We start from the raw sequence: 115,343 nt of genomic DNA on the forward strand, positions 1-115,343 counted from the left end.
ACCTATTAAAGATGGTGATGAAGTTGCGTTCTTTCCACCCGTCACCGGAGGTTAATATGCGTTTATTATCCGCTGTGCGAGTGCAAGAGGTCGACTTTAATGTGCCTGATGAATATCAACAATTAATCCAAGACGATAGTGATGGAGCCGTGGTGACTTTTGTCGGTAAAGTGCGTGATTTTAATGATGGCACCGCCGTGGCCGACTTAACCTTAGAGCATTATCCAGGTATGACAGAAGCCATACTCGAACAGATTGTTGTTGAAGCGCGTAGTCGTTGGCCCGTTAATAAAGTGACCGTTATCCATCGCGTTGGCACTATGGCATTAGGTGAACAAATCGTATTTATTGGCGTAACGAGTGCCCATCGTAAAGCCGCTTTTGCTGCCTGCGAGTTCTTAATCGACTTTTTAAAAACCAAAGCGCCATTCTGGAAATTAGAAGCTGGCGCTCAAGGCCAAAGTTGGGTTGAGGCGAAAGATGCCGATGAACAAGCTGCTAAGCTGTGGCAGCACAAAGACTCGTTGTAATCAGTCGCCACGTGCTGGCTCCACGTGAACGTGGCCTAGGTGATCCCATGCAGAGTTTAACCCGTTTGTTCCACGCTCTTGGCTTTACATTATTGCTTGGCTTGGCGATGGTGCCATTAGCGAGTCAGGCAGCGGATAACGCGCCTATTCCTGCAATTGCAGCCGCTGCCAATATTAAGTTTGCGCTAGATGATATCGTTAAAAACTTCACTGCAGAAACAGGCCTTAAAGTACGGGTATCCTATGGTTCATCGGGTAACTTCGTTGCGCAAATTCAGCATGGTGCCCCGTTCGAGATGCTGCTTAGCGCTGATGAGCGTTACATTACTGAGCTGAATAAAGTCGGTTTTACCCAAGACGAGGGAGTGATGTACGCCATTGGCCGCTTAGCGTTAGTTGCGCCAAAAAAGTCCCCCCTTACATTAGATATTGAACTTAATGGGCTAAAAACATTACTGGCATCGGGCAAGATTGAGCGTTTTGCAATTGCTAACCCCGATCACGCACCCTATGGTGAAAGCGCCCGTGAGTTATTGAAAAAGTTCGGTTTATGGGATGATCTGCAAACCAAGTTGATTTTAGGTGAAAATGCCGCTCAAGCGGCACAATTTGCGGTGAGTGGCTCAACTCAGGGTGGAATTATTCCGTTGTCATTGGCAATGGCACCGCAGTTTCAAGCATTAGGTCACTACGTGGCGTTACCTGCAAAGTACCATACTCCGCTTTACCAGCGTATGGCACTTATGCCTAAAGCGAGCTCAACCGCTGAACGTTTTTATCAATATCTGCAATCTGATGCTGCCCGTAGCGTATTCACTCAATATGGTTTTGGCTTACCTAACCGTTAAGGATTTAAATGGATTGGCAGGCGCTGTGGTTATCGGTAAAGCTCAGTAGTATTACAGTATTAGTGCTGATCCCTCTGGCAATACTCGCAGGCCGAGCATTAGCCTATCGCCAGTTTGTCGGTAAATCTTGGGTTGAGGCACTGATTATGGTGCCCTTAGTGTTACCGCCTACCGTGATTGGTTATTATTTATTAGTTGGGCTTGGTAGCCAAAGCTGGTTAGGACAGTGGATTGAGCAACTGTTCGGCCAGCAGTTAGTGTTTCATTTTTCTGGGCTTGTTTTAGCTTCCGTCATCGTCAACATTCCCTTTGCAGTACAACCAATACAGCGCGCTTTTGAAGCAGTGCCTAATGATGTTCGTGATGCAGCTGCCTGTTGCGGTATGAGCCGGCTTAAAATTCTGCTTAAGATTGAATTGCCTATGGTGTGGCCAGGCGTATTGACCGCACTGGTGTTATGTTTTTCCCACGTGTTAGGTGAGTTTGGTGTTGTGCTCATGATGGGCGGTAATATTGCTGGCGAAACTAAGACGATTTCGATTGCTATCTACGACAGTGTGCAGGCCTTTGATTTTAATGCAGCAGGCATTATGTCATTAGTTTTATTGCTGTTTGCCGTGACGGCGTTAGCGCTGACCACCAGTTTATCGCGACGTTTAGGAGGTCAGCATGGCGCAAATCATCGCTGATCTGCATTGCCAGATCCATAATCATAAGCACATCAAACTCAAAGCTGATTTTCGCTGCAAAGCAGGTGAAGTGTTAGCTGTGGTTGGCCCTTCTGGTGGCGGTAAAACAACGCTGTTGAGGATGATTGCTGGATTAAATCATCCCGATGCGGGGCAGATTAATTTTGGTGTAAAGCCTTGGTTTGATAGTGAAGCACGTATTGCCTTGAGCCCGCAGCAACGCCATATTGGTTATATGCCACAGCATTTTGGCTTATTTCCTAATCTTACTGTCTTAGAAAATGTGGTCGCAGGGCTTGATCATATCCCCAAGGCTGCGCGCATTGTGCGCGCTAAAGATTGGCTCGAACGCGTAAATTTGCACGGTTTACCCGATAGATTACCGGCGCAGCTATCCGGTGGGCAGCGGCAACGAGTTGCTTTAGCACGAGCATTAGCCCGCGAGCCTTCTGTTTTACTATTAGATGAACCCTTTTCGGCGGTAGACAGGGAAACTCGGGAACGTTTGTATCTTGAGCTAGCTCGCCTCAAAGAGCAGTTATTATGCCCAGTTATCATGGTTACCCATGACTTAAATGAAGCTTTGTTGTTGGCCGATTCGATGATTTTGATTAGCCAAGGGCAAATGCTACAACAAGGCGCGCCCTTTGAGGTGTTGTCGCGGCCGCGTAACGAGACCGTTGCAAGGCAAATGGGGCTGAGAAATATTTTTGATGGTGAAGTGGTTTTCCAAGACGATACTAAAAATTTAACTTGGCTTAAATTCGGTGGGCAGCTCATTGCCTGTGATTATAGTAAAAATCTTCTTGTTGGTTCGCGTGTTCGTTGGGCTATTCCTAATCAAGGGATCCGCTTTAATTCTATATCAAACAAACGTTTATGCCGAAGCTTTAATAAACTAGATGTGACTATTGACACTATGTTGGTGATGGGCGAATCAGTACGGCTTATCTGCTATGTCACCGGGACTCAGTTACAACTTAACACCGAAGTCTCGCTGCACTTTGCGCAAAAGCTAGCGCTAACGAAGGGAATGCAAACTACAGTGGCGCTGAAATCAGAGCAAATTCATATTTTAGAATAACCTAGATGATCAAAGCTTAATCTTGTTTCCATCGGTGTTTCAGCTGGCATTAGGTAGACTTAACGCATTAGCCACAACATGATTGCTATTAGGCTTGGGAGTTGGCCGCTGAGTCGATATAACAATGCCATTGTTTAGCTATTTTATGGTCAAATTTAAGTTGAAATAGTCGTAAAGTGACTTTATATCCAGTAACACATGATTGCGTGGGCTAGCTAGAGGCTGAATGCAGCAATAATAGGCTCCATCGACTTCTAGTAGCTTGTCCCATAAGATACAACTTAGCTGATTTATATGGAGGAGCCATGAGACTATGGTTGCTAGGATTCATGTTGGTATCTGGCGTCGCAACCGCGGCTCAGAGCATGTATTCGATGTTTGCGGGTGGAGACTATGTACCGCCGCTGAGCGTTATGCAGCAGATCGAAAAAGGGTTCTCTGGCGTGATTGCCGAGTTTGAGATGGAAACGCAAGAGGGCGAGTTAGTCTACCAATTTGAGCTGATTAACCCTTTAGCTAATTCTATTACTCGGTTTGAATATCGTGCCCGCGATGGCAAGTTGCTGAAACAAAAGGCGAGAAAAGTCAGTGCTGATGATCTCGGTGAGGTTGAAGCCGCACGTTTGATTGCGGCAAAAGAGCAAACATTTTCGGGTTTAATCACAAAAGCGATTAAAGAAAAGAATGCCTTTTTGACCGAGGCAAAATTAGATCACGACTTAGGTATCAGTTACTTAGAGCTTAAATTGCTCGATGATACAGGCAAGTTGAAATTGGCTTTTGATGTTGAGAATTTACGACCATTACCCCTACTACAATGGGATTAACCCACCTAAATTAATCGCGTGCTATAGCCAGTCTTTAACATTGAGGAGCGCAACATACAGATGAAAATACTTTTAGTAGAAGATGATGCGACGACGATTGATTATATCGTCAAAGGATTTCTTGAGCAGGGCCATAATATCGAAACTGCCAGTGACGGCCATCAAGGTCTATCACTGGCGACCAGCAGTCAGTACGATTTAATGATCCTCGACCGCATGCTACCCCAGCTCGATGGCCTAAAATTACTCGCCGCTCTAAGGGCTACGGGTAACCAAACTCCAGTGCTAATTTTATCGGCTTTAGCGCATGTCGATGAACGGGTGAAAGGCTTGCGTGCAGGTGGCGATGACTATATGACTAAGCCATTTGCGTTCTCGGAGTTATTAGTGCGCGCTGAAAAACTGATGCACCGTGGTCAATCTGTGCCAGTGATTACTGATCTAATGGTCGGCAGTTTAAAGATGGAGTTACTGACCCGTAATGTGACGTTAGACGGGCAAGAGCTGATGTTGCAACCCAAAGAATTTCAGTTACTTAAGTTTTTGATGGAACATGCAAATCAAGTGATCAGTCGCACTTTGTTATTCGAAGCTGTGTGGGATTATCATTTTGATCCACGCACCAACGTTATCGACGTACATATTGCCAAATTACGCCGTAAATTCGAAGAGTTAGGCCATGGTGAATTGATTGAAACCGTGAGAGGGGCGGGTTATCGCTTACGACAAAGGCATTAAGCCTTACCAGAGTAGCGCTTGGCGCATCACCATTATCTTTTCTACCTTAGTGGTTGTGATCATTGGGGCGTTGTTATTTGCTCTTTATCGACAGTTGATTATTGAGCAACAATACCAAGTAACGCAGTCGTTAGAATCAGAAACTCAGCGTTATCAACAGCTTGCCATAACTGTTGATCGTCGCAGTTTTGCCGCTCAAATTCGTGCAGCCGATCCTCAAACCGCCCTAATCGCTTGGCGTGATAGCTACGATATGGTCGGTGCCTTAAGTTTTATGCCCGAAGATATGCCTATGTTGCCGCAAACGCGGGACTTCCCCATTTTGACCGGTGGACCAGACAAACTGCATATTCTTACTGGTGGTCTAGTGATGACTCGTTACGGTCCAGTATTAATCGCGACTCGTACCGACAACTTAGCGACCTTAATTGATAAATTTATCAGCGCCGCAGCAACGGCGGTCATGCTTACCATAGTGCTGACTTTAGCACTTGGATATTTGTTTTCTAAGGCTATTTTACGTCGATTAGTACAATACAACCGTTTAAGTGAGCAGATTGAGCGCGGCCATTACGATACGCGTTTGCCCTTGAGTTGGCGTCAAGATGAGTTTGATATGCTGGCGCTGCAATTTAATAAGGTGCTCGATATCCTCGAAAATAACCTGATGGCAGTACGCGGCGCGACTGACAACATTGCCCACGATTTACGCACTCCACTTTCTCATATTCGTATTGGTCTTGAAGAATTAGCGAGCAAACCCAGTGATGAGATTAGCGAGGGTTGCGCCATTTTGACCGAGGAACTTGATCATTGTTTGGCGACATTTGATGCCATGTTGTCGCTCACTCGTATCGAAGAAGGCCAACAGACACTCGATTTACAGGAGTTGAGCCTAGCGCAACTTTGTACCGACTTATTGGATATGGCTGATGCCGTGGCTGAGTCTAATGAACAAACCTTAAGCTTGTCGTTATTGTCTGACTATAAAGTATTTGGTGATAAGTATTTATTATTCCAAGCGTTATATAACCTTGTTGATAATGCGATGAAGTATTCAGGCCAAGGTGCACGCATAGAGATAGTTCAGTCTGGCCCGCAAATTCAGATCCGCGATAATGGTCCAGGTATTCCCGACGACAGTAAAGAAAGAGTGTTCGAGCGTTTAGTACGCCTCGATCCTAGCCGGCATTTACAGGGTACAGGATTAGGATTATCTATGGTCAAAGCGATTATCTCACGGCACAATGCCAAAATTACTCTCACGGATAATCATCCTGGCTTAGTCGTTACTATTAACTTTTAAGCGGATATGCCACTTTTTAAGCGCCGAGCAACCCATGTATCGAATCATAGCCGATGAGGCTGATTTTATTATTATTTCTAAATCAGCCAATGTACATTTTCATAGTCAGGACGGCGCTGCTGGCGTGGTGGCGCAGGCAGAACAAGATCTCGGCATTAAGCTTTTTGCAGTGCATAGACTAGATACGCCTACCTCAGGCTTATTAATTTTGACTAAAAGTGCTGTTGCTGCCAGACAATTTACCGAACTGTTTACTGCCCATAAAGTGCAGAAATATTATCTTGCCCTTGCGACAGGTAAACCTAAAAAGAAACAGGGCTGGGTGATTGGTGATATGGCAAAGTCGCGCCGCAGTATGTTTAAATTATTACGGACAAAAGATAATCCCGCAATTACGCAGTTTTTTTCCTTGAGTGTTGGCGAGGGGTTACGCTTATATTTGCTTAAACCGCACTCAGGTAAAACCCATCAATTACGAGTCGCCTTGGCAAGTTTAGGCGTGCCGATTTTGGGTGATGCCTTGTACGGTGACGCGGCTGCTGATCGCTGCTATTTGCATGCCTATTGCTTACATTTTCGCTATGGCGATGCGATTACTGGCTGGCGTGATTATGCTTATAGGGATTTACCGACCCAAGGTGAGCATTTCGCCACTGATAGCATTACAGAAGCGCTAGTCGCGTGGTACAAGCCCGATACATTAGCTTGGCCAGCTAAAGGTGATTAATACGCCACCACTGTTTTAAAAGAAGTTTAACCTGCTTGGCAGATGCGATCTCGACCCGCTAATTTTGCGCGATACATGGCTTGGTCAGCTTGAATTAATAATTTCTCGGGCTCGCACTCTGGATAAATAGTGGCATAACCTAAGCTGGCAGTTAGGCTGATGCTGTGTTTTTGCCAGCTTATGGGGTTTTCCCGTAATATCCGATGTAATTTCTCAGCAACGGCAAGGGCTTCTTGTGCATTTGTCGCGGGTAACAGCACTAAAAATTCCTCTCCACCGTGGCGGGATAAAACATCGTTTGCCCGTAATTTTGATGCAAACAATGTTGCGGCTGTCTGTAATGCTACATCTCCAACAGCGTGACCATATCGATCATTAATCGCTTTGAAATGGTCAAGATCTAATAGAATCACACTATATGGCACATGATCCCGCAGCCAGCGTTGATGGATATGAGTTAACATTTTACGCATCGCCCGCCGGTTCCATAACCCTGTCAGTTGGTCGCGGTCAGCTAATAAACGGATTTTACTTACTAGGCGTGTTATCGCATTGCCAATCATCACAATATTAATCAACAGAATTAAAAACACGTAAAACCACAGTACAGGTATGGCTTCTCGTGTATTTAGAGAAAGAAACGTATTGCTCTGCTCGGGTAAAAATAATGCAATAAACACTCGGATGATAAAAATACCGGCCATCGCGAGTAACGGCGTGACCATTACCATCGCAATGCGGCTCCCAACATCGCGTTTAATGGCAAAAAAGTTATCTTTAGTCAGCATTATAAAAAATAGCGCCGCAGTACTCGAGAATACCGCAGCAAGAAAATGTTCTGAGCTCGCATTTGGCGGTGCAGATAGCATGATGGCCGTAGTAATAATGAGTGCGATGGTGTCAAATTTAGTGCTGTTATGCAGTCTAAAAAGGTATTGGGTGCCTCTACGTAATAGCATAAAGCCAAGTAACAGTGAGATATCGGAAACAAACCAGAAAAGATAACTGGATCCTTCACCACGCTGAGTATTCAAGATGACACCGAGCAGAACGCATAAATTCGCTAACGATAAGCGTATGCTGGCTTTGGAGGCAATATTAAGTGGGTGCGCAATTAATCCCCAAGCAATAGCAGATGTGCCTATAAGTAGACAAATAAACTGAATTAAAAGTAAGGCTTGTGGATCAAATATCATCGGCAATAGGTCATATTTTTCTTTAACTATAGATGGTTTTTAACGCTTATGGCTAAGCTTATACACGTAGCAGGTAAACTGCTGCCTTAAGATACTTGATATCAGATGAGATCGGTGCTGAAAAACGCACATTTATTATTTCTCGGCTTTTGTTTGAAACACCAATATCACAAAAGTGATTGCAAATTCTGAGGCTTACTGCGAAATTAGACATGTATATTAGGATTTCAGTGATTTTAAGGAGACGCCATCATGGATACAAATAAACTACTTTTAGTGATTATTGCCATTCTACTGCCCCCCGTAGGTGTATTTTTAAAGGCGGGAGCGGGAAAGGATTTGTTGATCAACATCGTCCTTTGTTTAATTTTCTGGTTTCCGGGCTTGTTGCACGCGCTTTGGGTGGTGACGAAAGACTAATTCCAATTGCTATGCAGATATAACGTTTGCGAACGATAGCGATATAAAATATAAAAAAGCGCAATAACATTGCGCTTTTTTTGCATTTAAAAACAGTAAATTAATTTAAAAAGGTAGTGTGTAGCCTATGGTCGCTGTGCGCCCCATGCCTTTAAAATAACGATCATTTGTACCCATAGTTTGTGAGTAATAATTGAAATAATCCTTATTAAATAGGTTTTGTAATCCTAGGCTTAGAGTGCCGGTATAAAGCGGCATAGAAAAAGATGCATCTACTGTGGTGTAACCGTCAAATTCTGCATACTTGTTACCCGCGGCGTTTTTAAAGTCGCGATCCATGTAGTAATTGGCTTGCACACGGCTCGACATGTCATTGTCGAAGTTATGCGTCCAGAACAGGTTGATACGATTTGGCGAAATATTGGCACCATCGAGATCAGTGTCTACTTTGTTGTCACCGTTAGAATCATATTCACCCTGCTGAATAGCAATGTTCACACCTAAATCATCATTACTGCTGAGGTAAGCAGTGACATTAGCCTCAATGCCATCGATAACACTTTTTTCCCGTTTTACGTCGTAGAAACCATCATTATTTAACGCTAAACGTGAGCCAAAATCGGTAGCTGAGCGGTAATAAGCTAATTTAGCGCTCAAGTATTCACCTTGGTAATCGGCGCCGATTTCAACGTTGTCTGTGACAATTGGCGTGAGTGCCAGTGAATCATCGATGCTAGGGTTTGCATCAGGGAAACTCTTAGCATCACGTAGAGTTCGGCCAATATCCGGCATACCAAAACCTTGGTTATAACTGGTATAAACGCGAATGTCGGAAGTGATTTTGTAGGAAAGCCCAACGTTAACTAGGGTTTCATCGAAGGTTGCTGAGCCGCCTGCGATTTGTTTATTGCCCGCGCCCCAGAGGGTTTTATAATCATCAACTGTCAATTCGGCATGTTCGTAACGGACACCGGTAGATAAGGTTAAATTTTCAATTAAATCATAATCTAACTGTAAATAAGGTGCGACATTGTCGTAGGTGCTTTCGGGTACCCATGAGAAGCCTGTTTTGACTAAATCTTGCTCTGTCGTGTCGCGGAAAATATCGACACCGTAGGCGGCATCAATCCCTAAACCAGCAATATCCTTAGCAATTAATGAGCTTTTTAAGCCCCATTTAACTGAAGAGTTGCGCGATTGGTCGTAGTACAAGCTTTCGCCTTTACTGCCAATACCACATTGGATCACTTGGTCGCTACCTTCGAAAGCTGGGTCATAAAAACTGTCGAAACAGCCGCCACCATAAACCGCTTTAAAATCTTGATTAAACAGTTGTAGGTTAAGTTGTTGACCGCCAAGGTTTGCGTGGGTATAAGTCAAACTGGTAGTGGTAACTTGGTTATTGGCCGCTTCCCAAGGTTGATTTTCTTTAACTGCGCCCGTGGGAACGCCATTGGGTTTGTCACCAGCAACCGCCATCCAGTCGCCATTGTTGTCTGCCTTGTAATGGTTAACCATTAACTCAAGACGTGACTCATCAAAATTATGCCCTAGCTTAATAAAGAAGTCGGTACTTTGGCTATCCATCGACTCACCCTGAGTCGTGTCTACCCCAATAATATTATGATTTGCGTCGTAATAAACCCCATTGTTGCGATAGCTGACCGAACCTATCATGTCGATAAGTTCAGACTCACCAGAAAACGCATAGCTAGCACCAAAGCTTATACCGTTAGATTTCATCGAATCAGGCACAGTTACATCAAAACTAGCCACGTGTTCGTTATCGCCCGTGGGCTTTTTAGTAATGTAATTAATGATGCCGCCTTGGGCACCTAAACCGTGCATGGCATTGGCGCCGTGAATGATTTCAATACGTTCAATCATGGCAGGGTCGATTGTTTGACCCGAGCGGCCACCACTACGTAATGGATTTGATTGAGGCACGCCGTCAATCATGATCAGCGGCGGACGACCGCGCAGGGTTTCGCCTGTGTTACTCATTTTTTGGCGGCTTGGTGAAAAGCTCGGGGCCAAGTTACCGATAATGGTCGATAAATCTTTAGTGGTGCGGAACTGTTCTTCTAATTGGGCACGGTCGATGATAGTGACAGTGTTGGGGATCGAGCTTGGCGATTTATCCATACGGCTCGCGGTAACTGTAATTTTTTCAATGTCTTTATTCTTGTTGGTATTGCTATCTAGAGCATCTTGAGCGGCTGCAGCTTGGGTTAGCGCTACAAATACGGCTAAGGCAACAAATGAGGTTTTGAATGGCATATAACTTCCAAATAAGGGCGAATGAGTTTGCTACACCGGCTCCTTTGGCATAAATAATATTCCATTAAACAGCATTGCAAATGATAATGATTTTCATTGTTGCGGATTCTAAGGCAGGAATTATTGCTTGTCTAGTCGCTGGTATTATAAATTTAATTAGGTATAGACCGCTCTTGTTGCTTTCGATTGTCTGCCCCGTAAGTGGAAGGCTATAATCGTGCTCCTTAATACTGCAATCCCATTGGCACCATAAATGAATCGCAAAAAGAAGATTAATCAAACCTTGAAAAACAAAGCGAAAAAGGCCAATGCTAAACTGCAATCGAGCAATAAACCTCAATATATTGCCAAGGCGGATAGGGCAGCATTAGCCAATACAGAGCCAACGGAGTTGCATGTTGTTGGCTCTGTATTCGTTGCGTCTTAAGTGCGCTTTGGTATTGATTAAATAGCGGTTAGAGCAAAGCGGTTGCCAGTAGATAGCCGACAGTTGATGCTGTACCCACACCAATAAAGCCTGGAATAATAAAGCTGTGGTTAATGATGAACTTACCTATTTTTGTGGTACCCGAACGGTCAAAGCCGATACAGGCTAAATCACTAGGATAGGTTGGCAGTACAAAATAACCGTAGCTTGCAGGAAGGAAAGCGATTAAGAGTTTTGGATCAACGCCAAGTGCTAGCCCCATAGGCGCAATGGCTGTGAGTGCTGCCGCTTGGCTGTTAACCAGTTTAGAGATTAAAAACAGCACTAACGCATAGGTCCAAGGCTGATTTTGTACTACATGTGACAGGTTCTCCTGCAACACATCCATATGGCTGATGAAAAAGGTATCACTCATCCATGCCACACCAAATACCGAAAATATCGCCACCATACCCGCTTTAAATACAGGGCCGTTAGAAATGCTCGTCGGTTTAACTTTGCAGGTCATCAGAATAAATGCCCCTGCAATTAACATCATCATCTGGATGACTAAGTTCATCGATAATAAAGTAGATTTACCTTTAACTTCAAAGGCGGGCCGCAGCTCGCTAAAGGAGCCTAGCAATACCACTGCGGCAATAGCCACAAAGAAAATCCCCGTCGCCCAGTAAGCTTCTTTCGGAAAGCGCTGATTTAACAGGGTTTCGCTTTTGTCATAGATAAAGGCTCTTTGAACGGGATCTTTAATGCGTTCTTGAAACTCCTCATCCTTATCTAAATCTTTACCGCGACGTAGGCTCCAAAGTGCCGCAGCCATCACGCCACAAAGTGATGCAGGTACTGACACCATTAAAATTTCGAGTAGATTGTAAGCGCGCCCTACACCTTGCTGTGCGGCAAGGATGGATACCATAGACACCACTGCGACCGATACGGGCGAGGCACAAATTGCCATTTGCGAAGCAATGGATGCCACGGCCATTGGGCGCTCTGGACGGATATTTTTCTTCAGCGCGATATCAGAAATAATCGGGAACATAGTATAAACAACATGGCCGGTACCGCAGAGGAAGGTCAGCGTCCAGGTTGTTAATGGCGCCAGTATGGTGATGTATTGTGGATGGCGGCGCAGTAGGCGCTCGGCAAATTGCATCATCACATCCAAGCCGCCAGCCGTTTGCAATACCGATGCGCAACCAATGACCGCCAAAATAGTTAACATCACTTGTACTGGCGGCTGTCCGGGTGCTAAGCCAAAGACAAAAATGAGTAAAAAAAGACCAATGCCGCTGATGAGCCCCAGTCCCATACCGCCATAACGCGTACCTAATAACAAGCAGCTAAGTACGATTATAAATTCCATTAAAATCATTTGATTTACCTCTGCGGAATCTACCGCTTAGCGAGTCATTGAGTGATTAAATATCCTTAGAATCATTCTGCTAAGTAAAAATGTAGAAAAAGTTGCGCTGGCGCATGCTGTCAATAAAAAAGTGTATGAGATTTGTTGGGAGTTTGATCTAGCGCTAGAAAATCACTGGGATAAGTGCATTCTGGTTAATAAATTTGCTGGTTAGCAATAAGGTGTTTACCCGCGGGTGAATCAGACGAATGCACTAACTAAAGTTGTCACCCCGCTCGTATGATTAAAGCGCGAACACGTAGTGATGGATGGTGATGAGCTAAATTGATTTACTGTGGGGATATCTGTGCTAACTCACACAGTATAGGATCCGTTTTTTGTTGTATTTCCATAAAAACATGGACGATATCATGCTGTTGCTAGATGTAATGAAGGTTAATCAATAGCTAATGGATAATCGATAAGTGAGTAAATACCATGGCAAATCTAAATTTTTGGACATGGTATTTATGCTGTTTTAGAGCCGTTTGTGATTGAGCCGCTCGATAATCTGGCAGGCGTTTAAATCGTGTACCACGTTAATCACCGTTGATGGTGCATCGGTAATCGCGCCAATCACCACTAAAATTGGGATGGTTTCCATCGGTAAGCCTAAGGTAGTGACGATAAAAATCTCCCCAAGAAAAGCACCGCCAGGCACACCGCCGATAATAAAAGCCGATAAAACTGAAATCAAAATAGTCACCATAAATACATCTACGGTGAAATCTAATCCGAGTAACGAGTAGATAAACACGATTTTTAAGGCCGTGATGATCGCAGCGCCGCCTTTATTTAAGTTAACCAACAAAGGCAAGCTGATATCGGCAATCTCGGGCTTGATACCCATCTTCAGTGCGGTTCTTAAGGTCACAGGTAAGGTCGCTAATGACGATGTAGTGCCCAGTGCCGTCACTGCGGGTTCTAGGGCGAAGCGCCAGAATTGTTTAACCCCTTGCGTGCCCCCGCCAACCCAAGCGTAAAAGGTGGAACCCACAGTGAGATAAATAAAACAGGTGACCATAAATAAGCCAACTGCGCGGGCAAAAGTAACCACAAGCTGCGGGTCTTGGCTGGCCATTGTCGAGGCAAAATAGGCACCCAGCCCCAAAGGGGCGGCAACCATAATGATCGAGACAATCTTCATGATAACGGTATTTAAACTGTCGAGTAATGCCGAGACTTTTCTGCCGTCTTCCCCCGATTGACCTATGGCAACCCCTACAATCACCGACATAATAATGAGTGCTAAAATATTGGATTTGGATAACAAACCTGAAAAGTCATTGGTAGTCAGCAGGCCGACAAAATCCATCGTCCCCGTCGTATCGCTAATGGTTTGATTAAGATCGAGAGTAACGCCTTGAGCGGGGTCAAAAAATAAGGCCAGTCCGATAATGCCAACCGCCGGAATAATCGCCATCACAATCGACACCGCCATGATAGACACTAACAGCGCGCCGAGTTTCTTTAAATCCGTCATACGGGCAATCGATGAGGTCACGCTAATCGCGACCAGCGGCACGATAATCATAAACAATAAATTTAAAAAAATTTGCCCCAAAGGTTTGAGCTTAAGCGCCGCCTCTGGCCACACAACCCCCAGCGTACCGCCAAGTAGCAAAGCGCTCAGTAGCACTATCGAATCTTTATAAGGTTTTATCTTCTGCCACATAGGTAAACGCCTACTGTTATTTATAAATAAGATGCGTCCAAATGATAAGAATGAATCGTGCTGCATGGACATTCTCAAGCTAGCGAGTCGCGTGCTATAGCGCAAGAACTGATTGGTTATAAACCGCTTAAATCTACGAAAGGGAGTTGATAACCGTATCGCCGTCGGCCATTGATTCAACCCAGATTCATTGAAGCTTCCCACAAAGCTAGAACTTAAATACTGTCGCTTAGCTCGGCGTTAGTCCATGTAAACATTAATCTGAAATATGCCAAATAGAGCATTTACCCTCATATGTATTTTGTCTAAAAATAAGTTGTTTTTAAACTCGAAAAGTACCATTCAAGCTCACGTGAATAAACTCATACGAAGAAGCATTATCTAATGCTCGTGATATCTAGCTAAACCCTCAGAAATGCTTAGTTATAAACACTTGGCTCAATTCAACATATTGCCTAATTGCCTAATTGCCTAATTGCCTAATTGCCTAATTGCCTAAATACATAAATACATAAAAAAGCCCCGACGAGTCGGGGCTTAATCAATTTGCCAGTAAGGATTACAAGCTGTAGTACATTTCAAACTCAAGTGGGTGAGTGGTACGTGCTACACGCTCTGCTTCTGCCGTTTTCAGTACGATATAAGACTTGATAAAATCTTCACTGAACACGCCGCCTTTAGTCAGGTAATCATGGTTAGCTTGCAGGTTTTCAAGGGCGTTTTCTAAAGACGTAGCTACTTGTGGTATTTCTGCCGCTTCTTCTGGAGGCAAGTCATACAAGTCTTTGTCCATTGCTTCGCCTGGGTGGATCTTGTTTTGAATACCATCAAGACCCGCCATCAACAGTGCAGAGAAACCTAAATAAGGGTTTGCATGTGGATCGGGGAAACGTGCTTCGATACGACGGCCTTTCGGGCTTGGTACCACTGGAATACGGATTGATGCACTGCGGTTACGAGCTGAGTATGCCAACATAACAGGTGCTTCAAAATGGGGCACTAAACGCTTGTAAGAGTTAGTGCTTGGGTTAGTGAAGGCGTTTAACGAGCGAGCATGCTTGATGATGCCGCCAATAAAGAATAATGCCATTTCACTTAAACCAGCGTATTTGTCACCAGCGAACAAGTTAACGCCATCTTTAGCTAAAGATAGGTGAACGTGCATACCGCTACCGTTGTCGCCAACGATAGGTTTTGGCATAAATGTCGCTGTCTTGCCGTAAGCGTGCGCCATATTGTGCACTACATACTTTAGAATTTGGATTTCATCGGCTTTTTTAGTGAGGGTGTTAAAGCGAGTGGCGATTTCGTTTTGACCCGCGGTCGCCACTTCGTGGTGATGGGCTTCAACCACTTGGCCTAACTCTTCTAATACTAAGCACATAGCGCTACGTAAATCTTGTGATGAGTCAACGGGTGCAACTGGGAAGTAGCCGCCTTTAGTAAATGGACGGTGGCCTGTGTTGCCGCCTTCGTAGCTAGTGGCTGAGTTCCATGCCGCTTCTTTCGCATCAATTTTCACGAAACAACCTGACATATCAGTGCCAAAACGCACGTCGTCAAATAGGAAGAATTCTGGCTCTGGACCCACTAATACAGTGTCAGCGATGCCAGTAGAGATAAGATAAGCTTCAGCTCTTTTAGCAATAGAACGTGGGTCGCGATCGTAGCCCGTCATGGTACCGGGTTCAAGAATGTCACAACGCAGTAGCGCAGTGGTTTCTTCGGTAAAAGGATCAAGCATGAAAGTGCTTGGATCTGGCATCATCACCATGTCTGATTCGTTAATACCCTTCCAGCCTGCGATAGAAGAACCGTCAAACATTTTGCCATCTTCAAAAAAATCGGCATTGACTTGATGGCTAGGAATAGATACGTGCTGCTCTTTACCTTTAGTATCGGTAAAGCGTAAATCGACAAATTTAACTTCTAACTCTTGAAGTTGCTGTAAAACAGATTCAACTGACGACATTCTCAAACCTCCGGTAGGGTAAAGGGTAAGCCCTTCTATAATCTTTTAACTCAAATGTTGATATTGAGCCAAACTGACAAGCTTTAAAGCGATATCTATGCCAAAAATCTAAATCATTGATTAGCATTGACTATAATCTTTTTTGTTCGTTACTGATTTTGTGCTTGCACCTTAATGGTGCTTTCGTTTGTCGCATTTCAGTGCATAAGCCCATTTTGGTGCGCACTATACTGACTCATATCAACGGCATTCTTAGATAGACACTCTGATATAAACACTCTGAGCTGGCTAGATGCCTTCTGGCGATGATGAGTGCGGCTTCGTTTGTTCAACTATGCCACGTATTGCTAAGTGAATTAGAGTTTATCATCATGTTATCAGGTATTAATTGGTTCTGACGTGCGAAATGTCTTTGTAGTGTGCAAGCCGCGAGAAGTCAATAATGCCTAACCCGCCGTTAGAACGATAATCATATTCGTCTTTGTAAATGCAGCGTGACTGAGCACTTTAGGCGCTTGATGTCACATCTGGGCCAAAGTTTATTACGATCGTGGGGTTGGATGATTGAAAAAAACCAAGATAGATTTAGTAGCTGTTTAAATTGTCGCCACTTATTTAGACTTTGAGCATTAAAGATATCCAATTCATCGCCTTACCACCACTTTTTGTTATAGATATAGTGTTCTCCCTACACTTTTACTGTGGCTCTAAAGGATTTTACTCAATGGGATATTGAGGGAAACAAGCCAACGTTCGATTGATTTTTATATAAGTGTTCAAAAATAATCCTGTGCGCCAAGGCCGCGCTGGAGTAGAATGGCACGCTTTTTATTATGGAGGATCGAATTAGATCTCCATAACGAATTACTGAAATATCCCTATTTTGTTTGATGGTAAGAGGTTTATCCGTGCTAGAGAATTTACGTAACATCGCCATTATTGCACACGTTGACCATGGCAAAACGACCCTGGTAGACAAGTTGCTGTCACAGTCAGGTACCCTTGAATCCCGAGGAGAAGCCACTGAGCGGGTGATGGACTCCAACGATCTTGAAAAGGAACGTGGGATCACGATTCTGGCAAAAAATACTGCCATCAAGTGGAACGACTACCGTATCAATATCGTTGATACCCCTGGCCACGCCGATTTCGGTGGTGAGGTTGAGCGTGTTCTGTCTATGGTTGACTCAGTATTATTGATAGTTGATGCCGTTGATGGTCCAATGCCACAAACTCGCTTTGTAACAAGAAAAGCGTTTGCTCAAGGCTTAAAGCCAATCGTTGTAATCAACAAGATTGACCGTCCAGGCGCTCGCCCAGATTGGGTTATCGACCAAGTATTCGACTTATTCGACAACTTAGGCGCGACTGATGAGCAATTAGATTTCCCAATCGTTTACACTTCTGCGTTAAACGGTTACGCAACGTTAGATCCTGATGTCGTCAGCACTGAAATGACACCATTATTCCAAACTATCGTTGAAAAAGTATCTTTCCCAGATGCTGACTCGGAAGGCGCATTCCAGATGCAAATTTCGCAAATCGATTACAACTCATATGTGGGTGTTATCGGTATTGGTCGCATCAAGCGTGGTAGTGTAAAACCTAACCAACAAATCACTTTGATTGGCGCTGATGGCAAAACTCGTAACGGTAAAATTGGCCAAGTATTAGGTTACATGGGTCTGGACCGTACTGAAATTGGCATTGCTAACGCAGGTGATATTGTTGCGATTACAGGTTTAGGTGAACTGAAAATTTCTGACACTATCTGTGCCGTTGGTGCAGTAGAAGCGTTGCCACCATTGACTGTTGATGAACCGACTCTGACCATGACTTTCCAAGTCAACACTTCACCTTTCGCAGGTAAAGAAGGTAAGTATGTCACTTCACGTAACATTCTTGAGCGTCTGCAAACAGAATTAGTCCACAACGTGGCCTTACGTGTTGAAGAAACAGAAAGTCCAGATCGCTTCCGTGTTTCAGGCCGTGGTGAATTGCATTTATCAATCCTGATTGAAAACATGCGTCGCGAAGGTTTCGAGTTAGCCGTATCACGTCCAGAAGTTATTCTGAAAACTATCGACGGTGAATTGTGTGAGCCATTCGAAACGTTGACTGTTGACGTTGAAGAAGAAGATCAAGGCGGTGTGATCGAGAAGCTAGGTACTCGTAAAGCTGAAATGAAAGACATGCAGCTTGACGGTAAAGGCCGTGTGCGTATCGATTTCGTTATCCCAAGCCGTGGTTTAATCGGTTTCCAAACCGAGTTTATGACAGCGACTTCTGGTACTGGCTTAATCTACCATTCGTTTGATCACTACGGTCCGCACAAAGGTGGCGATATTGGTCAACGCGCTAACGGCGTATTGGTTTCTAACGCTACGGGCAAGGCTTTGACCTTCGCACTGTTCGGTCTACAAGACCGTGGTCGTCTCTTTATTGGCCATGCCGCTGAAGTATACGAAGGCCAAGTAGTTGGTATTCATGCTCGCTCAAACGATCTGACAGTTAACTGTCTGAAAGGCAAGCAACTGACTAACATGCGTGCATCTGGTACTGACGAAGCTCAAGTACTGACTACGCCAATCACCATGACACTTGAGCAAGCGCTTGAGTTCATCGATGATGACGAGTTAGTTGAAGTGACGCCAAAGAATATTCGTATTCGTAAGAGACACTTGACTGAAAACGATCGTAAGCGCTTTAACCGCGGTTAATGATTGCCTGACTTGCTTTAAAGTGAGTCAATCGGTTTAAAAGAAGCCTCGTATAGGAAACTATACGGGGCTTTTTTGTTGGTTTAATTTAGAAATAAGTAAGGCATTACCTCTCGTCCATAAAGCGTATACAGTTGCGCCCAGCCAATTTTGCGCGATAGAGGGCGGCGTCGGCTTGGCGAACTAACTCTAAAGGGTTTTGCTGGTTAGAGGGGGATAAATAGGCGACACCAACGCTAACAGTTACAATTCCAAGGTCGGTTTTCGCATGTGGAATAGCAATTGATTGGATCAGTTGATGAATATGCTGCGCTGCGCCGAACAAAGTTTGTTTGTCGATATTGGGCAACAGAATAACAAACTCCTCACCGCCGTAGCGAGCCACAAGTTCGCCGGCTCTTCGGCCCGACTGGGATAAAGTGCTGGCCAGTTGTTTAAGGCAATCATCTCCCGCGAGGTGGCCATAGTGATCGTTAAATTGTTTGAAGTGATCAATATCTAACATGATGAGAGCCAGTAATGAATGGCTATGTAGTCCTCGATTCCATTCTGTTTGTAACATCAAATCAAACTGGCGGCGATTGCCGATATTGGTTAAGCCGTCGGTATTACTGAGTATTTCGAGTTGTCTATTTGCGGCTGCTAATTCACTGGTGCGCGCTGTGATCATCGATTCAAGCTCAGAGTTGCGCTTTTCTAAGCGCGTTATGGGGTAAATCTCCCCTTTGTGGGCTAAGCCGTAGGGGATAGATATGCCGCTATGGGCAATCATCCAGCAGTTATTTTCTAGATGGAATATCAACACGAGTCTCGCTGTTTCGTGTGAGAGTATTGGCTTTGGGATAGGTAAATGAATATGGAAAAAGGCCGTCACAACAACAATTTGTTCGGTAAGATCTTGTAAAGAAAGGTCTAGCATTTCGATATTTATACGATCTGGTACTTGTGCAAAATCTTGCCGAGTTATCCGTATCCATTCTTCCCTGTCGGTAACAAGTACGTCACTACTGCCCGCGTAACCGCTAAAATTGTGACTAAAGCGACACGTCAACCTATCATCACGGGATGAATACATTTCAATATATTCATCAAATAATGTACGGATCAGTTGCTGTCGGTCGGGCCGCATAGGCTAGCTCCATTGTGGAACATAAAACCACTTATCTGCTATTCACATAGGAATAGTATCAGCGATAAAATCGAGTGGTTGCCTGATTGTAATCAATGTTATGACTTATATATTTAAAATACTGCAGATAGTAGATAAGTCATTATCTGCAGTATTGTTAGTGCAACTTGCTAGTGTCCAACCCTATCGATCACTTGAATAAGCTCCATGCGGATGTTATCTGGAGTTTGGCTATGCCAGAACCCTGATAAATAAGCGCCCAGAGGCAGAATAAATAGCGTGATTAGCACCAATGCGAGTAATCCTTTGTGGCCTAGTCTGTGACCCGATTTAAGCCCAAATCCGAGTGCAGCTGATTTTGGACAAGCCGCTACGCAGCGCATACAGGCTTGGCACTCGTCAGTTCGTACTGTGGTTTTGGTATGTACTATGATGTTTGCTGGGCAAGCTCGAGTGCACTTGTCACATTTCATTCCTTTCGTTTCGATAAGGCAGTGCTGGGTATCTCGGCGGATTTTTAATGGGCTGGCAAAACTTAATATCCCCAGCATGGCACCATAGGGACATAAGTAACGGCAGAATCCCTGACGGCGCCATGCCGCTAACGCGAGGATCAGTGAAAATACTAATAATGTAATGAGGCTCGGTGTCAGGAAAAACAGTGCCATTTTTAAATCGGCAATCTTATGGTAATTACCGTCGAGGTAATTAGGGATTGACTGCGCGGGCATGCCAATCACTATGTAGCATAGTGCTAATAGCAATAGATACTTAAGCATTCGTAGTGGCCAGTCTAACCAAGCCGGTGGTGTTAACTCAGCTTTGATAAAACGTTTTCTAAAGGCATATAGATATTCCCCAGCTAAACCCAAGGGGCAAGCCCAGCCGCAAAATGCTCGCTTGCAAAGTAGCCCAGTGATTAATACCGCCGCCAGCATTACCGCCGCCGCGGGATGTGTTTGATCCCATAAATTGAGGCTGATAATCGCTTTAAGCTCAATCCCGCCCGCTATTGGTAAAAAAGCATCAACCACGTCGGGGCGCATGAGCCAAGGCGTTATCCCTTGCTTAAGTAGCACGGTATTGATGGTGTATTGTACGGCAACCAGTAACAGCGATAGTGCCAACACATGCTGAGTCCCTTCACGCAGGGTATTGATTTTAATCTCCCCCTTGAACTCGTCGGGTGCAAATCTATGGACGAGTAATGCCAGTGGCAGCGCAATAATAAGTCCTATTGCTAACGGCCAATATAGGCTGATGGCAACTGCGCCGACACTCAGTAATAAAGTCACAACAGCGCCCCATTTTTTGCCGCTCCAATAACTAAGGGAGGCGAGATACATGAGTGCTAACATTAACGTTAGTGATTCGATAAAAGTCATAGTGGTTAGTACAGCAATGATCAACAAGTGCTAAGTCTGAGTGATTAAATGAGGATAAGTTTTTGAGTGCTAAGTGAAATTGTGCAGCAAATCTAACATTTTTAGTATCAATCGACTAAAGCGCGTTATAGCTCACAAAGCTAAGGATTCTGGGCTTGCACAAAAGAAATTTAGATTGCAGGGAAGATAAATATTATGGGTGAATAAAGCCCTAACAATCAGTATGGTTAGGGCCGACATGAGTTGGGCGTTTTTATCAACTCTTTGATTTTTCAAGAGACTCGATAAATTTATTGGATTCATCAATCGATGTGTTCATTTCTTTAATGAGCACTGAAATGTCGGTTTGTAGGCTGGCAAATTCACCTTTAATTGCGCCAATCGCTTGGGCGTTCAAGTTATGCTTGAGGTACAGCATGTTATCTTTCAAGGCTGTGAGTATTGGTGGCATTTTTGATTCAGCACGGCGCATCGTTTTAATCAATTGTTGATAAGAACGACGGGTTTCTTTCAGTTTGGTTTCGCTGTCTCGGCGTAAATTAGCTTTACTGATTTCGCTAATTTCATTTTGCCATTCTTCAAATAAGGCATCGGCTACGCCTTCGACTTTATTGATACGATTACTGACGTTATCGGCGGCACTTTGGGCTGACTCATACTCATCTTTAGCCTTGTTATAGGCTTTCTCTAGATTGCCGCCATCGCGATTGAGTAAGGCTTGCATCTCTTTGAGGGCATCACTAAATTCTTCTTGAGCCTCCTCTTGGGACTCTTTGGCTGCTTTAACTCTGTCGACCATGATATCGCGTTTATGGTAACCGACTTTTTCCATCGCGCCGTAGTAGGCACTTTGGCAGCCACAGAGCAAAAGGCTAGCGGCAATTAGGCTTGATATGAGCAGTTTTTTCATTTTGGGTTCCATTGCTGAGTAACATCGCCTTAATCGGCCTGAAATCGTGCAGCATCAATAATGCTCCACAAATGAAAAATAGCCCCGATAACAGCAGGTACAATCAACCACCAGAGGGCATAGCCGACAACCGTGATAACAAAAAACAGCAGCGCAGCCATAATTCTACCTTGCAGCAGTTGGCCTAACCCAGGGAAAAATATGCTCGCAATTGCCGAAATAACGTTACCTGCAGATCCTTGTTGAGACATCAATTCACTCCTTAGACTTGTAAATTAAGTGTTTATTGTACGAAGATAACGAGTCTATACCTACAGAAGCAAGAGAAACCCGTGACTAAAAAGATAGAACTGGAACAAATTCGCGTCCTATTCCTCGGGATCTGGCACTTTCTGCTGCATTTAAGACAGCGTCTGGTGGAAGACCAAATCAATATCCGTGCGGGGCATTTAGCCTATGTCACTCTGTTGTCGCTGGTGCCTCTGGTGGCGGTGACTATGTCGATGCTGTCAGCTTTTCCGGTATTTAAGGGCATTCGAGGGCAGATTGAAGGTTTTGTTTATCAGAACTTTTTACCCGCGGCTGGCGATACTGTACAAACGTATATTAATGAATTTGTGGGAAATGCCTCTAAAGGCACCGCCGTTGGGATCGCCGCGTTAGTTGTGGTCGCCATTATGCTGATTTCTGCCATTGATAAAGCACTCAATAATATTTGGCGTACTAAAGAAAAGCGCTCTATCGTAGTGGCTTTTTCTATGTATTGGATGGTGCTTACCCTCGGCCCTGTACTCGTAGGTGCCAGTTTAGTTGCCACTTCTTATGTGGTGTCGTTGAAGGTGTTTAATGGTCAGTTGTCGGGCGTTATGCCGTTGTTTATTGAACGCTTACCAATGTTATTTTCGGTGGCGGCATTTTTACTATTGTACATAGTGGTGCCCAATAAAAAGGTGAAGTTTTTACACGCGTTATTAGGCGCGATTGTCGCCGCACTGTTGTTCGAGCTGGGTAAAAAAGCCTTTGCCTTGTATGTGACCCAATTTCCGAGTTATGAGGCTATTTATGGCGCTTTGGCGGTGATCCCCATTATCTTCGTCTGGGTGTATTTATCGTGGATGATAGTGTTACTTGGCGCTGAAATCACCGCTACGATGCCAGAGTATTTAGATTATGAATCGAGCTTTGATGATGAAACCGATCTTGATGGCCAGCCGTTAGCTAATTCAGGCTCCGTTGAGCCGTCGGCAATATTAACGCCGGCAGAGATGACGGCCATAAACGCAGTTGTGCAGTCAGATCAAAATGACGCGGCTAAATAATGAGAGTGTGGCGATAATATTAGATGATGGAATCAGTGCTTCAATCCTGCCCGCCTTTTATCCGCCGAGATTGGATTAGTGTTGGTAATGGCCAGCAATTACATCTGGCGCAATACGGTAATCCGCAGGGGATCCCCTTATTGTATTTACACGGTGGGCCGGGAGCGGGTTGTGATATTAGTGAGTTAGCCTTATTTAATGCTGAGCAATATTGGATTTTACTGTTAGATCAGCGCGGTGCAGGGCGGTCTTTACCTTTAGGCGATTTAACTCATAACCATTTAAATGGTTTGATCTGCGATATTGAAGCTATTCGTTTGAGTTTAGGCATTGAACGCTGGTGCCTAGTCGGTGGCTCTTTTGGTGCAACATTAGGCTTAATTTACAGCGGATTATTTCCTGAACGGGTGATAGCGCAAGTATTGTGGGCATTATTTATTCCCTCTAAAGCGGGCATCAATTGGCTTTATGGTTATGACGGTGCGGCTAAATTACAACCTGCGGCTTATGGTCTTTTTAGTGGCAATCCATCGACGATTACATCCTTGGCTGAACTGCTGGAGGATTATCAGCAGGGATTGTCATCGGTAGATACGGTGCAGCGACATTATTATGCTCGGCGCTGGATCCAGTGGGAATTAAAGCTTGCTGGCGCTAGATTAGTATTACCAAGGCTGTTACCCGAAGCCGTATTGGCATTAGCCGATATTGAACTGCACTTTGCTAGGCATAATTACTTCAATGCTATGAGTGTATTACAGCGCGTGATGCCAAGGGTAACGGCGCGTAGTGTGTTATTGCAAGGCATGCAGGATGCAATTTGCCCAGCGGCGCTCTTACAGCATTTTTTGGCTGAACAAGAGCATGCTATAACGCTTATTACTGTTAACGATGGCGCACATATGCTCAATAGTGAGAGTTTATTTTTGGCGGTTACAGCACAGATTCACGCCATGTGGATGTGGATACATCAAAGGGAAATAGCATGAAAATATTACTCATCAGTGCGGGTTTATTCGGGTTAACTGCCTGTGCAACTACTGCGTCATCTCAACCTGTTTCTATTAGTCAGTCATCCGCTCAGGAGGTCGTGAGTGCGCCTATAGCGCCTAAAGTGGTCGAACTGGGTGGCATGACTAACGAAGCCGCAGCAACGCATCTGTATCAAGCCCTGCTTAATGCAAATTATCTGGCCACCTTAGTTGCGCCAACGAAAGTGGCAGTACAGTTTGGCAATAATCAGTTTTTGCTTGAACCGAGTATTAATTCAATGGGTATTGATCGTATCTTAATGAATCGTTTTTATGCCGTACATCCACAATTGCAAGCCAGCCCAGAATTACTGGCGATGATTGGTACCTTAAACCAAAAGTTAAACTTTGCGAAGTTTGTCTTATTAGATCAAGGTGCTGTGATTCAAGTACAAGGTGTTGTGACCTTTGCCGAACGAGTTGAAATAGAAGAGTTACGCCGCTTTATGTTGTGGACTAATAACGGATTGGCCCAAGTTGCACAGTCATTACCTGAGGGTGTCGATCAACTTATTCGTCCTATTCCACTGATACCGCAAATGGTTCCCGTTAAGCCTTAATTTAGATCTAAACACGAAAAGGAAAAGTTGTGATTGCCTTAATTCAAAGAGTAAGTGGTGCCAGCGTAGTTGTCGATCGTCAAACCATAGGTGCAATCGACAAAGGATTGTTGGTTCTCTTAGGTGTTGAGCGGGAAGATACTCGAGATAAAATGGAGAAGCTTGCCACTAAGGTAATGAGTTACCGTGTTTTTTCCGATGACAATGGCAAGATGAATCTTAACTTAGAACAAGTTGCTGGCTCCTTGCTGGTGGTATCGCAATTTACTTTAGCCGCCGATACTGACCGTGGTCTGAGGCCGAGTTTTTCGGGGGCAGGTACGCCCGAACAAGCATTAGTCTTGTATGAAGAGTTTGTAGCCTTTTGCCGTGCTAAGGGCGTCAATACACAAACTGGGCAATTTGGTGCCGATATGCAAGTGTCATTAGTCAATGATGGTCCAGTGACGTTTAATCTGCAGGTGTAGCCTTTAGTACAGAGTTTTATATTGGTAGTTAACTATCGAACCTCTTCAATATTGCAGTGCTCAAAGGCGGTAGCAAACTAATGGAACGAGATAAATTACTTACTCACACAATCACGCAACTACTTAATCAATTAGGTCAAACATGGCATAGCACCATTCCCGCGAGCGCCTTTATGCAGATAACTCCGCTCAGTTATTGTGAGGGTGAGTTTCAAGCTACTGCGCCAATTGAGCCCAATATTAATCTGCACCAAACTATGTTTGCCGGCAGTATTTATACTTTGATGACCTTAACCGGTTGGGGCGCCGTATGGCTGAACCAGCAACTAGCCGGTGTTACGGGCGATATTGTGCTCGCGGATGCCCATATTCGCTATCTTGCTCCAGTGACCTGTAACCCTGTAGCCAAAGTGCAGTGGCCAGAAGTAGATCTCAGTCCGTTGCAAAGGGGGCGCAGAATTAAGCTAAAGCTTGAAGTGCAGTTATATTGCGGTAATGGTTTGTGTGCGGTTTTTGAAGGCTTGTATGTAAGCGCGCCTAAAGTGGCCTTAGCTGTAAGCACTATAAAAGTAATTTAATACCTTTCTAAAAAATCGAAGTGAATCTCAAATTTTATCCACTTTATTTCTTTTTTATGGGCGAATACACTAGCGTTATAGAGTTGAGATATTCCATCTGACTCTGAGTCATTTACCTATTTTCGGAGCAGATTATGTCTAAAGTCTTAATTTTAAAATCAAGCATTCTTGGTGGTTATTCTCAATCTGCCGTGTTAATTGACCACTTAGCTAGCCACTGGGAAAGCCAAGGCGCGGTTATCACTGTACGTGATTTAGGCGGCAAAGACGTACTGCCTATGGTAGACGGTGAAATTGCTTCTGGTTTACGCGGTGGTGCAGAATTATCAGCTCGTCAGCAAGAAATGCTCGCAGTATCAGATGCCTTAGTTGCTGAATTACAAGCGAACGACACTATCGTTATCGCAGCGCCAATGTATAACTTTACGATTCCGACTCAGCTTAAAAACTGGATCGATTTTATTGCCCGTGCTGGTGTGACTTTCACATACACTGAAACAGGTCCAAAAGGATTGGTAGAAGGCAAACGCGCTGTGTTAGTGACTACTCGTGGCGGCGCTCACAAAGATGGTCCTACTGACCATGTGGTGCCTTACCTGAAAACGGTTTTAGCCTTTATTGGTATCACTAATGTTGAAGTGGTTTATGCAGAAGCACTAAACATGGGCCCAGAAGCACACGACAAAGGCATGAGCGAAGCCAAGCACAGCATCGATTTGCTGCAAGCTTAATGGTGTAGCCGATTCGATTTAGCAGAATAAAAAATGCCAGCCTTAAATAGGCTGGCATTTTTTTATGTTGATTTTAGGGCTTCTTAGTATGCTGTAAACTCAATCTTTGAGTGAACAGTCATCCATCAGACACTAAAACCCAATATGCCAAATGACAGGCTGGCATTTTGGGGCTATATGCTGAATATTAGATTTTGTAGGCCGCCGCTTTAGTTTGGTAAGCCGTGGCGATTTGACTCAGCGTGAGCGTCCCTTGGGATAGCTCTTGCACTTTAGCGGCTAATTGGTTAATTGCTGCAGCATTATCAATAATGTCCTCCCCGATATGCACTAACACTTTACTTTGGGATTGAGTGGTGTGGGCAACACTTTCACTCGATACTGCAACATGGGTGATTTGTTCCGATCTTTGTGCAAGACCACTCGCAATTTCACTGGTGTGCTTTAAGTTTTCAATGGTGCTTTGCTTACTTAAATCCATTGATTCAACCGTTTTAATCATGCTGGTATTAAGGTGAGCTAACACTGTGGCAATATCATCAGTTGAGCGGCCAGTGCGTTGCGCTAAGGCTCTCACTTCATCGGCGACTACAGCAAAACCACGGCCGCTTTCTCCCGCTCTAGCGGCTTCAATAGCGGCATTTAGTGCGAGTAGGTTGGTTTGTTCTGATATGCTGCGGATAGCCTCTAATAATTTAGTGATCGCACTGACATCAGTGGTTAACTCTGTTAAAAACTCAGTCACCTCTGTGGTATTTTTCTCTAGCTTTTTCATATCGGCCATAATGTTAAGCGCACTTTTTCTATCTTCATCGCTCGAGTTAGCCGCTTGGCGTGCGCTTTGTGCTGAGTCGTTACTATCAACTGCGGCTTGGCTTATCTGCTGGATCACATTTTGTGCTGTATCGGCAATCTGTTGCGCCTGCTGGTTTTGGGTGTGTACGGCATGTTGGGTTTCATCACTAAGCTGCTTTAAGTTAGTAGTAGTTTTTGCCATATCGACGGCAATATCACGATAATCAGAGAACACCTGCGTCAGCTCTTCGAGCATAGTATTAAAGGCTATTTCAGCTTGCGTTTTTGCGGGTACTAATCGGATAGAAATATCTTTAAACTCTGAAATTTTCTGAATTGCATCAGCAATACGCTGATTCGCAGAGGATTCTACGCGCATCATCGAGGCAAGTAGAATTAGAATACCGGCTTCAGCAATAGCAAACAGAGCATGTACAAAGGTAATATCCCAAGAACACTGACCCGCAAAAAGCATAATAGCGACGTGATTTATTTCAATACTTTGCATTTGGATGTAGGTAAATAACACATGGTGTACAGCCACAGTGAGTAGTGCGGCAACGATCGGTTCCCAGCGTTGATAAATCAAAAATACGGCCATCGTAGCGAAGATATGGAAGTGCATTTCAAGCATACCCATTTGGGTCTGAATGAGTAGGGCTGACACTGTCATCATGATCACTGCTGCCACAATGGCAAACATTGGCGTATTTTTGAGTAGGCTGTAACTGATTTGAGTGATAAGCAAAACAGCGATGGCAGCCAGAATGGCAAAACTCATCATCTGAGCGCCAAAAAAACCACTCACAAACAGTATGGGTGCCTGCGCGAGGAGTATACGATATAGGGTTTGATCGTTTTTAGCCGTTGTTGGTGTGTCGGGTATCTGATTCATGTTCGTTTGCCTAATTTGAAGACATCATAGTATTGAGATCGATGAGCAACTTTTCGGTAATAAGCTGCTGTTGAGTATAGGTTTGTTTTAGCTGTCCCGTAGGGGAAATTAAATAAAGATTGCCAGTATGTAGATTGATATCACTGCTTGCTGTCGATTTTTCTGCCAGTTGCCATTGCAGTTTTTCTAGTTGTTCTGGCGTTAATTCAGCACTAAAAAACTGTGCCGACTGGCTATCTATCATCTGTTGTCTAATCTCTTGTGTGTCATTTTGTGGGTCGATAGTGACAAACAAAAATTGAATATTTTGCTTTTCTGTTTCGGTCAGTTGTTCCATTAGCAGCTTCACCTGATGGGTCCGAATAGGACAAATCTGTGAGCAGCTTAAAAAGCCAAGAAACAGATAACTAGGTCCTTTTTTCCAATCGCTAAATTGGTGCTGTGTGCCATTAACATCCTGCCAAGTAAAATCAATTGCAGTATTTTGGTGAGTTTGGATACCGTAACTGCCAGAGATGATTTGATTGAGGTAAGTCACCGCCGGAAGGAGTAGTAAAACTAAGATTACGATGAGTGTAGTGCTAACGAATACGCTAGGTTTTTTCATATACGTTTTATTTAATACTCTGAAATTGGATAATTGTGTCACCGAGCAATTCCATTGCATTAGATATTAATTATATTTGATTAACCAGTAGTGCTTTGCTTACAAAGTAAAGATACGTTTGAAGTTTTGAACTGGATCACTTAACGCGGATGGAGACAGTGTTAACGGAGCTTTCAGGCGGCTTACTCGGTTGTTTGTTATGAGCCGCCTTCAGGTATTGAATATCATCAAATATCGTTTTTAGTTTTTCCAGCGTTTAAAAATCAGCGAAGTATTAATGCCGCCAAAGGCGAAGTTATTGCTCATGACATAATCAGTATTAATGGGGCGAGGTTCGTGGCGGATATAGTCTAAGTCAGCGCATTGTGGGTCGATATGCTCAAGGTTGAGTGTTGGTGCAAACCAGCCAGCATTCATCATTTCGATACTCACCCAAGCTTCTAGTGCGCCACATGCACCTAAGGTGTGGCCAGTGTAGCTTTTAAGGGATGATATCGGTACATCAGCACCAAATACGGCGTGGGTTGCATGACTTTCAGCAATGTCACCACGCTCGGTTGCGGTGCCGTGGGCGTTAACATAGCCTATGGCTCTGGGCTCAATTTGTGCATCTTTGAGTGCTAATCTAATGGCAATTTCCATCGTTTGTGCATTGGGCTGGGTGACGTGTTGACCGTCGGAATTGGTGCCAAAACCCACTAGTTCGGCGTAAATTTTTGCACCACGGGCCTTGGCGTGTTCGAGTTCTTCGAGCACGAGCGTACAAGCGCCTTCGCCAATGACTAGGCCATCACGCGCGACATCAAAGGGGCGCGGCGTGAGTTCTGGTGTGGTGTTTTGAGTGCTGGTGGCAAACAGGGTATCGAACACGACGGCTTCGGTGGGGCAGAGTTCTTCGCCGCCGCCCGCCAACATTAAAGTTTGCTGACCAAACTTAATGGCCTCATAGGCATAACCTATGCCTTGGCTGCCCGAGGTACACGCGCTGCTGGTGGTGTGAATTCGGCCTTTTAAGCCGAAGAATACGCCAACGTTTACCGCAGTGGTATGTGCCATCATGCGAATATAGCTGGTGGCAGAAATACCTGACATATCACCAGTTTTTAGCATATCGCCAAAGGCACTGATAGGATCGGTACTGCCAGTCGATGAACCATAGGCTATGCCCATTTCACCCGATGACACGATAGGATCGTCCAGCAATCCTGCATCGATTAATGCCAGCTCACTGGCGCGGGTTGCCATGATTGCAACCCTGCCCATAGAGCGAATTTTTTTGCGCGAATAATGGCTGGGTAATTCAAAGTCAGTAATTGGCGCAGCTAAGCGAGTGTTGAGACCGTCGAATCTATCCCAGTCACTCATAGTGACGACGCAGTTTTTTTGCGCCTTAAGGCTCGCTGCAATGGTCGGCCAATCACGGCCTAGGGCAGAAATGCCGCCAATGCCCGTGATAACCACTCGCCGCCCAAAACGGGTTTGATTTGTCGCCTGACTCATTTAGATCATGCCTCCATTAACTGATATGACTTGGCGAGTGATATAGGCGGCATCGTCCGACATTAAAAATGCGGCTAACGCAGCGATTTCATTGGGTTTACCCATGCGGCGCATCGGCACTAATTGCTCAACCATGTCTTTATGGATATCGGCCACCATGTCGGTTTCTATCAAACCGGGGGCGATACAGTTTACGGTGATTTTGCGTTTTGCCAGTTCTAATGAGAGTGCCTTAGTTGCACCGATAATCCCTGCCTTGGAGGCACTGTAATTCACTTGCCCCCGATTACCCGCGATCCCAGAAACTGAGGCTAAGGTAATAATACGCCCGCCTTTTCGACCTTGTACCATTGGCATTACGCAGGGATGGAGCACATTATAAAAGCCATCTAAATTAGTGTGGATCACGCTGTCCCACTCGTTTTCTGTCATGGCGGGAAAGGCGGTATCGCGATTGATGCCTGCATTAAGGATCACGCCGTAATAGGCACCATTGGCCTCAATATCGGCTTCGATGGCGGCTTTGGCGATTGCGCGTTCGGCAACATCAAATTTGAGCAGGTTCACATTCACCCCAAGCGCGCGAACTTCAACGGCAGTGTCATCGGCAGCCGTTTGGTTGCTGTGGTAATGCAGGGCGATATCAAAGCCTGCTGCGGCCAGTTTGAGGGCAATAGCTTTACCGATACCGCGGCTTGAACCTGTGACTAATACTCTGTTATTCATCTGTTTTCTCTACCTCATTTTATCTGTATGAGTTGGCATGAGGTTTCATTAATGGAAATATGTTGGGCTAAAAAATCTGTATTTAAATGCGCTTTATGCAAAAACTTTTATCTTTCGGCGGATTCGCTTTTGTCGTTATCTGCTGAGTATCGCTATCCAAGACTGTTGTTGCCAACATCTTGAGTTCCTTCAAGGTACGCTTGCGTATCTTGGGGTTGAAACACATTCACATTCGCTGTGGCCACTAAGGTTTTATCTTGTTCGCTTCCGGCTTCGGGCAACAGATAAATCTGACAATCGAATACCGCTAATCCCGAATCCTCTTGATAGAGGCGCTTTACGTGGGTGCGATAGGTGCGCCCGAGTTCATATCGCTTGGCGTGTAGCGCTAATTTGCGCGAGCCCAAAAGAAAACCCACGCGGATTTTATCATTACGTAACTTGGCCTCTACTCCGGCCAGTGCGGCAATACTTTGTGCCATATATTCGATACCCACATAGTTGGGTACCGCGTGGTGATTAGCATCAAAATAAGGACTTTGCGGCGTGATAGTGACTTCAGTAACTAAGGCCTCATGCTGATAGCTGATGATTTTATCAATCAATACCATAGGCGCTCGATGTGGGATGAAGTCAGTCACTTTTTGCTCGGCGAAGGGTAAATTGATGTTAAGAAATGACATCATTTTAGACTTCCTTACGGCAAAAAATTAGGCTGGCATTACTGCCGCCAAAGGCAAAAGAATTACTCATCACATAGTTAAGTGCGCCTTTGGCGGCAACATGATGGCGTTCGACCAAGGAAATCGGTGGATTTTGCGGATCAGCTTGCCCATCCCAGCAATGGGGCGGCAGAGCTTGGCGGTGATTATGGGCAGAAAGCAATAAATAGCAGAAGGCTGCTTCAATCGCACCGGCAGCGCCCAAGGTATGTCCGACCAAAGGTTTAGTTGAACTACAAGGCGGGGTGCTGGTGCCAAATATTTCAACAATAGCGCGGCTTTCCATCGCATCATTTTTAGGGGTCGCAGTGCCGTGTAAGTTAATGTAGCTAATTTCTTGCGCGGTAATATTCGCATCCTGTAAGGCTGCTTGCATGGCCGCGATTGCGCCAGTGCCTTCGGGGTGCGGCGCTGAAATATGGTACGCATCACTCGACTCGCCAATCCCTGCCAGCATGACATCAGATTCACCCAATGTTAGGGTAAATAACGCTGCGCCTTCACCGATATTGATACCATCACGATTGATACTAAAAGGATTGCAGTGACCTTTCGATACTGATTCTAAAGCATTAAAGCCATTAACGGTCAGTTGGCATAGGCTGTCGATACCGCCGACAATCACCATGTCGCAGAGATTAGCACTGAGCAAGCGTTTAGCGCTGGCAAAGACTTTTGCGCTGGAAGAGCAGGCGGTTGAAATTGTGTAGCAAGGGCCATCGAGCTGAAAGTATTGGCGTAAAAAATCGCTGGTGCTACCGAGCTCTTGTTGAAAGTAGTGATAGTCAGATGGAAAGTGGCCGTGTTGATTGCGATACGCAAGGGCGGCTTCACCTTTGGAGATCCCTGAGGTGCTTGTGCCTAAGACCACACCGATGCGAGTAGTGCCAAAATCTTGTTTTGCCTGCTCAACGGTGGCGGCAATTTGCAGCGCGGCGCAAAGCAGTAATTGATTATTACGACAATCAAATTGGGCAAACTGGTGTGGAACAGCAGGTAGCTCGACAGCCACGGGTGCGACCAGTGTTAGTTGTCCAAATAGCAGTGCATCACTGATCTGCATGGCGCTAGTATCGCCTGCGACTAAGCGATCTAAAACCAGCTGTGGATCTTGCCCTAGCGGGGTACACAATCCAATCTGTGTAATGGCGACTCTGTTCATCATTGCGTATCGTTTTTCTGCTATGGCACAGTCAAGTGCGGGTGTTAAAAGGTTAAATAGGTTCGATGTCTAACGCAAACTTAGCCAGTGGCATCGTTAAATGGATGCGGGCTTGCCATAGCGTATCACCGACCTGTTGTTGATAACGGATTTGCACCACATTGGTTTGCAGGGCACTTTTACTGTTCAAGCCATCTTGGCTATAGATTTGGCGACAGAGATTGGTATTCACTTGGGTATCTACAAGCGTATCACCGACCGTATCGCCGATCGCATCGCAAAAGCCAGCCATTAAATGGCCACCTTCCAAATGGGCACGAACGCTCTGCTCAGGCCAATAAATAAGTTGCATCATCGCCATTAAATACTCGGCTTTAAAACTATCACCCAGCAGTACGTTTTGCTCACTGCTGAGTGTATTGCCATCATAAACTAAGGTAAACAAAGCCTGTCCAAGTGGCGCTAAGCCAACGAGGGTCATGCGTTCGCCCTCTAATTCTATCTGAGTCAGCAACTCGTGGGACTTATCAGCCACTTTAATATTGACCTTTTGGCTGAAGGATTGGGGTAAAAGTGCGGCAGCTTGGCTATACGATGGTTGGTTCGCGATGACGGTATTTGTTGTGATGTTACTTAATGGTTTAGCCAAGGGTTTATCCCTTGTATGGCTAAGCTCATTGGGCAGCGGGGCTAAACAGTAATGCACATTTTCAGCAAGAGTGACGCAGGTCTGTCGCTGTAAAAGTTGAGTACAGCCCATAAGCCCAATGCTGGTTAGCAATAGGATATACAGTGATAATCTTTGAGCATTAAGGTTCAGTCGCATGGCGTTACCCCTCTTCGAGCTCTGGGATAGGCGTATTATTTTTACACAGTTCCACGACCATATTCAGGCGTCTCTCTGAGTCTTTGACAAAGGGATTATTCGTATCCCAAGCGTAGCCCGCTAGAATCGAGCTGATCATTTGTTTGATTCTATGGTTTGGATTTTCATAGAAAATCACTTCCTGAAAACGGCCATCATACCAAGCTTGCACATAAGTACGGAAGGTATTCACGCCCTGCATTAAAGGGGCTGAGTAATCGGCTTGCCAGTCAACCGTTTCACCATTGAGCTGTTTTGTCAGGCATTTTGCCGCCATCGATGCTGACTGCATGGCGATAGTCACCCCAGAGGAAAACACTGGGTCGAGAAACTCGCCCGCATTGCCGAGCAGGGCAAACTTATCGGTAGCAAGGCGCGACACATTAGCAGAATACCCTTTTAAAGTGGCGCATTCTTGCACCACTTTAGCATTGGCGAGCAACACTTTTAATGTGGGTTCTTCACTGATCATCTGTAGCAATTGTTGCTCAAGTGTACCCTCAAGATGCGCAAGTAATTCGGGTCTAGCAACCACGCCAAGTGAGCAGCGGCCATGGCTAAAGGGAATCAGCCAATACCAAATGTCTTTATGCTCTGGGTGGACACTGATCAAAATTTTATTACGATCAAAACTAGGATCGCTGATGTTATCTTCCACATGGGTGAAGATGGCGCTGCGTGAGGGTAAGCAGGAAGGGCTTTCTAAATCGAGCAAGCGCGGCAATACGCGACCAAAACCACTGGCATCAAGCACAAATTTGGCATCGATTTGATACAGTTCGCCTGTCTCATTACGTACCGTTAAGCGTGGGTTCTCGGTTAAATCGATCGCCTCGACCGTTTCGCCGTAGCGGATTTCGACACCTTGGCTTTGGGCGGTATCGGCTAACAGTTTATCAAAACTAGCACGCTGTACTTGGAATGTGGTGCCTGGCCCTGGGGTAAATTTATCGGTAAAGTCGAAGGTGGTATAAGTGCCATTGCGCCGAAATGCAGCGCCATTTTTATGCTGGAATCCCGCCGCATTAAGCGCCTCTAACATGCCAGCTTCTTCAATAAACTGCATGCAACAGGGCAGTAAACTTTCGCCGATAGAGAAACGCGGAAAATATTGCTTCTCGATGACCAGTACACGTTTGCCCTGCTGATGCAGCAAACTGGCCGCGATAGCGCCTGAAGGCCCAGCGCCGATAATGGCCACATCAACCGTAATTGAATTTGGCATAGTTGATAAAATGTGTGTAGATGTGGACATATAAAGTACGTTCCTTGTCGATATCAGGATTTTTGAGTCGTCAAAATCAGTGGCGAAAGTAAGAAGGTAAAACCGATACCCAGCGACAGCGTTAAGCCAAAATAATGAATTGCTTGTGTCTGGCTAAAAGCGAGTAAGCCAAAGGCCAGCAAGGTCGAGCAGGCCGACATAAATACTGCCATCATTACCGCGTTACCATGGCTTTTGGCCGAGGCAAAAAACAGGCTGTAGTCTACCCCAATTCCAAAAACTAAAATGAGTGCCAGTGCATGGAACAGACTCAGTGGCGAGCCGGTTAAGCCTAAGGTTGCTAGCGTCAGCAGAGCGGCAAGGGCCGGAACAGCGACTACGACAGTCGCTTTTTTAAAACCGAAATTCAGGCTAAACAGTAACAGTGCTATTACCAGTGCGAGGGCTAATAACTTTAGCGTTAATAGTCGGTAGTGGCCCATAACCGCAGAAATATCGGCCACTTTATCGATAAGCTGTACGTTTGTAGTTGAGGTAAAACGCGCCTTGAGGGCATCGATATTGCTGATGCCGCCAAGTAAGACAATGGCGCCATAGTTATTTGCCATACCAGAGTTACTTGTCGCGCTATCGCCATTTGGAGTGCTGGCCTCATGTGGCGCGAGCCACAATGGCGCGAGTTGCCTGCCTGCCTCTAACTTAAAGAATCCTGCAGGCGTGATGTACTGGTTTTTCGCGGCTAAATAGGCGGCTTGTAGCGTTGGTTTTAGACTTTCATCTAGCCCTAGGCTTGCTAGCACAGTGTCTAATTGAGTTTGATAAAGCTGAGCTTGCAACTGGTAATCAATATCTTGTTTTTGATGGCTGGGCAGATACCGACTCAGGCTGACATAGTTGCCTAACTCTTGCTTAGCAATAGCGTCATCAAGCATGGGTGATACTCGCTCAAGCTGTTGTAGCAGTGCTTCTTCACTCGGTGCGCGCACCAATAAAAATTGATTGTCAGTACCGCCACTGAGTAACGTTCGCAGCTGGCTTTCAGGCTCTGTCACGCTCGTAGGGCTTTGCTGTAAATGGCGAATATCGTCATCGACGTTAAGTTGAGTTAACCCTGCCACGCAGCAAACTAATATGGCTAAAACAAAACAACCTACGCCTAAAGGCGTGGTCAATCTTTTAGATAACGCAGTGAGACTAGCAAGATACTTCCCCGCGATAGCTAACGGGCGGGAGCCTGTAGGCAAGCGACTCCCCGCTAATAGCGGATAGGCGAAAATTAAAGTTAAGTAGGCGCCAAGTAAACCCGCAGCGCAGAAGGTCGCAACTTGCTGCATACCGGGAAACGGCGCTAAACCTATGCCGACGTAAGCCAAAGCACTGGTGACAAAGGCGAGTGTCACCGTCGGAAAAATGTACGCCACGGTAGCCTGTGCGCTACGCTCGGTATCGCATAAGCGTTCGCAGTAAAAATGAAAACTGTAATCGATGGCGATGCCAATCAAACTAGTGCCGAACACTAAGGTGAGTAAATGCAGTTCGCCAAAAACGCTTAAGGTAAAAGTCACCGCCAATAATAGCCCGCTGGAAATAGTGACGATTGCTAATAGCAGTGGCATCACAGAGCGAAACGCCAACCAGACCAAGGCTATCACCCCAAGTAAGGATGCAAGACCAAGAATCGATATTTCACTCTTAGCGGTTTGCGTTGCCGCAAGAGCGTGAAACAGGGCACCGGCTTTTAGCATTGTGACATCGGGATAGCGTTGTTTCACTGAATCTAAGGCTTGATTTAATTGTGTTATCTGCGCTAATTGTGCATTGGGATTAAAGGCGCTTTCTCGCCCCTTTGCTATAACAACCGCAGCAACCTTATCGCCTTGGTTAGCCAGCAGTATCCCTTGACTGGCTCTGACTGTTGAACTCGCTGCGAGGGCGAGTAAGTTGGCGGGGAATAACAATAGTGGATCTTGGGCAAGCAAGTTGCTATTGGCATAACCAAAGGCGTTGTAAAGCTGCGCAGTAGCCGCCTCAATCAGACTGCCCATATTTTGCGTTGTTAACGCTTTCGCTTGCGGCGCTGTCAGTAATTTAAATCTGTAGGGGAAATAATATTGTCCTAGCGCTTCACCGAGCTGCATATCGGCGCTGCGGATATCGGTTAGCGCGCCGTTATTGTCAGCTCCAAGGCTGTCAGCTGCAAGTTGTTGCATCATTAGCTTCGCGGCGGCTATGGCTGTGGTTTCGTCCTTGGCAATGAGCGCAATATAGACTTGATCGGCGAGCGTGGCCTCAACTTGGTTAAGGGCGCGTTCAGTAAGTTTGTCCTGCTGTAAATGTGGCAACATCGCCAGAATATCGCTTTGTATACGTGCGCCATTTTGCCAAAGTTGTAGTGACCATAAACTGGCCGACAACATTAACAGCAGCCAAATAGCCAGACGCCATTTAGGGGAAGATTGCATTAGCGCTTGATTCGCGCGCGTAGCGAAATTAGAGGCCATGGCTAAGGTTTACTGGTATCGAAAGCCAACGAATACTGCGCCAATTCAGCCTCACTCAGTGTGCCTTGAGTGAGCTCACTAAAGTCGATACGGGTGATATCCTGCACGCTCACACTGGGCGCAGCGCTTAACAACACTAAAGATTGCAACACATCGCTACCCTCTAACACCATATTGGCGACGGCTTTTTTCATTAAGGGATCTTTGGGCGTTAAGCCTAATTGCCATTGGCCATTTGTGCTTAACCTCTCCGAGCTTAAGCTTTCAGTATTTAACCTTTCAGTGCCTAAAAAGTGCAGCTCGAAGTTTTCGCTTAAACCAGAAATATCACCGCCGAGCATAGCTCGCACTAGGCTGGGTAATAAATCGCCCATCGCGGCAGCGCTCGGCGAAGTATCGGCCTTGCTGATTTGTACTCGACCTTGGCTGTCACGCTGAATAAGTTGTTTATCTTTTAAAATCAGTAGCGACTCAAAAGGCGTTATCTGTTGCCAAATAAGCCCTTGGGTTTGATCAAAGATAAACTGCCCTTGGCTGATTAACGGCTTTTTAAGCACCTTTAACTGCCGAGATTGCACAAAATGACCTCGCACTGTTTCGCCCAAGTTAAGCTTTTTACTCAGGGCGATAAGTTTGGTTTTATCTGCGTTTTGGCTGAAAAGCGTTTGATAATTGCTGGCAGAAGCCACGGTTATCGGCGCATCGGCTTTGACCTGTGCTGATAGCAAAACGCTAGTTAAACACAGGATAAAACCAAGTTTGATAAGTGTTAGCGTGGCGTTCATTAGTCTTCAACCTTCGCAAGCAGAGTGGCTATTTTGTCACGGAACACATCAGGGGTAACAAAGCACAATTCTTGGGTAGCCATATCGACCGCCGCTTGGATCGTATAACCCTTAGTAATGCGCGCCCCTGTTTCAATATCGCGAATTTGATAATTGATTTTTAAGCGGTTTTCCCACTCGACTAACTCGGCGCGCACGGTGATTTTTTGTTCGAAGGTACTGGCTTTGACGTATTTAATCTGCAAATCAATAATCGGCCACGCATAGTTAGATGCTTGCATTTGGCGGTAGTTGTAGCCCAACTCATCGAGCAGTTTGCAGCGAGCAATTTCAAAATAGCGCAGATAATTGCCGTGCCAAGTGATCCCCATGGAATCCACATCGTGGAAGGGGATTTGTATTTCTATGTCGACACTGAGTAGTGATTTCATCGGCATACTTCCCATTCTCCCGCTTGGATTTTAGCTATGGTTTGGCGTAGTACGGCTTCGAGCGGCCTATCTTCAATTAAGGTCTCAAAATCCTCGCGCACTTGGGCGAGGGTTTTCGCCAGTGATGGCGTGAGTGAAGCTTCATCTAACTCATTTTGCGCGATACGCAGGCCAATGCCTTGAGTCATGGCGAGCAAAGCAGCAGCGGCGACTTGCTCAGTTAATTGCAATACGCGCATACAGTCGCGGGCAGCTATTGTGCCCATACTCACCTTGTCTTGGTTGTGGCATTCGGTTGAGCGTGAGAACACGCTAGCGGGCATAGTGTGTTTTAGCGCTTCTGCTGTCCACGCCGATACGCCAATTTGCACGGCTTTAAAACCATGATTAATCGCGCTGCGTGGGCCGGTTGAACCAGATAAATTAGCGGGTAGACCGTTGTTAAACTTAGGATCCATCACCAATGCCATTTGGCGATCGATAAGATCGGCCAAGTTCGCCACCGTATTTTTTAACGAGTCCATCGCAAAGGCGATATGGCCACCGTAAAAATGACCGCCGTGGAGAATATGCTCACCTTCGCCGTCAACAATCGGGTTGTCGTTGGCGCTATTGACTTCGGTTTCAATAAATTGGCGCATAAACGGTAGAGCATCCTGCAATACGCCGATAATATGCGGCGCGCAGCGAATCGAATACCTATCTTGTAGCCTGTCAGAATTACGCGGATGTTGGTGGTGGTTCAAATCTTCCCGTATCCAAGTGGCAATTTGGTTTTGCCCCGGATGCGGTTTGGCCGCAAATAAAATTTCATCAAAATGGTTTGAGTTACCTTTAAGGGTTAACGACGCCATTGCGGTAATGCGGCTCGCTAAACGGGCCAGATATTGGGCGCGATCAAAGGCTAAACAGGCTAATGCCGTCATCACCGCAGTGCCGTTCATCAAGGCTAAACCTTCTTTGGGTCGCAGTACGTGCGGGGTAATATTGAGTTTGGCGTACACATCTTGAGTCGCTTGGCGCTGACCTTGATACATCACCTCACGCTCACCGACTAACACGGCGGCCAGATACGACAACGGCGTTAAATCACCGCTGGCACCAACGGAGCCTTCCTCTGGGATCACTGGCACAATATTAAGATTGAGCAAGGTTTCGATATGCTTTAATAGCTCATAGGTGACGCCCGATTTACCAATGGCTAAGGAGTTTAAGCGGCACGCCATTACGGCGCGAGCCTGCATTATGCTTAAGGTTTCCCCTAATCCGCAGCCATGGAAACGGGTTAAATGTAGCGGTAATTCGTGGACTAAATCTAAGCTCACATTGACAGTGCAAGAGTCGCCGTAGCCTGTTGTAACGCCATAAACCACACCTTCTTCGTGCAGCAGGCTATCGATAAAGCGCGCACCTTTTTGAATATACTCTTGATAATCCGCATCGTCACAGAGCTTGACTGGCGCGCCCTTGGCAACGGCAACCACTTGTTCTAAGGTGATAAATTGACGGCCAAATTCAACAGTCTGTAGGTCTGATTGACTCTTTGAGTCGGCTGTTTTGGTGTGGCTCATGGATACTGCGTCCTGTCGGTCTTGTGAGTTTGCGCTGATGCTTCTACTTGGATTGAATGATTGCTAGTGTGTTGCGGTTCGCTGTCTTTTCGCCAAAAATCGAAAAAGTTAAACCATTGTAGCGGTTCGCGTCGGGCGAAATATTCTAAACGCTCGCTATAGCGATTAACGGCCTGCTGTAACCTGTCCATCCTGCCCGCTCTTGGGCCTTTGAGCGTCTGTGCAAAGTGTTCTAAATGTACCCTATAACGCCCTCGTTCCCGCAGACAAAACATCAAAAACACTGGGCAATCAAGTAAGCCAGCCAAAATAAATGGCCCCTGTGGAAATGCCGCATCTTGACCCATAAACGGTGCGTATATGACGCGATTTAGTGTGTTCGATGAGGTTCTGTCGCCCGCGATCACGACTAACTCGCCGTCTTCTACTTTTTGTTGCAATAACATAGATGTCGCGGGGTTAAGCTCGGTCACTTGGATAAGATTGAGCGTACTATCTGGATTTAACTGTTTGAGTACCTTATTAAAGTTTTCTGCATGGCTGGTTAATACCATCACATTCACTTTGACCTTGCGCTGGTGGATGGAGATCGCGCGGCAAAGCTCTAAATTACCCAGATGAGACACCAATAACACGGCGCCTTTACCACTTTCGAGCTGGTCGACCAGGAGTTGGCGGTCTGGGAAATCGACTTGATTTAATTGGATCCGATCGCACCAAGCATCAATTCTATCGAGCGCTGCATTCCCAAAGGCTAAAAAGTGATTCAAGCTATCGCGCCAATCTACGGGGTTATTAAGTTTTGGCTGCTGCGGCTCAAGTTGTTGTACACGACGGAGAAAGTTTAATGATGCTTCGCGGGTAACTTTTCCCGTGAGAAAGAAATAACAAATCACCGGATACATAATAGCGCGGCATAACCAATGGCCGCCAATTCGATAGCTTTGCACTAACAGTTTTATGCCCCAATAACTGCCGCGCTCTTTTAAATCAGACCAATGTGCCGAAGTCGCTTTTGTGTCTAATATTGCATTGGGAATGGGTGCAGCTTGTTGCAGTAGCTTGCGTTTTAGCAACCAAGGCAGGCGTTTTAACATGCCAAAAAACAGCTTAGTGTGCAGTTTTGTGATGCGGACATTATCGGCCACAGCTTTAAAATGGCTGACTCCGCCTGCGGGATAGATCACTTTAGTCGGTTGGAATAAAATCTCTACGCCTTGCCAATAAAGTTTTACGAGGATTTCGATATCAAAATCCATACGTTCCGTTAATGCGTGTTGGCGTAGTAAATGTTCAGTGGCGGCGAGCGGATAAATACGAAAGCCACACATAGAATCTTGAATATCAAAGCTTAAGGTTTCTATCCATACCCAAAAATTGGTGAGATAACGCCCATAAAAGCGCGCTTTAGGCACAGAGTCATCGTATTTTGGCTTACCTGATATCAATGCATTGGGTGTGGCCTGCGCCTTTGCCATCATCGCTGTAATATCGCTTAAATCATGTTGGCCATCGGCATCGACTTGCAATACATGGCTAAAACCATCGCGGTAGGCACGGCGTAGACCTGTGATGACTGCTGCGCCCTTGCCACGATTGTAGGGATGTTGCAGCAATGTCACCCAAACATATTGTTGGGCTAAGGCTTGTAGTAAATAGCGAGTTTCGTCATTGCTGCCATCATCAATCAAATAACAGGGCAAATTAAACGGGGCAAGCTCTGCCAAGGTTTGAGCTATAGCGGCGTTGTGATTGTAATTTGGGATCACCAAGACAAGCTTGATTGGCGCTGGCACAGTTAGGTCTTTGTTGCTGGATGGCGTTAGCACTGGCTCGCCCCATTGCTTTTATTGATATGAGAGGGCTCGATGTCTAAAGGCTGAGTATCAAAGGCAATACGGCCTGAAGCGTAACGCTTATCGCCATCGCGGTAAGCGAAGGTGAATTTACCTTTAGCGGCATTATTGTGAATACTTAAAGTGACTTCTTGGCCTGGCAGAATGAGTTGCTGAAATTTCAACACTTCGAGGTTCGCCACCGCCTCGGCATAACCAAAATACTCACAGCCTAAACGCACCGCCCAATCTAACTGAGTCACGCCCGGCAATACGGCTTGCTCGGGGAAATGACCATTAAAATACTCAAGGTCGGCCGCCACTAATAGACGTAATTCAATATTATCAATGCCGATATCGGAATGCAGGATTGGCGGTAAATTCGATTTAATCATGGTTAAATAACTCGACTAACTCGGTAGTGACACGCTTACCCTGAGTATTCAGCGGCAAAATATCGGGATAACGCCAGCGACGTGGCAGTGTTACTCGTTCAAATTGAGTCAGTAAATGTGCCTTTAGGGCATTGTTAATGCTGAGCTTGCCTTGTTCTTGTAGCACCTTACGCCCGAGTTCTGACAGTGTTATAACCGCGCCCAGTTGGGATTTAAACTGTGGCACTATCACCAGTGCGGTTTGCTCAACATAGGCATGGCTGCACATAAGCGTTTCCATTTGCGCCAGCGACAGGCGTTTTTCTTCAATCTTAACAATGCGATCGAGTCGGCCTTTGAGTCTAAACTGACCATTTTCAGTTGGTTCGATTTTATCTTCGCAGCGCAGCCATTCATCATCCGCCAAATAGGGTGATTTAAGCAGTAAGGCTCCATCGGTAAAATCTTGATCTATCAATATTCTGTCAAACACTTGCCAAGGCTCATCTGCCTCATGCTGGCGTCGATAGGCGATGCCGCCAGTTTCCGTGCTGCCAAAAATTTCAATCGGCAGATGACCATAGCATTGGTTAATGCCTGTTGCTGCGGTAAAGCTTAATGGGCCGCCTGAGCTAAACACTAAGCTGGGTGAGTGCAGTTGTTTTTCGTGCTCTAAGGCTTTGGGTAGGCGTGATAGTTGGGCAGGACTACTGATCAAACACAGATTTGGCAGTAAAGCAGTGTAATAACTTAGGGTTTCTGGGTATTCAATTTGCTCGCTTAAAAATGGCCGACTGGCGGCTAATGGCCATAAAATTTTGAATAACAGACCATAAATATGTTGATGCGAAACCGTTGAAATTACGCTGCAATGGGGTAAATGCTCGGCAAAGGTATGTTCGAGCACTGACACTTCAATATCTAATTGTGTCAGTGTTTTACGAATCGCCTTAGCTTCGCCGCTACTACCTGAAGTAAAAAGTACTAATTCTCCGATGGTTGCACTTGTAGGCCAAGGTTTATTGGGCAGGCTCAGCTCTTTTTTCAACAAAATAAAAGCGTGACTTTCGCACAAGGGCTTGTCAGACAATATGCCATCAAACTCGTGCGTTAACTCGCTAAGAGTGCCCGTTTGGGTATTGGCTGGCAGGATGATTTCTTTGCCGGCTAATAGCGCCGCACACAACCCCACGGCAAACAGATCACTGGCATCACTGGCGAGTAGCCATTTTTTCTCGGGCGCCGCGAGCAGCTGCTCGTAAAAATACGCCACCTGATTAGTAAATAATGCACCAGTGACGAGGTCGTGGTGATTAAAGCTTATTAATTGCTGGGCAAAAGGCCCTTGGGTTAACCAGTTTTTGAGTAGCTGTGTCATGTTTTCTTCAACCAAAAGCTGCGATATAACCATTCCCCACCGAGGAGCAGTCCCATGAGTACGTATGCAATCAAACCGTTATACAAGGTCCAGGTTGCTAAGCGAGTAAAGCCAGCGGTATACGCCGCCATCGTGCCATTTAACACAAATAAGCCACACCAAAGCAGGGTGACTTTTTTAAGGTAAGGTATAGCTTCATCCGGTAAATCGGGCTCTTTTAAACGGGCTAAACGCTCTATCATGCAAGGACCCTTGTGCAGTGAGTAACTGAACAGTGCCAGCATAGTGAGATTGATAACCACAGGGTAATACAAAAGCCAGTCGCTGCGTTTTGCTAGATAACTGCCTGCAGTGAGCGCTATCCCCACCAGTAGTGGTAACACTAATGTCTTAACCTTTTGCTTTTGTAGTATTAAGCGCACTGTCAGTAATAAACACAGCACTAACGCTATGGTGCCAGCAGGTAAATAATTTAGCCCAAAATACACGGCAAGCGGATAGGCCAGTAAGGTTAGGGCAGTTAAGACCTGTAGCAAGGCGCGCATTAATCTTTTACTAAACCTTCGATGGCATTAACAACATCGTTGATGGTGCGCACTGATTTAAAGTCATCAGGTTTAATTTTTTTCCCTGTCAGTTGCTGTAATTTAATCACCAGATCGACGGCATCGATACTGTCCAAATCGAGTTCTTCATACAGGTTGGCTTCTGGGGTTATTGCACCAGCATCAATTTCGAATTCTTCCACTAGAATAGTGGTTAGCATAGCGAGGATTTGTTGACGATTTTGCATATTCCTCTCCTATGGACGCTGTGATTCGATAAAGCGAGCTAAGCTAGCGACACTGTTAAAATGGGCCTTAGTCGCATCGGAATTCGCTTCGATTTTGATATCAAACTTTTTCTTGATGGCTAAGCCTAGCTCTAGGGCGTCGATTGAATCTAAGCCTAGACCTTCGCCAAAGAGCGGCGCATCGGTTTGAATATCATCGACGCTAACATCTTCTAGATCGAGACAGTCGATGATTAACTGCTTTATTTCATTGTTTAAGTTCATAATTATTTTCGAGTTGTTGTTTATAATAATGTTCAAGATCCCGAGTTAATTGTCGGGCCATTTTTGCCTGTTCACCTAAAACCGCTTGGTACTTTTGGTAAGAAACGGTTGCGCCGATTTCAACGGCCATCCCTATGGTTTGTCTGGGGATTTCATACCAAGGTTGTTCCTTTGTCAAACCGCGCACGTTGGTACGTAGCACCACAGGTAAAATATCTGCCTCAACCCTCAGTGCAATATTGGCGGCGCCGCGAGCAAAGTTATTAATCGTTTGACCAGTAACCGTACGTGTACCCTCTGGGAAAATGATCAAATTAGTGCCTCTAGCAAGCACTTCGCGGCAATCTTCTAGCATGAGTTCGGCGCCGCGATTAGGAATATAACCCGCGCAAGATAAGACGCCACGTAAAAACGGATTACGCCACAAGCCCTGTTTGACGATGCAACCGGCATTGGGCATTAAGCTAATCAATACCACCACATCAACTAAGCTGGGATGATTAGCGATAACAATAATGCCTCTGGCAGCGTGCAATGTTGGCGCATTATGGCAGCTGACTTTGATCACGCCAGCCCAAGTGAGCATAGCGACAAAACCTTTGAACATAATATGCACTGCTTTTTGCACTCGAATAATCCGTGCTTCAGCTGTCCCCGGCCAAAAACGCAATAGTGGCAAAATAGTTAGCGAGCTGAATAAACCACCTAATCCAAAGGTAATATAACAACTTACGCCGCCTAACCAACGTGGTAGGTAATGTAACCCTGTGCGGCGAGGCTCTGGCAAACTCTCAGCCACGTTTACCCTTAAATGTAGTTGATGACGCACTGGATTAGACATGTTCTAAACGCCAATACCAACGAGATAAGCAGCCTGAAATATTTTGTGATGTCGCTAGGGCGTGAATAAATTCGCCATAGGTTAATGGGTTAAGCTTTGATGATACATCACGGCATAATGGGCTTACTGTGAGTTTAACTGATGCTTTGGCATCAAAGGGCGCGAGTGTAAAGCCGAGCGCCAAAGGAAGCTCAAATTCTTGAGTAAACTCATCATATACCGGCGGCACAGGATCGTCGCCAAACACCAATAACAATGGTTCAGAAGATTGGTGCAACTGTGCAAAAGCTTCAACCATCGCTTGTGATAAGGTTTCTTCTCCTGCCGCTATTGAAGTCGATTGGGTGGTGTTTTGCATCACTATGCCAAAGATACCGCTAGCCGTATTGTGTACTGATTGGCTAAATCCTAAGGGAGATAATGGCTGTTTGGTAATAATGTCTTCGAGTAAACCAATAGTGCGGGGCAGTTCACCGTGACGCGAGGAAAAAATAGACCGACAATTAGGTGGCGCCTTGCATTGAAAGCTCACATCTAACATCATTTTAGTTAAGCGGCTAAAACGGCGCCGCTGCATAGCAGGGATATGTGCTAGAGCAGGGGAGCGGGTGTCTTGTTCTGGTGAACCTATCGTCAATGTCGATTCAGCCGAGCTTTTACGCCAATCACGCCAGCTCTGGTGGTGCTGATATTGGGGAGCCCATGCGCCCCAAGATAGAATGCTGAATGTTAATTGCACTACTTTGCCTCGACACTTAATTTAAGCTGTCTTAGTTATCCCTAACTCATAAGTTAGAACATGGATGGTGACTCACCACCGTTAGGTGTAAGCGTGCTGTAAACGCGAGTTTTAACGCCCCACAAGGTGGCTATTCTACACTAAGACCTTCATTTTTATGAAGCCATTTGCATCGTATGAGTTAATGGATTGCAGATCTATGTTGCTATTTTCGACAGCTAAATGATCTTGCTCAACAATCTTTGCTGTGGTGACAACATTTAAAAATTTAGTCAGCATAAAAATAGAAAAGGCGCATGAAGCGCCTTTTACGGTTAACTCGATAATTTATGACAAAGAGTCTACGGCGCGAGTTGGTTCTCTAACTTGCGCAATGCGACTTTGAGTTTGCGGGTATTTTCTGGCCCCATACGGATCAGTAATTTTTGAGCACTAGGTAATGCTTCTAAGTCAGGGTCAACAAATTGATAGTTAACGCTAATTGAGCTTAATTCAATCGGGTCTTCAACAATAGGTGCCGCCAGTAGCAATTTAATAGCTTGTAGCATTCTGTCGTTGAATTTGGCGTTGCTGTAGCCAAGTTCGCTAAAGGCTTCTTCTAGCATGGGCGTCATTTGCTTATAAGTAGCCATTAAGCTTTGCTCGTCCATTTTTGCAATTGAATCAACGTAAGCATCATATCGGTGGAAACCCTCAGGGTTCAAATACACCTTATTGGTGATTTCAGAAACCGTGAACAGTTTTTCTGGACCTTTGATTGGGCTAACCTTACGGGTTAATTCGCCTTGAGCTAAATTGTCTACAAATACGACAAATTGGCGGGCTAAATCTTGTTGTACTAATGAAGATGCGACCACATTATTATTAATCAGCGAAAGGGCCTTTTGTTGCACAAAAGTATCACTTTCAGCCAATGCGGGTACTGGCTCAGCTATCACTTCAGGCTCAGCCACGACAGGTGTATTGGTATTACTGTTGTCTGTTTCTGCTGTTGCTGGGGCGACATCTTCGGTTTCTGGCTCAGGCGCATTTTCGAGCGTCATTGGCTCAGACGACGGCGTTTCAGGCAACACGATCGGCGCATTGGGGATAAGTTTGGGTGAGTCAGAATCATTACTGTAGTAATAATAGCCTCCAACAGAAAGTAGGATAACGAGCACTATCGCCAAAAGTGCAAAGCGATTACTGCTTGAAGATGTTTCTTTAGGGTCTATTCTATCATCTTGATTAACTTGCATTTTACATCCTTAGCTTGAGTGTTAAGGTAACTTGGTGAATACATGTCGCTAATATTAACGTGCAAGAGCGGTATCATTCTTATACCACTGGTTTATTCTGCAAGTTTTCATGCGCTTGTCTATAGCGCTTAGCTGAACATTAACAATTTATTTTGAATCTCGAGTCACATTATCTTTCTTGGCCTTATCTTTGAAGCCTAAGTTAAAAACTTAAGCCTGCACATAATGTTGCCTATGGCCGAGCCAACGTAAGATAATTGCATCGACCTTTTCAGGTGTCTGTGCCATCACATGATTTGCCAGTTTTTGAATGTGTGGGATTAACGCTTGATCCCGCACCAAATCAGCAATTTTAAGCTCGGCGAGTCCAGTTTGTTTAGTCCCTAGCACTTCTCCTGGACCACGAATTTCTAAGTCTTTTTGCGCTATGATAAAACCATCATTACTTTGCCTGAGTACACTCAGCCTTTGGGTTGCAGTATGACTTAGCGGCGCCTTGTAGAGTAACACACAATGGCTTGCTATGGCGCCTCGCCCGACTCGTCCGCGCAATTGGTGTAGTTGCGCCAAACCCAAACGTTCAGGGTTTTCAATGATCATCAGGCTAGAATTTGGTACGTCGACGCCGACTTCAATTACCGTCGTCGCGACTAATAAATGGATAATTCCTGCTTTAAAGTCGGCCATGATCTGCTGTTTTTCAGCACTTTTTAATCTCCCATGCACCAGGCCAATATTGAGTTCTGGCAAGGCGAGGCGCAGTTCTTCGGCGGTGTCTTCTGCGGCTTGGCATTCGAGCACTTCGGATTCTTCAATCAGAGTACACACCCAATAGGCTTGGCGTTTGTCGGTGATGACGGCATTGCGCACCCGTTCGAGCACTTCGTTACGACGCGTATCGGCAATCGCCACGGTAGTCACAGGCGTTCGCCCCGGCGGCAGTTCATCGATAATAGAGGTATCGAGATCCGCGTAGGCTGTCATTGCCAGCGTGCGCGGGATCGGCGTTGCCGTCATGATCAATTGATGCGGATGAAACCCTTGATTCACGCCCTTTTCTCGTAGACCTAAGCGTTGGTGTACGCCGAACCTATGCTGCTCATCGATAATAATTAGTGCGAGTTTGTTAAAGACCACATGCTGCTGGAATATTGCGTGGGTACCAATCACCATTTGCGCCGCGCCCGATTGTATATCTTCTAATGATTGTGTTCTAACTTTGCCCTTGAGCTTACCCGCCAGCCAACCGACTTTAAGTCCAAGTGGCTCAAACCAAGCGGCAAAGTTAGTCGCATGCTGCTCGGCCAATAACTCTGTTGGCGCCATCATAGCCACTTGGTAACCATTTTCAATTGCTTGCAATGCAGCCATCGCCGCCACTAAGGTTTTACCTGAACCAACATCCCCTTGTACTAAGCGCATCATAGGGTGCGGTTTTTCTAAATCTTTGCCTATATCGGTCACCACTCTTTGCTGGGCGCCTGTGGGCTTAAATGGTAAAGCAGCGAGGAAGGGATTGAGCAACTGCCCTGTGGCGGGCATGGTAACCGCAGCGTCTAAATTACTACGCTGCCTTAGGCGTAACATGCTGAGATTGTGGGCGAGTAATTCTTCCTGCACCAGTCGCTGCTGGGCGGGGTGTTGGCCTAACTCTAAATCAAATTGTGATATCCCCGCAGGAGGACGATGCAGCGTTTGCAGCGCTTGCTTTAAGCTGATGTTGTTCGGTTGCAATTGCGGTGATAACAGTTCAGTTAGGCCTCCATCATCCAATAATACCAAGGCTTGCTCGGTCAGCTTGAGCCAACTCGCCTGCTTTAAGCCTTCAGTAGTGGGATAAATTGGCGTTAGTGTATCGCTTAGCTGAATATCTTCACCCGGATGTACCACTTTATATTCAGGATGCACTATCTCGGCTTGATGGCTGCCACGGCGGACTTCACCGTAGGCGCGGATCATTAAACCGTTTTGCATCGCATTACGCTGGGCGACGGAAAAGTTAAAAAAGCGCAGGCTTAAGCTGCCCGTATCATCGCGCACATTGCAGACCAACATACGTTTGCGGCCTTGAATAATTTGCGTCGATTGGATTTGTGCTTCTACGGTGCCATAACCACCTTGGCTTAAGGCGGCAATCGGATAAATTTGGGTTCTATCTTCGTAGCGCAGCGGTAAATGAAACAGCAGATCTTGTACTGTTGTGATGCCGAGTTTTGCGAGTTTTTCCGCGACCTTTTTGGCGACGCCTTTGAGGTCGGTGATCGGAACAAGATCCAATTGCTGCAAGTCGTTAGCACTCAATCACTGTGAATTTATACATATATTAACAGAGAATAAGCGTAAGGCAATCTCAAGGGTTATAAGGGGGAAATCAAACGGTGTTTAGCAGCCAAGGCATAGATAGCAAAACACCGGAATGATTCCGGTGTTTTTAATCGCTATTTGCTGGCTTTGCTTTTAAACCAAAGCTTGTGTGCTAGCTTGGTTAACTAAATAACCCATGTAACCTAAGTAGCCTAGTAATAGTACGGTGCCTTCGCGGCGGCCGATACGTAAACCTGTCCAAGCAAAAGGTAAAATGATGACTGCAAATGCTAACATCACGATAAAATCTATTGACTGAAACCCCAGCGCTGACACAGGTTGAACAATAGCGGTTACGCCTAAAATACCCAAAATATTGAATAAGTTAGAGCCTACAACGTTACCAATGGCGATATCACTTTGGCCCTTAAGTGCCGCAATAACTGAGGTGACTAATTCAGGCATACTGGTGCCAATTGCCACGATAGTTAGGCCGATAATGACTTCACTCACGCCAAATGTTTTAGCTAAGTCTACTGCGCCATTAACAAACAAAATACCGCCGCCGACCAACATACTAATACCAACAACAATAAATAGGACTGAAAGTAATGGGTTATTTGGACCCGCTTCAATTTCTTCCTCTTCATTACTATTTTTTGAACTGATGTAACTAAAAGCTAAATAACCTACCAGCAGTGATAGCAATACTACGCCATCAATTAGGCTCAGCTCACCATCTAACAAGAGTCCCCAGAACAGCATTGAAGCCAATATCATCAAAGGGATATCGCGTTTCACGACTTGGGATTGTACTTGAATAGGGCGGATAAGCGCTGTGATCGCTAAAATCAAACCTATGTTAGCAATGTTAGATCCAATGACATTACCTAAGGCAATGCCGCTGTTGCCGGCCAACGCTGATTTTACACTTACAGCCAATTCTGGTGCGCTAGTACCAAAGGCTACAATCGTTAACCCTATAATAAGAGGCGTAATACCTAAGCGTAGTGCAATAGAACTTGCACCGCGGACTAGGGCTTCTGCACCTAAGGTCAAAATAATGAAACCACCAAGAATAGATAACGTAATTAGCATTTTATAACTCTGTTAGACCTGTTTTAAGTAAGATGGTAAAAGGGCTGTAGGCCCTTAATCGACTGGCGGCATGATACTTGATTTCTTAACACTTTGACAGATTATGTCATAAAAAAGCACGCTGTCAGCGTGCTCTATCATAATGGCGGGTTGATATTAGCCATGTCACTGTTTTGGTTTAACTATTTTTTAGGTAACTCATCTTCCCAGCGCACTTGTGCGCCGCGAACACCGTCTACTCGCTCGCTAAAGGCTTTTTCAAGCACATGGCGTTTGATTTTAAGTGTCGGTGTGAGTACGTCGTTTTCAATCGTCCAAGGCTCGTTAACGACCACAATCGCATCGACATGTTCGTGGGACTCTAAGTGTGGATTGACACTATCGAGTGTTGCCTTAAGTGAAGAACGAACCTCTTCACGCGCCTGTAAATTTGCGCCTTCGGATAACTGCACTAATGCAACGGGATGTGGCAAGCCAGAACCGATTACGCAGATAAGCTCCACATGCGGATCTTGGGCTAATTTACGTTCGATAGGTACCGGCGCAACATATTTGCCCTTGGCGGTTTTAAAGTTGTCTTTGACTCGGCCAGTAATGGTTACGCAACCATCGGCATCGATAGAGCATAAATCGCCAGTATGGAAAAAACCGTCGGTATCAAATGCTGCAGCGGTTGCTTCAGGTTGCAGATAATAAGCCGTCATTAAGCCGGGGCTTTTTAGCAGTAACTCGCCATCTTCGCCTTGGCGGATGTAGCAATCCTCAACAGGGCGGCCAACGCTGCCAATTTTACGGGCATCGAAGGGATAATTAATAATGGAATAGGCGCAGTTTTCTGTCATTCCCCATGCTTCACAGATATTAAGACCAATACTGTGATACCAGTGGATCAGTGACGGTGGAATGGGCGCCGAGCCAGAACCCAGCAAACGGCAATGATTTAACCCTAAGCCTTTATGGATTTTGTATTTTACTAAGCTGCTGATCAAGGGGATTTTTAACAGCAAGTTGAGTTTGCCCACGCCAATTTTGTCGATAATATTTTTTTGGAACAAGCTCCATAAGCGCGGCACCGAGAAGAAAACTGTCGGTTTTGCTCGTTGTACGTCGGCAACAAAAGAGTCTAGGCCTTCAACAAAAGCGACCACACTGCCTGAATAGAAAGAGGATCCCTCAATCGCCACTCGTTCGGTAATGTGCGCTAAGGGTAAATAGGATAAAAGTCGGTCGTTACCGTCGGTACGTAAATCACGCACTACCGCTTGGCAAGTCCAACCATAGCTAGCGAAGGTTTGAATTGCGCCCTTAGGTTGACCCGTTGAGCCAGAGGTATAGATGAGTGTCATCACTTGATCTAAAGTGGGCTGCGGCGCATCAATTAAGGGAGAACCTAGCTTAAGTAATTGATCCCATCGATATTGGGCAGGCATTGTCTCGTAGGGCATAGCAAGGCGCAGTAACTCACCGCCGACACCGGCTTCTTGGTCGGCCCAGTGATCGAGCTTACCAAGAAAAATCGCTTTTGCACCGCTGTGCTGTAATACAAAGCGAATCGTATCGGTATTGGCTGTAGGGTATATCGGTACGCTGATGTAGCCACCGAGCATTAACGCAAGGTCAGTGATAAACCATTCAGCACAATTTTTAGAGAGCACGGCAACTTTATCACCGTGCTCTAAACCGAGGTGGCGTAAAGCGCCCGCTAATTGTTGAACCTTTTCTTGAACTTCGCCCCAAGTGAAATCAAGGTACTGCCCCTTGATCGGTTGGCGTAAATAGACTTGATCTCCCTGAGTTTTTGCCCAGTGCGCCAGCATTTCAATTGGCGTCTTAATCGCTGTATCCATTGGCAATTCCCTGTTCTTTATTATTTTTTGGCTTGGCCCAGTATGGCGAGTTTTGTGATGCGGCGCAAATAGTTTGCAGAATTGTAAATTTTAATGTTTGAGCGCAAAGTCGACAAGCTGAACGTGAAATAATAATAAAGAATAAACAGGTGATATAGATGGTTTTTGTAAGGTAATAAAAAAGACGCCGTAGCGCCTTTTTGTTGAGTTGATGCGAAGATGAGCTACAGCTCCATCACGCCATCCATTTCAACTTGCGAATCTTTTGGTAATTGCTTCACGCCGATAGCTGCGCGCGCAGGGTATGGCTGGCTGAAGTAACGGCTCATGATTTCATTCACTTTTGCAAAGTGGCTTAAATCAATCAGGAAGATATTTAACTTCACGATATCGTTAATGGTGCCACCCGCAGCAGTACAAACCGCCGTTAGGTTGTCAAAGACTTGCACCACTTGTGCTTCAAAATCATCGCTAACAATTTGCATTGTGCTTGGCACGAGCGGAATTTGGCCAGATAAATACACAGTACTGCCAACTTTAACCGCCTGTGAATAAGTGCCAATTGCCGCAGGGGCGTTTTCAGTTGCGATAATGATTTTTTCTGCCATGACGCTCTCTCTATTCTTGAGTTAATTAACGATTACGCGATGTGCGCAAGACTTCGGGTAGTACCCTAATACGGCGCATCACGTTAGCTAAATGGACCCGATCTTTGACTGAAATCCGCAGATTAATCAAATAGACGCGGCCATCACGTTCTTCAGTGCTGAGATTATGAATGTTCGAACCTTCAGCAGCAATAATTGAGGTAATCTTCGCCAGTGCGCCATGGTGATTAACAATTTCAACCCGTAGATTAGCCTGATAGTCGACACCTTCGACATTATCCCATTGCACGGGAATATACTTGTCAGGTTCACCTTGGTAGCCGCGAATATTCGCACAGTTTTCCATATGCACAACCAGACCTTTACCTGGGCTCACATGAGCAATAACCGCGTCGCCGGGAATGGGGCGGCAACAATTGGCAAAGGTGACCAACATACCTTCGGCGCCACGGATTGGCATCATATGGCCATCGCGGCTCTCTTGATTCTCAAGATTATCGCCAATCAAACGCTGGGCAATAACAATACTCATAGCATTGCCAAGACCAATGTCGGCCAATAGTGAATCGAGCGAGGTGTGTTTAGTATCACGAATAACTTTTTCAATCTGTTCAGGTGCAATGCTATCGAGCTTAGTTTTACCGAGCGCATGGTTAAGCAGGCGGCGACCGAGTGCAATGGCTTCATCACCCTTAAGGCTCTTAAGCACTTGGCGGATTTTAGCGCGAGCTTTACCCGTAACGACAAAGTTTAACCATGCTGCATTAGGTCGAGCGCCTTTAGCGGTAATAATTTCAACAGTTTGACCTGAAATTAACGGCTGACTGAGTGGATATGCCTGACGGTTAACACGGGCACCGACACAGGTATTGCCTACATCGGTATGCACTTCGTAGGCAAAGTCTACCGCGGTGGCATTAACGGGTAATTCAAGAATACGGCCTTCAGGGGTGAACACATAAATCTCTTCGGGGAAGAGTTCGGTTTTCACGTTTTCAACGAATTCGAATGAGGTGCTGGCGCTTTGTTGTAATTCCAATAAGCTTTGCATCCACTTACGGGCACGCACTTGAGTTGTTGTGCCTTGGCCAGTTTGTGCACCACCTTTGTAGGCCCAGTGTGCAGCAACACCCTTGTCGGCCATTTGGTCCATATCTTCGGTACGAATTTGGATCTCAACGGGCACGCCGTGTGGGCCAAATAGTGAGGTATGGAGTGACTGATAACCGTTGGCTTTAGGGATAGCGATATAATCTTTGAAACGACCTGGGCGAGGCTTGTAAAGTCCGTGCATGGCACCAAGCACGCGATAACAGGTGTCGATAGAATCGACCATCACCCTAAAGGCGTAGATATCCATCACCTCTTGGAATTGCAGCTCTTTGCTCTGCATCTTGTTATAGATGGAGTAGAGATTTTTTTCGCGGCCTTTGACTTTTCCCGGAATACCCGCATCGTTTAAGCGCGTATGTATAGCGGCTTCAATGCCTTGGATCAATTCTTTGCGATTACCGCGTGCGGCTTTAACTACTTCCTTAAGTACCCGATATCGCATCGGATAATAGGCTTGGAAACCTAAGTCTTCTAACTCAGTCTTGATATTATGGATGCCGAGACGGTTAGCGATGGGCGCATAGATTTCTAAGGTTTCGCGGGCAATACGGCGACGTTTGTCGGGACGTAGTGCGCCTAAGGTACGCATGTTGTGGGTTCTATCGGCAAGCTTGATGAGGATAACGCGGATATCCTGCGTCATCGCCATCATCATTTTGCGGAAGTTTTCAGCCTGAGCTTCTTTCTTGTCGCGAAATTTAAGCTTATCGAGTTTTGATACGCCTTCAACAAGCTCAGCCACCGCGACACCGAAAAGTTCGGCTAAATCGTCTTTGGTGACATAAGTGTCTTCTATCGTATCGTGAAGCAGGGCTGCCATCAGCGTCTCATGATCAAGACGCATCTCAGCAAGGATGCGGGCAACCGCAACCGGATGAGTAATATAAGGTTCGCCACTCGTGCGCATTTGCCCTTCATGGGCATCACGCGCAATTTGGTATGCTTGCTTGAGCAACTCTACCTGTTCGGGTTCTAAGTAACCGGAAGCAGACTCCTTTAGACCTTCAAACAGATACAAGTGGCAGCTCTCCTTTACCTAAACAGGTATTTACTCAATTATGCTTATAACGATAATGAACGGCCTTCAGCAATAGCTGCAACCGCTGCAATTTCAGCGGCTTCACGTTCACGTACCGTTTGACGCTCATCGGCATCTAAGGTGTGAGCAGTGACTAAACCTAGTTCGATTTCACGCAGGGCGATAACCGTTGGCTTGTCGTTCATCTCTTCAACCATAGGGTCTTTACCCTGCACGGCGATTTGGCGAGCACGACGCGCTGCAACCAGGATCATATCAAAACGGTTGCCGATTTGTTCTACGGCGTCTTCTACAGTTACGCGAGCCATGTGTTGAAACTCCAGTTTATCTAGGGAAAAAATGACGCAAAATTGTACACTATGACAGGTTAGTCTGCCAACAGATCGTGAAGCATAGCATTTTGCGCGTTGATCTGACTAGCACCTGTTAAGCGCTTGCTGCGAATGATCGCACGCAAATCGGCTAAGGCAGTGTCAAAATCGTCGTTGACGATAATAAAATCGTATTCTCGGTAATGGGATATTTCCGATACGGCCTGTGCCATGCGGCTGGCAATAACATCGGGACTATCTTGTCCACGGCCTGTGAGACGGCGTTCAAGCTCGGCTTTCGATGGCGGTAGAATAAACACACTCACCGCATCATTCATTAGCGCTTTGACTTGCTGCGCCCCTTGCCAGTCGATGTCGAGGAAGACATCAATACCTTGGCTGAGCGTATGCTCGATGACATGGCGCGATGTGCCATAGTAATTGCCAAAAACTTCTGCCCATTCAAAAAAGGCATTCTCAGCAATTAATGCTTTGAATTGTTCAACATTAATGAAGTGATAGTGTTGACCATCAACTTCTCCTGGGCGTGGTGCACGGGTGGTGTGTGATACTGAAACCTGCATATCGGCTGGCTTGTCTTTAAGCAAGGCCGAAATCAGCGAGGATTTACCTGCGCCACTGGGCGCCGACACAATAAATAAATTTCCGCGTGCGGTCATGAGCTAAATATCCAATTGGTAACGCAAAAAGGGCCCTGAAAGCCAAGTATTATAGCGATTTTGACCACAGAATTACTAGGGTTTGTTGCTTGGCAATTTAAGCCAATTTTAGATTTACTTGATTATTATATGCATTTTTACCTGAGTGGGGTCGTAGGCGCTGACAATTGCGGGTAAATTAGTTACGCTCGTGCCTGATATGGCAATGATTGTCTTTTGCTACTTAGTTTTTATAACAATAAAGGAAGGGTCGTGCTGTTAAAATCTCTTTTTTGCCTTCACGGGCGTGATTCTCGTCCCCGCTTTGTCGCTATTAGTGTTGGTGTATATGTTTGTATTTCAATTGCCGCTGCGGCATTTGGGGCAAACTTTCTAATGTATTTGCTGGCATTGCTGGGTTTGCCTTTATTAGGGCTCACTAGCCTGCGGCGTTTAGTCGATGCCGATAAGTCAAAAGTGCTGACGGGTGCATTTTTATTACCGCTGCTTATTTTACTCGGCTTGTTCACTGCAGATGCACACATTGCGCTTATTGGTTTATGCTTAGTTTTGGCGGCAGGACTCACTTTTTGGGGTTGGCGTTTACCTGCGCCTACAATAGTAGATTACCGCTACGGCTATTTTGGCCCAGAGCTGAATGCGCCAACATCTCAAGCTATGCCACGGCGGCGTGTGGAGCCCACAATTGTTCCTAAAACAGTAGACATTAGTGCCAGCGATTCTAACCAAGCTGTAGCAAGACAGGCGGCTAAATCAAGTTCTGATGTGCAACTACAGCCTCAGGTTGAACGCCATGAGCCGCATGTTGAGCAAACGCATGCGCAATCAGTCACTACGGTCACTGAGCCTGAAATCGCTATATTTACCCATGAGCAACCCGTTACTCATCCCCCATTGGTTGACACTGAGCTTGAAGCCCAGCGCCAAGATGAATTGCGCTTTGATGCGTTAACGCGATTGACACCAAATCCTGCCGATTTTGTGGTACCTAATGCCCATGCCGATTTTCGTCCTGCCAATGCCAGCCGTATTGATCAAACCAATATTGAACTCGCCGATGTTGATGTGGTTAATGTGGATTTAAAGCATGTCGATTTTAATGCGCCTCAATTAGATCCCGCCGAGCGCAGTGCTGAACCAAGTTGGCGTTTGGCCGCCGAAGAAGATAACGAAACAGATAGCTTTAATGATGTAGATCATGCTGAAGAAGTGCGTCAACGCCGCGCCGAAGCGAAAGATTCTGGCTCGATGACTGAACTGTTTCGCGGTTTATTTGAGTTTTTGGCACCGCTAAAGCGGTTCTTCGTGTTACCTAAAATTAAGCTACCTAAGATTAATCTGCCTAGAGTGGAACGCCGTTATTGGCGCCCAGCAGGAATCGGTGCTGGCGTGCTGGTGTTTATCGCTTTGGCATGGGGACTTTGGCCCAATGGCGATGTCGATACTGGCGATGGAGCACAGGTTGTCACGGTAAATGCAGTCGCGCCCTATGCGGGTGAACGAGTCACGCTTGCCTTGCCTGACGGCTTTTCGGTGGCGCTTGAAGACGATATTTTAATTATGCGTTGGCTCGGTGAGAAGGGGAAGGCGAAAAACCTTTGGTCCTTAGCGACGGCAAAGGGCGATAAAACCTGTAGTCTGCTGTCTTTCAACAGTGGCACTGATTATCGCCCTCTGACAGTGGATTTAAAAGCCGACTCGGCTACCGAGGCACGTTTTTCACCACTGGACACTCAAGCCATTATCGTTGACCTTGCTCGCCGTGGCAGCATTAGCCTGTGTGGTTATAAATTCAGCCTTAAGGGTAGCCAAGCGATACTGGAACAAAATCGTACCTTTGGTGGTTATATTGCTCGCTAACGTACTGGAGCAGCTTAAGTCGATAAAAATTCTACTTAAATGCTAGTCACAATTAGAGGGGTAGATTACACTTTTGCTCCTCTTTTTCTCAAACTGTGTTTTAAATGCCTCTGTCTTGGTATCTGGCGATGTAGTTTGTGGAATATCTTAAAATTTAAACAGAATATCAATCCAACATGAATACAGAATTGACCTTAGTCATTATGGCTGCTGGGCTGGGTAGTCGTTTCGGCGGCGATAAGCAATTAGCGGCGCTCGGCCCTGCTGGCGAACCCATGTTGGTGTTATCAATCATGTCGGCTATTCGCAGTGGCTTTCAGCGTGCTGTGCTGGTGATCCGCCCTGAATTAGAAAGTGAACTAACTGCAATACTGACCCAATTTTTACCTATCGATTTTGAATATCACTTTTGCTATCAGGTTTTAACGGATTTACCCGAAGCGGCGCAGTTGGCGGATCTTAGCCACAGGCTTAAGCCTTGGGGTACTGCCCATGCACTGTGGAGCGCGCGTCATCTGGTTAAAGGCCCCATGGCGGTTATCAATGCCGATGATTTTTATGGCGATAGCGCCTTTTTTTCGTTAGCAAAAGGCTTAAAGACAAAGCCGACACAGTGGATGATGGTGGCGTATCCCATCGAACTCACATTGTCGGAGCACGGCGGCGTTAACCGTGGTTTGTGTCAGGTAGAGGATGGACAGCTTAAATCGGTTGTCGAGTGGCTCAATATCGCTGAGCAAGCGGGAAAATTAGTGGGTGACGGCCCGCAGGGGCATGCTAATTTGCCGGCGCAATCCTTGGTCTCTATGACATGCTGGGGCTTCTCCCCAAGCATATTTGATGTTATTAAACGAGAATTGACCGAATTTATTGCGCAACAGGGGCTACAACCTAAGTCTGAATGTTACTTGCCCGCCATAGTGCAAGCGGGCATTGAGCAAGGTTTGCCTGTGTATGTCGATGTGGCCTGTGAGCCTTGGCTCGGCGTGACTTATCCGCAGGACACTGTCTGGGTAAAACAAAAATTAACGGAGTTACTGAGTGATTAAACTCATTAGGCAGTTAGTCTTGCCTCATTTTGGTATTGATGCCGCCGAGGCTAAAATTTCTACCCTCGGTAACGGCCACATCAATGACACCCTTTTGGTGCGTTGGCCTGCGGGCGAATTAGTATTGCAGCGAATTAACACTGAGGTGTTTAAAACCCCCAGCGCTTTGGTTACCAATGCCGATAAAATTAGCCATCATCTATGCGCTAAGTCGTTGCAGCAGCAGTATGGCCTTAAAGTGGTTAGCCCTTGTTTAACTCAAGAGGGTGAATTAGCTATCGATTTAGGCGAACAAGGATTTTGGCGCGCGATCAGCTACTTGCCCCATAGCCTGAGTATTGAGGTGGTTAAGTCGGAGCAAGAGGCTGAAATGGCGGCCAAGGCCTTTGGTCATTTTGCTTCTGCTTTGAGTGACTTTGATGCCACTCAACTTGAAGATGTAATTCCCCAGTTTCATCATTTACCGGGACGGATGGCTCTGTTACAGCAGGCGGCAGAGCTCGATAGCCAACACCGTTTAGATGTTTGTCGTCATTGGGTCGATTACGCGTTATCTCAACAGACTTTGCTTAATGAACTGGCCGACATATCGCCAGAACTGCCACTTCGCATTTGCCATAACGATACTAAAATCAATAACATGCTTTTTGATAAGCGCGATATGTCCAGCATGGCTATTATCGATTTGGATACCTGTATGAAAGGTCATTTGATGTATGACTTTGGCGATATGGTACGTACTTTTTGCTCGCCAGAGGAAGAAGACTCTACAGCTTTGGATAAAGTCCAAGTGCGCCAAGATATCTTCGCCGCGATTTGCCGTGGTTATTTGAGCGAATTAGGCGACGTATTAACTGAGACCGAAAAACGCAGCCTTTGGCTCGGTGCGCGAGTGATTTGTTTGATGATAGGTGTACGTTTTTTAACGGATTATCTTAATGGAGATGTGTATTTCCATATCCACCGCGAAGGCCACAATCTGGATCGCGCTGCTAACCAGTTTACCTTGTACCAAAGCTTGCTCGACCACGAAACTGAGCTTAAAGCTAATTTTTAGTGAGTGATTAATATTTTATTTAATATCAATATTTTGATGTAGATTTATTGGTTCAACATCGAAATTAACGACAACACCCAAGGCTCTGCTTTGGGCGTTTTTTAAACTAAAACCTAGGCAGATGCTATTTCATCCGACATAATCGAGCAATACTTAATCCCTTAATATCATATGGATTTGTGCTTGGTATGGATTCACCTGTAGCCCCGCCGCTAGTCACTTGCTCACGACGCAGCGAACGTAATTCGTGGTTAAGATGTACCCTGCGCCGCTCGCAGCAGGAGGCCGTTGCCTCGTCAATGATGACAGCGACCAGTGATAACTTTTTTAATGCTTATGCTATTTTTCTTGGTGCCAGCCTAGCGCAAATGGGATTTGTGACGGGTTTACCACAGCTTTTTGGGGCGATAGCCCAACTTTTATCCGTGTGGCTTGCAAGCCATTTCTCCCGTCGAACTTTTATCGTTTTTTGTGCGGTCTTTCAGGGCTGCATAGTGTTAGCTATGGGCGCGTTGGCTGCTTTTGGTTCAGAGCATGCCGTGTGGATCTTTATCACCTTAGCCGTTGGTTACCATGGTTTTATTAATCTTATTCAGCCCCATTGGCGCGCGTGGATGGGATCTATCGTACCTGAACGGCGCCGAGGCGCTTTTTTTGCCGCTCGCACTCGGCTCACTATGGGCGCATCTTTAAGTGTGTTTTTTGTTGGTGGCGGCATACTCACGCTAACGGACTCGATGCAGATGGCGTGGTTGGGTTTTAGTCTGTTGTTTTCTATCGCGGCAATGGGGCGTTTTGTGTCGGCTTGGTTACTGCTACAGATGCATGATCCCGATCCGCGCGTGCCCAAACAGCGTGGCGTATTTTTGCAAACGATTGGTCATTTTCGTGCGGCGTGGAAAGATAAAACCTTTCGCCAGTACAGTTTGTTCGTTGCCAGTATGCAGGGAATGGTGGCAATCTCGGCACCATTTTTTGCCGTTTATATGCTTGAAGGCTTAAAGTTCACTTACCTCGAATTTGTATTTGCCAGCGTGGCTTCGATAGCGACTCAATTTGTTACCTTACGATTTTGGGGCCGCTTTAGCGATCAATTCGGCAATCGTTTAGTGATGATTATCACCAGTTGTATGATCCCAAGCTTACCGCTGATGTGGTTATTCTCGGATAACTATCTGTATATCTTAGCTATCCAAGCTTTTTCTGGCTTGGCATGGAGCGGCTTCACCTTAAGCACGGCAAATTACCTTTATGATATCCGTCCCTTTCGCAGTGACTTTGCCACTTATGCTGCCCTGCAAGCGGCCTTAAGTGCGGCCTGTGTTTTTGTTGGTGCAATATTGGGCGGTACGATTGCCTCCCATGCGGCGGATTTTTTAGTCTGGACGGGTTGGGATAGCGTGTTATCGAGCCCAATTTTTGTGGTGTTCTTAGTCTCGACTGTACTGCGAGCGTTAGTGACACTCTGGTTTATTCCGCGATCGGTTGAACCTAAAGTGCGCCCAAGGCCGCAGCTACTAAAACTTATCTTCCGTATCCGCGGTTTTAATGCTATTTCGGGCGTGAGTCTTGATTGGCTTACTGTGGTGAAACGCCGCAAGCAATAGGGCGTACAGCTAAAGCGTATAGTCGAAAAACTTACGGCTTTGCGGGCCAGCGCTATTACTGTTCACCTTGTTTGGATGTTTATATTCATGCCAAGCCGCGACGTGAGTGCCAGCGTTTAATTTAGGAAAGTCCAGCCCATGTTCGCCGGTATTGACTCTGTCTTGATGGATTAGCGTGCTGTTTGTTTGAGTGTTGCTATGCGCCCTATCGGTCATTTGGCCTAAGGTTGGACCATTGGTGTCTAAGCCTAAAAATTGCAACAAATGACTCAAACTTCCCGCATGGCTGATGTCGAGCGAGATAAAATCTTCTCGACCATGAAAGTAAGCGAACACTTCGTGTTGATGCCTTTGATAACAATCAATAAGATGCGCCTCGTCTAGGGGATGCGTCACTTTATCGATTGCAAACGTGTGCCGAAAGCTACGTTTCATAATCGGGTGAAATCGCCCCGATTTTGCTTCTAAATGCGGCAGCATTTTACCTAGCAGCATCTGCATTGAAGGCACCCATTTAGCCAAGTCACGCTCGAGGTAAACAAATTTAGCCTGCGGGAAAAGACCATCGAGCTGCCGATAATCACTAAAACAGGGCACATCAGAAATCGCATCGGCCAACATAAACGCCTGTTTTGTAAAGGCCATGTGCGCCACGTTAAGCCCTTGCTCCAACAATGCCACACTCACACTTGTAGTGCCCGTGCAAGGTTTAGAAGGATTTATACTTAGCTGTATATGCTGTATATGCTGTTATTTATGTAACCCTGTATAAATTGGTTTTAAAAAGTATATGTATGTTAAATGTCTATTTAAGAATAAAAGCCGTGAAATATTGGACATTTGACTCTAGTGACCAATAAAAACTATGATCGGTCAACTTGTTCTTGCCCCAAAGCGTGCCACGGCTCTAAGATCAGCCCTTTGTTGTCTGATAATTTGAAATACAAAAATGTAATGGATACCAAAAAGCAAGACCTGGCCATGAGGGATTTCAAAAATCGTTACGTGAATCAGACTTGCCTAGAGTGATTCACTAAGCTAAAAAAATAATGATACAGGCACACCAAAGCGCTGACTTAGTGCTTCTATGTGGTGTCGATTTAGCTTTTTTCCTCCTACGGTATTGAGTAACTTACTTACATTACTTTTTGAACCTAATTCAGGAAGATCTGCAACACCAAGACGATACTGGGACATAAGCGTTTTCAATACAGCTACACCACTGTCCAATTCGGCAATGGCTGCATTAAATTCAGCAAATTCATCAGTCTGTTCTTCCCATCGCTCAATGCTAAGTGACAACATTTCAATTAAAAAGTTGTTTGCATCGTAATCATCTATCAAGTCGTCCATTAATGCTAATGCTTGCTCGTAGTCGTCCTGAGTTTCAATGTGAGCAAGGTATGGCACTTTGGCCAATGCCTCTCTAATTTCAATACATGCAGTAGGTAGCATATAATTACTCCTTTGTTCGACTATAGTCTGCATGGCTAACCACGTGCTTCACATACATCCTGTTATCTCGGAACTCGATGAAGGCTATAATGCGTAGATTATTACCACCTACATCAATCACCCACCATTTATCTCGATATTTAAAGTTATCCAAAGACGGAAATACTTGCCGTAAATCATCAGGATTGGTGAATGTGCCACTGCGTAAGGTGCTGTATATTTGAACCAAGGCGTCCCTATCGTTAGGATACTTTTGGGCGGCATCATTAAATGGTTTTCTTGAAATAACGTGCACGGTCTTTTCCTGTTTTCGTCTTGGAAGATATATCACAAAAGTTTCCAAAAAGGAAACTTTTCAAATGCACGTATACGCATAACAGATATATTTAATAAGGAACTAATGAATCAGTCTGGCCCAGACTGGTTCACCCGTAGTAACCTGACATCCTATGCTCGCTTTTGGCTAGCACGCTTTTGCCCCAAAACGTGTCACAGTTCGAAGGCTTGCTCTTGCTTAGTCTGATAGTTTGAGATACATAAAGTAATGAATAACAAAAAGTATGACCTGCCCATGAGGGATTTCAAAAATCGTTACAGTGAAACAGACTTGCCTAGTCTGATTCACGGGGTAAAAATCACTTCTTATTCACTTTGGTTTTGCAAAGTTTTAAGTACTAAACAGTGCTCATCTGTTTGGTTATTTTAAGCAACACAACAAACTTTGCCTTACTTTGTATCAATTACAATTTTTAGGATATCATACTGATTGCTTTTACAAAAAAGTTACATTTAATACTAAACAAATAAGAAAGACTGTTTCAAGGCCTGCTTCAACTGCGGCGCTCACAAGTTAGCGTGCATGCGGTGGGGAGGAGCTATAGCTTACCTCTTAAGCAAATGTTATACCCTACAGAAAACTAAAAGGTGTTAAACCAAATGAATGAAGTTGCCATTATTTTTGTTCAAAATAGTCACATAATTTTTATTATATGGCTGATCAGTACCTTGATTGCCACATATATAGGCGTGCAAAGGGGTTTTCCGTTTCTCGCTTTTATTAACGGGATAGCTTTAGGTCCGCTAGGGCTTCTTTTCGTATTGATTCAAGATAATCATAACCGCAAAGCTTGCCAGTTTTGTGCAGAAAAAATATTAAAAGAAGCTAAAGTCTGCCCGCACTGCCAGCGAAATGTTAATGAATAATAACTTAAAATTTGAAGTAATAGTTTTGTCACATACTGGTCGAGAGTGATTTTACATCTATAGATGTAATGGGCACATTGGCCCCTTAATCATCGCATTAAATTGAAATGCGATGAGTCTATTGAGCGGGTAAGGTTTTTTATTGAAAACAAGTAGGTTAGTATTTTGTGCTTTTCACCGGTTTTAACCCAAAATTTTGCTCGTGAATAACTCTAGGACAGTCTGATTCACGCGCCAATACCCGTCTGTTTGCGTTGGCTTCGGGTTAACCCGCAACCCCCTTTGTGTCTCACAAATAGATTAATGTCTTAGGCTTTTTTTGTTGCAGCAATCTCTACAGGACACCCAGCTTTTCTGCACACGCCCTCATCACAAAAGCGGCAAATACGTCTTGCTTCAACAACATTACCTGTCATTGCTGAAAGGATTGTTTCTAATATAGGAATAATCCTTTCTTTCTCGTTCTCACCAAGAGTATCAAGAACACTACTTGTTATTTTTTCACGAGCTAAAAGTATTTTATTTGCACGATCTCGTCCTGCATCAGTAACGCATAGAACAACAGCTCTAGCATCTATTTTACTTCGATGTCGATCTACAAACCCATCATGTACAAGATTATTCACAAGCCGAACAGATCCTGAATGAGTCAGCCCAAGCACTTTACTTAGCATTTCTATACCATCATTGGGATGGTTATTAATGGCAACTAAAGCAGCTTCATGGCTAAGGCTACGCCCGTCAAGTTCTGCGACTTCCATTTCTATGTTAGAAGCTATCGTTGTTGCAAATGCACCAAGTAGATTCTTTAAATAATTATCATTAGTCATGATTGTATTATATGACTGAGTCATAAAAAATGATAGACAAAAAACAAATAGCCTGCAATACTCCTGAAATATACATGAGTGGCGCATATATTTGTTGTGTATTGATGATTATCTAAGTGCCATTAACTCTATTTTTACTGATAACGAGCTAATAATGAAAATTGATACTGAAGTCCTGCATTATGAAAAAAAATTCAAAACCGTTTTAGGCAAAAAAATGGCCTATATTGAACACGGGGTTGGTGATCCAATCGTATTTTTACATGGTAATCCGACATCTATATTTTTATGGCGAAATATTATTCCGTACCTTGAAGGTCAAGGACGTTTAATTGCTATTGATATGATTGGTATGGGGGACTCAGACAAACTTGATAACACCGAAGATGGCAGCTATTCATTAAAAGAAAATACACGCTACACTTCAGCGTTATTAGAAGAATTAGGCGTTAATGAAAATGTCACATTGGTTCTACATGATTGGGGATCAGGGGTAGGTTTTAATTGGGCGAATCATAATCAAGAAAAAATAAAAGCAATTGCTTTTATGGAAGCAATTGTCACTTCTTTTCCTACTTGGGAAGAGTTTAATCATGATCTTCATGGTCCAATAGGTATGTTACGATCTCCTGAAGGCGATAAAATGGTTCTTGAAGACAATTTCTTTATTGAAACCCTACTTCAAAATGCCATTTTAAGAAAGTTAACAGAAAAAGAACATGCAGAATATCGTCGTCCATTTATAAATGCAGGTGAAGATCGCCGAGCAACGTTAGCAGGACCTCGTCAACTCCCAATTGCTGAAACGCCAGTAGAAACCGTTGCTTTAATTAACTCTTATGCTGAGTACTTAGCTCATTCAAAGAATATACCTAAATTATTTATTAATGCTGAACCAGGAGCATTTTTAGTTGGTTATGCTCGTGATTTTGTTCGTACTTGGCCTAACCTTGAAGAGGTTACTGTTAAAGGATCTCATTTTGTTCAAGAAGATTCTCCACATGAAATTGGAAAAGCGTTGTTTTCATGGGTAGCTGAGAGGGCTGTAAAATGAAGAAATTAATTTGGTTCTGTCGCAAAGTTGACGATAAGAATTTAAGAGTGGATGATCTTCCGATATGAATTTGAAGCATCCACAGCATGACACTTAATTTTTCTGGCAGACATTTCCCATCTGATATCATCATGCAAGCGCTACGATATTACCTTGCCTATAAACTTAGTTACCGTGAAATAGAGGAAATGTTCGCGGAGCGAAACATTCATTTTGACCACTCAACCTTGAACCGCTGGGTTATCAAATATGCACCGCAGCTCGAAGCCATATTCAGGAAGAAAAAGCGTCTAGTATCTGGCTCGTGGCGAATGGATGAAACTTACATAAAAATTAAGGGTCTGTGGGTTTACTATTATCGTGCAGTGGATAAATTCGGCGCGGTGATTGATTTTTACTTGAGTGAAACCGGTGATGAGAAGGCCGCACACGCTTTTTTCACTAAAGCTATCAATCAACATGGCTTACCTGAGAAGGTGGTTATTGATAAAAGTGGCGCCAATGCCGCAGCGTTAGATACTATTAACATTCGACTGTGGCTATCAGGATGTATGTTATTTATGATTGAGGTACTTGCTGTTAAATATTTAAATAATATGGTCGAGCAAAGCCACCGAAAAGTGAAGGGTAAAATGCATCAATGCCTAGGTTGGAAGTCTTGGGAAGGGGCTGAGTCAACACTGGCTGGCGTTGAACTTTGGTCCATGATTAAGTTGGGGCAAATGGACACGGCTCAAATGACGAGCCCATGGGAACAATTTTATTCTTTAACGGCCTAGCTGTATCTGAAGGATACTGCCCCTTCAATTTGGCGCGGCAAAATCTCAGTTTGCGACAGAACCATCTACTTTAGCTAACACTGGAGGTGTTGATGAATAAATCTAGTTTTGGAATGTTGTTTCTGTGTGTATCTTTTCTTTCAGTTGCCGACAACAAATACACTGCAAGTGATGTTTATATTTGTGTGCTCACCCCGTTTAATAAACTTTATGCGGGTGTAGATATACAAAAAACAAAATCACAATTGAATGCAAGTCTAACTTGCCAGAACGAACAAGGAGAAGGCAGCATTTTTTGCTCTGCAAAGGAGACAAAATGTATAATATCTACAATTGTCTTGAATAATCAAAGTAATAGTAATCAAAGCAGATCTGTTGTTTCACTGTTTAGTGAGGTTAATCAGACAGGTCAACAATTGCGAATCGACCAAAGTGTTAATGATTTCCGACAGTATAATTTCAATGATAAGCTTTCATCGTTTAATATCCCTATTGGATGGGAAGTCCGTTTTTTTAAGGATAAAAACTATCAGGGCGATTATTACACTCGAGGTTCTGGTATGAATAATGCTACAGGTTTTACTGATAGTATAAGCTCAATGAAAATACTTAAAAAAAGCCACTAGGTGTAGCGGCTTGCACACATAAGGTTCTGTCGCAAACTGAGATTTTGCCGCGCCAAATTGAAGGAGCAGTATCCTTCAGATACAGCTAGGCCGTTAAAGAATAAAATTGTTCCCATGGGCTCGTCATTTGAGCCGTGTCCATTTGCCCCAACTTAATCATGGACCAAAGTTCAACGCCAGCCAGTGTTGACTCAGCCCCTTCCCAAGACTTCCAACCTAGGCATTGATGCATTTTACCCTTCACTTTTCGGTGGCTTTGCTCGACCATATTATTTAAATATTTAACAGCAAGTACCTCAATCATAAATAACATACATCCTGATAGCCACAGTCGAATGTTAATAGTATCTAACGCTGCGGCATTGGCGCCACTTTTATCAATAACCACCTTCTCAGGTAAGCCATGTTGATTGATAGCTTTAGTGAAAAAAGCGTGTGCGGCCTTCTCATCACCGGTTTCACTCAAGTAAAAATCAATCACCGCGCCGAATTTATCCACTGCACGATAATAGTAAACCCACAGACCCTTAATTTTTATGTAAGTTTCATCCATTCGCCACGAGCCAGATACTAGACGCTTTTTCTTCCTGAATATGGCTTCGAGCTGCGGTGCATATTTGATAACCCAGCGGTTCAAGGTTGAGTGGTCAAAATGAATGTTTCGCTCCGCGAACATTTCCTCTATTTCACGGTAACTAAGTTTATAGGCAAGGTAATATCGTAGCGCTTGCATGATGATATCAGATGGGAAATGTCTGCCAGAAAAATTAAGTGTCATGCTGTGGATGCTTCAAATTCATATCGGAAGATCATCCACTCTTAAATTCTTATCGTCAACTTTGCGACAGAACCAGTGAATCACTCTGTACCAGACTGATTCACCCAAGTCGCTAAAACCCGTCCCGATCCCCCGTTTGTGGCTATTCTGGGGCGGTTTTTTCTCTTAATATGAATCAAATCTCTAGAGAACTGATTCATGTCCCTGTTATGCCTATTCCGACTGGTTATATCGAGCATTGATTAGCTTGTAGCCAAACGAAGCATTACTAATAGAATAGCTAATCCGAATCTGGCTAATAAGAGTGAATTATCTAACAAGGTTTTGTCCATAAATGATTTAGCCCCCTAACCCGTTTATTAGACAAAAATGAGCTAGAGCAACTCAAGGTTTAGTTGTGAAATGAACCTGACACAGAATTATGGAGACCCTTATTTGGAGAATGAGTAATCGAAATGCTGAATTTTTCTAGCCAAATTTTTGCTTTATTTATGTTAAATGCTTTTGCACCATATCCGATAGAAAGGATTTCTTCAGGTAAGAACTCGTCAAACTTATCTACTCGTTTTTCTAAAACACTGCGAGCGAGCTCTGTTGCGTTAGGTATATCTGCACTTGCCAAGGAGCATAAGGTCGCCGAAACCTCACTTAAAGATGCTTTACTCACTTCAATAACTCCAGCATAAGCGCCTGCTTCATATCCATTCATAATTAGCAGAGCAGCTATCGTATTTACCGTTTTGTCACCTAACCATGTAAAAATATAAGTACTATTACCTTGCTGCAGCAGTTCGTTATGCGTTAAATTGGCCTCACTAAAAAACGCCATGCTTTCCTGAAATAACGCCCTAGCGTTCGCATCGGCAAAATCTATCTTCTGATCTGCGACAGATATCCGGTAATCGCCTTCACAGAGAATTTGGAACATCTCCTGACGCACAACATCATGTACCGACATGCCACTACCACCAAATTTGGGTGGTTTTCCACCTTTGGCATGTTCAACATAAATGGTCTTTTTGTCGCTATCTATGTCTTTAACTATCCATCTTTTGCCACCGAATATGATGTGCTGACCAACTAACACCAAAGAATCGATAGGCAGCGTACCCAGAGTTTTGGTGCCGTTGATAATCCTAAACTCTTCTGGCGTTGTGAATACGGCATAAAATGAGTAGTGGCTGGTAATACGCTCACCTAACACGCCTAAAACCAGCTCTCCACTACCAAGCTGGGTGATTAACTCTGTGCTACCCATATTCAGCAGAACGGCCTTGTAGTCTTCTACAGTAATGTGTTGGAATGGACCCTCTTTACACAGCAGGTTGAACAGCTGATCAGCTCTAATCCCTCCCCATTGTGCAATAACAGCAAGGATCTGATGTAAAAAAGTAGAAAAGTGGTAAAGGGATGTATCTGCCGGCTCGTACCATTTACTGCTAATCAATAGCCTGATCATTGCAAATGACTGTATTAGCTCCAAACGGAGATTATCAATAACACTTGAATCTTTATTCAGTTCATCTTCTGCAATCAACAAGCGCAGAATAGATGGGCCACCACGTCGCCCGGCACGTCCCATCCTTTGGCGAAGGCTTGAAACAGAGTGAGGAGCGGTTACCTGGACAACCGAATTGACTTTTCCTATGTCGATACCCAATTCCAACGTCATAGTACACACTGCAGTTGTGGGATACTGCTCTTGTTGAAGGCGCTTTTCGAGGCTTTCCCTCAGTTCCTTCGATAACGAACCATGGTGTGGAAAAAATTCATTTGGCACCGCCTGTTGCTCACATAAGTCACTCAATGTTACTGCTATGCTCTCAGTTCTGTTCCGGCTATTTGCAAATACTAAATGGTTACTTCCGCGGCAAAATTTGAAGAGATCTTGGCAGATCTGATATTCGGCATCGACTGGCATTTCGGGTTCTAACACAACAGGATTTAGATACCCCTTAATTTGGATCTTGAGAGTCGATGTCGAACTTGAGTCCCGAATAATTTTGCAGGGTAAAGATTGATTTGGCCGCAGTGATAACGGGACTTTCTCTAGCTCGCCAAGTGTGGCACTCAATGCCACTCTGGGAATTGGTGTTTTTAAGCGCCCGAGCAGATGTTCTAGCCGGTGAAGCAGCGACAATAAATGATGTCCGCGCTCTGAACTCAAAAAGGCATGAAATTCATCTATCACAATGTATTTTAAAGATGAAAATGCAGACTTTACCCAACCGGCATCACGAATAAGTAAAGACTCAAGTGACTCTGGCGTGATCAAGACAATGCCTGCAGGAGATGCCTTTAGCTTATTTTTTCTGCTTTGTGGACTATCGCCATGCCAGGGTGTGACTGGCATATTGAGTAAATCAGATAGGCTTTCCAAGCGCCTGTCTTGATCATTGATTAAGGCTTTAAGTGGGCTAATATAAAGAATACCTACCCCATTTTCTTGAGCTGAAATCGCACTTATTGCGGGAAGAAAAAACGCTTCAGTCTTCCCTGCAGCAGTTGACGCACTGATTAAAACATCGGTGTTTGCGGATAATATCGGCTCAATGGCCAGGCACTGGATTTCTCTTAGGCTGGGCCAACCTTGTTGGAAAATCCAACGTTGAACTTTGATATCAAGCTTCTCATGTTCGTTTCTCATAGCTTGAAGTCAGCCAACTCTTCCTCCGTTTCTTCGATATCGAGCTCTACATCAGAAGGCTTCTCCTCTTCGATTGCGACAGAGGCGACCAAGTTATTCCATGCTATATTTGGATTTTGATCGATGACAGCAAGCATATCTAAAAATGCTTTTATTGTGTTTCTTGGCGTTCTGAAATAAGCATCCCCGATAGTTTGACTGCAGTGCTTTAAAAACGCTTTTAAGGATTCATCAGGAACAAGATACTTACTTTCATCACCTTCAGCATGAACGTGGCGTAAGTTTTTAAGCAAGATATAAAGCTCTTCCGGGGTTAAACTTGCAAGATGCAATGCAGGAGATGAGTAATCGATAACACCAGCTTGCTTAGCAAAGGTGTTGCCGGCAAGCCTAGATTGCAGTGCTTCATAGCTATAAAGGCCTTTTCTTGGGTCGAGAAGGAACTCAGGTGTTCCACCAAGCAAGAAACCCAAGTGCTCTGCTGTACCTTGGAGGCAGTCATTAAGAATACGTAAAATTTGTTCGTAGTTTGACGTTCTGGCGGTGGTGTTGTTAAGTTTGTAAAGATTCACCATCTCATCAAGGTTTACCAATAACCCCTGATAACCAGCTTGGCGAACAAAAAGACTCATTAACTTAAGCGAGTCATAAAAAGATGCATCCGATATGATGGTTCTTACACCAAGGTCATTACGAGCATCTGTCTTAGTAGAGTATTCAGCACGCAACCACCTTATGGCGTTCACTTTTAGTGCTTCGTTCTCGGCTTCATGACCATTCCAATAGGCCTCAATAACCTTCGCAAAGTCATATCCACCAACAAGCTCTGACAGTGACGACAGCTTTTCATGAATAACGGCATTGATGCTTTTACCGCTGCTGTCTGCTTCCATTCGAGCTTCTGTGATAAATTTTTCCACAACACTGGTCAATGCATTGCCATCCGGCTTATTGCGGGTGGACATGTTACGCATAAGCTCTGAATAAAGATTTCTTGCCTGACCAGCCGAGGCATGGATCCGCCTGACCGGTGACAAGTCGGCGTTGATAGTCACCAACTTTCTTTCTAACGCAATAGCTCTTACTACACTCAAAAAGAATGTCTTCCCCGAGCCATACTCACCGATAATAAGCCTGAAGGCGGAACCACCGTCTGAGATCCGTTCAATATCTTGAATCATAGCTTTTAGTTCATTCACTCGGCCGACTTGAATATGTTGGATCCCAACCTTGGGTGTTACGCCAGATTTCAGAGATTGGATAATTGCGTCTCTTTCTTTAGCTCGAATTTTCTTAACAATCATCATTTACTCCTTTAACTCTTCAACAATTTCGAGATCAACATAGATATCACCATCGTCATCCAACACCGGTGCATCGACTTTTTCGTATGCCCAATCATTAATCGTTTCGATAGCACCATCAACCATCAGTTTGAGTTTACTGCAAAGCTCGTTAACGTCATTACGAGCCCAAACAGGTTTAGTGATTAGCGCGTCAAACAATTCTTTATGAGTTATATCCAGACCATCTGGCTTAGTCGCTAATGAACTTTTTTGCTCAGGTTCTGGTTCATCATCAACAGTAAAGATATTTGCTAACATTGACTTGGCATCACTGGTATCACTCTCATGCATTGCAAGAATGTCTTCATCCAGCTGGAATACATCTTTATTTGGGCCAACGTCTGACGTCGAAGATGATGTTGGTATCCTAGTCGCTGTTACGTTGTGAATGTCACTTACAACCAGTGATTTATCGAGTCCCAATGAGGTATAAAGCTTTTCAATTTGTTTTATTTCCGACGGATCAACCTTACCATCAGCAAGAGCAATGGAAATGATAAGTTTCTTCAAAAACTCGGTTTGGTTGGAGTTTAATAACTCTATTCTTGCACTCAATCCTACGGTGTTAGCAGGGCTATTTAATCGCCAAGTAAGATAAGCTGACAAGGAGTTTTTCTCCGTTGGCGACAATTTATCATCATGCTCAATAAGCTTGCGAAGGGTTTGCTCTTCATCAATATCAACAATGCCGTCAATGGTCGCCACCATCGCCCCGAGCCTTAATGCGAGCATTGCCTGATGAAAGGCTGGGCGAGGCTCAAAAAACTCTCCATGCCCAGGCGAAAACAATACGATATTTCCGTCTAATTTGAATTTGGTCAAATGAAAACGTTGGTCGGGTGCAATACCAATATCTGCTTTAGTTGCGAGATTAGTCAGCAGTTCATTCTCTTTTTTATTAATAGCTTTTGGCAGTGGCATTCCTGTTTGGGACCAAAACTCTTGTACTGTTGTTAACCCCATATTGTTCTGGATTAATTGCTCAGCCCATTGCTTAAATGATTCGATAACAGGGGAGTTTGATTCATTTGCTAGCTCTTTCGGCAACAGCATTAAAGCCGCAATATCATTTTTAGAGGTATCTGCTTTACCCAAATAGCGACTGTAACTGTTAAGTTCTTCTGTACACAGCTCTGCAATGGGAATGAGTTTATTTATTGGTGCTTTTAAAAGACTTGGGTCCGGTAGATCGTGTTTATTGATTTCAACACTATGAATACCATTACTCGCTGAATGGTATGTCAGTGAGAGCTTGGTTTTATTTGGCTTAACCGAAATTCCATCGCCAAATTTGTTAGTAAATCTTATATTGAACAGCTTTCTGAACTCGTCTTCACATCTTCGCGCTGGCGTTTTCAGAGAATACTCAAACGTATTTTTTAACCACTCTAGTGCAAGATCTGCATCAACTGGCTGACTGTTTGCTATCGTAGTTGCAAGTTTAACTTTGAATGACAATCCATTGCTTGTTTCCGGTATTTCCTTCGCTCTGTGCTCAAGCAGATCGGGTCTGAGCAAGGCCATTAATTCCAGAAAATTAGCCGAATATCCCCTAAAAGAACGGTTCGCATTGAACACTTGATGAAGGCGTAGTACCTCTTCAAATATCGTGATGAACTCTTGGTCTGAAACCAGCTTATTAGCTCGGTTTTCAATAATTCGTCTCTCGAATCCATAAAAGTAGATGAATACGTACCCAATGGGGGTGGTTGGTTCTGATCGATCAGATGCTAAAAAATCGAGATACGCCCCTCTACAACCTTTTGAAAGGGAAGCATAACTTGGCCAGTACCCGAAGGAATCATCTGTATATAATTCAGAACCGATTTTCGCAGACATCAGCAGTGCAGGCAACTTATCATCGACCAAAGAAGGTTCTGTGCCATAGCCTGAGAGGGAGTCCATAACCCCACCAAAATAAAAAAGTCCTCTGGTGAATCGCCTTCCGTTTATTGTCAGTTGTTCACTTTCTGCAACCCAGCGACCTTTCTGTTTATTGGTAGATTTTTCTGTTTCTCTGTCAAAACTTGTATGGATCGTGAAAGTCGCAAAATCGTCATCGTCATCGTCATTACTAGAAGAAATAGTCGTAGTTCGAGAGTTAGTTGAGTAGCTGCTTTGAGTGTCTGGGGTGACTGGTTTACTAATAGTGGAGCTGCTTTTAGGTTTTCCTGATACAAGTTTGTACAGAAAATAAATAACGACGATCCCTATCACGAATTCCATTTTGACATCCTTAGAATGGTCGGAAATAAACGAGTTATATTCCTTGGGGATATATATTTGCTGAAAAAAACTACTTTTACAATATTTGATTTCTTCACATAGCTAAGTAGCATTCAATCATTTACTAAAGGGCAGTACTATTTTTTGATGTAAAGCTAGATTGGCTATTAGTACAAACCGGTTACTCAGCCGATATGGCACCATGATTTTGGACTAAATTCTTAAAACGGTGAATCAAAAATTGAAACAACTTTTTCTCTAAATCCACCTAAGAGTTCGAAAGATAATGTTGCCGAAATATTACTTTTTGCTTGTGATTCAATTCGATTAAAAAGATGTGGCTTTGTGAGTGTCGCAATGTTGATGCTCCCTAATTTAAATTCTCTAATATTAACAAGCTTTAACCCTGTCCCTTTAGTTTTGTTATGACTTGAATTATCTGGCGATAAAATAGTAACTATAGGCTTCTTAAATAATACTGGTATGTGAGGTATTTCCTCAGCTATACGGTTTGCAAACTCTACGAGCTTTGGCTCTGCGAAAGTATATAACAAAGCTTGCTGGTTAGCTGAATCACTAGTACGTAATATACGGCCTAAAACTTGTCTAAAATAGAGCTCAGTTTTTACTCTGCTGAGGTGACAACACACTTGTAAACGTGGGATATCAGTCCCCTCACTTATCATCCCAACACTGACAATCCAATTGGTTGTCCCATTCCTAAATTCATTTATTTTAAGCGAAGGAACATCTTCTTTATAAGTAACAATCTGAGCGGTTTCATTCAATTCGTTTTTTAACATGTTAAAGATATATTCAGCATGTTCGGTTGAGGATGCAACGACAAGTCCAGCTGCATTAGGATTAGAGCGCTTTATTACCTTAAGTTTATGTGTTGCTAATGCTAAAATATGTCTAATTGCGACATCATTTTTTATGATCAACTGGTATGAAATCGATGAGGCTTTAAATAAGTCATCTAAACAACAATATGTTTTTGTTTCGTTCTCTTCACTAGTAACTGAAATTTTATCATTATCAATTAATATAATTTCTGGAGTCCGACATACACCGTCGGCAACGGCTTCCTTTAGTCCATAAACATAGTCACACAAAATTTGACCATCTGGATCAGTATATCGAGATAATGTTATCGGTGCTTGATCTGAACGCCAAGGAGTCCCCGTCAATGCCAAGGTGTATTGCGCTTGATCTTGTATATTAAGTAAGATTTCTTCCCCCCAAGCATTAGCATCCTCTAGAGTACTGCCAGAACAATGATGGATCTCATCAAAAATTACCAATACCCGGTTTTTTTTTAGTAACTGCCAGAAATCTTCTTGAAAAGACAACATACCTTGATAAGTATAAGAACAGCCGACAGAGCCAATTACACCATCAAAGCGACATTCCAACCGTTGTGAAAATGTTTTTTGAATACCTTGTGAAATATTTACTGAGGGTGAAAAGCATAATACGAAATCGATAAGATTTTGTTCAAATAATTTGGCAGCGACTTCAGCAGCCATAATAGTCTTACCAGCCCCAGGAGTTGCTAGACAAAGGAAATGTCTTTGATTTGCATGAAAGTGCTTCAAAGCGCTATTGACACACTCTGATTGCCATTGCCGTAGTTGCATTAGAGTTACTTCTGTTGGTGTGCGAGAACAGATTTAATCGCTTTGATTTGACCAAGTAATTTTGAGCTATTTTCCCTTGCTAACATGTACATAAACTCAAGATGTTCTTTCATTTCAGGAAATGATTTGTATAGCTGCATATACTCTTCTGATTCACCAATACTGGTGAGTAAATCAATTTCTGATTCTTTAAGGCGTTCTTTTAGCAAATGAATTGGATCATGATCAGTTATATCCTGAAATTTTGATGAGGGTTTAGTACCTCCATTACGTTCATTTGTAACAAAAATTACTTGATAAAATTGCTCTGTTTTTTGATAAATGACGGTTTTCTCGTTCTCTTTATTAATCTTTTTTAACAGTCCTTTCTTAACCAGTCGAACTACTTGCCTATAAATAAACTTATAGCTTTCAATAACATTTTGGTCATTAGCTGAAGCCGCAATAAATGCATCTCGTAAATGCACTATTTGGAAATTATCAAAGCTCTCATGTTGGAGGATTGTATGTAATGTGGTGCATATTTTAATTGAAACTCTCGGCATATTTCTCTCGCAAGGGGCTACATATTACTCACTACTAGAAGTAGAAGAGCATTATAAATCAAATACGGATTATAATCCGTGGCTTTATAAGCCGCAACTTTGGATAGTCTTTATCTTTAACGAGATAAAAAATGAAAGACTTAGCAATCCAATTTGGCATGAAATTACGGAGCAAGCGCAAAGAGTTGGGCATTTCCCAAGATAAATTGGCGTTGCTAGCCGAGATCGATCGCAGCTATGCTGGGCGAATAGAACGAGGAGAAGTTAATATTACGTTGGAAAAGGCATATCAACTCTCAGAGGTGTTAGGGTGTGACCTAAGAGAGTTGTTACCCTAAATAGGGTAACCGTCAGCAAAAACATGTCGGCAATTGAAGATAGTATAGTTTTCATTTTGAAATTTACCTTTGAGTAAAAAGAGTTACGCTAGGAACCTAAATTGGTATGTCTATACTTATGGAAAACATAATTTGTCTTGAATCACGAAAGGTATTTCGAGTCGTGTTACATGTCGTAAAATAAATGGTACCCTCGGAGTTACAATTGGAATCAAATATGCTCTACTTTAGTAAGCTAGGTGCAGCGGGACTCAAGGATGCTGAATGACCAAACCGCACATTAGTGAACTTAATTTTTATTATTAAAGGTGTCACATAGTTATCTAACAATCATATCCAACACTTGCCCAGCAAATAAACTAGCTCTTGTGTTTAGAGATATGACCAATTGAAATGGGAAAAGCAGATATCAAAATACTCGGCCATTTAGCTATGACGCTGAAGAAAGAAGAATTATTTAGCTGGTAGGGGAAGAATATAAATATGCTTTACGACCGAAAAGAAACTATTGACCAAATCAGTAGAACTCTTTCCATATTGATGTGCGACATAAAACTGCACCAATCAATAAATGATTTTTCTATCAATATTCATGCAGAAGATTTTTTCAAGGATGTGATAAACAAGGTTCGAGGGGCTCACTTCGTTAATGCTAACTCATCCGGTAAAAATGAAGCCTACATTGATTTAGTTGACCACAACGCTAAAAAAGTCATTCAGGTTACAAGTACTGTTACCAAACAAAAGATTGATAATTCGCTTAAAATACTCTGTAATCCCACCTACAAAGGCTACACACTTGAAGTTCTTTATCTATTAGAAAAACCTAAAGATTTCAAAGAAAAATCTATTAATGAGTTCGAAAAAAAATATGGAATCAAAGATATATATCCTCATTTAAAAGATAGCGCAGACCTTTTAAACGAGATTAAGGCAATGGATGGCAACAAGCTCAGCGAGCTTTATCGCCAATATTTCACCGATTTAGAAGATAAGTATACAGACGAGATTACCCTGCAAATTATCTTTGCGCTGTTGCTCAAAGCGCAGAGTTCTGCTCGTGAGATCTACAATGACGACTTAGGTTCAATAGATTCTGACGACAAAATTGAACTCAATAGCCTTAATCCAAGAGTAACGTCCCACATCAACTTGGGACTGGATTACACATTGGCTATCTCAAACTTTGACGACCAAAGCCAAATTGGAGAACTGAGGAACCTCGTCGTTGATGGTTACTATGCTGATGTATTAAGAAAAAACCTCAGAAAGTACGCACAATCTACTGATTTGCAGGGTATGAAAGTGGCCCAGCTACACGATTTGGCAACTAAAAATAAGATATGCTTTAACAAAATACTATTTTTACTAAAAGAAGCTATTGAGTTAGCAATCATAAAAGTAGACTTCAATAGTCAGAGCGTTTCGTGGATAATCATCGCCTATTTTTTTGAGATATGTGATGTTGGGGTGAAACAATGATCTTGCCATCGAAAACAGTTAAGCCGATAGACTCTTTGTACTGCATATCCGCTTATGTCGTGAATATTATGAAAGAGGAAGAAGTCGAGTTCAACGACCTTCTAGACTTGGTAAATAAATCATACCCAAAACATGTGACTATTGAAAAACTGCAACAGTGCCTTGATTTTCTGTTCATAATTGGCAAGGTGGAGTTACAAAATGAAACTTTTAAAGCTGTATTCTGATAACCCAGATTTCAAAGAAATTATCTTTAAGCCAGGACTAAACATAGTCGCTGGTTTACAGTTAAGTTCTTTCGCCAAAGACAGCTACAACGGAATAGGCAAAAGCTCCTCCTTAAGCTTGCTTCACTTAATGTTTGGAGGGTCATTTGATGACAAGAGTCCAAGTGATGTAGGCTTCAAATCATTTTTGTCTAGTTATGGTACTATGCATTTAGATTTCATGGTTGGATCGGTTCCGTACATTATCAGTAAAAACTTCGCTGAATCTGCTTATTACTTAAATAATGAAAAGATATCAAAGTCTGCATACCCGAAAAAGCTTAGGTCGCTTATCTCTGCTTGTAATACATTTGATATGAACTTCAAACCTTTGTTTAATATGTTCGCTCGCCGTTACTTACCTGGTAGAAATTATTATGCTGGCGCACTCACTCAACAAGGTCAGCAACCTAATGACTACTATCAAATGCTATATAACTTAGTTTTGTTAGGTTTAGATACTTCATTAATCACAAAGAATAAAAAAATTGCTGAAGACATCAGAAAACTAAAGAATACTGAACAAGTACTTAACAAGCAGAAAGTCTTAATAAACGAATCTGATTTACTCGATTTAGAGGAAGAAAGGGATCGCTTAATTGAAGCTAAAGCTAACTTCATTATTGCGTTAAATTACGATGATTTAAAACATCAAGCAGATGAATTAACGCAAGAAATGGCTGTATATCGTAATAAAATATATACCAACGAAAAAGATATACGCAAAAGAATCATGACTCTTGATGCTAGCCGAGATGAGGCTATAGATATTGCAAAAATCACTGAAATTTATAAAGAGTCTGAGTTCCACTTCCCAGATAAAGTTGCTGTGCGTTTAAAAGATGCTCAGGATTTTCATATTAGAATTCAAGAAGCTAGGAAAGATCGTCTTAAAGACCAAATTTCTGAATTGCGTGAAAATAATAAGTATCTGCAAACAAAATTAGCAAATATAGAAGCAATGAGAGACAAAATACTTAAGGATTTGGATTCAAAAGGTGCATTGGAAGAATACAATTCTATTGGCGAACGAATTCGAACATTAGATGCCGATATAGCTGAATTGACTAGCTACCAAACTTTGCTCGCTAAATTTGAAAAAGATAAAGCCAAGTTGGAACTTGATAAAGCAACTGTCAAAGCGGAGTCAGTAAAGTACTTAGAAGAACAGAAGGTTAAATTAAAAGATGTGGAAACAAAGTTTAGGAGCTTTGTCAAACGTTTCTATACAGATCATGGTGGAAGGCTATCTGTAACTAACTCAAAAGATGCTCAATACCTTTATAATATTGAGCCTCATATACATAAAGATGGTTCGCAAGGCGTCAATGAAGTAAAAATATTTTGTTATGATTTGTTGTTGTTTTCTCTAAACCCAAACGCTTTAGGTTTCTTAGCGCATGACAGTTGTATTTTTTCTGGTATGGATCCAAGACAAAAAGCGACAATGTTTAAAGTAGTATTGGAGGCTGTGAATCAATCTGGACTTCAATATTTTGTAAACATGAATAAAGATACATATGAACAAATTCTAGGCAATGAGGGACTTGACGAAGATGACGAGTGTGTTTTAAATAACAACGAACGCGCTCAGATAATACATGGAACTGTTCTTGAACTGTACGATGCAGATCCTAAGCATACTCTTTTTGGGCGAACATTTGGTTAAGTTTTCCTAAATAAAGATAAGAGTTCACAATTTAAACGATAGTTAGAAAAAATGAGTTGGTGTAGTGCAGCTATCAACTCGCTTCTAAGTTGATAAATAGAAGCGTTCCGATATGAATATAGGCAACATCGCCATGACACTTTGGAAGTTACATTTGAACCCAGAGTCATCTCATATGATTCTATTGTTGAAGTCTATTAATTCTTGACTCTAAACGACGAACTTCCTTTTTTAGTTCATCACATTCGGTTTGGTAAATCGCGATACTTTCCAGCGCCATGTTACGCTGTATCTCCATATCTTTTAATTGTTTACGAAGATTGCGATTATCATCTCTAAATGTTCTTCTATGTTCGAGGGCTAATTCGCTTGACGCTAATCCTTCTCGAACATTTTTGTTGTGAGTTTCAATCGCGTCTCTTACATGTATATTCCAAGGGCTGTTTAATGCCATATTACTTTTAAGGCCAGCCCCACTCCATATTTCTTTAAATGACCAGGTTTGGGCAAATTTTTCTTTTCGTAGTCGTTCAATCTGCTTCCATAGTGCTTCGGTGTTTTTTTTCTTAGTATCTTCTCTATTTTGTAGCAGTCCATGCGAACTGCCTCTTGTACGGCCTTTATTCATTGTGCGCCTCTATTGTGATCAGTTGTTTTAGCAGGCTATCAATCTCCCTTATACGTTCATTTAGATGCGACACTTTTAAGGAGTCATTCTTGAAGAATGCTATAAGCCGTTTGTTCTCACGCATACGCCATTCAAGTGTGCGTCGTTTACCATTTGCAGGAATAATGGAGTTGTTGCAATCCGCTGGTCTGCAAGCAGACTTATTGCCAGCGCATAAAGACTTATTAGGTCTATATATACACAAACCATCATCTGTTTGTTCTATTAATGCTTTATTCGGAAGGCTCTGTAAAAATTTTATTCGGTCCTCTTTGCTCATTCCTCTAAACTCTTTCCGCAGTTTGTTAACCTCTTCAGAACCGCCGCCAATAATCGGTATCTGATTGGTGATTAGCTCCTCATATAGTTCTTCTGAGAGTGCGAATTTTTCTTGTTGCAGCTCGATGAAAAGGTTGGGATCGCCGTAAACCTTTGTCATTTCAATATCATAATGCTTGAGTTGGTCCTGTAACGCTTTTATCCCTAGTCCTTGTCTTACCATAATACGAGCAAACTTTTTTCTAAATTGATGGCTAGATAAGTGCCATAACTTGCCATTATGGGTTATGTGATGATATTCAACGAACTCCTTAAGTAATTGGTTCATTCTCATCGAAGATATGGGGTGAGAAAAGTTGAGCCTATTAGATGCAAAGAGAAATTCATGTCCGTTATCGTACCGGTTTCCAAGACCAGCTTTTATTTTATCTAATACCTCGCTAATAAAAGGTAATGTTTGCCACTTGTATGCAGTTGGAACGGCCTCTAGTTTGGTACTCTTGGAAATTACGAAGCTGATTACTTGCTCTTCATCATTATAAGTAATCGATTCTGTTACGAAGTTATTTGCGGATTCAATGTTCAAAACTTCATGTATTCTCATTCCTGTAAACATCGCGATAAGAATATACCCTGCGGCTAAAAGCCTACTCTGCATGCTCCTTATATCATTTCCATTCGTTATACCAAATTCCCCATATGGAAATAGTTCTTGGTAAACAGGTTTGTAATAATGATCACCGTTTTCTTTTTTTATTACTTTATATTTTCTGATTGTTTTGAACTTTTCTTTCGCTTCTCTTATATCAACAAGCTTTTGGTAACACTCAATCTGATCGGTGGCTTTTTCGTAAAGTTGTCTAGCTATGATGTCAGGCATTTCAATGGTTGTTTTCTCGAATCTTCCTATTGTTTTAGCTGCGTTCGCTCGTGACCATTCGGTTTCAGTTATTCCTTGCAGAAGCGATACTTTCAGTCCATCAATCAGCTTTGGGGATTGTATTTCGATATAGCTAAAGCCTTTTACTCTAGCCATTAATGTTCTATTGGTTAATTGTTTTGCTGCTATATGAGGCGTATTAATAATATCCTCTCTTAGGTTATTTACGTCTTCTTCAGTAATATCAGCTAAACGCTTTATACTGTATTTGTGCATGAATCTAAGTAGTGTTTTTAACCCGTATCGTTGGCCTTTTACTAAGGTCGATAATTTTGGATTGGTAGGTATCGGATCGATAAGCAGTGAGTAGGTATATGCTTTAGCAATATCTAAATACACTTCGTTGCCGAGACTGCACACAGTAGTTCCATCCTGAAAGGTAAATAGATTAAAGTTAAAGGTAACATAGGCCGCTCGTAACTCAGGATTTTCAGTACTAAAATCCCACTTATTATCGCGATAAAATGAGTTTTTCGATATCCGTATATTATCTAGAGTTAATATTGGTCTTGAAATGAGGGTTAGAATGTTATCCATGTTTACATATCCTTCGCTAAAGACCATTCAGGGAGTGGATTGTCTATTGCTTCGCTTTTAAGCCTCTCAACAATGGATTTGTTGTATTTAGGAAGAATATAAGTCTCCCACATATAGCGCTTCTCTGTAGTCGCTAGATGGTACTCTTTCTCATCAATCTCACCGATTGCGACCGCACTTTCATAGTAGTTTATAAAGCAAAAAAATTTTTTAATATCTAATGGTGTAATAACTAAATTCTGGCACCCAAGGCATACTTCTGTATCTGCACTACATGCAGTGTCATTACTCTGGTTTAGCACTGGTGAATCAAATGGGTTTTTACAGTGAGTTAAAACGTTTTCTTGAATGTTGGTAGGGATATCTGATTTAAACTTAAATGGTTTATCTGTGTTAGATGCAAGATCGACCAGCATTGCTTTCTGGTGCAGACCGCGCCTTGCTTTAAATATTGGATCGTTTAGACGCCTCAAGTAGTCGGATGTAGTTGCTGATCTTTTATGGCCCAATAGAGATTGCAGATAATTTAAATCTTCAGTTCTCAAATACTCTTGCCAAGCTAAAGTAGGCCTGAATAAACATCCTTTAAGTTCGATAATGTCCCCATCGTTAGAGCTGCGTAAATTATTGTCAAAGGCAAATTTTCTTATTCCTCTCTGAAATGATTTCATCGAGTGTACTTTAGGATCTAGATATCTGTAAGCATTTGTTATCCATAACGCTTTTTCACCTTCAGGCCTATAGGCTGCCGTAATGTTGATAACACGTTGTATTATGCGTATAGGCCAACTGTCTCCGCTACGCTCAACTGAAATTGTTTTGCCTCTTTTGTGAGAACGAAATTTGTCCCACCTAATGTGTTTACGATTAGGGTTTATTGGGTCTTGCTCTATACAATCAATTGTTAATCTATGTATTGTACTTGGGTTGAGTCCTGTACGGATAAGTAACATCAAATAGTATGGTGCCAAGTCATTTATAGAAACTCGATTTATTACGTTGTTTTCCTCATAGAAATCTTTGATCCAAGTAGGGTGGTGCTGTCGGAACCCAATATAAAATTTGGGGTGTTGTGACTTTATTTCATTATGATTTAGTGCCTTGCACTCAATTTTATTTTCCCAATACCATTGAAGATAATCTTTACTGGCCCAAGGTGTTTTAAACTTGATGGGCGCAGGCTTACCTATGTAGCGTGATATATAGTTTTCGCTAGCCCCAATTTTTTTATAAAAAGATTCTAATGCTTCGGCTCGTGATGTCGAGTACTCAGCTATTCCCATCGCGAATGATGTCCCCTTGGGCTTCTTGCTGATTTCTCCCAAACTTAGCCTTGCACACCCTAGGTGATTCTCCCAGAACCAGTGACAATATTCTTTGCTAGCCCAAAATGATCTAGTCTTTTTGTTTGGAATAAATGGTGCAATGTCTTCAAGGGGGGGCTCCTTACCTATCCATTTGGGGATGTATGAACTTTCTAACCGAGATGAAGTCGTTCTTAATTTTTTTACTACTAGATTTAAGATAGCCTTAATTTCCTCCTCACTATATCCTTCATGGCTGATTGTCATACTATTTGATTTTGGGAACATATTAAGCGGTAAGATAAAATCATCAGGAACTGAGTGATGATTTTTAAATTGTTTAAAAACTTTAGCCACACTCCGAAAAGTATTTCCAGCAATAGAATACTTAAGCCCTGAATGGTCTCTTAGCCACCGAGCATACTTTTTAAGGGTGAGGTGATTAAACATTGAAGGCGAGGTGATGCCTTCGCTTTTAGTAAACTTTAAAAAGGGTCTGATTCTTTCTTTCAATGATACCCTAGTTAAATGCCCGTGCGAATTCCGGTTCTTGTATATTGACCAACAACAAAGTGCAACAATACTCCTTGTTGCATACTGGAGCTCATTGTTGAAATTATAAGAGTAGATGACCCCCGTATTTTTACACTTTATTGAGAATTTTAAATCGTTATAGGCTCTTTCTTCATCCCTGGCTAACCTTGAAATGCTGACGTATTTACTCACTAATGGTTTCCTTAGCAATTTTGTCTATTTCGCGTTGAAGTGAATTATATGTGCCAGAATAAGCAACGAGAATGGCTGTATGGACGTAATACTCGCGTGTTGTTTCTTCGCTAGTATGTCCTAGTAACTTTGATAATGCTGTTAGGTCATGATTAAGTAGATAATGATAGGTTCCAAATGTGTGTCTTAACAAATGGGGATGAGCATGAACACCTATTTGTTTACTTGTTTTCCTGAATAGTTTTTGTATCCAATTAACACTTAAAGGATGTCCATTTTGAGTGATAAATAAAGTATCGCTCACAATGCTCCCTGCCTCTCTAAGTTGATCTAGTTGTTTTTCACGATCGATATCAACATACTCCCACAACTCAAAAAGAAGATCATTCGGGATCAGTATTACACGTGCTTTCTGCCCTTTACCTATAACACGAGCCGGTGTTGAATGGCCTCTAGTATTAACTTCAGGTAAATCCTTGAGTGGGAAATTACACGCTTCTGATACTCTTACTCCAGTTTGTAACATAAATGATGTAAGAAGAACGTTTCGTCTCTTAACTAAATGATTCCTAGAACCGGTTAACTCACCTACTGCTGATACGAAACTTAATGCAGCACCAAGCTGCAAGAACTTTATAGGTTCATTTATTGCCTTGGCATGATGTCCCTTTATCTTGTATCGCTTGCTAGCTGATTGTCTAAGGTTGTTTATTTCTTCCGGATTAAGGTTCGGACAATACCCTTTTTTAGATGCCCACAAGAGAAACCTGTAAGCACCAGATGCTCTTGAATGAACAGTATTCCACGATAATTCTTGGCCATTCTTTTTTTTATATTCACAGAGAGCATCAATGTAATAATCGAATATATTGTCATCAATTTCAGATAGATTCTCATCTATAGATGAGATCCACATTATGAATTCCTTGATGTGTTCAGCATTTGTTTGAAGGCTTTTAGCATTATTTTTGAGAGCTAAGCTTCGAAGGTACTCATTAATTTCCAAGCATGGAGATAAATTTGAATAAAATAACTGAGGTATGTTATCCCCTAGCCTAGAAACTCTTTTCAGTGAAGAAACATTGAAATTACAGCCAATTACTATCATTTTAGTACCTCATTATTTGTACCAATCTAAGTAATTTAAGAAACCGAATCAACACTAGTTGGTAATTCTAGTTTTTCTAAATATGATTCTGAATGAAATTATATGTTGGATCTTCACTTAAATTCAGTAATTTGACACTTTAATAAATGCATATATTGTTATTTTTTATAATCCTTACTACTAGATGAATTGTTTAGATTATATGTAATATTCAATATATATATGATACTTATGTGAGTCCTACTAACGCGGTAAACCTATGATAAAGACCTTCAATTTTTCCGCAGCTGCCTGTTCGCCACCGAGTGCATTCGACAGTGGGGGATACGTCTCATCCGGTGTTGCAATCGGTGAATGACCAGTGTGCTTTGCATTGCCAGTAGGTTGAACATGAGTAGTGATAGGTGAATTGTTGGCATTATCAGGCATAGATTGGGCTCGGAATATGTGTGCAAGCGGTGCGGTAAAGCCGTGAGTTTTCACCTCCGCGTGTCAAATCAGCGGCGGCAGTATATCTCAGCACGAAGGCTTTGTCGGTGGCAATTCACCATAGTAAAGGAACCACCCGTCATCTTACGCAAATGCTCGAACAGGATGATGTTGGATTGAGAGTGAGTTAAAGCCGACGCCGGCGGCCGAAGTACGAGGTACTTATTGCAGAGTGGCAAATAGCGGCAAGTTTACCTTGGTGTTGGATGCTCAATTATCAATAGCCTAAAGCGCTTTTGAAAGTGCTGCTGAGTCACTCATAGGTAATATGTTCCACTAAAGCCAAGCAGTATTAACTCCCTATCGAAAAAGACAAAACCATTTTACAAATCGTAATTTGAATCAAGTTGTTATGTGATATATTCGCTACAACTTTGATTGTTTGTCTTGGGGCATATCTGGCTATGGAACAGGTCGGGATTTACGAAAAGCTGATTACTCAACTTGTTGAGAAGCGCTTAGATAAGGACATATTTTTTGTTGGTGAAAGAAAACTTGAGGTTGCAGAGGCAAGTATCTGGCTCTCGCGTTTTCTAGCAAAAGTCATTGAATATGTCATTAACTCTGTTCCAGCAGGAGAGGATCAAGTTTTTAATCAGATCAGTTTGGCCAATCGGTTAGTGATGTGGCTCAAAGAGCATATTAACGATGATGATTTTATCAATGAAAACCTTATTGATAGTCAAGGCCGAATACTCACAGCACTTTTCAATAAACAAAACCCTATAGCGACGGATTTACCTAAATATACAGCAGCAATTTTTCCATTAACAGGGCTTACTCAGAGTGAGCTTTTTTGCGGTAGTAACGCGGGATTGTCTCTTGAAAGTGAGCTTAAACGTGAGATCCGATCGTCAGACAAAATCTATTGGCTGGTATCGTTTATCAAGTGGGCGGGTATTCGTATCTTCAAGAATGAACTTGAGGAATTTACACGCAGTGGTAAAGAGTTACGCATCATCACGACATCTTATATGGGCGCGACTGATGCTAAAGCCGTCGAGTTTCTAGCCAGTTTACCCAATACCCAAGTCAAATTAAGTTACAACACTAAACGTGAAAGGCTGCATGCAAAGTCCTATTTATTTCTACGAAATACTGGTTTTCATACCGGTTATATCGGTTCTTCAAATTTATCGCATTCTGCATTGACCAGCGGGCTTGAGTGGAACCTTAAGATCACTACCCAAGAAATTCCCCACATTATTGATAAATCACTCAGTACCTTTGAAACTTACTGGCAATCGAACGAATTTGAGTTATTTAACGGTGATGCGAACAGTAAAGAAAAATTAAGCAATGCGTTGAAAGAAGCGAGAGGTAGTGGCACTGAATCGAGCTCATTTCATTTTGACATTAAGCCATTTGCGCATCAGCGAGAAATTCTCGAACAGCTTGCAGCAGAGCGCAGCATTCATGGCCGTTTTAAAAATCTCATTGTCGCAGCAACAGGCACGGGCAAGACGATTATTTCCGCATTCGATTTTGCGCGATTTTATAAATTGTACCCAGAAGCCAATTTTCTGTTTGTTGCTCATAGGCAAGAAATTTTACAGCAAGCTCTCAGTGCTTATCGCGGTGTGTTAAAGAATAATCAATTTGGCGAGCTATGGGTGGCAGAGCATAAACCTAATAGTTACAAACACTTATTTGCATCAATCAAAAGCTTGAATCTGCAACTTGGTAACCTGCCATTAGCGGCTGATTTTTATGACTATATTGTTATTGATGAAGTCCATCACGTTGCAGCCAATAGCTACCGTGGGCTGCTAGAGCATTTTGAACCCAAGGTTTTACTGGGGCTTACTGCCACACCAGAGCGGCATGATGGCGTCGATATTCTGGCTGACTTCTGCGGTGTCATTGCCGCTGAAATACGTTTACCCGAAGCTATTAATCAACGGTATTTATGTCCATTTCAATATTTTGCGATCGATGATGAGACTGATCTTCGCAAGTTAAATTGGAGCCGTGGTCGTTATGACGTCGCTGAGCTGAGTAATTTATACACTCACAATGAACAACGCGTGACGCGCATTATTCGCAGCCTAGCTGAAACCGTAACTGATATAGACAATATTAAGGCGTTAGCCTTTTGTGTAACCAAGGAACACGCCGAGTATATGGCGAAGAAGTTTAATTTGGCGGGGATAAGCGCGGATGTGCTGACCAGTGATCATCGCTCTGAACGGCAACAAAAGCGGCAGAGCTTAGTCACTGGTAAATTATCCATTTTGTGTGTGGTGGATATTTTTAACGAAGGTGTCGACATTCCAGAAGTGGACACCTTGTTGTTTTTACGGCCAACGGAAAGCTTGACCATATTCCTGCAGCAACTTGGCCGTGGCTTGCGTCTCACCGATGATAAGCAGTGCTGCACAATATTAGATTTTGTCGGTAACTCACGTGATGAATATGATTTCTCACAAAAATTTAGAGCGTTAGTCGGTAAAACCAATCAGTCGATAAAAGATGAAATTCTGAATGACTTTCCGCATCTACCTCTTGGCTGTCGAATCGAGCTTGAAGAAAAAGCGCAGTCGATGATTTTGCGTAATATTAGCCGCGCTACGCTCAATGCCAATCGATTAACCAGTCTAATAGCAAACTTTAAGCATCAGACTGACTTGCCGCTCACGTTAGGCAACTTTTTACGCATGAACCCGCAAGTGAGCTTGGAAGACATTTATCGCATAAAGATTAATGGCCAAAGTGGATGGACCTTGTTAGTCGAGGCTATGCAGGGTCATCAGATTGCTGAACCTACAGCGCGGTCCAATTTAGCCAAAGCCTATTATCGCGCGATTAACTTTCACTTACTCAGTTGTACTTCACTATCCTATTTAATCTTTATCAAACAGTTATGCCAAAATGATTTTGTCTTTAATGGGGTGGATCCTATACAAAATCAGTTTGCCTTGATGTGTCATTACAACTTTTGGGAGCAATCAGGCACGACATTAAACGTTACCAGCTTAACGATGAGTTTGCAGATGCTACGCAATAAGCCGTTGCAGGAAGAGTTATTAGCTGTATTGGCGATACTGATTAACCGGATACACCATCAAGAAATAGATTTGAAATTACAACGACCCACTGCTTTGAAAGTGCATTCTCGTTATACTCGCGAGCAAATTTTAGCTGCGGTGGGTGCAAGCACATTTGCAGCTAAATCGCCTTCAAGGGAAGGTGTGCTTGCGATTAGTGAGCAAAATCTTGAGTGCTTATTTGTGACGTTAAACAAATCAGAGAAGCAGTTTTCACCGACAACCATGTATCACGACTATGCAATTAGCGAGCATCTGTTTCACTGGCAATCACAAAATAGTGCACGGCCAGAACGAGGTCGGGGTCTAAGCTATATTGAGCAACAAAAGCTGGGAAAAACCGTGCTGTTGTTTGTGCGAGAGCAATCAAAAGATGAAAATGGCCGCACTATGGGATTCGTGAATTTTGGCAAAGTACATTATGTCAGCCATAACGGTTCACAACCCATGAACATCACATGGCGATTAGAGCTACCAATACCTGATGTAATGTGGCATCACGCCGCTAAGTTAGCGGTAGGCTAAATGTTATTTTTCAACTAATTCCTCAAAACGCCATAAATACACTTATTATATCGGCCAATTATTTCGCTGCGGATAAACCGCTCAAATGCCATATTCGAGAAAGGATTAGTGGATAACATGGCTTGCAGAAGTGCGGGTTATTTGTTGTCCTAGATTGGCGCATGATCCCTTTAAGTCACACCGAGATAAGCCGTATGAAAATGGTCATTTCTGGCTTAACAGTCTGTTTAAGTTCTAATTTTAGGTAGTTCAATAGTCCATTTGATTTTCGTGGTTATCATCCCTTGCGATGCAAGGTAGACTATCGCGTTTGCCGATGAGTATCGTGTGTTGAGGCGTTAGGTTAAATCCAGTGTATTTTTACCGCAAATCTTCATTTAAAAAATATCGTAACTGCTGAATTGTCGTTGTGTTACCACAGGGCGGCACCTAGAGTTTAGCCAGAAAGAGAAACCTATGTCCTTGCCATACCAATGGATTTTGTTTGATGCCGATGAAACCCTATTTTGTTTTGATGCTTTTGCTGGGCTTAAGCTTATGTTTCAAGGCTTTGGCGTGGATTTTACTCCAGCCGATTTTGATGAGTATCAGCTAGTCAACAAACCGCTTTGGGTCGATTATCAAGATGGCAAGATAACCGCTGCTGAGTTGCAGACCATACGTTTTGAGCCTTGGGCCGCCAAATTAGCCGTCACAGCATTAACACTCAACAGTGCTTTTTTATCGGCGATGGCCGAGATTTGTGCGCCGCTACCTGGAGTGCGTGAGTTATTAGCCGCACTGCAAGGTAAAGCCAAATTGGGTATTATCACTAACGGTTTTACTGAACTGCAAACCGTGCGATTAAAGCGCACAGGCTTACAGCATCATTTTGATATTTTGGTGATTTCAGAAAATGTCGGCATAGCAAAACCCGATGTGGGTATTTTTGAGCACGCACTTCACTTGATGGGTAACCCTGCGCGCAATACCGTGCTCATGGTCGGTGATAATCCACACTCAGATATTCAAGGCGGTATTAATGCGGGTATTCATACCTGTTGGTATAACGTTCATGACCATCAGGCGCCAGCGGGCATAGCCCCACATTATCAGGTTAGCTCACACCATGCGCTGCAGAGCCTTTTACTTGGTGCATAAATGAGTATCAAAGTTAATATTCATATAGTTGCTAAGTCAGTCAGTTAACTCTTCATGGGTCTGTCGTTATACTATCGATTTGCATCAACGCGGCTTCAAAAATCGGGTGAAATGACTTTGATATTTTCTGCTAGATTTGTTGGGTATAAGATGCGATGCCATTAGGCATTTATTATTCAGTATTGACCGTATTATTTAAGGGATAACATGTATTTTCAAGTCGTGACTTTGGCTTTATTGGCACTACTGCCAATGGTTAATCCGCCTACTACCGCCACCTTATTGCTAGGGTTGAGTAAGGGAATGTCGCGGGAACATGTGCGCCAACAGGTAAATTTAGCGGCTATTTACCTATTTTGTAGCCTGTGTATTTGCTTTTTTATTGGTTCTTCAATCTTAGAGTTATTCAGTATTTCGATTCCTGGTTTACGTTTAGCGGGCGGACTGATTATCGGTTTTATTGGTTTTAGGATGTTGTTCCCTGCACCAACAGAGGCCAATAATGTAGATATTAATCAGAGTATTGCTTTTGTTCCGCTGACTATGCCCAGTATGTGTGGACCCGGTACAATGGCATTGGTGATTAGTGGCGCTGCACAAATTGCCGCATTACCGGATGAATACAGCCGTTTTACCCTTTATAGCGGTATGGTGACAGCTTTTGCTTTAATGAGTCTTATTAGTTGGGGCGTGCTAAAACTTGCCGATCCGGTTTGTAAAGTCCTTGGCGCTACTGGCATTGATGCCATGACGCGGATCATGGGCTTTTTGCTGGTCTGTATGGGAATGCAATTTTGTATTAATGGCATAAAAGAAGTCGCACAGGATCCCGCTTTCCATACACAGGTGATCCAACAAACAACACCTACAACGGAAAATACCCCTACGCCATAACTGATAGATTCTCGGCAATTCACCGAAAATTATAGAAGTTGAAAGCGTTAAAAAAATGCCCTGATTTATCAGGGCATTTGAGTATGAGTCATAGGTTCAAAACAGAATAAAATTATTCTACGTTTTGGATCTGCTCACGCATTTGCTCGATTAATACTTTAAGTTCAACGGCGGCTGAGGTGATTTCGGCGCTGATAGATTTAGAGGCGAGCGTGTTCGATTCGCGGTTAAATTCCTGCATCATAAAATCTAAACGGCGACCTTCGCTGCCGCCTTTTTTGAGGATGCGGCGGGCTTCGGTTACGTGGGCTTCTAGGCGATCCATCTCTTCGGCAACATCTTGTTTCTGTGCCAGTAGCACCATTTCTTGCTCGATACGGGCAGGATCAAGTTCACCTTTGATTTCGGCAAGGCGGTTGGTCAACTTTTCGCGTTGATATAGCATCACAGTAGGCATGTGCTCACGTACGACGGCGATTTGCTCGCTCACACCCTCTAAACGGCTTAATAACATGTCTTTGATGGCTTCGCCTTCACGGCCGCGGGCTTCGATAAATTGATCGATAGCTGCATCGAAAGCGGTCATCAGATCGGCGCCTATGGCATCCATATCCTGTTCACCGCTTGCTAGCACGCCCGGCCAGCGCAGGATGTCGGTAAGATTGATATCACCTTGACCCGCTTCTTGCTTGAGCCAATTGGCGGCGCCTAATAACTGTTTGGCCAGCGCTTGGTTCAATTGCAGCTCGTTATTGCTGCTATCTGCCAGTTCGTAGCGCAGATTAACTTCAACTTTGCCGCGGCTTAAACGTTTACGTAGACGATCGCGTAGTACAGGTTCGAAACTGCGGAATTGCTCGGGTAAACGTAGATAAGTTTCGAGATAACGTTGATTGACTGAGCGAATTTCCCAGGAGGCAGTGCCCCATTGTGCTTTGTGCTCGATACGAGCGTAGGCTGTCATGCTTTGGATCATGGGTTGTCCTAATGGTTTAATCGTCATAATGAGAGCCGATTATAGAGTCAATGGCTTTAGGATTAAAGGCATACAGCAAATATACCCAAGCTACCTGAAGATACGAGTTTCAGAGCGCCTAGGGTGCTTCAATTCAAGGCGCAGCAATGACAGAATGTCGGCTACCTTTTGAATTGATGCAACACGGAAGTGAAGTGCCCTAGGCGTTCCGTCCCGGCGGCTGATGTTAACCACGGGGTAACGCACTTTATGCTGCGTTGGTTATTTTTAACTTAGTCCACTAGGTCCGCAAATAACCGCAATCGCCATGGATGGCGTGAATGCCATTTATGCAGGAGCAATAAATGGCCTTGCCTAAAGTGCGTTAAACTCCCGCTGAATTCTGCATCTTCAGGTTGTTTGGGTATAAGGACACGGATTAGGCGTTTGAGTGTGATGAGTTTGCCAGAGAATCACCCTAAGCATGGCATCCTAAGGCGCAAGCCCCTATAATATGCAGCCAAAATCGGTCAATGACTCAGAATACAGGAATCTCGCATGCGTCCAAGTAACAGAACGCCAGCACAAACTCGTCCCATCACTATTACTCGCCAGTTTACGGCCCATGCCGAAGGTTCTGTGTTAGTGGAATTTGGCGAAACGAAAGTGCTTTGTACCGCCAGTTTTACTGAAGGTGTGCCACGTTTCCTTAAAGGTCAGGGTCAAGGCTGGGTGACGGCGGAATACGGCATGTTGCCACGCTCTACCCATAGCCGTATGGATCGTGAAGCCGCTCGCGGTAAGCAATCTGGCCGTACGCAAGAAATTCAACGTCTTATCGGCCGTGCTCTGCGCGCTTGTGTGGATATGAAAGCCCTAGGCGAAAACACGATCGTGATCGATTGTGATGTGATCCAAGCTGACGGTGGCACGCGCACCGCTTCTATCACTGGCGCCTGTGTTGCTCTAGTCGATGCATTGAACTGGGCACGCGGTAAAGGCATCATTAAATCTAACCCGCTGAAATTCCTCATTGCTGCAGTCAGCGTAGGTATTTACAAGGGTGAAGCGATAAGCGATCTAGAATATATTGAAGATAGCGCCGCTGAAACTGACATGAACGTGGTGATGACTGAAACGGGCAAGATTATCGAAATTCAGGGCACCGCTGAAGGCGAGCCATTTAGTCACGAAGAATTACTCGAACTGTTGGTTCTCGCCAAGAACAGTATTCGTGAAATTGTTGATGTGCAAAAAGCCGCATTAAATTAAGTCTGTTGTTATTAAGCCCCGTCATGGGGCTTTTTATTAGCTGTAATTTTTTAGTTGTAGCAAGATATGTATATGAAGCAAGCCCTATATCTAATAAAAATCACCAATAAAAATATCAAGTAGAAAATCGTAAGGAGAAAGTGTGAAAGCCTATCAACGTGAGTTTATTGAATTTGCCCTAGAACGTCAGGTGTTACGATTTGGCGAATTTACGCTTAAATCGGGCCGTATCAGCCCTTATTTTTTTAATGCGGGTTTGTTCAATACTGGCCGCGATCTAGCGCGTTTAGGCCGCTTCTATGCTGCTGCGTTAGTGGATTCTGGCATTGATTACGATTTGCTGTTTGGCCCCGCTTACAAAGGTATTCCGATTGCTACCACGACGGCGGTTGCTCTGTGTGAACACCACGATATCGACATTCCATACTGTTTTAACCGTAAAGAGAAAAAAGATCATGGCGAAGGTGGCAGCTTAGTTGGTAGCGAGCTTAAAGGCCGCGTAATGCTGGTTGATGATGTGATTACTGCCGGTACTGCGATTCGTGAGTCGATGGAAATTATCGAAGCCCATAAGGCACAATTAGCGGGCGTGTTGATTGCATTAGACAGACAAGAGAAAGGCAAGGGCGAGCTATCGGCGATTCAAGAAGTTGAGCGTGATTTTGGTTGCGGTATTGTAGCTATTATTAAATTAGCCGACTTAATCAGCTATTTGTCTGAAAAACCTGGCATGGAAGTGCAACTTACCGCTGTGAGCCAGTATCGCAAGCAGTACGGCATTTAAGCGGTAATTTTTTATTCACCTTGAGCCACTTAGCATGATGAAGTTAGGCTCAATAAAAACGCTGCCTTCTTTATAAAAGAATCGCAGCGTTTTTTATTCATGCGTTTTGATTGGTGCGGATTTAGACAGGCTTTAAATCGTCTTAAGCTTCAATGCTCTTATTTAGACTGATGCAAAAACTCGGCACGGGTCGCAGGGTTTGATTTAAACACACCGCCAAGTGCTGTGGTGGTGGTTGAGCTGGTGGAATCCATCACGCCGCGGGATTTAACGCAGTAATGCACCGCATCCATTTTTACCGCTACGTCTTTGGTTTCAAGCAAGGTTTGCAGCGCGACTAACACTTGTTGAGTCAAACGCTCTTGCACTTGTGGACGTTGGGCAAAGAAACGCACGATACGATTAATCTTTGATAAACCAATGATTTTTTTGCGTGGCAGATAAGCGATGGTCGCAGTGCCATCAATGGTCACTAAATGATGTTCGCAGGTGCTGGTGAGGCTAATGTCTTGCACGCGCACCATTTCATCGAAGCCCATTTTATTGTCGATAACCGTGATCTTAGGAAAATTCGCATAATCTAAGCCGGAGAAGATTTCGTCGACATACATTTTAGCGATACGGCGCGGTGTATCGGCAAGACTATCGTCTGAAAGGTCCAATGACATTAACGTCAGGATTTCTTTCATATGATGTTCAATTTTGTCTTTACGTTCTTCACTGCTGTAAACGCTTGGGAGCATTGGGGTTTCAAGTCCACGTTCTGATAATGCGGCTTGTACTTTTACTGCTGCTTCACTTAATGACATCTTATCCTCCACTACTTTGTAGCGGCTATAACAGAAAACCTATGCTGAACAGTATGGGGTATTTGGGCTGTCCTGCACTAGATACAAATTATTGTTATTCTCGCTAGAGCAAGAATAGGCTGATGAGAATAGCGCGAATAGCGGCTGATTCATACCGAAAAACGTTCATCGCAAACATGAAAAAGCCGATAGACCTTATCGGATATCGGCTTTAAATCTACTGTGGCTAATCTTATTCAACGATAAACGTTGGCTAACGTCGCCGAAGTTTACAGTGTTAGATTTGTTTTTAGGAAACTCAGCATCTTTTCGTAGTATTTTGCTCTGTGTTCATCGTTATAAAAACCGTGGCCTTCATTGTCCATCACCAGTTTTTGGTACGGATATTGGTGAGCTTTTAAGGCCTTTTCGAGGGATTCTAGTTGCTCAATTGGCGCTCGCTCATCTTCGCCGCCATGAACCAGTAGCAAGTTCGCTTTGAGTTTATTGACGTTTTCAGAAGGAGACATTGCTTTGAGCACCGCTTCATCTTGCCCTAGTACTTCTTTGAGATAGCTTGTCCCTGCACGTCGACTGGCGACATCGCCTTCATTAAACATTAATTCTAAATCGTATACACCAGCTACACCTACCGCGCATTTAAACATATCCGGTGCAAGTACGGCGCTCTGTAGCGCGCTATAGCCACCAAAACTGCCTCCTACAATACAAATACGCTCTTTATCGGCAAAGCCTTGATCAATGACATATTGAGTGGCATCTATAATGTCGTATTGTATTTCAGAGCCCCACTTTTGATAGCCAGCATGCTCGAATTGTTCGCCGTATCCGCCAGAGCCACGGAAGTTAACCTGCAGAACCGCAATGCCTTGGCTTGCTAAATATTGGTTTTGTGGATCAAAGCCCCACCAGTCACGGATACCATGTGGACCACCGTGCGGATTGACCACTAATGGTAGGTCTTTAGCTTCTTTACCAATGGGAAGTGTTAAATAACCATGGAGTTTTTTACCATCACGACTGGTGAAGCTGATAGGTTTAACCTCGGCCATCTTTTCTGGGTCGAGCCAGTTTCTAGCGGCGGCAAGATGTTCGAGTTTGAGTTTTTTCGTATCGAATATGTAGTAATCGCCTGGGTTACGATCATTAAATGCAAGTACGATGAGCTTTTCTGCATCTCGAGTTTCGCTCACGATGCGTACTTGATGGCCGGGCAGCGCACTTAACAAATCTTTTAGCAATTTAGCGTGCGAATCTTCATTATCAACAAAGGCATAGCTAGGATAGCCATTTTCGAATTCGACAGCGTAAAGTTGCTTATTAGTGCCGTTAATCCAAAAGTTGCTGGGATCAACGATTTCATCTTGAATAATTTCAGTTTTATCACCTGTTTCGAGATTTATTTTGTATATACCTAAGGTTGTACCTTGTGAGCGTCCTGCGGCATAAATCGTATTCTTTTTATCGGTGAATGAAAGTGGGCTAAAGTCTGTAAGGTCTAAATTTAATTTATCGGTATTTATCCATTTACCTTCTTTACGGTAGAAGACTTTGGTGGTGTTTTTACTGTCTTCACCTGCAACGAAACGAACCTCTCCATCATGATCGGTCAGAAAGCGCGCCTGGCCTATCGGTGAGCCCGTAATGCGTTTGCGCGTACCATTAAATAGGTCTACGCGATAGACATCCTGCAATAACTCAACATCAAGATTTATTTTGTCGTTCCATGGGATGACGTTAACGAGCATATAACGCTCATCATCTGGCAACGGGTCGAGGATAAAGGCACTTGCTCGCATCGGGGTATTTTTCTTGATATTTGAACCCGTTTGTTGCTCGCCACTATTGTAACCAAAGAGGTAAGCTTTACGTGAACCATCGGCATTAACCGCCAGTAGTTCACCATAATAAATGGGGGTGTCCTGCCAGCCTTTTAAGTATTCTTTTGCTAGCACCAGTCGCTCACTATTGGCCCATTCATAAGTGCCTACCTGAGCATTACTGGGGAAGTGAATCGCATTAATCAGTTTTTTTGTTTGAGCATCCAATACTAAGAGAACTTTTTTACCTTCAACATGGGTAATCGCGCTTAGGTACTTGCCCGTGGGCGAGATTTTTACATTTGAGTATTCATCACCTTTAGTGAATAACTGTGCCTGTGATAGGGCATTAGCTGTACATGTTGAGATGGGTAATATTGATAAGCAAAGCGCTGCTAAAGCAGATAATTGAAAGAGTTTCACCTGACATCCTTGTAAACTATTTGTAACTTTTGTTTTGTAAATGTATTTCTAGGATAAAACAAAAGTCATAGTGAGACAAGGAAAGTAAACTAAAAAAAAGGACGGTATTTACCGTCCTTTATGCTGAAAAATCATTAGCTTTGTAATAGTTGGTGTTGGATGAAATGCCATTGTTCATCGAAGTGTGTAGTCGGTTTTAGTTTGAATTCACTGCGTACAAATTGGGCAATTCTACCTTCGGCAAAGGCTAACAGTAAATTAGCCAATATGGCTTCATCTAGGTTAAAACCTTTACCCTCGCGGAGCATTTTTTCACGCAATATTTGCTTCAATTGAGTTTCAATTTTGGCAAATAAGCTGCTGATCCGGCTCCGTAGACGTTCATTTTCACCCAGCAATGCATCACCGTTGAGAACGCGAGAAATGCCAGGGTTACGTTCGGCAAAAATCAACAATAGTTGCAATACCAACTGGCAACGTTTCATGGTGTCTTTCTCGTCATCCATGATTAAGTTGATGCGCGATAATAACGACTCTTCGATAAATTCAATCAAGCCCTCAAACATCCGCGCTTTACTGGGAAAGTGGCGGTAGAGTGCGGCTTCCGATACGCCGACTTCTGAGGCCAGTTTCGCGGTGGTGATCCTTTGTCCCGGGTGGGTTTCTAGCATCTGCGCTAGGCATTGTAATATGTGTTCACGACGATTAATTTTTGGGCTTACAGCCATTACAGTATCCTTGGCTCAATAACGACTTAGGGGATTATTTAGTGCCTGAATGGCCAAATCCGCCTTCACCACGATCTGAGCTATCGAACTCATCAACGAGTTTGAATTGTGCTTGTATTACAGGAACAAACACCAGTTGTGCCAGACGGTCACCAATTTCTAAGGCGAAGGGTCTGTCGCTGCGATTCCAGCAAGACACCATTAACGCTCCTTGATAGTCTGAGTCGATGAGTCCAACCAAATTACCAAGTACGATACCGTGTTTATGACCTAGGCCTGAGCGCGGTAAAATAACTGCCGCCAGTCCAGGGTCTGCAACGTGAATGGCTATTCCTGTGGGGATCAGCACGGTTTTACCCGGAGCGATCGTCAAAGTAGTGTCTATCATGGCGCGAAGATCCATGCCTGCGCTGCCTTGCGTAGCGTAAGCGGGCAGAGGAAATTCTGAGCCGATACGGGAGTCGAGGATCTTTAATTCAATCGGTGTTTTCATGTATTTGTTTTTTCTTTCACTATTAACGAAAGTAATTGCCGTGCCAGCGTGAGCTTATCCGTTGCTGGCAAATCTTGACTCCCCTGCGGCCAGAACACGCGCAGGGCATTGGCATCGGCATTAAAGCCTATACCTGCAATGGAAACATCGTTTGCGGCAATCATATTCAAGTTTTTACGTTTGAGCTTATCGCGCGCATAGGCTTCTACATCATGGGTTTCAGCGGCAAATCCTACCATAAAAGGACGGTTAGGTAAGCTTGCAACCGTGGCTAAGATATCAGGATTCCTCACTAGCGCAAGTTGCATTTCTTCTGCTGATTTTTTGATCTTACAGCTGGCTATCTCACTAATGCGATAGTCGGCAACGGCGGCGCAGCCAATAAAAATATCTTTATTATCAATGTTATTCATTACGGCATCGAGCATATTTTGTGCCGATTCAACGTCAATGCGTGTCACGCCTTCTGGCGTACTTAAATTCACTGGACCTGAGACTAACGTAACCGCTGCGCCCATATCGGAGGCCGCTTTGGCTAAGGCAAAGCCCATTTTCCCTGAACTATGATTCGAAATATATCTGACTGGATCAATGGCTTCTCGGGTTGGCCCCGCCGTTATAAGCACTGATTGTCCGGCGAGAGGCTTATATTCAGCGCTGTCATTTTTGGCAAAAAATTGTGTCGCCAGCTCAGCAATTTCTAATGGCTCTAACATGCGCCCAGGACCGACTTCGCCACAGGCTTGGCTGCCACTGGCGGGTCCCCAAAGTGTAAAACCACGGGATGCAAGGCTAGTTAAATTTGCTTGCGTTGCCACATTGCGATACATCTGTTGATTCATCGCCGGACACAGTGCAATGGGCGCCTCAGTTGCTAAGCAAGTGGTAGTGATTAACTCATCGGCCATGCCGGCATTAATCCGCGCCAATAGGTTTGCGGTCGCAGGTGCGATAATAACCAGATCTGCCCAGCGAGCGAGTTCTATATGGCCCATTGCCGCTTCTGCAGCAGGGTCGAGTAAGCTCGATGCGACGGGATAACCCGATAACGCTTGCAGTGTGAGCGGGGTGATAAACTCCATCGCACTTTGGCTCATCACTACGCGCACATCAAAGCCGCGCTCCTTCAAGCGCCTGACTAAGTCAGCACTTTTATAGGCTGCAATGCCGCCGCCAATGCCCAGCAGGACGTTTTTATTTGTCAAACTCACAGACATCACCTGAGATAGAAATAATGCCGCAACGATAGCACAAAGTGGTGAATTTTAGTGACCCTCCCGGTTCAAAAAATCTCGTCCATACTTTGTAAAGTAAAATTATGTGAGGTGACACGGAGGTCGTATGGGTATTAAAGATTGGCCAGAGGGCGAAGGGCCTAGAGATAAGCTATTACAAAAGGGGGCGGCCCAGCTGTCGGATGCTGAGTTATTAGCGGTATTACTGCGTAACGGTTTGGCGGGATTAAATGCAGTTGACCTTGCGAGGTCGCTTATTCGCGAGTTTGGAGGCCTCAGAAATTTGCTTTGTGCTTCTCGAAATCAGGTATGTCGACTTCCGGGCGTAGGACCTGTAAAATACGCTCAGCTTCAAGCTGCGGCCGAATTAGCGCGGCGTGTAGCGCAAGAAAACTTGCAAAGAGGTCAAATTTTGACAAATCCCGATTTAACTCGGGACTATTTAATGAGACAATTGGCTGATCGCCCCTATGAAGTGTTTGCAGTTTTACTGCTAGATAGCCAGCATAGAGTGATTCAGTTTGTCGAATTATTTCGCGGTACAATAGACTCAGCCTCAGTGTACCCACGTGAAGTGGTGAGCTTAGTGTTGGAGAAAAAGGCCGCAGCAGTTATCGTTTGTCATAATCATCCGTCTGGTATTGCCGAGCCCAGTCAGGCTGACCGACGAATAACTGAACGATTAAAAAATGCGTTAGCAACCATAGACGTATCCTTATTGGACCATATGGTTGTAGGTGATCAAGAGATAGTTTCTTTTGCAGAACGAGGCTGGATTAATTAATCTAACACTTGATCTTCACTCTGTGATCGTGTATAAAATGCGCCCTCTTTGTGCCTCGGGCGACGGCCATACGAGGCACATTAATGCTCGAGCGTTAAAATTGTTTTTGGAGAAGATTGACATGTCAAGAGTATGCCAAGTTACTGGCAAGAAGCCTATGGTTGGTAACAACCGTTCGCATGCAAAAAACGCGACCCGTCGTCGTTTTTTGCCTAACCTACAAAACCACCGTTTTTGGTTAGAAGAAGAAAAGCGTTTCGTACAGTTACGTATATCTACTAAAGGTATCCGTCTGATCGACAAGAAAGGTATCGAAGTTGTTGTTGCTGAACTTCGTGCCCGTGGCGAGAAGGTATAATAGATCATGGCTAAAGCTAAAGGTAATCGTGAGAAGATCAAATTAGTTTCTACAGCTAAGACTGGTCACTTCTACACAACTGAAAAAAACAAGCGTAACATGCCTGAGAAAATGGAAATCAAGAAATTTGATCCTGTTATTCGCCAGCACGTTATCTACAAAGAAGCCAAAATCAAGTAATTCTTGGTGAGTGTTTCGAGAAAAGCCCCTTACTTAAGGGGCTTTTTTTTTGCATTTTTTTCGCGACGAATCATCAATTTGAGGGCATTGCATTACATACCTAAGTCGCATGAATCATGCCTGGTAAAGTCAAAACGTTAAGCGAAATGTAAAAAGTGCTGTTTTAAGCATTTAAAATCATTAAAACTGTGCTTTGGTGAGAATAAATTCTTTATATGTGAATTAAAATGCAATACCATACGCAAAAGTTAGCGATTCATTCCTGGTATGTCGTCGTGACATTGCCAGCTCAAAATGAGGTGTATATAACGCGTGCGTACCACTGAACTGGTTGATGGATTTCGTCACTCTGCCCCCTATGTCAATGCTCACAGAGGTAAAACCTTTGTGGTGATGCTTGGCGGTGAAGCTTTGGCTCAAAATCAATTTCGCGCCATCTTAAATGATGTCGCTTTGCTGCACAGTTTAGGGATAAAAGTGGTTTTGGTTTATGGCGCTAGGCCGCAAATTGATGCTGCATTAGCGAACAACGACATTGAGCCTATCTACCATGAAGGCGTACGTATCACCGATGAAGAGTCGCTCAAAGTGATCAAACAAGTTGCGGGTGCACTGCAATTTGATATCACAGCGCGTTTATCCATGAGTTTAAGCAACACACCGATGCAAGGGGCACAAATTAACTTAGTTAGTGGCAATTTTGTCATTGCTCAGCCGCTTGGTGTGGATAACGGTATCGATTTTTGTTTAAGCGGTAGAGTGCGTCGTATCGATGTGCAAGGCTTAAAACGCCAGTTAGACAATCACTGTATTGTGTTGATGGGGCCGATTGCGGCTTCTGTTACTGGCGAGAGTTTTAATTTAACGGCTGAGGAAATTGCTACTCAGGTGGCGATCAAACTCAAAGCTGACAAGATGATCGGTTTTAGCTCGCAAAACGGTATTCTTGATCGTAACGGCGATGTGATTGCAGAATTGATGCCTAATGATGCGCAAAACATTATGGATAAGCTGAGTGAGCAAGGGTCTGCTTGCGTTGGCACTATGGCTTTCTTGAAAGCAAGTATTGATGCTTGCCGTAATGGCGTGCCACGTTGTCACTTAGTCAGCTATCTCGAAGACGGTGCTTTATTGCAAGAGTTGTTCTCGCGTGAAGGCATTGGTACGCAAATAGTGACTGAGAGCGCTGAGCGCCTGCGTAGTGCGTCTATCGCCGATATTGGCGGCGTACTGAACCTGATTCGTCCATTGGAGGAGCAAGGCATTCTGGTGCGTCGTAGCCGTGAGCAGCTCGAGATTGAAATCGAACAATTTATGCTGATTGAACGCGATGGTTTAGTGATTGGTTGCGCCGCGCTCTATCCCTTTGAAGAGGACAATGCGGGCGAGTTTGCTTGCCTAGTCGTGCATCCTGATTATCGTGATGCTGATAGGGGTAGCTTGCTGTTGAAAAACATCATCAATAAGGCGCGAAATCGGGGTTATTCACGTTTATTCGCGCTAACAACCCGTAGCATTCACTGGTTTTTAGAGCATGGCTTTATGATTGAAGATGTTGAAGCGCTACCACAAAAGAAAAAGCAGCTATATAACTATCAACGTCGTTCAAAAATCCTCGTACTCGATCTGTAGATTATTCTAAATCAGCCCTATTAATGCCTGCCTAGTACTCATATTAGCGCTGGCATTTTTGTTGATATAATCGATGTTTATTGGCAAATTAAGGTTTAACCGCACAGGAGATGCTGCCGATGAGCCCCCAAGTATTCGAACTCGCCCCGTTAACCCAAACCTCTATGTTAAGTTTTCTTGTTTTGCTATTAGGCTTAGCCGGTATCTTACTGATGCTATGGTTAAAAAAGATGCCGAATATCGCTAAATCTGCCAGTTTAGGGATACTGCTTGTGATGATGGGCGGCTTTTCTTGGGTATTCTATCAATCTAGTCATGCGGAGTTAGTGTTAACTGACTCTGGGCTCACATTGGATGTCCCCTTCTACAAAGTGCAGCTATCGCGCGCGGATTTATTAGTTACCGAGGCGCGCATAGTCGATTTACAACAAGAGGTAGGTTTAACGCCGAGCTTTAAGGCGAACGGCATAGGTATGCCAGGGTTTCAATTGGGCTGGTTTAATCTACAGGGGAAAGGGAGATCATTTTTAGCGATAACAGATAAATCACAGTTAGTGCTGATCCCTACAACCAAAGGATATGATCTATTGCTGACGGTACCTCGAGGTGCAGAGTTAATTGCACAGCTACAAAAGTGAATCTTTTGCCGCTGTGCAAAGGGTAAATCCTTACGTTTTTTTGCGCTTGTAGGCCATATCTAAGGTAAAAATAAGTAATGCCGCCCAGATAAAAGCGAAAGTGACGCCTTTTTCTGCATCGAAGGGTTCATTAAACAGGCTTACAGCTAAGATAAACATAATGCTTGGGCCAATATATTGGAAAAAACCTAGCGTAGATAAAGGAATACGAACAGCTGCACCCGCAAAACACAGTAGTGGAATGGAAGTAACAATACCCGCAGCCATTAATAAAAGGTTCAATTGCCAATCGTTGGTTAGCATACTGGCTGTAGCGGTATCTGATGTAGCAACAAGATAAATCAGCGCAACGGGTAACAGTACCGCTGTCTCAACTAATAAACCTGCCTTAGCATCGACATTGACCTTTTTACGTAGCAGCGCATAGAAACCGAAGGTGCCCGCCAGTGCCAAAGAGACAATTGGAATTGAGCCGAAAGAGATTAATTGGAGTAACACGCCCGTACTGGCAAGAGTGACGGCAAACCATTGTAATTTACGCAGTCTTTCACCTAAAAACAACATACCAAGCAAGACGTTAAGTAAAGGGTTAATAAAATAACCTAAGCTGGCATCGAGCATGTGGTCATTATTCACTGCCCAAATAAACAGTAGCCAGTTTCCTGCAATCACGATCGAGGTGATAGTGAGCACCATCAGTTGCTTAGGCTGTTTAAGCAGTAAACGTAAACGAGAAAATCCGCCAATAAACAGCATGATGATCAACATAAACACAAATGACCAAATTACACGGTGAATTAAGATTTCGGTAGCGGATACATGGTTGAGTAATTTGAAATATAAAGGCGCAAACCCCCACATACAGTAAGCACTGACAGCGAGCAGGATCCCTTTGCGGTATTCACGATCTGACATGAGACATCTTCGAAGGACAATAAGATGGCGATTGTAGGTGTGTCTGCTAGCTGACTCAAGATATTAACCGCGCTATTTTCGTTACAGAACATCTCAATAAACCGTTAAACAGAGAATAAATGTTAGTAAAACAGCTTGTTAATCAAGCTGTGTACTTTGCTGATTTTAACGTAAGTAGGTGACAGTTAAGCCGTTAGCCGACCATATAGGTGCCGGTTCCAAAAGCAATGTGAGTACCTTGCTCGTTATGTAGCTCCATGCGGCACACCGATACCCGATTACCCGCACGGATCACGCTACCTGTGCCCGTAAAAGTGACTCCACGGCCGGGGCGTAGGTAATCGACCCGCATATCAATAGTCCCTAAGGTTTGAAGACGTTGCTGTAATTCTTCAATGCTCCAATCTTCACCGCTAGCGACAAGGCCGGCAAAAGCGGTCAGGCCACCGACAACATCCAAGATCGTCGCGGTGACGCCACCATGGAGAATTTGTTGGTGAATGTTACCAATTAATTCGGGTTTCATATTGACCACAACTTCGACACCATTAATGTCATAGCGTTTAATCTCTAGTCCCAGTAAATTATGAAAAGGCACATGTTTATCAAATACGTCAGCCACTCTTTTTAATATTTCGGCTTGAATAGGGGTTGTCATTAGGATTGTCCTTGTCACGAAGTGACTGTGAGAGGCTTTATTGGATTTATTATCAACGCTAATTTTATAAAATATTGCTTAGAGCAATTAATCTACAGTGAAGCAAGCGGCGAATGCAACCCTAGCCATGCAAGATAGGCTAGTCAGATAGATGATGTTGCATTGGCGCAAGACAGAAACGGTTCACTGCTTTAGAATAGGCGCCCTCACTTTTGACATAGAAGATCCATGCAAACGCCTGCACTCGAAATACACGATGATCCCCTTTCACAACGCCTTGCACAGGTGTTTGGTTACCGCAACTTTCGGGACGGTCAACGTGAGGTTATTGAGCGTGTTTGTGGTGGTCAAGACTGTTTAGTTATTATGCCTACGGGCGGCGGTAAGAGTTTATGTTACCAATTGCCTGCACTGCTGATGGATGGCATTACTATCGTCGTTTCACCCTTGATTTCGTTGATGAAAGATCAAGTTGATAGTTTGTTGCAAACCGGTGTTGCAGCCGCCTACCTTAACTCTTCTTTGCCACGAGAGCGCAGCGCCGAAGTACTAAAACAGTTACGCCATGGCGAACTAAAACTGCTGTATGTGTCACCTGAGCGTTTGTTAAGCAGCGATTTTATTGAACGAATGCAGTCGCTACCGTTAGCCATGTTCGCGATTGATGAGGCCCATTGCATTAGTCAGTGGGGGCATGATTTTCGCCCTGAATATGCCGCGCTCGGGCAATTGAAACAACTCTTTCCCTATGTGCCCATGATGGCGCTGACTGCAACGGCAGATCAGGCGACCCGCCAGAGTATTTGCGAGCGGCTCGGTATCGATCCTTTCCGTTTACTCTCCAGTTTTGACAGGCCCAATATTCGCTATACCGTCGCCGAAAAACTCAATGCGGCTAATCAATTACGGCATTTTCTTACTCAGCAAAATGGCACTAACGGTATTATTTATTGTAGTAGCCGTCGACGAGTCGATGAGGTAGCCGATCGTTTATGTCTGCAAGGCTTTAATGCTAAGGCCTATCATGCGGGTATGACGCAAGAAGATCGCGGCGCCGTACAAGATAGTTTTCTGAAAGATCAAATTGATATCGTCGTGGCAACGGTGGCTTTTGGTATGGGAATTAACAAATCGAACGTACGTTTTGTGGTGCATTACGATATCCCTAAAAGCATCGAAGCCTATTATCAGGAAACGGGTCGTGCTGGCCGTGATGGGCTAGACGCGGAAGCATTTATGCTATTTGATCCTGCTGATATTGGCCGTGTGCGGCATTTAATTGAGCAAGCAGAGCCAGGACCACAGCAACAAGTAGAATTCCATAAACTCAATACCATGGCCGCCTTTGCCGAGGCGCAAACTTGTCGTCGCCAAGTGTTGTTGCATTATTTTGACGAGAGTGCGCTTGAACCCTGTGGTAACTGCGATATTTGCCTTGACCCACCTAAACGTTATAACGGCACTGAAGATGCGCAAAAGGTGCTGTCGTGTATTTTTCGTTTAGGGCAGCGTTTTGGTATTAATCATTTAATTGAGGTATTGCGGGGCTCGAAAAGCGCGCCAATAGTCGATCGCGGCCACGATAAACTTACGACTTGGGGGATTGGTAAAGATAAGAGCCATGAATATTGGCTGAGTGTTATCCGTCAATTGATCCATTTAGGATTAGCGAGTCAGGATGTGACGCGTGGATCTTCTATTACGTTAAATCCTTCAGCAAGACCAATATTAAAAGGTGAGGTGGTGCTAATGCTGGCCGAGCCGCGGATTCAGCTAACGACAACCAAACGTAAGGTGAGTCAATCCAAAACTCCGCTCAATTACGACCGTAAGTTATTTGCACGACTAAAATTATTACGTAGAACCATTGCCGAGCAGCAGGATGTACCACCGTATTTAGTGTTTAACGATGCTACGCTGGCTGAAATGGCCGCGATGATGCCGACTAGTGCGGGTGAAATGCTCGCTGTAAATGGCGTTGGTGAGCGTAAATTGAGTCGTTTTGGTAACGATTTTCTTGATGAAATAGCAGCTTACTTAGCAGGAGAATAATGGGATTAATTATTCTCACCACTCTTAATTTTACTCAATTGATTGATGCTAGCCCGCTTTATTAGTGACTCTAACGTATCAAATTGTTGCATAGCAGCGACACCAATGTTGATCTTGCTCGAGCCTTGCCAAGGTTGAATGCACGCCACTAATTGAGTAATCACTTTTTGGGCCCCCTCAGTCGAGGTATGCGGTAAAACAATGACAATTTCATCCATCGAATAGCGGATTAATTTGTCTTGTTCTCGTAGTCGATGTTGTAACTCATCTTGCAATGAGGGTAAATCGACTTGACGGATTTGACTGGCATTAAAGATCAATAAAGATAGCGGGTAATTACCTTGTTTAGCGTTATTTAATACCGATAGTATCTGCTGAACCAGTGTCTCAACGGGCTCATCACCGTCAGCATGGGATGCGCGATTATTCTGCTTATCAATCAAATACCAAATCATCCCACCGAGTAAGAGTATTGCTATTAAAAATAGTGTGCTATAGAGCCAATCAACATTGAATTCTTGTAAAATAGAGGTTGATTCTGGCGTATTATCATTGCTAGTCGGCCCCATATCTTGTTGATTTAGGCGTGCTTTAAATTGCAATATTCGCGCATTATTCATCTCTTGATTCGCGAGTTCTGTTGCTCGATAGCGTTTAAGCAAGAAGGCATAAGCTTGTTTAAAATCATCTTGCTCTAAGTAATAATCGCTGATGATCCCATAAAATCCTTTGAGATCTGAGTATTGATTAAGGCTTTCCCCTTGTTCAATGGCTTGATGCATGAGAACTAATGCTTCAGCATCTTGGTGTTGGGCAAAACGTATTTGAGCTAGTAGACGGTTGGAGCGCATTATCGCTACTTTTTGGTTTTGTTTTTTAAATGTATTGATTGCTATCGCAATATACTCTTCGGCAGTATCAATACGGCCTTTATCGAGTGCGATTGAGGCCAAAATGGCATAGCTGTAAGCAAGCTCTAACGGCGAACCTAGTTCAGGTAGCAGTATTTTTGCTTGCATTTCGAGTTGGTCGCTGTAATCGAATTCTTGATTATCGAGCGCTATTCTGGCCGCATTTCGTAAAATGATATGTAAAACTTTCCCTTTAGCATCTGAGCTCTGTATCCCTAGATTGGTGTAATACATCGCTTGGGGGAAATCATGGGTCGCATAGAGTAAATTACCCATTGCGGCATAGATGTAAGCCTGTGGTGGCCAAACCCAATTTTGGGTTTGAGTATGAATATCGGGGTAAATATCGATAGCTAAACGTAAATCTTCGATGGCAGAAGAAAAATTATCGGTATCGGTGTCGAGTTGGCCACGCAAGCGTAAGGCATCGACCAAGGCTTGGGGTTGCTGGTAGCGCCTAGCTAAAGTAATCGCTGAGTCGAGTAAGGGTAGGGCATTTTGAATATTGTTGTTATTAAGATTGGCATCGGCTTGGCAAATTAAAAAGTAAGGGCGTGCTTGGTCTAGCTTAAGTTGCTTAGCGCGCGCGTCACCCAGTTGGGCGACGTTGATTGCCGCTTCATTTTCTCCGAGTTGTAGCAGGTTTTGGCACTTCAACACGCTCAATCTGAGTTGGTTGATATCAGAGTTTATATGGCTAGCTGCGAATGTTTTTTCTAAGAGAGCAAGTTGAGAAAATGCTTTGCTGGGATATTGGTAAACGAGCTCTGTCAGTTCATCTAACTGGTCTATAGCACCGGCCCCAAAGGGAAACAGCCATAAAAATAGGCTCAGCACCATGACGCGAAAATCCATTTTGTACTCCATAAAATACGTAAGTTCTACTATCCGTAATCACTGAAACGGGATTATAACTTTTCTTCAATATTGTTTGCATAAAAAACTATTTATCCGAAGATAGATAAGTTAACACATTTATATAATTTCTGAATCCAAACAGTTGGTTAATTCTATAGTATCGGTCACTAATATCAGTATAAAACCAGTCTAGATTAGCTTTATAAGCCACTAAACCCATTAAACATGAAAAAATTAGGGTTGACACTCATGGCTAGGCAAGTTAAATATTAACCGTCCTAAATAATTTGAACAGAATAAATATTTAAATTAAATGAATAGAATTAACCGCAAACTCGACCTCCTTCTCTCTCTCCTCGCGAAATATACGCGGAGGTCTTAGTGTTGCACGCTCGATAAATTAAGCAAAGCATTCACAAACCCCGCACAAATGTTGCGGGGTTTTTTGTATCTGAATACGGTTAAAAATTAAATAACGAACGGAAACGTTCCATGGAGAAGCGAAATGTCTAACAGAGTCATTATATTTGATACGACCTTACGTGATGGCGAGCAGGCGTTAGCCGCCAGCCTTACGGTCAAAGAAAAGTTACAAATCGCTATCGCGCTGGAACGTCTCGGTGTTGATGTGATGGAAGTCGGTTTTCCGGTTTCCTCACCCGGTGACTTTGAGTCGGTTCAAACTATCGCGCGCACCATTAAAAATAGCCGCGTTTGTGCTTTAGCTCGTGCACTTGAAAAGGACATTGATGCAGCGGCGCAGGCGTTGTCTGTTGCAGAGCAATTCCGTATTCATACGTTTATCTCTACATCGACCATTCATGTGGAAAGCAAGCTAAAGCGCTCCTTCGATCAAGTGTTAGAAATGGCGGTGAGTGCAGTTAAATACGCCCGTCGCTTTACCGACGATGTGGAGTTTTCCTGTGAAGATGCGGGTCGCACGCCAATTGATAATCTATGCCGTATGGTAGAGGCCGCGATTATTGCTGGCGCGCGTACCATTAACATACCCGATACGGTTGGTTACACAGTGCCAAGCGAATTTGGCCATATTATTCAAACCTTATTTAACCGTGTACCTAATATTGATCAAGCGGTGATCTCAGTACATTGCCACGATGACTTAGGTATGTCTGTGGCTAACTCGATAACCGCAGTGCAACACGGTGCCCGTCAAATCGAATGTACCATCAATGGCATAGGTGAACGTGCGGGTAACTGTTCATTGGAAGAAATCGCGATGATTTTAGCAACGCGCAAGGGGATGTTAGGGCTAGAAACTGGCATTAACGCTAAGGAAATCCACCGTACTTCTAATTTAGTCAGCCAGTTATGCAATATGCCAGTGCAGGCGAACAAGGCGATTGTCGGTGCCAATGCGTTCACTCACTCGTCGGGCATCCATCAGGATGGCATGTTAAAAGCGCAAAATACCTATGAAATCATGACGCCAGAAAGCATAGGTTTAAATCGTAATAACTTGAACATGACCTCGCGTTCAGGCCGCCATGTTATTAAGCATCGCATGCAAGAAATGGGTTATAGCGAGCACGATTACAATATGGACTCCCTGTACGAAGAGTTTCTAAAATTGGCAGATAAGAAAGGCCAAGTATTTGATTATGATTTAGAAGCTCTAGCTTTTATGGAAGCTCAAGCCGAAGAGGATAACCACTACCAATTGCAGCAATTAGTGGTGCAGTCTGACTCTACAGAAGGCGTTGCCACTGCCACAGTGCGTATCGAAGTGGATGGTGAAATTAAAACTGAAGCTGCAACGGGCAATGGTCCTGTAGATGCTGCCTATAACGCCATTGCCCGTGCAACGGATCGCCGCATCGACATCATCAGCTATAAGTTAGGTGCTAAGGGCGTAGGTCAAGATGCCTTAGGCCAAGTGGATATTACTGCGGTTTATCACGAGCAAAATTTCCATGGCGTGGGTTTAGCTACCGATGTGGTTGAAGCTTCGGCGCGCGCTTTAGTGCATGTGATGAACTTAACCTGTCGCGCAGACAAGGTTGCTGATTACAAACAAAACATGCAAAAGAGTCGAGAGCTAGGCGGCGTGTAGTCGCTAAAGGCTTCCAAAGAATAGCAAGGTCGAGCATAAAGTATTCACATTTAAAGGAGTTGGCTGGCGTATGAGTTATCAAATAGCAGTGTTAGCAGGTGATGGTATTGGCCCAGAAGTCATGGCAGAAGCGCGTAAAGTGCTGCGTGAGGTGGAAGCGCGTTTCAATCTGGATATCGAATACACGCAATACGATGTCGGCGGTATTGCTATTGATAACCACGGTTGCCCATTACCCAATGCCACGCTAAAGGGTTGTGAAGCGGCTGATGCAATTTTATTTGGTTCAGTCGGTGGCCCTAAGTGGGAAAAGTTACCGCCGAATGAACAACCTGAGCGCGGCGCGCTATTGCCTCTACGTGGTCACTTTGAACTGTTCTGCAACCTGCGCCCGGCTAAATTGCACGATGGCCTAGAGCATATGTCCCCGCTGCGTAGCGATATCTCGGCCCGTGGCTTTGATGTTTTATGTGTGCGTGAGCTAACCGGCGGTATTTATTTTGGTAAGCCAAAGGGCCGCCAAGGTGAAGGCGAGAATGAAGAAGCCTTTGATACCATGCGTTATAGCCGCCGCGAGATTAGCCGCATCGCGCGTATTGCCTTTGAAGCCGCCCGTGGTCGCCGTAAAAAAGTGACTTCTGTGGATAAAGCTAACGTACTGGCTTGCTCAGTGTTGTGGCGACAAGTGGTTGAAGAAGTCGCAGTCGATTTCCCTGATGTTGAGCTTGAGCATATCTATATTGATAACGCGACGATGCAGTTGCTGCGCCGCGCCGATGAGTTTGATGTGATGTTATGTTCTAACCTGTTTGGTGACATTTTATCTGACGAAATTGCTATGTTAACGGGCTCTATGGGCTTGTTATCGTCGGCAAGTATGAATAGTAGTGGCTTTGGTTTATTTGAACCAGCAGGCGGTAGTGCACCAGATATCGCGGGTAAAGGAATCGCTAACCCTGTCGCGCAAATTCTGTCGGCAGCATTAATGTTGCGTCACAGCTTAAAACAAGAAGAAGCGGCGGGTGCGATTGAGCGCGCTGTAAGTAAAGCTTTGAACTCTGGCTATTTAACCGGTGAATTGCTGAGCAGCGACAAACGTAGTGCAGCGAAATCGACGGTAGAAATGGGTGACTTTATCGCCAATGCTGTAAAGGAAGGTGTGTAATGACAAACGCAAAGACCTTGTATCAAAAAGTGTGGGATGCTCATATCGTTGCTTCTCCTGAGGGTGAAGCGCCAATCATTTATGTCGACAGGCACTTAGTCCATGAAGTGACCTCTCCACAAGCATTCAGTGGTTTGAAGGTGGCGGGCCGTAAACTGCGCGCACCGGAAAAAACCTTTGCCACTATGGATCACAACACATCGACCCGCAGCGCCAGCTTAGACGCCCTAAGTCCGATGGCACGCACCCAAGTTGAAACGTTAGCGCAAAACTGTAAAGACTTTGGCGTGCGTCTATATGATATTCACCATCCTAATCAAGGAATAGTGCATGTAATGGGTCCTGAGCTGGGCATTACCCTGCCCGGAACAGTGATTGTTTGTGGCGACTCCCATACCGCAACCCACGGCGCCTTTGGTGCATTGGCATTTGGGATTGGCACATCAGAAGTTGAGCACGTTTTAGCAACGCAAACTTTGCGTCAGTTAAAAGCTAAGACCATGAAGATTGAAGTGCGTGGTCAGGTGACTGATGGCGTCACCGCTAAAGATATTGTGTTGGCGATTATTGGTAAAATCGGCATGGATGGCGGCACAGGTTATGTAGTTGAGTTTTGTGGTGAGGCGATTGAAGCTCTGTCTATGGAGGGCCGCATGACAGTGTGTAACATGGCGATTGAAATGGGTGCCAAGGCAGGCATGGTCGCGCCAGATCAAACTACTTTCGACTATTTAGAAGGCCGCGAGTTTGCGCCAAAGGGCGAAGATTGGCTTGAAGCCGTCGCTCACTGGAAATCGATTAAAACCGACGACAGTGCGGTGTTTGATGCGACTGTGATACTCGATGCCGCCGATATTGCGCCGCAACTAACCTGGGGCACTAACCCCGGCCAAGTCGTGGCAATCGATGGTAAAGTGCCAGATCCTAGTCATGAAGCCAATCCAAGTACCCGTGCGAGTATGGAAAAGGCTTTAGAATATATTGGCCTAAATGCAGGCACTCCGATGACGGATATCAGTATCAACAAGGTGTTTATCGGTTCTTGCACTAACTCGCGTATTGAAGATTTACGCAGCGCAGCTATGCATGCTAAAGGCCGTAAAGTGGCGAGTGGCGTCACCGCGATTGTGGTGCCCGGTTCTGGACAAGTGAAAGCGCAAGCTGAAGCCGAAGGCTTAGACAAAATCTTTATCGAAGCGGGATTTGAGTGGCGTTTACCAGGGTGCTCTATGTGTTTAGCGATGAACGATGACAGATTAGAAGCGGGCGATCGCTGCGCCTCGACCAG

104 protein-coding genes (2 of these 104 only partly in view) are annotated in these 115,343 nt (G+C 44.0%); 44 read left to right on the forward strand and 60 right to left on the reverse strand.

The window, feature by feature from the left end:
* The 9 genes from moaD to C9I43_RS17720 all read left to right on the forward strand — a co-directional run.
* A protein-coding gene (gene moaD / locus C9I43_RS17680) for a molybdopterin synthase sulfur carrier subunit (RefSeq protein ID WP_076497184.1) crosses the window boundary here: on the forward strand, positions 1 to 55 show its 3' end. Its footprint begins 197 nt before the window's first position; 55 of the gene's 252 nt are visible here — the last part of the coding sequence; the start codon falls outside the window, past its left edge; the stop codon is at positions 53 to 55.
* 1 nt (position 56) lies between these two features.
* Positions 57 to 530 carry a molybdopterin synthase catalytic subunit MoaE gene (gene moaE / locus C9I43_RS17685; RefSeq protein ID WP_107884896.1) on the forward strand — a complete coding sequence of 158 codons (474 nt, stop codon included), beginning with the start codon at positions 57 to 59 and terminating at the stop codon, positions 528 to 530.
* Between the two features lie 47 nt (positions 531 to 577).
* A complete protein-coding gene (gene modA / locus C9I43_RS17690) occupies positions 578 to 1,378 on the forward strand; it encodes a molybdate ABC transporter substrate-binding protein (RefSeq protein WP_107884898.1) in 801 nt (266 codons plus the stop codon).
* An 8-nt stretch (positions 1,379 to 1,386) separates the two neighbouring features.
* Positions 1,387 to 2,067 carry a molybdate ABC transporter permease subunit gene (gene modB / locus C9I43_RS17695; RefSeq protein ID WP_107884900.1) on the forward strand — a complete coding sequence of 227 codons (681 nt, stop codon included), beginning with the start codon at positions 1,387 to 1,389 and terminating at the stop codon, positions 2,065 to 2,067.
* Positions 2,048 to 3,151: an ABC transporter ATP-binding protein gene (locus tag C9I43_RS17700; RefSeq protein WP_107884902.1), complete on the forward strand. Its 1,104-nt coding sequence runs from the start codon at positions 2,048 to 2,050 to the stop codon at positions 3,149 to 3,151. Before modB ends, C9I43_RS17700 begins: the two co-directional genes overlap by 20 nt.
* A gap of 305 nt (positions 3,152 to 3,456) precedes the next feature.
* Positions 3,457 to 3,978, forward strand: coding sequence for a PepSY domain-containing protein (locus C9I43_RS17705; protein ID WP_076497180.1), 522 nt, complete (start codon positions 3,457 to 3,459; stop codon positions 3,976 to 3,978).
* Positions 3,979 to 4,038: 60 nt separating this feature from the next.
* Complete coding sequence (locus tag C9I43_RS17710; protein ID WP_107884904.1) at positions 4,039 to 4,716, forward strand: response regulator transcription factor; 678 nt, start codon at positions 4,039 to 4,041, stop codon at positions 4,714 to 4,716.
* Between the two features lie 49 nt (positions 4,717 to 4,765).
* Positions 4,766 to 6,022: a sensor histidine kinase gene (locus C9I43_RS17715; protein WP_107884906.1), complete on the forward strand. Its 1,257-nt coding sequence runs from the start codon at positions 4,766 to 4,768 to the stop codon at positions 6,020 to 6,022.
* Between the two features lie 34 nt (positions 6,023 to 6,056).
* Positions 6,057 to 6,749, forward strand: a complete 693-nt coding sequence (locus tag C9I43_RS17720; protein WP_107884908.1) for a TIGR01621 family pseudouridine synthase — start codon at positions 6,057 to 6,059, stop codon at positions 6,747 to 6,749.
* A 26-nt stretch (positions 6,750 to 6,775) separates the two neighbouring features.
* On the opposite strand, the gene C9I43_RS17725 is transcribed toward C9I43_RS17720, so the two are convergent.
* Entirely contained in the window at positions 6,776 to 7,945 is a 1,170-nt protein-coding gene (locus C9I43_RS17725; RefSeq protein ID WP_107884910.1) for a GGDEF domain-containing protein, read from the reverse strand.
* Positions 7,946 to 8,197: 252 nt separating this feature from the next.
* On the opposite strand from C9I43_RS17725, the gene C9I43_RS17730 reads away from it, so the two are divergent.
* Positions 8,198 to 8,365, forward strand: a complete 168-nt coding sequence (locus tag C9I43_RS17730) for a YqaE/Pmp3 family membrane protein (RefSeq protein ID WP_076497175.1) — start codon at positions 8,198 to 8,200, stop codon at positions 8,363 to 8,365.
* A gap of 105 nt (positions 8,366 to 8,470) precedes the next feature.
* Here C9I43_RS17730 and C9I43_RS17735 read toward each other — a convergent pair whose 3' ends face one another.
* Positions 8,471 to 10,645 carry a TonB-dependent receptor gene (locus C9I43_RS17735; RefSeq protein ID WP_076497174.1) on the reverse strand — a complete coding sequence of 725 codons (2,175 nt, stop codon included), beginning with the start codon at positions 10,643 to 10,645 and terminating at the stop codon, positions 8,471 to 8,473.
* Positions 10,646 to 10,898: 253 nt separating this feature from the next.
* Here C9I43_RS17735 and C9I43_RS17740 point away from each other — a divergent pair, with 253 nt between their 5' ends.
* Positions 10,899 to 11,072 carry a DUF2986 domain-containing protein gene (locus C9I43_RS17740; RefSeq protein WP_107884912.1) on the forward strand — a complete coding sequence of 58 codons (174 nt, stop codon included), beginning with the start codon at positions 10,899 to 10,901 and terminating at the stop codon, positions 11,070 to 11,072.
* A 28-nt stretch (positions 11,073 to 11,100) separates the two neighbouring features.
* Here C9I43_RS17740 and C9I43_RS17745 read toward each other — a convergent pair whose 3' ends face one another.
* The 3 genes from C9I43_RS17745 to glnA all read right to left on the reverse strand — a co-directional run bounded on the left by C9I43_RS17745 (position 11,101) and on the right by glnA (position 16,121).
* Positions 11,101 to 12,444, reverse strand: a complete 1,344-nt coding sequence (locus C9I43_RS17745) for an anaerobic C4-dicarboxylate transporter (RefSeq protein ID WP_107884914.1) — start codon at positions 12,442 to 12,444, stop codon at positions 11,101 to 11,103.
* 508 nt (positions 12,445 to 12,952) lie between these two features.
* The gene (locus C9I43_RS17750; protein ID WP_107884916.1) at positions 12,953 to 14,149 is read right to left on the reverse strand and encodes a dicarboxylate/amino acid:cation symporter; all 1,197 of its coding nucleotides are present in this window, start codon (positions 14,147 to 14,149) and stop codon (positions 12,953 to 12,955) included.
* Between the two features lie 559 nt (positions 14,150 to 14,708).
* The gene (gene glnA / locus C9I43_RS17755; protein ID WP_076497170.1) at positions 14,709 to 16,121 is read right to left on the reverse strand and encodes a glutamate--ammonia ligase; all 1,413 of its coding nucleotides are present in this window, start codon (positions 16,119 to 16,121) and stop codon (positions 14,709 to 14,711) included.
* Between the two features lie 908 nt (positions 16,122 to 17,029).
* Between glnA and typA the strand changes: the two genes are divergently transcribed.
* Positions 17,030 to 18,841 (forward strand): translational GTPase TypA, encoded by a 1,812-nt coding sequence (typA, locus tag C9I43_RS17760; RefSeq protein ID WP_076497169.1) that lies wholly within the window; start codon positions 17,030 to 17,032, stop codon positions 18,839 to 18,841.
* A gap of 106 nt (positions 18,842 to 18,947) precedes the next feature.
* Here typA and C9I43_RS17765 read toward each other — a convergent pair whose 3' ends face one another.
* The 4 genes from C9I43_RS17765 to C9I43_RS17780 form a co-directional block, all read right to left on the reverse strand.
* Positions 18,948 to 19,970, reverse strand: a complete 1,023-nt coding sequence (locus C9I43_RS17765; protein WP_107884918.1) for a diguanylate cyclase domain-containing protein — start codon at positions 19,968 to 19,970, stop codon at positions 18,948 to 18,950.
* A 170-nt stretch (positions 19,971 to 20,140) separates the two neighbouring features.
* The gene (locus C9I43_RS17770) at positions 20,141 to 21,355 is read right to left on the reverse strand and encodes a 4Fe-4S binding protein (protein ID WP_107884920.1); all 1,215 of its coding nucleotides are present in this window, start codon (positions 21,353 to 21,355) and stop codon (positions 20,141 to 20,143) included.
* Positions 21,356 to 21,611: 256 nt separating this feature from the next.
* Complete coding sequence (locus tag C9I43_RS17775) at positions 21,612 to 22,265, reverse strand: DUF2959 domain-containing protein (protein ID WP_107884922.1); 654 nt, start codon at positions 22,263 to 22,265, stop codon at positions 21,612 to 21,614.
* Positions 22,266 to 22,294: 29 nt separating this feature from the next.
* The gene (locus tag C9I43_RS17780; RefSeq protein WP_107884924.1) at positions 22,295 to 22,516 is read right to left on the reverse strand and encodes a hypothetical protein; all 222 of its coding nucleotides are present in this window, start codon (positions 22,514 to 22,516) and stop codon (positions 22,295 to 22,297) included.
* Positions 22,517 to 22,597: 81 nt separating this feature from the next.
* Between C9I43_RS17780 and C9I43_RS17785 the strand changes: the two genes are divergently transcribed.
* From C9I43_RS17785 to azoR, 6 genes are all read left to right on the forward strand, one after another.
* On the forward strand, positions 22,598 to 23,584 hold the full coding sequence (locus tag C9I43_RS17785) for a virulence factor BrkB family protein (RefSeq protein WP_107884926.1): 987 nt from the start codon (positions 22,598 to 22,600) through the stop codon (positions 23,582 to 23,584).
* A 23-nt stretch (positions 23,585 to 23,607) separates the two neighbouring features.
* The gene (locus C9I43_RS17790; protein WP_181317928.1) at positions 23,608 to 24,573 is read left to right on the forward strand and encodes an alpha/beta fold hydrolase; all 966 of its coding nucleotides are present in this window, start codon (positions 23,608 to 23,610) and stop codon (positions 24,571 to 24,573) included.
* Entirely contained in the window at positions 24,570 to 25,175 is a 606-nt protein-coding gene (locus C9I43_RS17795; RefSeq protein ID WP_107884928.1) for a hypothetical protein, read from the forward strand. Before C9I43_RS17790 ends, C9I43_RS17795 begins: the two co-directional genes overlap by 4 nt.
* A gap of 29 nt (positions 25,176 to 25,204) precedes the next feature.
* Positions 25,205 to 25,642: a D-aminoacyl-tRNA deacylase gene (dtd, locus tag C9I43_RS17800; RefSeq protein WP_107884930.1), complete on the forward strand. Its 438-nt coding sequence runs from the start codon at positions 25,205 to 25,207 to the stop codon at positions 25,640 to 25,642.
* 80 nt (positions 25,643 to 25,722) lie between these two features.
* Positions 25,723 to 26,220, forward strand: coding sequence for a thioesterase domain-containing protein (locus C9I43_RS17805; protein ID WP_107884932.1), 498 nt, complete (start codon positions 25,723 to 25,725; stop codon positions 26,218 to 26,220).
* A 134-nt stretch (positions 26,221 to 26,354) separates the two neighbouring features.
* Positions 26,355 to 26,951: an FMN-dependent NADH-azoreductase gene (azoR, locus tag C9I43_RS17810; protein WP_107884934.1), complete on the forward strand. Its 597-nt coding sequence runs from the start codon at positions 26,355 to 26,357 to the stop codon at positions 26,949 to 26,951.
* Positions 26,952 to 27,138: 187 nt separating this feature from the next.
* Here the strand turns inward: azoR and C9I43_RS17815 are convergent, their stop codons facing one another.
* From C9I43_RS17815 to gmk, 28 genes are all read right to left on the reverse strand, one after another.
* Positions 27,139 to 28,641, reverse strand: coding sequence for a methyl-accepting chemotaxis protein (locus C9I43_RS17815; protein ID WP_244153227.1), 1,503 nt, complete (start codon positions 28,639 to 28,641; stop codon positions 27,139 to 27,141).
* Between the two features lie 10 nt (positions 28,642 to 28,651).
* Positions 28,652 to 29,248, reverse strand: a complete 597-nt coding sequence (locus tag C9I43_RS17820) for an SCO family protein (protein WP_107885215.1) — start codon at positions 29,246 to 29,248, stop codon at positions 28,652 to 28,654.
* A 240-nt stretch (positions 29,249 to 29,488) separates the two neighbouring features.
* Positions 29,489 to 30,748, reverse strand: a complete 1,260-nt coding sequence (locus C9I43_RS17825; protein ID WP_107884936.1) for a beta-ketoacyl-ACP synthase — start codon at positions 30,746 to 30,748, stop codon at positions 29,489 to 29,491.
* Entirely contained in the window at positions 30,749 to 31,474 is a 726-nt protein-coding gene (locus tag C9I43_RS17830) for a 3-ketoacyl-ACP reductase FabG2 (protein WP_107884938.1), read from the reverse strand.
* Positions 31,475 to 31,626: 152 nt separating this feature from the next.
* Positions 31,627 to 32,157 carry a hotdog family protein gene (locus C9I43_RS17835; RefSeq protein WP_107885217.1) on the reverse strand — a complete coding sequence of 177 codons (531 nt, stop codon included), beginning with the start codon at positions 32,155 to 32,157 and terminating at the stop codon, positions 31,627 to 31,629.
* Positions 32,158 to 32,161: 4 nt separating this feature from the next.
* Positions 32,162 to 33,361, reverse strand: a complete 1,200-nt coding sequence (locus C9I43_RS17840) for a beta-ketoacyl-[acyl-carrier-protein] synthase family protein (protein WP_107884940.1) — start codon at positions 33,359 to 33,361, stop codon at positions 32,162 to 32,164.
* Between the two features lie 49 nt (positions 33,362 to 33,410).
* Positions 33,411 to 34,184 carry a DUF3261 domain-containing protein gene (locus C9I43_RS17845; protein WP_107884942.1) on the reverse strand — a complete coding sequence of 258 codons (774 nt, stop codon included), beginning with the start codon at positions 34,182 to 34,184 and terminating at the stop codon, positions 33,411 to 33,413.
* A gap of 4 nt (positions 34,185 to 34,188) precedes the next feature.
* Complete coding sequence (locus C9I43_RS17850) at positions 34,189 to 35,478, reverse strand: NAD(P)/FAD-dependent oxidoreductase (protein WP_107884944.1); 1,290 nt, start codon at positions 35,476 to 35,478, stop codon at positions 34,189 to 34,191.
* A gap of 23 nt (positions 35,479 to 35,501) precedes the next feature.
* Entirely contained in the window at positions 35,502 to 37,949 is a 2,448-nt protein-coding gene (locus C9I43_RS17855; protein ID WP_107884946.1) for an MMPL family transporter, read from the reverse strand.
* A 2-nt stretch (positions 37,950 to 37,951) separates the two neighbouring features.
* A complete protein-coding gene (locus C9I43_RS17860; RefSeq protein WP_107884948.1) occupies positions 37,952 to 38,734 on the reverse strand; it encodes an outer membrane lipoprotein carrier protein LolA in 783 nt (260 codons plus the stop codon).
* Complete coding sequence (locus tag C9I43_RS17865; RefSeq protein ID WP_107884950.1) at positions 38,734 to 39,165, reverse strand: acyl-CoA thioesterase; 432 nt, start codon at positions 39,163 to 39,165, stop codon at positions 38,734 to 38,736. The genes C9I43_RS17860 and C9I43_RS17865 overlap by 1 nt, the downstream gene beginning before the upstream one ends.
* Entirely contained in the window at positions 39,162 to 40,736 is a 1,575-nt protein-coding gene (locus tag C9I43_RS17870) for an HAL/PAL/TAL family ammonia-lyase (RefSeq protein ID WP_107884952.1), read from the reverse strand. Before C9I43_RS17870 ends, C9I43_RS17865 begins: the two co-directional genes overlap by 4 nt.
* Positions 40,733 to 42,565, reverse strand: coding sequence for a glycosyltransferase family 2 protein (locus C9I43_RS17875; RefSeq protein ID WP_107884954.1), 1,833 nt, complete (start codon positions 42,563 to 42,565; stop codon positions 40,733 to 40,735). The genes C9I43_RS17870 and C9I43_RS17875 overlap by 4 nt, the downstream gene beginning before the upstream one ends.
* Positions 42,559 to 42,966, reverse strand: a complete 408-nt coding sequence (locus C9I43_RS17880) for a 3-hydroxyacyl-ACP dehydratase FabZ family protein (protein ID WP_107884956.1) — start codon at positions 42,964 to 42,966, stop codon at positions 42,559 to 42,561. The genes C9I43_RS17875 and C9I43_RS17880 overlap by 7 nt, the downstream gene beginning before the upstream one ends.
* Positions 42,959 to 44,323, reverse strand: coding sequence for an AMP-binding protein (locus C9I43_RS17885; protein ID WP_107884958.1), 1,365 nt, complete (start codon positions 44,321 to 44,323; stop codon positions 42,959 to 42,961). Before C9I43_RS17885 ends, C9I43_RS17880 begins: the two co-directional genes overlap by 8 nt.
* The gene (locus tag C9I43_RS17890; RefSeq protein WP_107884960.1) at positions 44,320 to 44,868 is read right to left on the reverse strand and encodes a COG4648 family protein; all 549 of its coding nucleotides are present in this window, start codon (positions 44,866 to 44,868) and stop codon (positions 44,320 to 44,322) included. Before C9I43_RS17890 ends, C9I43_RS17885 begins: the two co-directional genes overlap by 4 nt.
* The gene (locus C9I43_RS17895) at positions 44,868 to 45,116 is read right to left on the reverse strand and encodes an acyl carrier protein (RefSeq protein WP_107884962.1); all 249 of its coding nucleotides are present in this window, start codon (positions 45,114 to 45,116) and stop codon (positions 44,868 to 44,870) included. Before C9I43_RS17895 ends, C9I43_RS17890 begins: the two co-directional genes overlap by 1 nt.
* A gap of 9 nt (positions 45,117 to 45,125) precedes the next feature.
* Positions 45,126 to 45,380, reverse strand: a complete 255-nt coding sequence (locus C9I43_RS17900; RefSeq protein ID WP_076497144.1) for a phosphopantetheine-binding protein — start codon at positions 45,378 to 45,380, stop codon at positions 45,126 to 45,128.
* On the reverse strand, positions 45,364 to 46,221 hold the full coding sequence (locus C9I43_RS17905) for a lysophospholipid acyltransferase family protein (protein ID WP_107884964.1): 858 nt from the start codon (positions 46,219 to 46,221) through the stop codon (positions 45,364 to 45,366). The genes C9I43_RS17900 and C9I43_RS17905 overlap by 17 nt, the downstream gene beginning before the upstream one ends.
* Complete coding sequence (locus tag C9I43_RS17910) at positions 46,214 to 46,960, reverse strand: beta-ketoacyl synthase chain length factor (RefSeq protein WP_107884966.1); 747 nt, start codon at positions 46,958 to 46,960, stop codon at positions 46,214 to 46,216. Before C9I43_RS17910 ends, C9I43_RS17905 begins: the two co-directional genes overlap by 8 nt.
* Positions 46,961 to 47,301: 341 nt before the next feature.
* Positions 47,302 to 48,198 carry a DUF3014 domain-containing protein gene (locus C9I43_RS17915; protein WP_107884968.1) on the reverse strand — a complete coding sequence of 299 codons (897 nt, stop codon included), beginning with the start codon at positions 48,196 to 48,198 and terminating at the stop codon, positions 47,302 to 47,304.
* A gap of 210 nt (positions 48,199 to 48,408) precedes the next feature.
* The gene (recG, locus tag C9I43_RS17920; RefSeq protein ID WP_107884970.1) at positions 48,409 to 50,484 is read right to left on the reverse strand and encodes an ATP-dependent DNA helicase RecG; all 2,076 of its coding nucleotides are present in this window, start codon (positions 50,482 to 50,484) and stop codon (positions 48,409 to 48,411) included.
* A gap of 171 nt (positions 50,485 to 50,655) precedes the next feature.
* Positions 50,656 to 51,600: a calcium/sodium antiporter gene (locus C9I43_RS17925; RefSeq protein ID WP_107884972.1), complete on the reverse strand. Its 945-nt coding sequence runs from the start codon at positions 51,598 to 51,600 to the stop codon at positions 50,656 to 50,658.
* Between the two features lie 182 nt (positions 51,601 to 51,782).
* The gene (locus C9I43_RS17930) at positions 51,783 to 53,447 is read right to left on the reverse strand and encodes an AMP-binding protein (RefSeq protein ID WP_107884974.1); all 1,665 of its coding nucleotides are present in this window, start codon (positions 53,445 to 53,447) and stop codon (positions 51,783 to 51,785) included.
* A 224-nt stretch (positions 53,448 to 53,671) separates the two neighbouring features.
* Entirely contained in the window at positions 53,672 to 54,055 is a 384-nt protein-coding gene (gene ridA, locus C9I43_RS17935) for a deaminase RidA (protein ID WP_076497137.1), read from the reverse strand.
* A 25-nt stretch (positions 54,056 to 54,080) separates the two neighbouring features.
* Positions 54,081 to 56,186, reverse strand: a complete 2,106-nt coding sequence (gene spoT / locus C9I43_RS17940; RefSeq protein ID WP_076497136.1) for a bifunctional GTP diphosphokinase/guanosine-3',5'-bis pyrophosphate 3'-pyrophosphohydrolase — start codon at positions 56,184 to 56,186, stop codon at positions 54,081 to 54,083.
* Positions 56,187 to 56,230: 44 nt separating this feature from the next.
* A complete protein-coding gene (gene rpoZ, locus C9I43_RS17945) occupies positions 56,231 to 56,515 on the reverse strand; it encodes a DNA-directed RNA polymerase subunit omega (protein WP_076497135.1) in 285 nt (94 codons plus the stop codon).
* Between the two features lie 59 nt (positions 56,516 to 56,574).
* On the reverse strand, positions 56,575 to 57,198 hold the full coding sequence (gene gmk / locus C9I43_RS17950; protein WP_107884976.1) for a guanylate kinase: 624 nt from the start codon (positions 57,196 to 57,198) through the stop codon (positions 56,575 to 56,577).
* Between the two features lie 252 nt (positions 57,199 to 57,450).
* On the opposite strand from gmk, the gene C9I43_RS17955 reads away from it, so the two are divergent.
* The 4 genes from C9I43_RS17955 (at position 57,451) to C9I43_RS17970 (ending at position 62,771) form a co-directional block, all read left to right on the forward strand.
* Positions 57,451 to 59,058: a hypothetical protein gene (locus C9I43_RS17955; protein ID WP_107884978.1), complete on the forward strand. Its 1,608-nt coding sequence runs from the start codon at positions 57,451 to 57,453 to the stop codon at positions 59,056 to 59,058.
* 176 nt (positions 59,059 to 59,234) lie between these two features.
* Positions 59,235 to 60,107, forward strand: a complete 873-nt coding sequence (locus C9I43_RS17960; protein WP_107884980.1) for an NTP transferase domain-containing protein — start codon at positions 59,235 to 59,237, stop codon at positions 60,105 to 60,107.
* Entirely contained in the window at positions 60,100 to 61,164 is a 1,065-nt protein-coding gene (locus C9I43_RS17965; protein ID WP_107884982.1) for a phosphotransferase enzyme family protein, read from the forward strand. The genes C9I43_RS17960 and C9I43_RS17965 overlap by 8 nt, the downstream gene beginning before the upstream one ends.
* A 188-nt stretch (positions 61,165 to 61,352) precedes the next feature.
* Positions 61,353 to 62,771, forward strand: coding sequence for an MFS transporter (locus tag C9I43_RS17970; protein WP_107884984.1), 1,419 nt, complete (start codon positions 61,353 to 61,355; stop codon positions 62,769 to 62,771).
* A 9-nt stretch (positions 62,772 to 62,780) separates the two neighbouring features.
* Here the strand turns inward: C9I43_RS17970 and C9I43_RS17975 are convergent, their stop codons facing one another.
* The 3 genes from C9I43_RS17975 to C9I43_RS17985 form a co-directional block, all read right to left on the reverse strand.
* Complete coding sequence (locus tag C9I43_RS17975) at positions 62,781 to 63,515, reverse strand: sulfotransferase (RefSeq protein ID WP_373455359.1); 735 nt, start codon at positions 63,513 to 63,515, stop codon at positions 62,781 to 62,783.
* Positions 63,516 to 63,809: 294 nt separating this feature from the next.
* A complete protein-coding gene (locus C9I43_RS17980; RefSeq protein WP_107884986.1) occupies positions 63,810 to 64,226 on the reverse strand; it encodes a helix-turn-helix domain-containing protein in 417 nt (138 codons plus the stop codon).
* A 4-nt stretch (positions 64,227 to 64,230) separates the two neighbouring features.
* Complete coding sequence (locus C9I43_RS17985; RefSeq protein WP_308811435.1) at positions 64,231 to 64,557, reverse strand: type II toxin-antitoxin system HigB family toxin; 327 nt, start codon at positions 64,555 to 64,557, stop codon at positions 64,231 to 64,233.
* Positions 64,558 to 65,162: 605 nt separating this feature from the next.
* On the opposite strand from C9I43_RS17985, the gene C9I43_RS17990 reads away from it, so the two are divergent.
* Positions 65,163 to 65,429: a hypothetical protein gene (locus C9I43_RS17990; RefSeq protein WP_107884988.1), complete on the forward strand. Its 267-nt coding sequence runs from the start codon at positions 65,163 to 65,165 to the stop codon at positions 65,427 to 65,429.
* A 308-nt stretch (positions 65,430 to 65,737) separates the two neighbouring features.
* Here the strand turns inward: C9I43_RS17990 and C9I43_RS17995 are convergent, their stop codons facing one another.
* Positions 65,738 to 66,259: a MarR family winged helix-turn-helix transcriptional regulator gene (locus C9I43_RS17995; protein ID WP_107239196.1), complete on the reverse strand. Its 522-nt coding sequence runs from the start codon at positions 66,257 to 66,259 to the stop codon at positions 65,738 to 65,740.
* Positions 66,260 to 66,413: 154 nt separating this feature from the next.
* Here C9I43_RS17995 and C9I43_RS18000 point away from each other — a divergent pair, with 154 nt between their 5' ends.
* From C9I43_RS18000 to C9I43_RS18010, 3 genes are all read left to right on the forward strand, one after another.
* Complete coding sequence (locus C9I43_RS18000) at positions 66,414 to 67,313, forward strand: haloalkane dehalogenase (protein WP_107238734.1); 900 nt, start codon at positions 66,414 to 66,416, stop codon at positions 67,311 to 67,313.
* Positions 67,314 to 67,399: 86 nt separating this feature from the next.
* The gene (locus tag C9I43_RS18005) at positions 67,400 to 68,092 is read left to right on the forward strand and encodes an IS6 family transposase (protein ID WP_107884989.1); all 693 of its coding nucleotides are present in this window, start codon (positions 67,400 to 67,402) and stop codon (positions 68,090 to 68,092) included.
* Positions 68,093 to 68,184: 92 nt separating this feature from the next.
* Positions 68,185 to 68,718, forward strand: a complete 534-nt coding sequence (locus C9I43_RS18010) for a peptidase inhibitor family I36 protein (protein ID WP_107884991.1) — start codon at positions 68,185 to 68,187, stop codon at positions 68,716 to 68,718.
* An 85-nt stretch (positions 68,719 to 68,803) separates the two neighbouring features.
* Here the strand turns inward: C9I43_RS18010 and C9I43_RS18015 are convergent, their stop codons facing one another.
* The 6 genes from C9I43_RS18015 to C9I43_RS18040 all read right to left on the reverse strand — a co-directional run bounded on the left by C9I43_RS18015 (position 68,804) and on the right by C9I43_RS18040 (position 77,900).
* Complete coding sequence (locus tag C9I43_RS18015) at positions 68,804 to 69,496, reverse strand: IS6 family transposase (protein WP_107884989.1); 693 nt, start codon at positions 69,494 to 69,496, stop codon at positions 68,804 to 68,806.
* A 391-nt stretch (positions 69,497 to 69,887) separates the two neighbouring features.
* Positions 69,888 to 72,143 (reverse strand): DEAD/DEAH box helicase, encoded by a 2,256-nt coding sequence (locus tag C9I43_RS18020; protein WP_107884993.1) that lies wholly within the window; start codon positions 72,141 to 72,143, stop codon positions 69,888 to 69,890.
* Entirely contained in the window at positions 72,140 to 73,450 is a 1,311-nt protein-coding gene (locus C9I43_RS18025; RefSeq protein WP_235781706.1) for an ATP-binding protein, read from the reverse strand. Before C9I43_RS18025 ends, C9I43_RS18020 begins: the two co-directional genes overlap by 4 nt.
* The gene (locus C9I43_RS18030; RefSeq protein WP_107884995.1) at positions 73,451 to 75,715 is read right to left on the reverse strand and encodes a tellurite resistance TerB family protein; all 2,265 of its coding nucleotides are present in this window, start codon (positions 75,713 to 75,715) and stop codon (positions 73,451 to 73,453) included. It abuts the gene before it with no gap.
* Between the two features lie 221 nt (positions 75,716 to 75,936).
* Positions 75,937 to 77,355, reverse strand: a complete 1,419-nt coding sequence (locus tag C9I43_RS18035) for a DEAD/DEAH box helicase (RefSeq protein WP_107884996.1) — start codon at positions 77,353 to 77,355, stop codon at positions 75,937 to 75,939.
* A 5-nt stretch (positions 77,356 to 77,360) separates the two neighbouring features.
* Positions 77,361 to 77,900: a VspR family transcription factor gene (locus C9I43_RS18040; protein WP_107884998.1), complete on the reverse strand. Its 540-nt coding sequence runs from the start codon at positions 77,898 to 77,900 to the stop codon at positions 77,361 to 77,363.
* A 131-nt stretch (positions 77,901 to 78,031) separates the two neighbouring features.
* On the opposite strand from C9I43_RS18040, the gene C9I43_RS18045 reads away from it, so the two are divergent.
* The 4 genes from C9I43_RS18045 to C9I43_RS18060 all read left to right on the forward strand — a co-directional run bounded on the left by C9I43_RS18045 (position 78,032) and on the right by C9I43_RS18060 (position 81,655).
* Complete coding sequence (locus C9I43_RS18045) at positions 78,032 to 78,238, forward strand: helix-turn-helix domain-containing protein (RefSeq protein WP_107885000.1); 207 nt, start codon at positions 78,032 to 78,034, stop codon at positions 78,236 to 78,238.
* 483 nt (positions 78,239 to 78,721) lie between these two features.
* Positions 78,722 to 79,720 carry an SMEK domain-containing protein gene (locus tag C9I43_RS18050; RefSeq protein ID WP_107885002.1) on the forward strand — a complete coding sequence of 333 codons (999 nt, stop codon included), beginning with the start codon at positions 78,722 to 78,724 and terminating at the stop codon, positions 79,718 to 79,720.
* A complete protein-coding gene (locus C9I43_RS19260; protein WP_107885004.1) occupies positions 79,717 to 79,947 on the forward strand; it encodes an ABC-three component system middle component 6 in 231 nt (76 codons plus the stop codon). Before C9I43_RS18050 ends, C9I43_RS19260 begins: the two co-directional genes overlap by 4 nt.
* Positions 79,922 to 81,655 (forward strand): DUF2326 domain-containing protein, encoded by a 1,734-nt coding sequence (locus C9I43_RS18060; protein WP_107885006.1) that lies wholly within the window; start codon positions 79,922 to 79,924, stop codon positions 81,653 to 81,655. Before C9I43_RS19260 ends, C9I43_RS18060 begins: the two co-directional genes overlap by 26 nt.
* Before the next feature lie 181 nt (positions 81,656 to 81,836).
* On the opposite strand, the gene C9I43_RS18065 is transcribed toward C9I43_RS18060, so the two are convergent.
* Genes C9I43_RS18065 through C9I43_RS18080 form a run of 4 tightly spaced genes read right to left on the reverse strand, consistent with a single transcriptional unit; the run spans position 81,837 to position 87,216 of the window.
* Positions 81,837 to 82,283 carry a hypothetical protein gene (locus C9I43_RS18065; protein ID WP_107885008.1) on the reverse strand — a complete coding sequence of 149 codons (447 nt, stop codon included), beginning with the start codon at positions 82,281 to 82,283 and terminating at the stop codon, positions 81,837 to 81,839.
* On the reverse strand, positions 82,276 to 84,078 hold the full coding sequence (locus C9I43_RS18070) for a tyrosine-type recombinase/integrase (RefSeq protein WP_165870197.1): 1,803 nt from the start codon (positions 84,076 to 84,078) through the stop codon (positions 82,276 to 82,278). The genes C9I43_RS18065 and C9I43_RS18070 overlap by 8 nt, the downstream gene beginning before the upstream one ends.
* Positions 84,079 to 84,080: 2 nt before the next feature.
* Positions 84,081 to 86,108 carry a hypothetical protein gene (locus C9I43_RS18950; RefSeq protein WP_181317930.1) on the reverse strand — a complete coding sequence of 676 codons (2,028 nt, stop codon included), beginning with the start codon at positions 86,106 to 86,108 and terminating at the stop codon, positions 84,081 to 84,083.
* A complete protein-coding gene (locus C9I43_RS18080; RefSeq protein ID WP_107885012.1) occupies positions 86,101 to 87,216 on the reverse strand; it encodes a tyrosine-type recombinase/integrase in 1,116 nt (371 codons plus the stop codon). The genes C9I43_RS18950 and C9I43_RS18080 overlap by 8 nt, the downstream gene beginning before the upstream one ends.
* An 893-nt stretch (positions 87,217 to 88,109) precedes the next feature.
* On the opposite strand from C9I43_RS18080, the gene C9I43_RS18090 reads away from it, so the two are divergent.
* The 3 genes from C9I43_RS18090 to C9I43_RS18100 all read left to right on the forward strand — a co-directional run bounded on the left by C9I43_RS18090 (position 88,110) and on the right by C9I43_RS18100 (position 93,311).
* Positions 88,110 to 91,277 (forward strand): DUF3427 domain-containing protein, encoded by a 3,168-nt coding sequence (locus C9I43_RS18090; protein ID WP_107885014.1) that lies wholly within the window; start codon positions 88,110 to 88,112, stop codon positions 91,275 to 91,277.
* A 456-nt stretch (positions 91,278 to 91,733) separates the two neighbouring features.
* Positions 91,734 to 92,417: a pyrimidine 5'-nucleotidase gene (yjjG, locus tag C9I43_RS18095; protein WP_107885016.1), complete on the forward strand. Its 684-nt coding sequence runs from the start codon at positions 91,734 to 91,736 to the stop codon at positions 92,415 to 92,417.
* Positions 92,418 to 92,624: 207 nt separating this feature from the next.
* Positions 92,625 to 93,311 carry a MarC family NAAT transporter gene (locus tag C9I43_RS18100; RefSeq protein ID WP_107885018.1) on the forward strand — a complete coding sequence of 229 codons (687 nt, stop codon included), beginning with the start codon at positions 92,625 to 92,627 and terminating at the stop codon, positions 93,309 to 93,311.
* A 112-nt stretch (positions 93,312 to 93,423) separates the two neighbouring features.
* Here the strand turns inward: C9I43_RS18100 and C9I43_RS18105 are convergent, their stop codons facing one another.
* Entirely contained in the window at positions 93,424 to 94,287 is an 864-nt protein-coding gene (locus C9I43_RS18105) for a YicC/YloC family endoribonuclease (protein WP_107885019.1), read from the reverse strand.
* Between the two features lie 537 nt (positions 94,288 to 94,824).
* On the opposite strand from C9I43_RS18105, the gene rph reads away from it, so the two are divergent.
* Positions 94,825 to 95,538, forward strand: a complete 714-nt coding sequence (rph, locus tag C9I43_RS18115; protein ID WP_076497122.1) for a ribonuclease PH — start codon at positions 94,825 to 94,827, stop codon at positions 95,536 to 95,538.
* Positions 95,539 to 95,680: 142 nt separating this feature from the next.
* Positions 95,681 to 96,322 carry an orotate phosphoribosyltransferase gene (gene pyrE, locus C9I43_RS18120; RefSeq protein ID WP_107885021.1) on the forward strand — a complete coding sequence of 214 codons (642 nt, stop codon included), beginning with the start codon at positions 95,681 to 95,683 and terminating at the stop codon, positions 96,320 to 96,322.
* A 158-nt stretch (positions 96,323 to 96,480) separates the two neighbouring features.
* Here pyrE and folE read toward each other — a convergent pair whose 3' ends face one another.
* The 5 genes from folE to coaBC form a co-directional block, all read right to left on the reverse strand.
* Positions 96,481 to 97,131 (reverse strand): GTP cyclohydrolase I FolE, encoded by a 651-nt coding sequence (gene folE / locus C9I43_RS18125; protein WP_076497120.1) that lies wholly within the window; start codon positions 97,129 to 97,131, stop codon positions 96,481 to 96,483.
* Between the two features lie 269 nt (positions 97,132 to 97,400).
* Positions 97,401 to 99,374 carry an alpha/beta hydrolase family protein gene (locus C9I43_RS18130; protein WP_107885023.1) on the reverse strand — a complete coding sequence of 658 codons (1,974 nt, stop codon included), beginning with the start codon at positions 99,372 to 99,374 and terminating at the stop codon, positions 97,401 to 97,403.
* A 134-nt stretch (positions 99,375 to 99,508) separates the two neighbouring features.
* Positions 99,509 to 100,102, reverse strand: coding sequence for a nucleoid occlusion factor SlmA (gene slmA / locus C9I43_RS18135; protein WP_107885025.1), 594 nt, complete (start codon positions 100,100 to 100,102; stop codon positions 99,509 to 99,511).
* A gap of 34 nt (positions 100,103 to 100,136) precedes the next feature.
* Entirely contained in the window at positions 100,137 to 100,595 is a 459-nt protein-coding gene (gene dut, locus C9I43_RS18140) for a dUTP diphosphatase (protein WP_107885027.1), read from the reverse strand.
* Positions 100,592 to 101,815 carry a bifunctional phosphopantothenoylcysteine decarboxylase/phosphopantothenate--cysteine ligase CoaBC gene (gene coaBC / locus C9I43_RS18145; protein ID WP_107885029.1) on the reverse strand — a complete coding sequence of 408 codons (1,224 nt, stop codon included), beginning with the start codon at positions 101,813 to 101,815 and terminating at the stop codon, positions 100,592 to 100,594. Before coaBC ends, dut begins: the two co-directional genes overlap by 4 nt.
* A gap of 121 nt (positions 101,816 to 101,936) precedes the next feature.
* Here coaBC and radC point away from each other — a divergent pair, with 121 nt between their 5' ends.
* From radC to C9I43_RS18170, 5 genes are all read left to right on the forward strand, one after another.
* Positions 101,937 to 102,614 carry a RadC family protein gene (radC, locus tag C9I43_RS18150; RefSeq protein WP_076497115.1) on the forward strand — a complete coding sequence of 226 codons (678 nt, stop codon included), beginning with the start codon at positions 101,937 to 101,939 and terminating at the stop codon, positions 102,612 to 102,614.
* A 121-nt stretch (positions 102,615 to 102,735) separates the two neighbouring features.
* Positions 102,736 to 102,972, forward strand: a complete 237-nt coding sequence (gene rpmB, locus C9I43_RS18155; protein ID WP_076497114.1) for a 50S ribosomal protein L28 — start codon at positions 102,736 to 102,738, stop codon at positions 102,970 to 102,972.
* A 6-nt stretch (positions 102,973 to 102,978) separates the two neighbouring features.
* Entirely contained in the window at positions 102,979 to 103,152 is a 174-nt protein-coding gene (gene rpmG, locus C9I43_RS18160; RefSeq protein ID WP_006079871.1) for a 50S ribosomal protein L33, read from the forward strand.
* Between the two features lie 312 nt (positions 103,153 to 103,464).
* On the forward strand, positions 103,465 to 104,784 hold the full coding sequence (gene argA, locus C9I43_RS18165) for an amino-acid N-acetyltransferase (RefSeq protein ID WP_107885031.1): 1,320 nt from the start codon (positions 103,465 to 103,467) through the stop codon (positions 104,782 to 104,784).
* 119 nt (positions 104,785 to 104,903) lie between these two features.
* Complete coding sequence (locus tag C9I43_RS18170) at positions 104,904 to 105,422, forward strand: PH domain-containing protein (protein ID WP_107885033.1); 519 nt, start codon at positions 104,904 to 104,906, stop codon at positions 105,420 to 105,422.
* 30 nt (positions 105,423 to 105,452) lie between these two features.
* Here C9I43_RS18170 and rarD read toward each other — a convergent pair whose 3' ends face one another.
* A complete protein-coding gene (gene rarD / locus C9I43_RS18175) occupies positions 105,453 to 106,337 on the reverse strand; it encodes an EamA family transporter RarD (protein ID WP_076497111.1) in 885 nt (294 codons plus the stop codon).
* 193 nt (positions 106,338 to 106,530) lie between these two features.
* A complete protein-coding gene (locus tag C9I43_RS18180) occupies positions 106,531 to 106,995 on the reverse strand; it encodes a thioesterase family protein (protein WP_076497110.1) in 465 nt (154 codons plus the stop codon).
* Positions 106,996 to 107,223: 228 nt separating this feature from the next.
* On the opposite strand from C9I43_RS18180, the gene recQ reads away from it, so the two are divergent.
* A complete protein-coding gene (gene recQ / locus C9I43_RS18185) occupies positions 107,224 to 109,047 on the forward strand; it encodes a DNA helicase RecQ (protein WP_076497109.1) in 1,824 nt (607 codons plus the stop codon).
* 5 nt (positions 109,048 to 109,052) lie between these two features.
* Here the strand turns inward: recQ and C9I43_RS18190 are convergent, their stop codons facing one another.
* Positions 109,053 to 110,813 carry a tetratricopeptide repeat-containing diguanylate cyclase gene (locus C9I43_RS18190; protein ID WP_107885035.1) on the reverse strand — a complete coding sequence of 587 codons (1,761 nt, stop codon included), beginning with the start codon at positions 110,811 to 110,813 and terminating at the stop codon, positions 109,053 to 109,055.
* 508 nt (positions 110,814 to 111,321) lie between these two features.
* Here C9I43_RS18190 and leuA point away from each other — a divergent pair.
* The 3 genes from leuA to leuC all read left to right on the forward strand — a co-directional run.
* Positions 111,322 to 112,890 carry a 2-isopropylmalate synthase gene (gene leuA / locus C9I43_RS18195; protein ID WP_107885037.1) on the forward strand — a complete coding sequence of 523 codons (1,569 nt, stop codon included), beginning with the start codon at positions 111,322 to 111,324 and terminating at the stop codon, positions 112,888 to 112,890.
* A 70-nt stretch (positions 112,891 to 112,960) separates the two neighbouring features.
* Complete coding sequence (gene leuB / locus C9I43_RS18200; RefSeq protein ID WP_107885039.1) at positions 112,961 to 114,055, forward strand: 3-isopropylmalate dehydrogenase; 1,095 nt, start codon at positions 112,961 to 112,963, stop codon at positions 114,053 to 114,055.
* Positions 114,055 to 115,343, forward strand: the 5' portion of a protein-coding gene (gene leuC / locus C9I43_RS18205; protein WP_076497105.1) for a 3-isopropylmalate dehydratase large subunit. It continues 118 nt past the right edge of the window; the window shows 1,289 of its 1,407 coding nt (coding positions 1-1,289); it begins with the start codon at positions 114,055 to 114,057; its stop codon lies beyond the right edge, outside the window. Before leuB ends, leuC begins: the two co-directional genes overlap by 1 nt.

It is taken from the genome of Shewanella morhuae (genome assembly GCF_003028295.1).
Lineage (GTDB): Bacteria > Pseudomonadota > Gammaproteobacteria > Enterobacterales > Shewanellaceae > Shewanella > Shewanella morhuae.

Excerpts from the sequence above, each read along its gene's own strand:
- moaE (WP_107884896.1), top strand. The coding sequence starts at position 57 with ATGCGTTTATTATCCGCTGTGCGAGTGCAAGAGGTCGACTTTAATGTG.
- modA (WP_107884898.1), top strand. The coding sequence starts at position 578 with ATGCAGAGTTTAACCCGTTTGTTCCACGCTCTTGGCTTTACATTATTG.
- modB (WP_107884900.1), top strand. The coding sequence starts at position 1,387 with ATGGATTGGCAGGCGCTGTGGTTATCGGTAAAGCTCAGTAGTATTACA.
- C9I43_RS17700 (WP_107884902.1), top strand. The coding sequence starts at position 2,048 with ATGGCGCAAATCATCGCTGATCTGCATTGCCAGATCCATAATCATAAG.
- C9I43_RS17705 (WP_076497180.1), top strand. The coding sequence starts at position 3,457 with ATGAGACTATGGTTGCTAGGATTCATGTTGGTATCTGGCGTCGCAACC.
- C9I43_RS17710 (WP_107884904.1), top strand. The coding sequence starts at position 4,039 with ATGAAAATACTTTTAGTAGAAGATGATGCGACGACGATTGATTATATC.
- C9I43_RS17720 (WP_107884908.1), top strand. The coding sequence starts at position 6,057 with ATGTATCGAATCATAGCCGATGAGGCTGATTTTATTATTATTTCTAAA.
- C9I43_RS17725 (WP_107884910.1), bottom strand. The coding sequence starts at position 7,945 with ATGATATTTGATCCACAAGCCTTACTTTTAATTCAGTTTATTTGTCTA.
- C9I43_RS17730 (WP_076497175.1), top strand. The coding sequence starts at position 8,198 with ATGGATACAAATAAACTACTTTTAGTGATTATTGCCATTCTACTGCCC.
- C9I43_RS17735 (WP_076497174.1), bottom strand. The coding sequence starts at position 10,645 with ATGCCATTCAAAACCTCATTTGTTGCCTTAGCCGTATTTGTAGCGCTA.
- C9I43_RS17740 (WP_107884912.1), top strand. The coding sequence starts at position 10,899 with ATGAATCGCAAAAAGAAGATTAATCAAACCTTGAAAAACAAAGCGAAA.
- C9I43_RS17745 (WP_107884914.1), bottom strand. The coding sequence starts at position 12,444 with ATGATTTTAATGGAATTTATAATCGTACTTAGCTGCTTGTTATTAGGT.
- C9I43_RS17750 (WP_107884916.1), bottom strand. The coding sequence starts at position 14,149 with ATGTGGCAGAAGATAAAACCTTATAAAGATTCGATAGTGCTACTGAGC.
- glnA (WP_076497170.1), bottom strand. The coding sequence starts at position 16,121 with ATGTCGTCAGTTGAATCTGTTTTACAGCAACTTCAAGAGTTAGAAGTT.
- C9I43_RS17765 (WP_107884918.1), bottom strand. The coding sequence starts at position 19,970 with ATGCGGCCCGACCGACAGCAACTGATCCGTACATTATTTGATGAATAT.
- C9I43_RS17770 (WP_107884920.1), bottom strand. The coding sequence starts at position 21,355 with ATGACTTTTATCGAATCACTAACGTTAATGTTAGCACTCATGTATCTC.
- C9I43_RS17775 (WP_107884922.1), bottom strand. The coding sequence starts at position 22,265 with ATGAAAAAACTGCTCATATCAAGCCTAATTGCCGCTAGCCTTTTGCTC.
- C9I43_RS17780 (WP_107884924.1), bottom strand. The coding sequence starts at position 22,516 with ATGTCTCAACAAGGATCTGCAGGTAACGTTATTTCGGCAATTGCGAGC.
- C9I43_RS17790 (WP_181317928.1), top strand. The coding sequence starts at position 23,608 with ATGATGGAATCAGTGCTTCAATCCTGCCCGCCTTTTATCCGCCGAGAT.
- C9I43_RS17795 (WP_107884928.1), top strand. The coding sequence starts at position 24,570 with ATGAAAATATTACTCATCAGTGCGGGTTTATTCGGGTTAACTGCCTGT.
- C9I43_RS17805 (WP_107884932.1), top strand. The coding sequence starts at position 25,723 with ATGGAACGAGATAAATTACTTACTCACACAATCACGCAACTACTTAAT.
- azoR (WP_107884934.1), top strand. The coding sequence starts at position 26,355 with ATGTCTAAAGTCTTAATTTTAAAATCAAGCATTCTTGGTGGTTATTCT.
- C9I43_RS17815 (WP_244153227.1), bottom strand. The coding sequence starts at position 28,641 with ATGAATCAGATACCCGACACACCAACAACGGCTAAAAACGATCAAACC.
- C9I43_RS17820 (WP_107885215.1), bottom strand. The coding sequence starts at position 29,248 with ATGAAAAAACCTAGCGTATTCGTTAGCACTACACTCATCGTAATCTTA.
- C9I43_RS17825 (WP_107884936.1), bottom strand. The coding sequence starts at position 30,748 with ATGAGTCAGGCGACAAATCAAACCCGTTTTGGGCGGCGAGTGGTTATC.
- C9I43_RS17830 (WP_107884938.1), bottom strand. The coding sequence starts at position 31,474 with ATGAATAACAGAGTATTAGTCACAGGTTCAAGCCGCGGTATCGGTAAA.
- C9I43_RS17835 (WP_107885217.1), bottom strand. The coding sequence starts at position 32,157 with ATGTCATTTCTTAACATCAATTTACCCTTCGCCGAGCAAAAAGTGACT.
- C9I43_RS17840 (WP_107884940.1), bottom strand. The coding sequence starts at position 33,361 with ATGATGAACAGAGTCGCCATTACACAGATTGGATTGTGTACCCCGCTA.
- C9I43_RS17845 (WP_107884942.1), bottom strand. The coding sequence starts at position 34,184 with ATGCGACTGAACCTTAATGCTCAAAGATTATCACTGTATATCCTATTG.
- C9I43_RS17850 (WP_107884944.1), bottom strand. The coding sequence starts at position 35,478 with ATGTCCACATCTACACACATTTTATCAACTATGCCAAATTCAATTACG.
- C9I43_RS17855 (WP_107884946.1), bottom strand. The coding sequence starts at position 37,949 with ATGGCCTCTAATTTCGCTACGCGCGCGAATCAAGCGCTAATGCAATCT.
- C9I43_RS17860 (WP_107884948.1), bottom strand. The coding sequence starts at position 38,734 with ATGAACGCCACGCTAACACTTATCAAACTTGGTTTTATCCTGTGTTTA.
- C9I43_RS17865 (WP_107884950.1), bottom strand. The coding sequence starts at position 39,165 with ATGAAATCACTACTCAGTGTCGACATAGAAATACAAATCCCCTTCCAC.
- C9I43_RS17870 (WP_107884952.1), bottom strand. The coding sequence starts at position 40,736 with ATGAGCCACACCAAAACAGCCGACTCAAAGAGTCAATCAGACCTACAG.
- C9I43_RS17880 (WP_107884956.1), bottom strand. The coding sequence starts at position 42,966 with ATGATTAAATCGAATTTACCGCCAATCCTGCATTCCGATATCGGCATT.
- C9I43_RS17885 (WP_107884958.1), bottom strand. The coding sequence starts at position 44,323 with ATGACACAGCTACTCAAAAACTGGTTAACCCAAGGGCCTTTTGCCCAG.
- C9I43_RS17890 (WP_107884960.1), bottom strand. The coding sequence starts at position 44,868 with ATGCGCGCCTTGCTACAGGTCTTAACTGCCCTAACCTTACTGGCCTAT.
- C9I43_RS17895 (WP_107884962.1), bottom strand. The coding sequence starts at position 45,116 with ATGCAAAATCGTCAACAAATCCTCGCTATGCTAACCACTATTCTAGTG.
- C9I43_RS17900 (WP_076497144.1), bottom strand. The coding sequence starts at position 45,380 with ATGAACTTAAACAATGAAATAAAGCAGTTAATCATCGACTGTCTCGAT.
- C9I43_RS17905 (WP_107884964.1), bottom strand. The coding sequence starts at position 46,221 with ATGTCTAATCCAGTGCGTCATCAACTACATTTAAGGGTAAACGTGGCT.
- C9I43_RS17915 (WP_107884968.1), bottom strand. The coding sequence starts at position 48,198 with ATGCAAGTTAATCAAGATGATAGAATAGACCCTAAAGAAACATCTTCA.
- C9I43_RS17925 (WP_107884972.1), bottom strand. The coding sequence starts at position 51,600 with ATGCTAATTACGTTATCTATTCTTGGTGGTTTCATTATTTTGACCTTA.
- C9I43_RS17930 (WP_107884974.1), bottom strand. The coding sequence starts at position 53,447 with ATGGATACAGCGATTAAGACGCCAATTGAAATGCTGGCGCACTGGGCA.
- ridA (WP_076497137.1), bottom strand. The coding sequence starts at position 54,055 with ATGGCAGAAAAAATCATTATCGCAACTGAAAACGCCCCTGCGGCAATT.
- rpoZ (WP_076497135.1), bottom strand. The coding sequence starts at position 56,515 with ATGGCTCGCGTAACTGTAGAAGACGCCGTAGAACAAATCGGCAACCGT.
- gmk (WP_107884976.1), bottom strand. The coding sequence starts at position 57,198 with ATGACCGCACGCGGAAATTTATTTATTGTGTCGGCGCCCAGTGGCGCA.
- C9I43_RS17960 (WP_107884980.1), top strand. The coding sequence starts at position 59,235 with ATGAATACAGAATTGACCTTAGTCATTATGGCTGCTGGGCTGGGTAGT.
- C9I43_RS17970 (WP_107884984.1), top strand. The coding sequence starts at position 61,353 with ATGGATTCACCTGTAGCCCCGCCGCTAGTCACTTGCTCACGACGCAGC.
- C9I43_RS17980 (WP_107884986.1), bottom strand. The coding sequence starts at position 64,226 with ATGCTACCTACTGCATGTATTGAAATTAGAGAGGCATTGGCCAAAGTG.
- C9I43_RS17990 (WP_107884988.1), top strand. The coding sequence starts at position 65,163 with ATGAATGAAGTTGCCATTATTTTTGTTCAAAATAGTCACATAATTTTT.
- C9I43_RS17995 (WP_107239196.1), bottom strand. The coding sequence starts at position 66,259 with ATGACTAATGATAATTATTTAAAGAATCTACTTGGTGCATTTGCAACA.
- C9I43_RS18000 (WP_107238734.1), top strand. The coding sequence starts at position 66,414 with ATGAAAATTGATACTGAAGTCCTGCATTATGAAAAAAAATTCAAAACC.
- C9I43_RS18005 (WP_107884989.1), top strand. The coding sequence starts at position 67,400 with ATGACACTTAATTTTTCTGGCAGACATTTCCCATCTGATATCATCATG.
- C9I43_RS18010 (WP_107884991.1), top strand. The coding sequence starts at position 68,185 with ATGAATAAATCTAGTTTTGGAATGTTGTTTCTGTGTGTATCTTTTCTT.
- C9I43_RS18015 (WP_107884989.1), bottom strand. The coding sequence starts at position 69,496 with ATGACACTTAATTTTTCTGGCAGACATTTCCCATCTGATATCATCATG.
- C9I43_RS18020 (WP_107884993.1), bottom strand. The coding sequence starts at position 72,143 with ATGAGAAACGAACATGAGAAGCTTGATATCAAAGTTCAACGTTGGATT.
- C9I43_RS18025 (WP_235781706.1), bottom strand. The coding sequence starts at position 73,450 with ATGATGATTGTTAAGAAAATTCGAGCTAAAGAAAGAGACGCAATTATC.
- C9I43_RS18030 (WP_107884995.1), bottom strand. The coding sequence starts at position 75,715 with ATGGAATTCGTGATAGGGATCGTCGTTATTTATTTTCTGTACAAACTT.
- C9I43_RS18035 (WP_107884996.1), bottom strand. The coding sequence starts at position 77,355 with ATGCAACTACGGCAATGGCAATCAGAGTGTGTCAATAGCGCTTTGAAG.
- C9I43_RS18040 (WP_107884998.1), bottom strand. The coding sequence starts at position 77,900 with ATGCCGAGAGTTTCAATTAAAATATGCACCACATTACATACAATCCTC.
- C9I43_RS18045 (WP_107885000.1), top strand. The coding sequence starts at position 78,032 with ATGAAAGACTTAGCAATCCAATTTGGCATGAAATTACGGAGCAAGCGC.
- C9I43_RS18050 (WP_107885002.1), top strand. The coding sequence starts at position 78,722 with ATGCTTTACGACCGAAAAGAAACTATTGACCAAATCAGTAGAACTCTT.
- C9I43_RS19260 (WP_107885004.1), top strand. The coding sequence starts at position 79,717 with ATGATCTTGCCATCGAAAACAGTTAAGCCGATAGACTCTTTGTACTGC.
- C9I43_RS18060 (WP_107885006.1), top strand. The coding sequence starts at position 79,922 with ATGAAACTTTTAAAGCTGTATTCTGATAACCCAGATTTCAAAGAAATT.
- C9I43_RS18065 (WP_107885008.1), bottom strand. The coding sequence starts at position 82,283 with ATGAATAAAGGCCGTACAAGAGGCAGTTCGCATGGACTGCTACAAAAT.
- C9I43_RS18070 (WP_165870197.1), bottom strand. The coding sequence starts at position 84,078 with ATGGATAACATTCTAACCCTCATTTCAAGACCAATATTAACTCTAGAT.
- C9I43_RS18080 (WP_107885012.1), bottom strand. The coding sequence starts at position 87,216 with ATGATAGTAATTGGCTGTAATTTCAATGTTTCTTCACTGAAAAGAGTT.
- C9I43_RS18090 (WP_107885014.1), top strand. The coding sequence starts at position 88,110 with ATGGAACAGGTCGGGATTTACGAAAAGCTGATTACTCAACTTGTTGAG.
- yjjG (WP_107885016.1), top strand. The coding sequence starts at position 91,734 with ATGTCCTTGCCATACCAATGGATTTTGTTTGATGCCGATGAAACCCTA.
- C9I43_RS18100 (WP_107885018.1), top strand. The coding sequence starts at position 92,625 with ATGTATTTTCAAGTCGTGACTTTGGCTTTATTGGCACTACTGCCAATG.
- C9I43_RS18105 (WP_107885019.1), bottom strand. The coding sequence starts at position 94,287 with ATGATCCAAAGCATGACAGCCTACGCTCGTATCGAGCACAAAGCACAA.
- rph (WP_076497122.1), top strand. The coding sequence starts at position 94,825 with ATGCGTCCAAGTAACAGAACGCCAGCACAAACTCGTCCCATCACTATT.
- folE (WP_076497120.1), bottom strand. The coding sequence starts at position 97,131 with ATGTCATTAAGTGAAGCAGCAGTAAAAGTACAAGCCGCATTATCAGAA.
- slmA (WP_107885025.1), bottom strand. The coding sequence starts at position 100,102 with ATGGCTGTAAGCCCAAAAATTAATCGTCGTGAACACATATTACAATGC.
- dut (WP_107885027.1), bottom strand. The coding sequence starts at position 100,595 with ATGAAAACACCGATTGAATTAAAGATCCTCGACTCCCGTATCGGCTCA.
- radC (WP_076497115.1), top strand. The coding sequence starts at position 101,937 with ATGGGTATTAAAGATTGGCCAGAGGGCGAAGGGCCTAGAGATAAGCTA.
- rpmB (WP_076497114.1), top strand. The coding sequence starts at position 102,736 with ATGTCAAGAGTATGCCAAGTTACTGGCAAGAAGCCTATGGTTGGTAAC.
- rpmG (WP_006079871.1), top strand. The coding sequence starts at position 102,979 with ATGGCTAAAGCTAAAGGTAATCGTGAGAAGATCAAATTAGTTTCTACA.
- C9I43_RS18170 (WP_107885033.1), top strand. The coding sequence starts at position 104,904 with ATGAGCCCCCAAGTATTCGAACTCGCCCCGTTAACCCAAACCTCTATG.
- rarD (WP_076497111.1), bottom strand. The coding sequence starts at position 106,337 with ATGTCAGATCGTGAATACCGCAAAGGGATCCTGCTCGCTGTCAGTGCT.
- C9I43_RS18180 (WP_076497110.1), bottom strand. The coding sequence starts at position 106,995 with ATGACAACCCCTATTCAAGCCGAAATATTAAAAAGAGTGGCTGACGTA.
- recQ (WP_076497109.1), top strand. The coding sequence starts at position 107,224 with ATGCAAACGCCTGCACTCGAAATACACGATGATCCCCTTTCACAACGC.
- C9I43_RS18190 (WP_107885035.1), bottom strand. The coding sequence starts at position 110,813 with ATGGATTTTCGCGTCATGGTGCTGAGCCTATTTTTATGGCTGTTTCCC.
- leuA (WP_107885037.1), top strand. The coding sequence starts at position 111,322 with ATGTCTAACAGAGTCATTATATTTGATACGACCTTACGTGATGGCGAG.
- leuB (WP_107885039.1), top strand. The coding sequence starts at position 112,961 with ATGAGTTATCAAATAGCAGTGTTAGCAGGTGATGGTATTGGCCCAGAA.